This window comes from Nocardia sp. NPDC059691 (assembly GCF_042733915.1).
In the GTDB taxonomy this organism is placed as follows: domain Bacteria; phylum Actinomycetota; class Actinomycetes; order Mycobacteriales; family Mycobacteriaceae; genus Nocardia; species Nocardia sichangensis.
Window position 1 is genome coordinate 396,386 of record NZ_JBHWFB010000003.1, and the last position, 81,080, is coordinate 477,465.

Here is an 81,080-nt window from a genome sequence, read left to right on the forward strand (position 1 = left end):
TCGACGGCGGTGACGGTTTCACCGCGCTCCCAGACCGCGCGCAGGCCCGGATCCACCCGTTCGCGCGTACCTTCCGGGTACCCGGACAGCATGGTGGCCGCGCCGGCCGCCCACAGCAGCTCGAACGCCTCGCGCGGATCGGCGAATCCGGGATCGGCGGCGCTCACCCGGAGTTCGGCGTCGGCCAGCCGGGTCACCGCCGCTTCCACGATCGCGGCGACCTCGGGGTCGACCGTGGCGTAGCCGAGCGCAGGTGAGTACGCCACGCGCAATCCCCGCACGTCGCGTTGCATTTCGGCGCGGAAGGCGGCGAGCGTGGGAGCCAGCGCGGTGGGGTCTCGCGGATCCGGTAGCGACAGGATGTCCATCAGCAGCGCCGCGTCCTCGACGGTGCGCGTCATCGGTCCCGCATGCGCCAGCGAACCGAACGGGCTGGCCGGGAACAGCGGAATCCGGCCGTAGGTGGGCTTGAAGCCGACGATGCCGCAGAAGGCGGCCGGAATGCGCACGCTGCCGCCGCCGTCCGTGCCCACCGACACCGGGCCCATGCCCGCGGCGACGGCCGCGGCGCTGCCGCCGGAGGAGCCGCCCGCGGTGGTGGACGGGTCGGCCGGATTCCTCGTGACACCCGCCAGCGGACTGTCGGTCACCGCCTTCCACGCGATCTCCGGGGTGGTGGTCTTGCCGAGGAAGACCATGCCGTCCTCGCGCAGCCGCGCGGCCACCGGACTGTCCACCAGCCATGGTCCCGCCGGGTCGATGGACGTGGAGCCGCGCCGGGTGGGCCAGCCCTCGGTCAGGAAGACGTCCTTGATCGAGATCGGCACGCCGTCGAGCAGCCCTCTGGCATGACCGGACTGCCAGCGCGCCTCGGAGTCCTTCGCCTGCACCAGCGCGCGATCGGGATCGACCAGACAGAAGGCGTTGAGCGCGCCGTCGCGATCGGCGATCGCGCGCAGGATCGCCTCGGTCGCCTCGACGGGCGACAGCGCGCCCGCCGCGTAGGCCGAGACCAGTTCGACCGCGGTCATGGCGGTCGGGTCGGTGGGTTGGTTCTTGTCGGGGTAGCTCATGGATGGGCTCCTTCAGCCGGGCACGTACCCCAGCCTTTTGTCGACCACGTTGTCCAGCGGACGTCCGGCGATCCAGTTGTCGAAGTTCTCGGTGAACGCGTCGACGATCTCGGTGCGCCATCCGATGAAGTCACCGGAGTTGTGCGGGGTGATCCGGACGTTCGGCAGTTCCCACAGGGGGTGATCGGCGGGGAGCGGCTCGGGGTCCACCACATCGAGCGCCGCCGCGGCGATCGATCCGGTGCGCAGCGCGGCGACGAGATCGTCGGTCACAACGAGTTCCCCGCGGCCGACGTTGACAAACCTGGCGTGCGGCTTCATCGCGGCGAAAGCGGCGGCGTCGAACATGTTCCTGGTCCGCTCGGTGAGCGGAGCGATCGCGACGACGTAATCGGCGCGGGCCAGTTCGGCGTGCAGATCGGTGGTGACCTCGCCGAAATCCGGGTCCGCCGCGCGCTCCCGCCTGCCGACGGCGCGCACGGTCATGCCGACCGCGCGCAGCAATCGGGCGATATGACGCCCGATCGAGCCGGTGCCCACGATCAGCGCCGTCGACCCCGCGACCCGTTCGGATTCCCGATGCCGCCACTCGTGCCGTTGTTGCAGCAGCAACGAACCGGACAGGTCCTTGGCGAAACCGAGAATCTGCCCGAGCACGTACTCGGCGATCGCGGCGTCGAAGACGCCTCTGGTGTTGGTCACGACCACGTCACTGGCCCGCAGTTCGGGAAACATCGCCGGATCGACGCCGGTGGATCCCATGTGCACCCAGCGCAGCCGGTCGGCGGCATGCCAGGCGCCGGGCAGCGCCCGGGTGCGAAAGTCGTAGACGAACAAGATCTCCGCTCCGCGCAGGGCGTTCGCCAACCCGGGCGCCTCGGTGTACCGGATGGCGGCGCGGCCTGCTAATCGGTCCATTCGTTCGTCGTCGGGCACACTGTCACTGTGCAGGACGACGACAATCGGGCCCTGTTCCACATTGACACACTAAGATCACATCGTATGATTGTCAACAATCCGATCGTGTTCGGAGGTCGTCCCGGCTGAGCGCGAGAGGGGCCGTAGTGGATTTGAGCTTTCCCGACCTCGAAGGGCCCGTTGCACAACGGGGTATCGGGATCATCGCACCGTTCGACCTCGCCCTCGAACGAGAGCTCTGGCGCTGGGCGCCTCTGGAGGTGAGTCTGCACCTGGCCCGTACCCCCTACGAACCGGTTCCGGTGTCGCTGGAGATGGCCGAATTGGTCTCCGACGCGGCGCATCTCACCGCGGCCACCCGCAACGTCCTGCACGTGGAACCCGAAGTCGTGGCCTACCTGTGCACATCGGGCAGTTTCATCAAAGGCCTCGCCTACGAGAAGTCGTTGCGCGACACCATCTGCCGTGCCGGGGCGCTGGACGCGGTCACCACCTCGGGCGCGTTGCTCGAAGCGATCCGCCATCTGGACCTCACCCGGATCTCGGTACTGACCCCGTACGACGAGATCCTCACCCACCGGCTGCACGAGTTCCTCGCCGAAGCCGGGTGCACGGTGGTGCGCTCCGATCACCTCGGGCTCGGCGGCGGCATCTGGAAGGTCAGCTATCGCACGATCGCCGAACGCATCGTCGGCGCCGACGACCCCGAGGCCCAGGCCGTCTTCGTCAGCTGTACCAACCTGCCCACGTACGACGTGATCGAGCCGCTGGAGAAAGCCCTCGGCAAGCCGGTGCTCACCGCCAACCAACTCACCATGTGGGCATGTCTCGGCCGGATGAAGCTCCCGATGATGGGCCCGGGCAAGTGGCTGCTCAACGTTTTCTGAAGGAAGAACATCACATGCACGCACCCACCGTCGGTTTCATCTACCCCGACCACGCGGCCGAGGACGACTACCCGCTCGCGGCGGCAGCGCTCGGCGCGCACCTTCCGGTGGCCCACATCTACGGCACCGATCTGCACGCCGTCCCCGAACTGCTCGAACTGGGCAGCCCGGAGAAATTGCGCCTCGGCGCCTCGCTGCTCGCCCGGCACCGCCCCGACGCGATCGTCTGGGCCTGCACGTCGGGCAGTTTCGTCTACGGACCCGAGGGCGCGCGCGATCAGGTGCGCGCGCTGGCCGAGGTCGCGGGCGTCCCGGCGACCAGCACCAGCATCGCGTTCGCCGACGCCGTGCACACGCTGGGACTGCGCACCGTCGCGGTCGCCGCCAGCTATCCCGACGAGGTCGCCCGGCTGTTCGTGGAGTTCCTCGCCGACGCGCGCATCGACGTCGTCTCGATGTCCAGCGCGGGGATCGACACCGCCGCCGAGGTCGGCACCCTCACCCCGGCCCAGGTGCTGCGGCTGGCGGCGGACAACGACCATCCCGACGCGGAGGCGCTGCTCATCCCCGACACCGCGATGCACACCGTGGCGGTGCTGCCGGACCTGGAGGCTACGCTGGGCAAACCGGTGCTGACGGCCAACCAGGTCACGATCTGGGCAGGGCTGCGGCTGGCCGGCGCCGAGCCGGTCGTTCCCGGATTCGGGACCTTGTTCGCGGAAAGGCAGATCGATGTCCGTCGTTGATTTCGAGCCGGTGAACCGGCAGTCGACCGCGGAGATGATCGCAGATCGGCTCCGCGAGGCGATCATGCGCGGCAGTCTCGCGCCAGGGTCGCAGCTCGGCGAGGCCGACCTCGCGGCGCGGTTCGCGGTCTCGCGCGGGCCGGTGCGCGAGGCGATGCAGCGCTTGGTGTCCGAGGGTCTGCTGCGCAGCATCCGCCACCGCGGCATCTTCGTCATCGAATTGAGCCTCGACGACGTCGTCGACATCTACCGGGCCAGGACGGCACTGGAGGGCGGCGCACTGGAGCTGATCCTGGACGGTCGCCGCCCCATCGCCTACGAGGCGCTCGGTCCCAGCGTCGAGGAGATGATCGCGTGCGCCGAACGCGGCGACGCGGTCGGCGTGTCGGAGGCCGACCAGGCCTTCCACGAGGCGCTGGTGGAGAGTGCGGCCAGTCCGCGGCTGGTACGCGCGGCTCGCACCTTGCTGATCGAGACGCGCATGTGCTTGGGCGCCTTGCAGACGACCTATCCGGACCTGCGGGAACAGTCCCGCGAACACATCGGCCTGCGCGACGCGATCGGCGCGGGCGACCCCGCACGCGCCCGCGCTCTGCTCGTCGAGCACATGGACGACGCCGTGCAACGCCTCCGGCACCAGATCGGCTCCTGAACGCCGACTCACCGCGACCGCTACCCGGCCACTGCCGCCGCAGCCGACTTTCCCACACTGCGCGAATTTCCTTGCGGCGGTATTTATGTGATGAACGCCCGCGGCGGGCCGGAGCCGGTCACGGAAATCAGCAGACGAGGCTCGAATCCTGCGGCACGGGCAGGTGCGAGCATTGCACAGTGCCGAGCAAGCGCCGCGAGGTGGTCAACCACTATCGCCCGGGATCAGAGATTGGCGGGGCGGACGACCATCACCGAGGACGCGCGATTACCGGATTCCCGGAGCAGGGCGATAGCGCGGCCTTCCGGATCGATGGCGGCGTAGACGCCGGGCATTCCGGCCGGAGCGAGCCAGCGTCCGTTGCGCAGATCGTCGGCCTGCTTGTCATCGATGTCGCGGCGCGGGAACGCCGTTCGCACCGCGGCATCGATATCGAGGCTCAGTGGCGGCACGCCGGACTCAGCGGCGGCGGCCAGATCGTCCAAGGTGCGTGCATGCTCGAGCGTGAACGGCCCGACGCTGGTGCGGCGCAACGCGGTCAAGTGGCCGCCGACGCCGAGCCCGGCGCCCAGGTCTCTGGCCAGCGCGCGCACGTAGGTACCCGAGGAACATTCGACCACCACGTCCAGGTCGACGAAATCGCCGACCTCGCGCCGCGCGAGCACGTCGAACCGCGACACCGTGACCGGGCGGGCGGCCAACTGCACGTCCTCGCCCGCACGGTGGCGGGCATAGGCACGTTCGCCGTTCACCTTGATCGCGCTGACCGTGGCGGGCACCTGCTCGATGTTCCCGGTCAGTTCAGCTGTGCGCGTGGCGATGTCGGCGTCGGCGAGGTGACCGGCCGGTGTCGTGGCCAGCACCTCGCCCTCGGCGTCGTCGGTGCTGGTCGCCTGCCCCAGCCGGATGGTCGCGGTGTACGCCTTGGTGGTCAGGGTGAGCAGGCCGAGCAGTTTGGTCGCGCGTTCCACGCCGAGCACCAGCACACCGGTCGCCATCGGATCGAGCGTGCCCGCGTGGCCGATCTTCTTGGTGCGCAGCAGCTTCCGGCACTTCGCGACGACGTCGTGACTGGTCCAGCCACCGGCCTTGTCGATGACGAGCAGCCCGCCGAGTCCGTCCATCAGACGTGCGCGATCGCGGTCAGGATGTACCCGTCGGTGATCAGCCAACGACCGTCGAACGCGAGCAGCGGCGTGCCGCCGTCGGTGGTCTGCCCCGGCACCAGCAGTTCGGTATGGAAGCTGCCGCGCCCGGAAGCGGCGGAGCTGTCCTCGATCTCGAACGTGATGTGCGCGTCCTCGAAGCCGAGCCAGCGCAGCGTCAGCGGGAACCACGCCTTATAGGTGGCCTCTTTGGCGCAGAACAGCAACCGGTCCAGGTGCAATTCGGACTCGGTGGTCTTCAGCCATTCCCGCTCCGGCGGCAGACTGACCGAGTCCAGTACGCCGTCCGGCAGGGTGGCGTGCGGCTCGGCGTCGATGCCGATGGAACGGAACCGCAGTTTGTGACCGAGCGCGGCGGCCTGGTAGCCGTCGCAGTGGGTCAGGCTGCCGACGATTCCGCGCGGCCACACCGGAGCGCCGCGCTCGCCCTTGCCGATCGCGACCGGCTGCTCACCGAGTTGCGTGAGCGCAAGGCGGGCGCAATGCCGCGCGCCGATGAAGTCACGGCGCCGCTTCTCCACCGACTTGGCGATGAGATGCTCCTCCGCCGGATGCGGCCGCAGATCCTCCGGGTACGCCAGCAACTCGGCCGAGGCCACACCCGCGGGCAGAATGTTCTCGATCATCACCGACGAGCGTAGTCGAGCCGCACCGGGTGGGATCGCAGCGCCATGTGCGTGGGACTACGCCAGCCCGCGCCGCTGCTGCGCTTTGCTGCGCATCTCCGCGGCGGCGGCTTCCATTTCGGGAGTCACCTGGAAGTGTCCGCCCCACTTGTTCAGCGTGCCCGGCGGATACTGCGGGGTCGGCAGGATCTGGCGCAGCAATCGCTCGGGCAGGCCACGGCGCTGCCACTCGCGCGGGTAGCCGAGCGAGACCTCCTCGAATCGGACGCCGTCGTAGTGCGAGGTCCGCGGGATGTGCAGGTGACCGTAGACCGAGCAGACCACGTTGTAACGGGTGTGCCAGTCCGCGGTGAGTTCGGTGCCGCACCACAGCGCGAACTCCGGGTAGAACAGCACGTCGGTCGGCTGCCGCACCAGCGGGAAGTGGTTGATCAGGACGATCGGGGTGCCCGGGGCGAGCGCGTCGAGCTTGCGCTTGGTCACCTGCACCCGGGCGTGGCACCACGCGTCCCTGGTCAGGTACGGATCCGGCGAGAGCAGGAATTCGTCGGTGGCAACCACGTTGCGCTCACGCGCGATCGCCAGACCCTCCGCTTTGGTGGTGGCTCCTTCCGGCAGGAACGAGTAGTCGTACAACAGGAACATGGGAACCAGCGTGACCGCTCCGCCGTGTTCTTCCGCGCCCGCGCCCTGCCACACCGGAAACGGATCCTCCGGCGTCAACACATCCAGGTCGCGGCAGATCGACACCAGGTAGTCGTAGCGTGCCACCCCGACCATCTGCACCGGGTCCTTGGCCGTCGTCCACAGCTCGTGATTGCCCGGCACCCAGATCACCTTGGCGAACCGGCGGCGCAGCAGCTCCAGCGCCCACCGGATGTCGTCGGTCTTCTCCCCCACGTCGCCGGCCACGATGAGCCAGTCCTCCGGCGAGTCCGCCTTGATCTGCTCGACGACCGGCCGATTCCCCTGGTGCCCGACATGAATGTCGCTCACCGCCATCAACTTGGGTATCACCACACCTACCTTGGCACATCGTTTCGGATTCGCGCGCACCGGCCGAGCCGGGTGTCGCTCACCTCGGCACTTCGGCGCCGACCAGGGTCCACCGGCCCGAGAGCGCCCGCCCCGCGACGGCGATCAGCCGCAACAGCATGAACGCGGCGAGGCCGGACCAGATTCCGGCGACGCCCCAGTCGAAGGCCAGCGACAACCAGATAGCGGGCAGGAAGCCGAGCAGGGCCGCTCCGAGCGTGGTGGTGCGCAGGTAGGCCGCGTCACCGGCTCCGAGCAGGACGCCGTCGAGCGCGAAGACGATGCCCGCCACGGGAATGAGCGCGACGAAGAACCACCACACCACGTGCGCGCGCTCCAGCACGTCCGGGTCATCGGTGAACAGCGCGGGGATCGCCACCGCCCCCGCCGCGAAGCAGGCGGCGAGCCCGAGGCTGAAGATCTCCGACCAGCGGGTCACGCGCCGGGCGATCCCTCGGGCGCCGGTGGCATCACCCGCGCCCAGAGCCGCGCCCGTGAGCGTCTGCGCGGCGATGGCCAGCGCGTCCAGGGCGAGCGCCAGGAAATTCCACAGCTGCAGCACCAACTGGTGGGCCGCCACCGACGCGGCGCCGAAACGCGCGGCGACGGCAGCCGCCGAGACGAAGCACGCCTGGAAGGCGAAACTGCGGACGATCAGGTCGCGTCCGAGGACGAGCTGGGCACGCATCACCGACCAGTGCGGGGCGAGGGAAACCTCCTCGCGGATCAGCGCCTTCAGGAACAGGCCCGCGGTGACGATCTGACCCGCCACGTTCGCCGCGGCCGAGCCCGGCAGACCCAGGTGCGGTGCGCCGAACAGTCCGTGCACCAGCGCCGGGCAGAGCACCGCCGACACCCCGAGTCCGGCGACGACGTAGACCAACGGCCTGCGCGTCTCCTGGACGCCGCGCAGCCACCCGTTCCCCGCCATGGAGATCAGGATCAGCGGCACGCCGAACAGCGCGATCCGCACCCAGTCCAGCGCCTGCGCCGCGATGTCCCCACCGCCCGCGATGGCGCTGGTCACCGGCACGGCGAACGCTTGGACCAGCAGCAGGATCGCGACGCCGACGGCCACCGCGATCCACGTGGCCTGCACGCCCTCGGCGACGGCTCCTTGATGGTCGCCCGCGCCGTGACGGCGCGCCGAGCGCGCGGTGGTGCCATAGGACAGGAAGGTCAGCTGCGAACTCGTCTGCGCCAGGATCAACCCGCCCACGGCGAGCCCGGCCAGCGCGAGCGCGCCGAGCCTGCCGACCACGGCCAGGTCGAACAATAGGTAGATCGGTTCGGCGACCAGCACACCGAGGGTGGGCAACGCCAGGCCGAGAATGCGCTTGGGCCCGGCGGCGGCGGCCCGGTCGACGGTTTCCGGCTCGCTCGCGCGCAGGACCTGGTCACCGATATCCGCCCCACTGGAACCCTGCGCGCTCACGAACACCTCCCCCGCATGTCGTCCTCCGAGACCACCGTCGTTGCGATCCGGCTCCCACCTTGGCACGGCCCACCGACAAACTCGGCGGCGTCCGGCTCCGGTCGCGGAGAGGGTCGCATCACCGGTGATTCCGGACATGTGGCACGACGCCGAACCGGGTTCGGATGGCGAGGCGGGCGAACCGGCTCGACTTCCCGCGCCACTCGACAGGCAAGCGCCCGCAGGGCACCGGGCGCGAACGCGGGGCGCCCCGCACATGCCAGGAGCGCGCCGCATCCGCACACCGCCCCGGTCGATCCGCGGACTCGTCCGGGCGACGAATTCGGCCTCAGCACTCGAAAACCCGTCGGGTCGGGACGTTTTGATGAGAGCCGACCCGGCATTCGCCGAGGATCGAACACGGTCATCCGAGCGCGGTCAGCAGCGCGCCGATCAGGTCCTCGGGCGCGCCGTGTGCGGTATACCCGGCCGCGAAGCGATGCCCACCACCACCCAGTGTCGTGGCCACCTCTGCGACGTCCACCCCGTCGCCCGCACACGCTCCGCTGTCCCGTGAGCGCAGCGATACCGTCCACCGATCCGGCACCACACGAGATTGCTTGAACACCGCGGCGATTCCCGCTTCGGCGGTCGTGCGCACGATATCTATGACGCTCTCGACTTCCTCCGAACGCACGTCGTCGATGTCGTCGCGCCGCACGAACGCGTACACCAATCCGACGCCGCCGCGCGCCTCCGGGACGAGCTGCGCCGTCCCGAGCACCCGCGCCAACATGGGCAGCCATCCGAACGGGTGCGTGTCCATCAAGGTGCGGGCGATATGCGCGCCGTCGATTCCCGTGGCCAGCAGCCGCTCCGCCAGTTCGTGGGTACCCGGCCGCACCCACCGGAACGAACCCGTGTCGGTGACCAGACCGGCGTACAGGCAATGCGCCACGTCCGCATCGATCGGCACACCCCACGCGTCGAGCAGTCGCGCGATCAGGCTCGTGGTGGACTCCGCGGCGGGATCGACCACGTTGATCGCTCCGAACCGCGTGTTCGACCGATGGTGATCGATCACCAGTGTCGTTGCGGCACCGGACAATCGGTCGACGAGCGCACCGAGCCTGCCCGCGCTGCCGCAGTCGACCGCGACCAGCAGGTCGACCTCGGCGCGCACTTCGGCGGGCGCCACCAGGTGCCGTACGCCGGGCAGCGACCGCATGGATACGGGCAATTCCGCGGGCTCGGCGAACGACACCTGCACCGGGACGCCGCGCCGGTGCAGCACCAGCGCCAGCGCCAGACCACTTCCTATGGTGTCCGCATCGGGCTGCACATGGCAGACGATGGTCACCGAGCGCGCGGCGTCGAGCGCCGCCACGGCCGTGTCCAAGCCGGCCGTTTCTCGCATCGTCGTCATCGACTACCGCATGTCACTCGTCGGCGTCGCGTTCGACCTTGTAGGGGTCGGCGTCGCCCGCGGGCCTGGCGGTGGCGGCCACCTTGGCGACCTCGTCGTCCGCGGCCCGCGCCCTGGCGAGCAGTTCCTCCATCTGCCGTGCCGCGTCGGGCACGGTGTCCAGTACGAATGCCAGCGTCGGGGTGAACTTCACCCCGGTACCCGCGCCCACCTTGGAGCGCAGAACTCCCTTGGCCTTCTCCAGTCCGGCCGCCGCACCGTCGTAATCCGGTTCGGCGTCTAGGGTTTCACCCATCACGGTGTAGTACACCGTCGCCTCCCGGAGATCGCCGGTGACCTTGGCGTCGGTCACGGTCACGAAACGCAGCCGCGGGTCCTTCACCTCGTACTCGATCGCGGTCGCGACGATCGAGGAGATCCGCTTGGCGAGTCGGCGTGCCCTGGCTTGATCCACCATGGCCGTTTCCTCCTCACTATCAACTCTGTTCGATGGCGGTCGGAGCGTGGCTCGCGGCCGCCACCCGAGCTCCGTCGCTGCGCCGCGGTCAGTCCTCGGGCCCGAAAATTCGGCGGCGCACCGCCAGCAACTGTAACTCCGGACGGGCCGCGACGTGCCGTTCACATTTGTCCAGCACCTCGGTCAGATGATCCATGCCCGCACTGACCATGGCCACGCCCAGCAGCGAACGACGGTATAGATCGTGTTCCCCGCCTTCGGCGGCACTCACACCGAAACGCTGCAATTCGGCCAGGATCGGCCGGATCACCGAGCGCTTCTGTTTCAGTGAATGCACATCGCCGAGCAGCAGGTCGAACTCCAGTGCACCCAGGTACACCCACACCCTCCCCAGTCAGGAAGACCCGCCGGGCGCCGCGCACTTCGCGCGGCGCCCGGACTCGTCTCGGTCTATCAGTCGCGCGGCTTCTCGCGCAGTTCGTAGGCCTCGATGATGTCGCCTTCCTTGATGTCGGAGTAGGTGACCGTCATACCGCATTCGAAGCCCTCGCGGACCTCGGTGACGTCGTCCTTCTCCCGGCGCAGCGACGAGATCGACATCGTCTCGGCGATCACCACGTTGTCCCGGAGCAGGCGCGCCTTGGCGTTGCGCTTGACCGAGCCCGACGTGACCATGCAACCGGCGATGTTTCCGATCTTCGACGAACGGAAGATCGCCCTGATCTCGGCCCGCCCCAGCTCGACCTCTTCGTAGATCGGCTTGAGCATGCCCTTGAGGGCCTTCTCGATCTCATCGATGGCCTGGTAGATCACCGAGTAGTACCGGATGTCGACGCCCTCGCGGTTGGCCAGCTCGGTCGCCTTGCCCTCGGCGCGGACGTTGAATCCGATGATGATCGCGTTCGACGCCGAAGCGAGGTTGACGTTGGTCTCGGTGACGCCACCGACGCCGCGGTCGATCACCCGCAGCCGCACCTCGTCGCCCACCTGGATCCCGAGCAGCGCCTCTTCGAGGGCCTCGACCGTACCCGAGTTGTCGCCCTTGAGGATCAGGTTCAGCTCGCTGGTTTCCTTCAGCGCGGCATCCAGATCTTCCAGGCTGATCCGCTTGCGGCTGCGTGCGGCCAGCGCGTTGCGCTTGCGCGCGTTGCGCCGATCGGCGATCTGCCGGGCGATCCGGTCCTCGTCGACCACGAGCAGGTTGTCACCCGCGCCGGGCACCGACGTGAAGCCGATGACCTGAACCGGCCGCGACGGCAGCGCCGCCTCGACGTCGTCGCCGTGCTCGTCGACCATCCGGCGCACCCGGCCGTAGGCGTCTCCCGCCACGATCGAGTCGCCGACCCGCAGGGTGCCGCGCTGGATGAGCACGGTCGCCACCGGGCCGCGGCCACGGTCGAGGTGCGCCTCGATGGCCACACCCTGCGCGTCCATGTCCGGGTTGGCCCGCAGGTCCAGCGCCGCGTCCGCGGTCAGCAGGACCGCCTCGAGCAGCGCATCGATGTTGATGTTCTGCCTGGCGGAGATGTCGACGAACATGGTCTCGCCGCCGTATTCCTCGGCGACCAGGCCGTACTCGGTGAGCTGCTGACGCACCTTCTGCGGGTTGGCGCCTTCCTTGTCGATCTTGTTGACCGCCACGACGATCGGCACGTCGGCCGCTTGCGCGTGGTTGATCGCCTCCACCGTCTGCGGCATGACGCCGTCGTCGGCGGCGACCACGAGGATCGCGATGTCGGTGGCCTTCGCACCACGGGCGCGCATGGCGGTGAACGCCTCGTGACCCGGGGTGTCGATGAAGGTGATCAGCCGGTCCTCGTCGCCGAGGTGGGTGAGCACCTGGTAGGCGCCGATGTGCTGGGTGATGCCGCCTGCCTCGCCTTCGCGGACGTTCGCCTTGCGGATGGTGTCCAGCAAGCGGGTCTTACCGTGGTCGACGTGACCCATGACGGTCACCACCGGCGGACGCTGTTCGAGGTCTTCCTCGCCGCCCTCGTCCTCGCCATAGGTGAGGTCGAACGACTCCAGCAGCTCGCGGTCCTCGTCCTCGGGGCTGACCACGTGGACGACGTAGTTCATCTCGCTGCCCAGCAGCTCGAGGGTCTCGTCGTTCACCGACTGGGTCGCGGTGACCATCTCACCGAGGTTGAACAGGGCCTGCACCAGCGCGGCCGGGTTCGCGTCGATCTTCTCGGCGAAGTCCGACAGCGACGCGCCGCGAGCGAGCCGGATGATCTCGCCGTTGCCGCGCGGCAGCCGCACGCCGCCGACGGCGGGCGCCTGCATCGAGTCGTACTCTTGCCGCTTCTGCCGCTTCGACTTGCGGCCACGCCGGGGCGCGCCACCGGGACGGCCGAACGCGCCTGCCGCACCACCGCGGCCACCGGGACCGCCAGGACGACCGCCGCCGCCACCGCCGCCGCCGGGACGACCGCGGAAGCCACCGGCCGCACCACCGGCACCGGGCGCACCCGCACCGGCACCGGGAGCGCCGCCACCGCCACCGCGGTAGCCACCGCCACCGCCGCCACCGGGACGACCGGCACCGGCGCCACCGGGACGACCGGGACGACCCGCACCGGGGCCTCCGGCGCCGCCGGGACGCGCCGCACGCGACGGCATCGCGCCGGGATTCGGACGAGGCGGCATCGAGCCGGGGCTCGGCCGCGGGCCGCCGGGACGCGGACCACCAGGGCCGGGCGCCGGACGCGGGCCACCCTGAGCGGGGCCGGGACGCGGACCACCCTGCGACGGACCGGGACGCGGGCCACCCTGAGCGGGGCCGGGACGCGGACCACCCTGGGACGGACCGGGACGCGGGCCACCCTGACCGGGGGCCGGACGCGGCGCGGGACGCTCGGGAGCCGACGAATAAGGGTTGTTACCGACACGCGGGGTCTTCGGCCCAGGACGCGGGCCGGGAGCCGCGCCACCCGGGCGATGTCCACCCTGGCCGGGGCCGCCGGGACGCTGCTGCTGCTGCCCGGGGCGCGGGCCGCCCGGCGTCGGACGCGGACCGGCCGGGGCGGGCGCGGAACTCGCGCTCGCGCCCGAAGCCGCGGCGGCCTGCGGGTTGATCGATTCCCGGGCGGCGGGCTTGGGCGCCGGGGACGGTCCGGGACGCGCGGCGGGGCCCGGCTTCACGGCTGGGGATTCACCGGTGCGCGCGGCCGGAGCGGCGGTCTCCTGCGCGGTGGGCGCCGGAGTGGGCGCCGGCGGACGGGGACCTGGACGCGGGCCTCCGCCCGCGGGCTTGGGGGCCGGACGACCGGACGGTCCGGGGCGTGCACCCGGCTTGTTGCCGTTGGACGGGGCGGATTTCGCCGCGAACGACTCACGCAGCCGGCGAGCGACGGGAGCTTCCACCGTCGAGGACGCCGACTTCACGAACTCGCCCTGCTCCTTGAGCGTTGCGAGTAGTTCCTTGCTCGTGACACCGAGTTCTTTTGCCAACTCGTGCACGCGGGCCTTGCCTGCCACTGCTCTCCTCACTGAGAGGCCGAGCAGCGCCACCGTTGGGGACGGCGGCCCGCACGACCTCGGGTTATCTCCGATGGACGTTCATCGTTGGTACTTCACGGTGTGCTCATGAGTGCTCGTGCCTGTTCTCGAGGTAATGCTCCAGGGCTGAGATATCCAGATGTCCGGACACTCGTAGTGCTCTGCCGATCGCTCGGCGCCGCTCTGCCGCGCGCAGACAAGCCGAAAGGGGGTGCAGCCAGGCACCCCGTCCGGGAAGTCTGCGCCGCGGATCGGGAACGATCTCGATGACGTGGGAGCCGTCTCCGGTCTCACGGTCCCGAGCCACGATCCGCAACAGATCGACGGCCAGCTCGCGCTTCCGGCACCCGATACACGTCCGTACCGGAGCCGCTCGGCGCCGGGGCGCCTGGTGCTGCTCGGTGGTGCGGTCGGGCATGGAAACCGAAGACTCGGACTGAACCTTGGACCACTCTACCGCTGCCACGCTCGGAACGCCGAACCCCTCCCCCGCGGAAGTTACGAACCTGTCATCCCGAGCACTCCGCGGGCGGGCTCCGGTCAACTGCGATGCGCCTCCGTCCGAACGGATCCGCCCATGTCGGGCGCGGCGTCGCTGCGGATATCGATGCGCCAGCCGGTCAGCCGCGCGGCCAGGCGAGCGTTCTGCCCCTCCTTGCCGATCGCCAGGGAAAGCTGGAAATCGGGGACCACTACGCGGGCCGCCCTTGCCTCCGGGTCGACGATAGTGACCGAAACCACTTTCGACGGCGAGAGCGCATTGCCGACGAAGGTCGCCGGATCGTCGGCGTAGTCGATGATGTCGATCTTCTCGCCGGCCAGTTCGCTCATCACGTTGCGCACGCGCTGTCCCATGGGCCCGATACAGGCGCCCTTGGCGTTGACGCCGGGCACCGTGGTGCGCACGGCGATCTTGGATCGGTGCCCCGCCTCGCGCGCCACGGCGACGATCTCCACCGAGCCGTCGGCGATCTCCGGCACCTCCAGCGCGAACAGGCGCCGCACCAGATTCGGGTGGGTGCGCGACAGCGTGATCTGCGGTCCACGCGGCCCACGGGAGACCCCGACGACGTAGCACTTGATCCGGTCGCCGTGCTCGTAGGTCTCGCCGGGCACCTGCTCGGCGGGCGGGATCAAGCCCTCCGCGCCGTGCAGTTCGCTGCCGATGCGCACCACGATGGTGCCGCGGGCGTTGGCGCGCGCGTCGCGCTGCACCACACCGCCGACGATGTCGCCCTCGTGGGTGGAGAACTCACCGAAGGACTTCTCGTTCTCCGCGTCGCGCAGCCGCTGCAGTACGACCTGCCTGGCGGTGGTCGCCGCGATCCGGCCGAACCCCTCCGGGGTGTCGTCCCATTCGGAGATCACGTTGCCGTCGGCGTCCACCTCACGCGCCATCACCCGGACCACGCCGGTCCTCTGGTTGATGTCGATGCGCGCGTTGGGCTGGTGGCCCTCGGTGTGGCGGTACGCGGTGAGCAGCGCCGACTCGATCGCGGAGATCACGGTCTCGATCGAGATCCCCTTGTCGGCGACGATCGCGCGCAGGGCTTCGATTTCGATGTTCATTCCACGATCCCTTCGGTCGGCGAATCGGACGCTGTTACGGATTCGGACAGTGCATTCGGTGTTCCTCGGAGCTGCGCGGCGTCCTCGACCGCCACCGCGTCGTCCGCACCCGGAGCGGGCCGCCCCGGAACGACTCCGCCCGTGAGTTCCAGCTCTCGAGCACTCGGCGGGGAGAACTCGACTTGGACGACGGCCGTGGCGATGTCGGCGAGCGGGACCGTCACCCGGTGCGGGTCGCGTTTGCCGCCGAGCACCAGCGCCACCGAATCACCGGTGAGCGCGCCGACCCTGGCCTCGAAGGTCGCCGACCCCTCAGGGGGCTGTGCGCCTTCGTGTAGTCGCACGCGCACCTTCCGCCCGCGCGCCCGACGCCAGTGCCGGTCGGCGGTCAACGGGCGGTCGATCCCGGGGGTCGTGACTTCCAGCAGGTAGGGCGTCTCGCCGAACTCCCCCGCGTCGTCCAGCAGCGCCGACAGCTCCGTACTCAGAGTCGCCAGGGAGTCCAGATCGGAGGTGTCGCGGTCCACGGTCACCTGCACCCGAGCCTGCGCGTCCACGCGCGTGCCCGCCGTCGAGATCTCGACGCCCTCGAGATCGAATCCTCGGCGTTCGACGAGACCAGCTACTAGCTGGCTCACCCTTTCCTCGGTCGGCATCGGCATGTGGGCGGCTCCTGGTTCAGTTGTGACGCGGCGGGAAATTTCTCTACCGAAGGTCTAGCGTAACGCGCCACGAGAGTGTAAAGGACCAGCGGTCTCGGAGTCCGCACGCCACGGCCGATGCTCGTCCGGCGACGCCCCGCGAGTCTGGCACGATAGTGCCGTGCCCATCCGCCTTCCCGCCCCGCCGCGTGCCGGGCGCACTACCGGCATGCCCTCCGACCGGCACGAGCACCGCCGCGCCACCCTGGATCGTCGCAGCGCGCTACGTCTCGCCTGCGGCGGAACGGCCGGGGTGATCGCCCTCGGCGCGCTGGTCGGCTGCACCGGTGACGACGTGGTCCACGAGCCGGATCCGCTTGCCGCACAAGAGGTCGCGGCCCGATCCGACGCCGCGGCGGCGACCGCGGCCATCGCCGTCGCGCCCGACCGGCACGCCGCGTTGGCGGCGATCGCGGCCGAGCGCACCGCCCACGCCGACGCCTTGCGCACCGAGATCGACCGCGCGATCGGCGTCTACGCCGACGGCACCAAACCGGCGCACCGCACCCGCGCCGGTGCGTCCGGCCCGTCGGCCGTGGCTTCGGGCAGCGCCGTGCCGCCCACCCCGCCGCCGAGCGTCGAGACGCTGCGCACGCAGCTCACCGCCTCCCAGAAATCGGCGGCCGAACTCGCCCGCGCCCTGACCGGCTATCGGGCCGGTCTGCTCGCTTCGATCAGCGCGGCCTGCGCGGTGCAGACGGGGGTGTTGCTGGCATGACCGAGGACGAACGCCGAGCGCTCATCGGCGCGCTGAACGCCGAATACGGCGCGGTGTACGCCTACGGGGTGATCGCCGCCTACGCCTCCTCCGAGCGCACCAGGCTGGTCGCCGAGCACACCGCCGCGCACCGGGCTCGCCGCGACACCACGGTGGACGCCCTCGCTCTGAGCGGCGCGACGGTGCCGCCGCCGGACGCGGCCTACACGGTGCCGTTCGCCGTGACCGATCCGATCTCGGCCGCCAAGCTGGCCGTGACGGTCGAGTCCGACACCGCCGTGGCCTGGCGGTCGGTGGTCGAGCGCGGTGACTCCATGGCCATCCGGCGCACCGGCGTCGAAGCGCTCACCGAGGCCGCCGTCCGGCTGGCCGCGTGGCAGTCGATTCTCGGCGCGAATCCGCCCACGGTCGCGTTTCCTGGCAAAGCCTGACCCGTCGACCGGGCCGACTGCCCGAGATCTGATGCGCCGCAAAGGAAACGACGCGTACGGCGGCCGCGGGCGCCCCGGGCCGCCGTTCGCTCGACAACCGACCTACGGCCGCATCTCGTACGCGCCGTCGTAGGACGCGACCTCGGCCCACACCCGGTCGAAGCGCGGGCGATCGGCGACCGGCGGCCGCAACGCGGATGCCGCCCAGCCCTGCTGGTCCGGCGTGGCCGACGGCTTGCCGTACAGCGCGGTGGCGTAGCCGTTGAAGTCGCGGACCTGGAAGTCGAAGATCTGGTCGATCAGGTCGCGGTCCAAGCCGGTGATCGCGGCCTGCTCCAGGATCAGCTGGCCGTAGACCACCAGGGAGAACAGGTGGCCGATGGTCAGCATGAAGTCCAGGTCCTTCTGCTGCGCGGCGTCCGGGGCCGCCGTGGTCAGCAGCGTGCGCAGCGCCTGCGCCTGCTCGTAGAACCGGCTCACGTTCGGGATGTCGGCGTGCTTGTCGTAGATCGGCGCCCAGTCGGCGAAGCGCACCTTGCCCGCGCCCCGCGCCGGGCCCTGGCGCCAGAAGAACGCGTCGTCGGCCGCGTCCTGCCGGGTGCCGATCTCCGGGTAGTCCTGCGGGTCGAACAGATAGTTGGGCATGAACTTCAGGATCTGCCCGACGTTCACGTGCACCGTGCCCTCGAGCCGGGGCAGCGTGCTGATCAGCCGTTGCACCTCGGCGAAGTAGGTGTTCTTCTCGAATCCCTTGGCGGCCAGCACATCCAGCAGCAGCGTCATGACGGTTTCGCCCTCGGAGGTCACCTTGGACTTCGTCATCGGGTTGAACAGCAGGTACCTGCGATCCTCCAGGCTCGCGCCGCGGAAGTAGTCGATCGCGCGGTCGCTGAACAGCTTCATCGCGATGATGCGCGCGTAGGCGTCGACGAAATTCGCCCGCACGTGCGGGAATTCGGTGACCGGGTTGCCGTAGAGGACGCGGTTGTTCGCATGGGTGATCGCCTCGTAGAAGGAGTGCTCGACCATGCCGATCCCGCCGTGGCACAGATTGAACTTGCCCACGTTCACGGTGTTCAGCGCCGCGGAGAACGCCTCGGGGCCGGTGTGCAGGATGTCCTCTGCGCGCACCGGGTAGTTCTCCAGCCGGAAGGTGCTCACGTACATCTGCTGGTGCACGACATTGCCGAGCAGGCGATAGTTCTCGTGCCTGGAGTCGGCGGCGAACCAGACATACGCGTCGGCGCCTTCGAGGTCGGCGCGGCGGGAGAACACCGACACCATACTGGCCACGTTGCCGTTGCCGATGTAGTACTTCTCGCCGTTGGCGCGGAAGAGGATTCCGGCTTCGGCGTCCGCGCTTCCCGGCTCGGTCGGGGTCAGCACCAGGTCGGTGTTGTAGATGTCGGCGCCGTGGGTCTGCTCGGACAGACCGAACGCCATCACCTCACCCGCGGCCAGGTCGGCGGCCGCGCGCTTCTTGGCCGCCTCGTTGTCGCTCTGCCAGATCGGGCCGAGACCGAGGATGGTCACCTGCTCGGCGTACCAGTACGCCAGACCGTAGAAGCCGAAGATCTCCGACAGCGCCGCGTTGCGCGCGGCGTCCCAGCGGCGGTCCGGGTCACCGTCCGCGTACGCCGCGGGGGTCAGGAAGGTGGCGAACAACTTCTCCTTCTTCACGAAGTCGAGGAAGTCCGCGGTCCACACCGCATTCGCGTCGTCGGCGAGCAGACGCTGCTTGCCCCGCCCCTCGAACCACTCGATCGTGGCGCGCAGCAGGCGCCGCGTCTCGGCGTCGAACTGCTGCGGATCATAGGTGGCGGGGTTGAACAACCGCACGTCGCTGTTTGTCATGCGGGTTAACTTACCAGCGGGTAACAGCAGCATGGACAAGGTCTGCGGATCTGTGACCAGCGAATTCAGGTTACGGTCGCGTAGGTGGACACCGTCCCGTTCCCGCGTGCGCATTCTCCTGCGGCCTTCGTGCCGATAGCGAACGGCCCCCGGCGTTTTCTGCCGGGGGCCGTTCGGGGAAACGAGTCAGCCGCGAACTCTGGCCACCACCGCGTCCACCGCGGAGGTGGCGGGCAGTTCCTCGGTCTCGCCGGTGAAGCGGTCGCGCAGCTCGACCTTGCCCTCGGCCCAGCCGCGGCCGATCACCAGCACCAGCGGCATGCCGAGCAGCTCGGCGTCCTTGAACTTCACGCCCGGCGAGGCGGTGCGATCATCGAAGAGCACGTCCAAGCCCTGCGCGTGCAGGCCGGACACCACCTCTTCGGCGCCCGCGCGGGCCGCGTCGTCCTTGTTCGCGATGACGACGTGCACGTCGTAGGGCGCGACCGCCGCGGGCCAACGCAGCCCCTTGTCGTCGTGCTGCTGCTCGGCGATCACCGCGACCATGCGGGAGACGCCGATGCCGTAGGACCCCATGGTCAGCCGCACCGGCTTGCCGTTCTCACCGAGCACGTCCACCTCGAACGCGTCGGTGTACTTGTTGCCGAGCTGGAAGATGTGGCCGATCTCGATACCGCGGGCCGCCACCAGGGTGCCGCGCCCGTCGGGCGAGGGGTCGCCGTCACGGACCTCGGCGGCCTCGATGGTGCCGTCCGGGACGAAGTCGCGGCCCGCGACCAGGCCGACGACGTGCCTGCCCGGCTCGTCGGCGCCGGTGATCCAGCTGGTGCCGGTGCCGACGCGGGGGTCGACCAGGTACCGAATGCCGTTGGCCTGCAACGCCTTCGGGCCGATGTAGCCCTTGACCAGGAACGGATTCTCGGCGAAGTCCGCTTCGGTGAGCAACTCGACCTCGGCCGGTTCGACCGAGGCGCCGAGGCGCTTGTCGTCGACCTCGCGGTCACCGGGGACGCCGATGCCGACGATCTCGGTCTTCCCGTCGGGGTGGCGCAGTTTGACCATCACGTTCTTCAAGGTGTCGGCCGCGGTGACCTGGCGGCCGTAGCGCTCGGCGATGCCCGCGCCGTTGGCCCAGTCCACCAGCGTCGCGATGGTGGGAGTGTCCGGGGTGTCGTGCACGACCGCCTCGGGCTGTCCTTCGATGGGCAGCGGTTCGGGAGCGGGCGTGACCACCGCCTCCACGTTGGCCGCGTAGCCGGATTCCGGGCAGCGCACGTAGGTGTCCTCGCCGACCGGGCTGTCGGCCAGGAACTCCTCCGACGCGCTGCCGCCCATCGCGCCCGAGGTGGCGGCCACGATGACGTACTTGACCCGCAGCCGGTCGAAGATGCGCTGGTAGGCCTGGCGGTGCGCGTGATAGCTGGCCTTGAGGCCGTCCTCGTCCAGGTCGAAGGAGTAGGAGTCCTTCATCACGAACTCGCGCCCGCGCAGGATGCCCGCCCGCGGGCGCTCCTCGTCGCGATACTTGGTCTGGATCTGGTACAGCGTGACCGGCAGGTCCTTGTAGGAGCTGTACTCGCCCTTCACGGTGAGCGCGAAGAGCTCCTCGTGGGTGGGCCCGAGCAGGTAGTCCGCGCCCTTGCGGTCGCGCAGCCGGAACAGGCCGTCGCCGTATTCGGTCCACCGGTTGGTGGTCTCGTACGGTTCGCGTGGCAGCAGCGCGGGTAGCGAGATCTCCTGCCCGCCGATCGCGTCCATCTCCGCGCGCACCACGTCCTCGACCTTGCGCAGCACACGCAGGCCCAGCGGCAGCCACGAGTAGACACCCGGGGCGACGCGGCGCACGTAGCCGGCACGGACCAAGAGTTTGTGGCTGGGCACCTCCGCGTCGGCGGGATCGTCGCGGAGAGTGCGCAGGAACAGGCGGGAGAGGCGGGTGATCACGGAAGCACAGGGTAGTCGCTGGCCGGACGCCGGTCCCAGCGCATTACCGTATTCGTTCGTGCTGGTCCTGCTGCCTCCCTCCGAAACCAAGTCCGACGGCGGCGCCGGGGCGCCGCTCACCCTGGACTCGCTGGCGATGCCGCAGCTCACGGCGGTGCGCGCCCGGCTGATCGAGGAAGTGGTGCGCCTGGCGGCCGACCCGGAACGCTCCCGGCACGCGCTCGGCCTCGGCAAGGGGGCCGACGGCGAGATCGCCCGCAACGCCGCGCTGCGCACCTCGCCGACGCGGCCCGCGCTGGAGCGCTACACCGGCGTGCTCTACGACGCGCTCGACGCGCGCTCGTTCACCAAGGCGCAGCGGGCCAAGGCGGATGCCCGGCTCGGCATCGGCTCCGCGCTGTTCGGCGCGGTCCGCGCCGGTGACCCGATTCCCGCGTACCGTCTGTCCGGCGGCTCGAAACTACCCGGTCTGCCGACTCTTTCGGCCGTCTGGCGCGACGAGCTCGCGGCGGCGCTGCACGCCGAGGCGGCGGGCGAACTCGTCGTCGACCTGCGCTCGGGCACCTATCAGCAGTTGGGGCGGGTGCCCGGCGCGATCACCGCCAACGTCCTCACCGAGCATCCGGATGGGTCGCGCACGGTGGTGAGTCATTTCAACAAACACCACAAGGGTCTGCTGGCGCGTGCCCTCGTGCTCACCAGAGCCGAACCAGCCGACGTGCGGGGCGTCGCACGGGTGGCGGCCAAAGCGGGGTTGCGAGCCGAGATCGCCTCTGCCACCGAACTTCTGATCATCACCTGAGCGCGTCCGGCTGTTCCGTGGTGAGCGCGGCGAGTTCGGCCGCGAGGTTGGCTCGGGCCGCCTCCTCGTACCGGCGCCGCGCCGTGGGCGTCCGGAACAATTGGGCCCAGTCTCACGCGAACCGCGGTCGCGCGACAACGGCGTGGCGACCGGGATCACCCCTGACCCGGACTCGCCGTCAGATCACGGATCAACAGCGCGGTGTGCAGGGAGGTGCGGGACTCGCCGTCGTCGAGATCGACTTCGAGGATGCGCGCGATGCGGGCGAGCCGTTCGTAGAGGGTGGGGCGGCTGATTCCGAGCCTGCGGGCGAGTTCGGTCTTGTTGCCCGCGAGATCGAGGAACTGCCGCAGCGTGCGGGTCAGATCGGCGTCGTGGCGGATGTCGTAGCGCAGCAGCGCGCTCAGCTCGGTCTCGGCGAAGCGCTGCACGCCCGGCTCCGCCCGGATCAGCGACAGCAGTCCGCGCAGCCGCACGTCGCCGCTGCGGTAGAACGGCCGAGACGCCGAAGTTCGCAGCGAGAGCGCGACTTCCGCGACGTGCGCGGCGTGCGGGAGGCCGTAGGCGGTGTCCAGCAGTGTTTCCGAAATGGTGCCCGCGCCGATCACCACCCCGCGCACTCCGTCGACGCGCCGGACCTCGCCGAGCATCGCGGCGCACGCGGCGGCCAATGCCTCGTCCGGATCGCCGGCCCGGGGCAGCGCGACGATCAACGACACCCGGTCGCCCGGCTCGGTGGCGACCAGCGCGGTCACCTTGGCCAGCCCCAGCCCGTGCGTCACCGCGTCCACGATGCCCGCCGTGCGGCGCTGACCGGCCAGCGGATCGGACTCGGCCGCCGCGGCGACCTCGACGGCCAGCGGCACGTAGACGGCACGGCGAGCCAACCCGAGCGCGGCGACCCGCGGCGCTGGCCCAACGACCACGGCAACACCGGCGTGGTCCATTTCTTCGGACCGTTCTTGTACCGCAGCCAGTTCCACGCGACCACCGAGGCCGAGGAAGCCGAGCGCGCGCTCGCGCATCTCGAGCAGACCATCGCGTTCGAGGGGCCGGAGACGATCGCGGCGATCGTGCTCGAAACGGTCCCCGGCACCGCGGGCATCATGGTCCCGCCGCCGGGATACCTGGCCGGCGTGCGTGCCCTGTGCGACGCGTACGGGATCGTGTTCATCGCCGACGAGGTGATGTGCGGCTTCGGCCGGACCGGCAAATGGTTCGCCCTCGAGCATTTCGACGGCGTCGTGCCGGACCTGCTCACCTTCGCCAAGGGCGTGAACTCCGGATACGTGCCGCTGGGCGGGGTCGCGATCGGTCCGGCCATCGCCGCGACCTTCGCCGACCGGGCCTACCCCGGCGGGCTCACCTACTCGGGGCATCCGCTGGCCACGGCCGCGGCGGTGGCCACCATCACCGCGATGCGCGAGGAGCGGATCGTGGAGAACGCCGCCGACATCGGCGCCCGCGTGCTCGGACCGGGTCTGCGGGAACTCGCGCAACGCCATCCCAGCATCGGCGAAGTGCGCGGCCTGGGCGTGTTCTGGGCGGTCGAGCTGGTCCGCGACCGGGAAACCCGCGAGCCGCTGGCACCGTACGGCGGCTCGAGCCCGGCGATGACCGAACTGGTCGCGGCATGCCGGGCGGCCGGGTTGCTGCCGCTGGTGAACTTCAACCGGCTGCACGTCGTGCCGCCGTGCGTGCTCACCGAGACCGAGGCGAAGGAGGGTCTGGCGATTCTGGACCACGCGTTGGCGGCGGCGGACCGGCACACCGTCTGAGTGACAGCGTCTTTCGCGGCCGACGGGAATGCGGGGCCGTCTGGCGCTGTTCGCTCAGAGCGTGACCACTACCGCTGAGTTCTCCGACGAACTGAAGAAGTACCTGGACGAAGAGAAGGTCTTCGCCACCGCGGCCACGATCGGCCCCAACGGGCAGCCGCACCTGACCGTGATCTGGCTGAAGCGCGACGGCAACGACCTGCTCTTCTCCACCACGACGGATCGCCAGCAGGGCAAGAACCTCGCGCGCGACCCGCGCATCACCGTGCTGATCAATCCGCCGGACAACCCGTACGTCTACGCGGAGATCCGGGGCAGCGCGACCCTCACGCCCGATCCGGAGAAGACGCTGCCCAACGAGCTGTCGGCGAAGTACACCGGACAGAAGTACGTGGACTTCAACCCCGCCTCCGTCAACGACGGCCCGCGCGTCATCGTGCGCGTGACACCCCGTCGAGTAGCGGGGAGGTTCTGAGTTCAGGCCTGCTGGGCTTCTTCTTGGGCGTGCTGGGCCATGGCCAGTTGCTGCGGGGTGAAGCGCAGGGTCAGGGCGACCAGCCCGGCCGCGAAGGCAGCGAAGGCGCAGACGAACAGCACCAGGGTGTAGCCGTTGCCGAGCGCGGCGATCTCCGCGGACGTCATCCCGGCCACCTTCTCGGTGCGGCCGCCGAGCGAGAGGGTGCGGGAGGCGGCGATCGGGGTGAGCAGGCCGATGGCCACGGGGGTGGCAAGGTTCATGAACATCTGCCCGACCGCGGCCAGCGGGCCGATATTGGCGGGCGGCACGCCGACCAGCACGCACAGCGGTGCGAGCACCATGGCGATGCCGACGCCGAAGCCGATCACCACCAGCAGCGGCAGCAGCGTGGCGAAGTACATGACCTCGCCGTCGAGGGTGGAGCCGAACAGCAGTCCGACACCGAGCACCACGGCCGCGCCCGCGAGCAGCCAGCGCGGCGCGATGTACAGCGCCGCCTTGGAGGCCACCGCGCCGCCGATGCCGATGCCGACGGTGAACGGAATCGCCGCGACGCCCGCCTTGAGCGGCCCGTACCCGATGACGTTCTGCATGAACTGGGCGACGAAGAAGGTCATCGCGCCCAGCACGCCGCCGGCCAGGAAGATCAGCAGGAAGGTGGCGACGCGGTCACGGCTGTCGAACAGCGACCACGGCAGCAGCGGGTCGTCCACCCGCCGTTCCAGCGCCACGAAGACGATCAGCAGCACGACGCCCGCGATCAGCGAACCGATGATCGCCGGGTGCCCCCACCCCATCTCCGGCCCCTCGGTCGCGCCGAAAACGATCGACGCGCAGGCGAAGGTGCCGAGCACCGCGCCGGGGATGTCGAGGGCCGAACGGTGATGTTCGGTGTCGGCGAGCTTGTAGGCCGCGCCGAGGATGATCAGCGCGCCGATCGGGACGTTGATCAGGAAGATCCACCGCCACGACAACTGGGTCAGCGCGCCGCCGACCACGAGGCCGCCGACGGAGCCGATGCCGACCATCGACCCGACGATCGCGATCGCCTGGTTGCGCGCCTTGCCCGGCGCGAAGGTCGTCGCCACGAGCGCGAACGCGGTCGGCGCCGCGACGGCCGCGCCCGCGCCCTGGAAGGCCCGCGCGGCGAGCAGCATCGCCTGGTTCTGCGCCAATCCGCACAACAGCGAGGCCAGCGTGAACACCGCGACACCGACCACGAGCATGCGCTTGCGGCCGAACGCGTCACCGAGCCTGCCGCCGAGCAGCATCAGACCCGCGAAGGTGAGCCCGTAGGAGGTCACCGTCCAAGCGCTGCCCGCGCTGGACAACCCCATTTCCTCTTGCAGCCGCGGCAGCGCGAAGATCACGACCGTGCCGTCGAGCACGACCATGAGCTGCAATCCGCTCAGGACTAGGATCGCGAGCCCGAAGGCCCGCTGCGTCACTGGATACTGCATCGTCGCAGCGGGGTTCCGAAGCACAGTGAGTCACTGTAATTGATGCCGCTGCCGTATTTGTCCGCCCACCGGCCCGGCCGGGCGCACGACGGGGAGCGGACCGTGTGATCCGGGCGGGCCGAAAGGTCTCCGGCTCGTCCGCTCCACTGCCGGCCCTCGGTCGACCGGGCGACTTGCTGTGCGGCACGTCGCGGGGCGGATCGGGCGCCGGCCCGCGAGCGACGACGCGCGCACTCGGCGGGCGGCCACCGGCACGGGTGCCACCGCGACCGGGACGGGCGGCGGTCGATGCGGCCATGGTCTCGCGGAATCGGATCGCCGCACCGCCGCGGACGCTAGCCCGCCGCGGAGTCGGCGTGCGGAACGAGCGCGTCGGCGGAGAAACCGGCGGTCGGGCCGATCACCACGATCGCGGGTGGGCGGATGCCCTCGGCGCGCACCCGGGCGGCCACCGTGCCGAGATCGGCGCGCAGCACGCGCTGCGTGCGCAGCGTGCCCTCCTGGATGACGGTGGCGGGGGTACCCGCCGGACGACCGCCCTCCAGCAGCGCGGCGGCGAATTGTTCGATCCGCTCCACCGCCATCATCAGCACCAGGGTGCCGCGCAGCCGGGCCAGCGCGGGCCAGTCCACCAGCGAATCCGGGTGATCCGGCGCGACGTGCCCGCTCACCACCACGAACTCGTGGGTGACGCCGCGATGGGTCACCGGGATACCCGCGGCGGCGGGCACCGAGATGGGACTGGTGACGCCGGGCACCACCGTGACCGGGACCCCGGCGGCCACACAGGCCTCCAGCTCCTCGTACCCGCGCCCGAACACGTACGGGTCGCCGCCCTTGAGCCGCACCACGAACTTGCCCGCCTTCGCGCCTTCGATCAACGCGTTGTTGATCGCTTCCTGCGCCATCGCCCGCCCGTACGGGATCTTGGCGGCGTCGACCACCTCGACCTCGGGCCCGAGCTCGGCGAGCAGTTCCGGCGGCGCGAGCCGGTCGGCCACCACCAGATCCGCCCTGGCCAGCAGCCGCCGTCCGCGCACGGTGATCAGGTCGGGATCACCGGGCCCACCGCCCACCAGGGCGACACCGGGCGCGATCGGCGTCGAGTCGTCGCTCACGACACCGGATTGCAGGGCTTCCAGCAACGCGTTGCGCACGGCCGCCGAGCGCCGGTGCTGCCCGCTCGCGAGCACACCGAGGGTGAGCCCGTCGTAGCGCGCGGTGGCCGGGGTGACCGCCGTGCCCAGCCGTGCCGTGTCGGCCCGCACGCAGAAGACCCGCCGCCGGGTCGCCTCGGCCACCACCGCCGCGTTGGTCTCGGGTTCGTCGGTGCACGCGATCGCGTACCAGGCGCCGTCGAGGTCGCCGTCGGCGTAATCGCGCAGCGTGACGGTGATCTGCCCGGAGCTCGCCATTCCCTCGACCGCCGGCGTGACGGCACGACTCACGACGTGGACGTCCGCGCCGGAGGCGATCAACAGGCCCAGCCTGCGCTGCGCCACCGACCCACCGCCGACCACGACGACACGCCGTCCGTGCAGATCGAGCCCGACCAGGTAGTTCGGGTCGCCGGTGGGCTGCTCTTGCGTTGCGTCTGACGTGTTCGGCACAAGTTTCGAGCCTACGGCGTGACCGTCGGGCCCCGGCAATCGACCGGCACGCCCGCACGGACGACGCAACGACCGCACGGCCGGGCAAACCTACTGTGACCAGCGGTAACAAGCGATTCGGCGGTCCGCGGCGGTAGGTTGCGGTGTAGTCGTCCAGCTCGGAAAGGCGGACCGATGAAGCAGCCGACACCGGCACGACTGCTCGACGTGGCCTACGACGAGGCGCTGCGCGGGCTCGCCGAGGGCGGGATCCCGATCGGCGCCGCCCTCTTCGACGCGGGCGGCACCCTGCTCGGGCGTGGCCGCAACCGCCGGGTGCAGTCCGGCGACCCCAGCATGCACGCCGAGACCGACGCCTTCCGCGCGGCGGGACGTCGCCGCGATTACCGCGACACCATCATGGTCACCACGCTTTCGCCGTGCTGGTATTGCAGCGGCCTGGTCCGTCAGTTCGGCATCGGCTCGGTGGTGGTCGGGGAGTCGCAGACCTTCTCCGGCGGGCACGAATGGCTCGCCGGGCACGGCGTCGCCGTCACCGTTCTGGAAGACCGGCGCTGCATCGACCTGATGACCCGCTTCATCGCCGAGCATCCCGCGCTGTGGCACGAGGACATCGGATTCGCCGACGATCTCGAGGCCTGACCCGAGCAGCGGGCGGCTCAGCGGAAATACGGATATTCCTGCACCCAATGAAAACCGCGGCTGCGCAATGGGAAGTCCTCGAGCGCGACCGGGGTCAGCGCCACCGAGACCGGCTGCCCGGCGAGCGTGCCCGTCAAGGTCAGCCGTTCGGGCGCGGGCCGGTCGAAGCCGAAACTGCCCAGCGGTTGCGGTCCCCCGCCGACGGCCGTCGGCGGCGCGGCCATGACAAGCGTGCGCGCGCCGGGATCGACCATGGCGAGCACCGGGACCAACTGACCGTCCATTCGTTGCACGGTCGCCCCGTCCCGGTCGAAAACGATTTTCTGCCAACGTAATTGATCGGTGCTCAACGGTGGAAGCGGGTTGCCGTCCACGCTGAAGTCGGTGACCGCCCAGATGCCGTACAGCGGAGGTTCCGGCCGCCCGGCTCCCTCTTCGTTCCACCTTTCCCAGCCGGTGTAGGCGTTCGAGAACACCAGCCACACCCCGAGCGCGATCTGCACCGCGGCCGCGATCCGACGGGCCCGGGGCGAGTGCAGCAACGGCGGTGTCGTCGACGGTCCGGTGGGCCGGTCCAGTACGAGCACGTTCGCCAGACGCCCGGCCTCCGGAACGAGCAGCACCAGGCACAGCAACATCAGGTGGAACGACAGGATTTTCGCGGGCACGTCGTAGGTCATGTCCAGCACGAACACCTGTGTCGTGCATACCAAGGCGAGCATGGCGCCCACCAGCGCGGTGCGCGGTACGAACAGCAGCACACCGGCGAGCAGTTCTGCCGAGCCCAGCAGGATCTCGTACTGCGGCGACACCCCGATGTGGTTCCAGAGCACCGCCATCGGACTGAAGTTCCCGTAGGGCTCGAGCAATCGGCTCAGCGGTGTGGGCGGCATCTGGGTCGGGACGGCCTTCGCCATGCCGTAGGAGACCAGCTGCCCCGCCAGGCACAAACGCACGAACAGCAGGAACCACGGTTGCACGGCGCGGTAATGCGGCCGCTGCCGATCCAGCACGCTCCAGAGCAGGGTTCCGAACACCGCGGCCACCAGGACGACGAACACCAGCACCCAGAAGTACGCCTGGTCACCGCTGATCGAAGCGGTGTTCGCCGCGACGGACGCGCCGAACACGCGCGTCCCGACCCCCTCCACCACCGGACGCAGCGCGCGGGCCGCGCCGTAGTTCACCCAGTCCGGCAGCCATTCGCGCGTCAGTCCGAGGAACTCCGGGACGATCGACGGATACGCCAGGCAGAACAGTCCGAAGTACAGGAAGCCGAAACGGAACGTCACCCGGGTCGCCCCGCTCCACGGCCGGACCCCGGCGTCCTCCGCGCTAGCGGCGGCGTCGGTCCGATCCAAGATCGCTTCGGTCACGACGGCCCTCCAGTCCGAGTCGATGCAGACCGAAGGTATCGAAAAGAGCCGTGGCCGTAACGGATTTCAGCGGAAGTACGGGTATTCCTGAACAAAGTGGAATCCCCGGCCGCGCAGCGGGAAGGAATTCAGGTCCATCCGGTCCATCGACAAGGTCACCGGCGTTCCGTTCAGCTCACCTGTCAACGACAGCGTGTCCGTACCGGGTCGGGTGAAGGTGAAGGCGCCGAGGCGAGCGGGCGGAGCGCCTGCCGACGCGGAAGCCTCCGACACAACAATGGTGTGCGCGGCCTCGTCGACCACCGCCACGACGGGCACGAACGAGTCGTCCATCTTCTGCACGGTCGTGCCATGGCGGTCGAAGACGAGCCGCCGCCAGCGGCCCTCGTCGGTGAGCAGCGGCGGCGCCGGATGCCCGTCCCTGGTGAACTCGCCGACGGTCCAGATGCCGTAGAGCGCAGGCTTCGGCGCGCCGTCACCCGACTCGCGCCAGGTGTGCCAGCCGATGTACACACCACCGATCAGCACCCACAGGCCCAGAGCCACTTGCGCCACCGCCGCGATCCGATTCGCGCGGCGGGAACCGAACAGCGGCGGCTGCGCGGCCGGTTCGGACGGGCGTTCCAGCACGAGCAGGTTCGCCAACCGCCCGGCCTGCGGCGCCAGCACCACCAGCGAGAGCAACAGCAAGTGGAACGAGAGGATCTTCACCGGCACGTCGTAGGTCATGTTCAGCACGAAGACCTGCGCCATGCTCACCAGACTGAGCAACGCGCCCGCCGTCGCGGTGCGCGGGAGGAACAGCAGCAGGCCACCGAGCACCTCGGCCGTACCGAGCAGGATTTCGTACATGGGCGCGGCGCCGACCTGGTTCCAGAGCACCGACGCCGGGCTCATCGTCCCGTACGGTTGCAGCAGCGCGGTCAGCGAAGGCGCGGGCATCTGCGACGGAATCGCCTTGGCCAGACCGTAGAAGAGCATTTGGCCGCCCAGGCACAGCCGGATGAATACCAGGAACCAGTTGCGCAGTGCCGTGTAGTCCCGGCGGCGGCGATCGAGGATCGACCAGACGATCGTGATCAGCGCCGCGGCGACGAGTTCGCAGAAGATCAGCAGCCAGATCGCGGCCTGGTCGCCGCTGCCCGAATTCTCGTGCAAGACGGCTTCGACCCCGAAGACATGCTCGCCGACCCACCCGACCAGCGGGCTCGTCGTGCGCATCTGCCACAGGATCGCGCTCTCGGGCAGCCACTTGCTCAGTATCCCGGTGAAGACGAAGAGGATCTGGGCGAACAGCAGGCAGAACAGACCGAAGTAGGCGAAGACGAAGCGGAACGCGATCCGGGCCGGCAGGCTCCACGGCCGCCGCTCGCCACCGGTTCGCGCCTCGCCGCTCGTCAGGACTTCCATTTCGACGGTACGCACACCGCTCCCCTCGCAGGCCGACAGATTGGCCAGCCGAAAGTATCCGACCAGGTCATGGGATGACCTCCGGGAAAACCCTGGATTTCCGGGTACTTCTTTCGGCCTACGTGCCCGCCGCACCGAGCGGCGCCGGGATTCGTTCCCGGTTCCGGCCCGTCAATAACTAGAACGCGTTACAGTCGCGTATCCCGGCGCACCGCCAGCGGTGCACCCGGGCCGCACGTGTCAGGAGGACAATGATGACCGACGATCCGGACCCGGCACAGCGACAGCAGCTGACCGTCAGCGAACGCGACCTGGACACGCTCGCCGGGAACCTGGCGCGCTGGCTGAACACGAAGGTCGCCGCGGACGAGTTGCCGCGCATCTCGGATCTGTCGCGTCCGCAGTCCGGCGGCATGTCCAGCACCTCGATTCTGTTCGACGCCGAATGGACCGTCGGGGGTCGGGCGGAGCGCGGGTCGTTCGTGGCGCGGATGGCGCCCGAGGCCGGATCGTTCCCGGTCTTCGAGACCTACGACCTGGCCACCCAGTACCAGGTGATGGCCGGCGTCGCCGCGGCCACCGACGTGCCGGTGCCGGGCCTGTGCTGGCTGGAGAACGACGAAACGCCGCTCGGCGCACCGTTCTTCGTCATGCGCCGGGTGGACGGACGGGTGCCGACGGACAACCCGCCGTACGTGTTCATCGGCTGGCTGTTCGATGCCGATCCCGCCGACCGCCTTCGGCTCACCCACAACACCGTCGAGGTGATCGCGAAGATCCACGGCATCCCCGACCCGGCGGCGCACTTCCCGATGCTGAGCGGGCCGGGTGACTCGCTGCGCAGGCACGTCGCCGCGCAGCGCTCCTGGTACCGGTGGGCGCTCGCGGACGACGGCTACGAGATCCCACTCATCGAGCGAAGTTTCACCTGGCTGGAGGAGCACTGGCCCGCCGACCCCGGTCCGGATGTGCTCACTTGGGGCGACGCCCGCCCGGGCAACATCATCTACCGCGAATTCGACCCGGTGGCGGTGCTGGACTGGGAGATGGCCGCCCTCGGGCCGCGGGAACTCGACCTGGGCTGGGTGATCTTCATCCACCGGTTCTTCCAGGATCTGGCCACCCGCTTCGGGCAGCCGGGGCTCCCCGATTTCCTCCGCCGCGACGACGTGGTGTCGAAATACGAGGAGCTGACCGGTCACACGGTGCGCGATCTCGATTTCTACCTCGTGTACGCCGCGCTGCGGCACGCGATCGTGATGGCGCGGGTGAAACGCAGGATGATCCACTTCGGCGAGGACACCGACACGCCGGACCGCGACGACTACGTCATGCACCGGGCAAGCCTGGAAGCGCTGCTCGACGGAACCTACGAATGGGACTGATCATGCCTGTGCCCTTGGACGAGTACCCGATCCACCAGACCCCGCTGTCGCTGGCCCGGGTGGCCAGTAGCGATCGGAACTTCTACGACCGCAGCTACTTCAACGCGCACGACCGCGACGGCGGCACGTTCCTGATCACCGGTCTCGGCGTGTACCCCAACCTCGGGGTGACCGACGCCTACGCCGCCGTCCGGCGCGGCGACACGGTGCGCGCGGTGCGCTTCTCCGACGCGCTCGGCGACCGGAGCCTCGACCAGCGCGTCGGCGGCTACCGCGTCGAAGTGATCGAACCGCTGCGGCGCATCCGGGTGGTCTGCGAGCACGACGATCTCGGCTTCGACCTGACCTGGACCGGGGCCTTCCCCGCCGTGCAGGAACAACCGCACCTGATCCTCGCGGGCAACCGGCCGATCATCGACGCGTCCCGATTCGCGCAGGTCGGCTCGTGGGCGGGAACGCTGCACGTGGACGGCGACGACATCACGGTCGACCCGGCGGTGTGGACCGGGACCAGGGATCGTTCGTGGGGCATCCGCCCGGTCGGCGAGACCGAGCCGCCCGGACGCGCGGCCGCCGAGCCCTCGGGCGGATTCTGGTGGCTCTACGTGCCGCTGCGGTTCGACGACTTCGCCGTCGTGGTCATCGTGCAGGAGGAGCCGGACGGCAGGCGCACCCTCAACGACGCGACCCGGATCTGGCCGGACGGACGCACCGAACAGCTCGGCTGGCCCCGCATCGCCATCGACTATCGTTCCGGCACAAGGTTTCCCGTCGGGGCGCGACTGGAGCTGACCACGCCGGACGGCAAACCCCTCGAGATCGAGATCACGCCGGGCACGGGCGTTCCCTTGCACGTCGGGTGCGGCTACGGCGGCGATCCCGACTGGCAGCACGGCCAGTGGAAAGGCCGCGACTGGTCCTCCTCCAGCCGCTACGACCTCACCGACCCTGGGATCGCCGCCCGCATCCCCTACGGCGTCACCGACCACGTGGCCCGCGCCCGCTGCGGCGACGCCGAAGGCTGGGGCCTGTTCGAGCACGCCAGCATCGGCCGCCACGACCCCACGGGCTTCGCCGACTGGGGCTCGGTCGCACCCTGAAACAGGGGCCGCAGGGTCGAACGGCTCTACCGCTCGTACAGCGCTGCAGCGAGCACCACGCCGTGCACGACGCATTTGGACAGCACCAGCGGCCCGCCTTCGGCGGCGAGCAGCGCCGCGGCCTCCGCGACGCTTGCCGTGCCGATGGCGGCACGCGTCCGGTCTCCCGGGTTCGGGACGGTGACCGCCGCCAGTTCGTCGGCGGAGTAGGACCGTAGCGGCACCCGGAGGTCAGCGGCGACCGCGCGCAGTCCGGGTTCGGCGGAGCGCCGCGTGATGGTGGCGAGGCACACGATCCGATGGTCGCCTACGCCCTCGTGCAGGGCAGCGCGAATCGTGCGGGCCGAAGTGCGCGGTCGCAGGCCGATGCCGACGACGATCTCAGCGGACGGCACGGGAACTCGCGAAACGCACTGTCTCCGTCACGAATCGACGCACCGCCTGGGGATTCCCCGCCGGATGTGTGTGCAGGTACGAGGCATGCACGTTGCCGCTGAGGGCCCCTTCCTGGACGCGCTCTCCCGCGCTTCCGCGCCATCCCCACGCCGGATTCCGTGGCGGCGCGGACACCAGGCGCGTGCGGTGGAATTCGTGCCCACGGACCCGTTCCCCGGCCCGCCACAACGGCGAGTCGGCGAGCGCGACGGCGTCTCGGTAACCGAGCGTCAGGCGCGGCCCGAACGCGGCGTCGGCCTCCACCACCCCGGCCATCGGGTGCCCGTCCAGCGAGCGGGTCAGATACAGCAGCCCGGCGCATTCGGCATGGACCGGCATCCCGTGGCGGGCGGCTTCGGCCACCGCCCGCAACAGGCCGGCATTGGCGGCCAGCTCCGCGGCGTGTTCCTCGGGGAAGCCACCTGGCAGCACCATTCCCGCTGTCCGGGCGGGCAATTCGTCGTGCAGCGGATCGAAGACGACCACCTGCGCCCCCGCGGCCGTCAGCAACTCGCGGTGCTCGGCATAGCCGAACGTGAACGCCGGGCCACCCGCCACGGCGATCAGCGGACCCTCCCGATCGGCGGGTCCGCCGATGACGATCGCGCCGTCCGTGCTTTCGTCGGCTCGCGGCATACCACCAGGCTCCGTGGAGACGCGCGAGTCCCGATCACCGCCGACAACTGTCGACGCCGCCATGTCACCGGCTTCACCGAGCGACGCCGTGGAGTCCGCTACTCCTTCGAGCCCACGCACGGCCGCGGCGGGATCCCACGCGGGTCCCGCCACCGACGAGCGAGCGAGTGCGGCGACGGCGTGCAGGTCCACATGCGCGGCGACGAGGTCCGTCATCGCCGCCACCGCCGCTGTCGCGGCCGAACCGTGTTCCACGGCCGGGATCAAGCCGAGATGCCGGGAAGGCACCTCGAGTTCGGCCAGGCGCGGCAACGACCCGAGCACCGGCAGCCCGACGCGATCGCAGGCGGCGCGCAGCACTTGCTCGTGCCGTTCACTGCCGACCCGATTCAGGATCACACCGCCGAGCCGGACGCCGCTGTCGAAGGTCGCGAATCCGTGCAGCAGCGCCGCCAGGCTCTGGCTGTGCCCGCGCGCGTCCACCACCAGCACCACAGGCGCCCCGAGCAGCGCCGCGACCTGCGCCGTCGAACCCTCCGCCACCGCGCCGGAATAGTGTTCATCGATCCGCCCGTCGAACAGCCCCATCACGCCCTCGACCACGGCGAGATCGCACCCCCGTGCGCCGTGCCGGTACAACGGCACAACTCGCTCCTCCCCCACCAGCACCGGATCCAGGTTCCTCCCCGGCCGCCCCGCCGCCAACCCGTGATATCCCGGATCGATGTAATCCGGCCCCACCTTGAACGGCGCCACCCGATGCCCCACCCGCCGCAACGCCCCCACCAACCCGGTCGCCACCGTCGTCTTCCCGCTCCCCGACGCAGGCGCCGCCACCACAACGGCTCTCATCCCCGCCTCCGCTTCGCGAGTGGCACACCCTCGTGCGGCCCTCTCGCGATTCGCCGCAGCCATGTGCCACTCGCGGAGATCACCATTCGATGCCTCGTTGGCCTTTGCGGCCCGCGTCCATGGGGTGTTTGAGTTTGGTCATTTCGGTGACCAGGTCGGCGGCTTCGATGAGGGGTTGGGGGGCGTCGCGGCCGGTGATGACGACGTGTTGGTTTCCGGGGCGGGTGCGGAGGGTTTCGACTACTTCGGCGGTGTCCACCCAGCCCCATTTGAGGGGGTAGGTGAATTCGTCGAGGACGTAGAAGCGGTGTTGTTCATTCTTCAGGCGGCGGGCGATCTCCTGCCAGCCCGCCAGCGCGGCCGCGGCGTGGTCGTCTTCGGTGCCCTGCTTGCGGGTCCAGGACCAGCCCTCGCCCATCTTGTGCCATTCGACCGGCCCGCCCGCGCCGGTCTGCTCGTGCAGTGTGCCGAGAGCGCGGAAGGCGGCTTCCTCCCCGACCTTCCATTTGGCGCTCTTCACGAATTGGAACACCGCGACGTCGAAACCTTGGTTCCAGGCCCGCAGCGCCATCCCGAACGCGGCCGTCGACTTGCCCTTGCCCGGCCCCGTGTGCACGGCGAGCACCGGCTGGTTGCGCCGCTGCCGCGTGGTCAGTCCGTCGTCGGGAACGGTCTCGGGAACACCCTTGGGCATCGAATCTCCTTGCTCTCGACCTACAGCGTGTCCAGGTCGGAAGCCACGACCTCACACAACCGGCCCGGACCGAACGGGCGCGTGCCCGCTCGACCGATCGCGCCGCCCACCAGGCGAGTGCCGCCGAGCGGCACGCAGCGGACACGCCGATCGAAAGTCGTGGTCACGCCGCTCGAACCGCACCACTCGGGCGTGCGGAACTCGACCGCACGACATCGGCGACCGAATCGCCGGTCAGCTCGGCCAACCGCAGATATCCGCCGCGCAGGTCGCGAGCCAGATCCGCGGCGAGACCGAGGCGGATCATGCCGCGTTCGCAGTCGACCACGATCGAGGTGACCGCGTCCCTGGCGAGCGAGCGGGCCGCGGCGCGGGCACGGGGAACCGGGTCCGCGCCTCCGGTGGCGCGACCATCGGTGAGCAGCACCAGCATGGGCCTGCGGCGCGGATCCCGCACCCGCTCGCGCAGCACGATCTCGCGCGCCTTCAGCAGGCCCGCGGCCAACGGCGTCTTCCCGCCCGTGCGCATCCCGGACAACCGGCGCACCGCGATGTCGACCGACGAGGTGGGCGGCAGCACGAGTTCGGCCTCGGCACCCCGCACGGTGACGACGGCGACCTTGTCGCGGCGCTGGTAGGCATCGCGCAGCAGCGTGACGACCGCGCCGGTGACCGCGGACAACCGGTCGCGGGCGGCCATCGAGCCGGAGGCGTCGACGACGAACACGACCAGATTCCCTTCGCGGCCTTCCCGATACGCACCACGGAGGTCCTCGGCGGCCAGCCGCAACGGCCCGGCGGCCCGCCCGCGCGCATGCTGATGCGGCGCGGCCGCGAACACGGTGCCGAGCAGGTGCAGCCCCGAGGAGGTGTCGGTGCTGGAACGCACCGCTCGCCCGTGCCGGGATTCCGCGCGTGAGCGGCGCCCCGGAGCGCCCTCGCCGACACCGGGCACCTCCCAGCGCGGTGTCCGCGCACCAGCGGAAACCGGTGTGCCGGTACGACCTTCACCCGAGCGCCCGCCACCCGGACCGACCGGCGGCGACGGGTCTTCATGGCCTCCGCCCGGACCTTCCGGCGGTAGGGGGTCGTCCGGGTCGTCCCCGGGACGAGCCCGTCTTTCGTCGTCCGTCACCGCACCGTCGGCCTCCCCGGCGTCCTGCTGCGCGGACGACGGCTGTTCGCGTTGCACCTCCGCGGCGGCGTCGCGCATGGCGTCGTCGAGCTGTTGCTCGCTGATGCCGGGCTCGTCGAACGGATCGCGCCTGCACCGGTGCGGCAACGCCAGTTCGGCGGCCACCCGCACGTCGTGCTCGGTCACCGCGTCGCCGCCGCGCCATGCGGCGTGCGCTGTCGCGGTGCGCGCGACGACCAGGTCGGCGCGCATGCCGTCGACGTCGAACGCGGCGCACAGCGCGGCGATCCGGCGCAGCTCCACATCGTTGAGCGCCACCTGTCCCAGTCGGTCGCGAGCGGCGAGAATCCGTTCGGCCACTTCCTGGTCGGCCTCGGCGTACCCGGCGGCGAATCGGGCCGGGTCGGCCTCGTAGTCCAGCCTGCGGCGCACCACCGCCATGCGCACGTCCACGTCCCGGGAGGCGGCCACGTCCACGGTCAGGCCGAATCGGTCCAGCAGCTGTGGACGCAGCTCGCCCTCTTCTGGATTCATGGTGCCGACCAGAACGAATCGCGCCGGGTGCGAATGCGACACACCGTCGCGCTCGATGTGCACCCGGCCCATCGCCGCGGCGTCCAGCAGCACGTCCACCAGATGGTCGTGCAGCAGATTGACCTCGTCGACGTACAGCACACCGTGATGGGCGGCGGCCAGCAGGCCGGGACGGAACGCCTGCTCCCCGTCGCGCAGCACCCGCTCCAAGTCCAGCGAGCCGACCACGCGGTCCTCGGTCGCGCCCACCGGCAACTCCACCAAGCGCGCGGGCCGCGCGCCGGTCTCGTCCACCACCGGGGGCAGCAACTGCGCCAGCGCGCGCACCACGGTCGATTTCGCGGTGCCCTTCTCGCCGCGCACCAGCACCCCGCCGATACCGGGATGCACCGCGCAGAGAATCAGCGCCAGTTGCAGCCGTTCCTGCCCGACCACCGCCGAGAAGGGAAATCCCGCCTCACCGTCCGAGGTGGAAAGTGTTCGGCCGCGCTGATCGGACGTAGGCACTGTTTCGGCATGGGACAGGGACACGCCCCAACTCTAAGGGCGCGCCCGCGCCCATCCGACAGTGCCCTTCGATTCAGAACCGATGCGGGCGGGCCGCGAAAGCGCCGCACCCGCCCCGGAGACTTCCGGAGCGGGTGCGAATGGCGGATGGGTTGGCTACTCGCCTCCCCTGCGCATCGGCACGTGCGCGATGCCGTCTTCCTCGAACTCCGGGCCGTCGACCTTGAAGCCGTGCTTGGTGTACAGGTCGATCAGGTAGCTCTGCGCGCTCAGGCGCACCGTCGCCGAGCCCACCTCGGCCAGCGCCGCCTGCAGCAGTCGCGTGGTGTACCCGTGTCCGCGAGCGGGAGCCGCGGTGCAGAGCCTGCCGATGCGGAAGCTCTTCACCCCGTCGCGGTGCTCTTCGCACAACCGCAGCGTGGCGATGACCTCGCCCTCGTCATCGAGCCAGAAGTGCCGGGTCTCGGGAAGCAGGTCCTTCCCGTCCAGTTCGGGGTACGCGCACTTCTGTTCGACGACGAAGACTTCGACGCGAAGTTTCAACAGCTGGTAGAGCGTCGCGGTATCGAGATCCTGCGCCCAGGAGCGTTTGAGAGCAACCGTTGACATCATCGCGCCTTGCTATCACAACCTAGGCGTTCGCCGCGACCCCTGCACGTCTCGGCGTGTTGTCGCCGCCGTCGACGAGGTTGAGCGCCTTGGAGGTCCAATCCCACACTTCGTGGAACAGCGCCGGGTCCTCCGAGAGCTTGACGCCCAGCGAGGGCACCATCTCCTTCAGCTTCGGCGTCCATTCGGCGTACTCCTGCGGGAAGCACCGCTGCAGCACGTCCAGCATGGCGGTCACGCAGGTGGAGGCGCCCGGGGACGCGCCGAGCAGACCGGCGATGGTGCCGTCCTGGGCGGCGATCACGGCGGTGCCGAACTCGAGCACGCCACCCGCGCCCTTGCGCCGGATCACCTGCACGCGCTGGCCCGCGGTGATCAGCTCCCAGTCCCTGGCCTCGGCGCGCGGGATGAACTCCGACAGCGTGATCACCTTGCCCGCCTCCGACTTCAGCAGCTCGCTGACCAGGTACTTGGTCAGGCCGAGTTCGGTGACGCCGACGCCGAGCAGCGAGAAGATGTTGTTCGGCCGCACCGACTTGAACAGGTCGGTGTTCTTGCCGTCCTTGAGGAACTTCGGCGTCCAGCCCGCGTACGGGCCGAACAGCAGGCCCGGCTTGCCCTTGATGACGCGAGTGTCCAGATGCGGCACCGACATCGGCGGAGCGCCGACCGCGGCCTTGCCGTACACCTTGGCCTCGTGCTGGTTGATCAGCGCCGGGTTCACGCAGCGGAAGAACTGACCGCTCACCGGGAACCCGCCGAAGCCCTTGGCTTCCTTGATATTCGCCTTCTGCAGCAGCGGCAGCGCGCCGCCGCCCGCGCCGACGAAGACGAATTTGCTGATCAGCGTGCGACTTTCGCGGGTGCGTACGTTGCGGACCGTGACCAGCCAGGATCCGTCGGACTGCTTGGACAGGTCACGCACCTCGTGCCCGAAGGCCAGGTCGGCGCCGGAGGCGCCGAGGTAGGCGAGCAGTTCCTGGGTGAGCGAGCCGAAGTCGATGTCGGTGCCGCCGTCGGTCCAGTTCAACGCGATCGGATCGGAGAAGTCGCGCCCCCGGGCCATCAGCGGCAGGCGGCGGGAGAACTCGTCGGGGCTGTCGATGTACTCCATGCCCTCGAACAGCGGGTGCGGCGCCAGCGCCTCGTACCGCTTGCGCAGGTACTGCACGTTGTCGGCGCCGTGCACGAAGCTGACGTGCGGGATGGGGTTGATGAAGGCGGACGGATCGCGCAGGATGCCGTTCTCCACGCCGTAGGACCAGAACTGGCGGGAGACCTGGAAGCGCTCGTTGATGTCGACGGCCTTGGTGATGTCCACCGAGCCGTCGGGCGCCTGCGGGCTGTAGTTCAGCTCGCACAGCGCCGAGTGTCCGGTGCCCGCGTTGTTCCACGGATCGCTGCTCTCCGCGGCGGCGGCGTCGAGCCGCTCGAACAGGGAGATCGACCAGTCCGGCTGCAGCTGCCGCAGCAGCGCGCCGAGGGTGGCACTCATGATGCCGGCACCGATGAGTACTACATCGGTCTTTTCAGTCATGGCAGCGTTCGGCACGGGTAGATCGACTTCCTTGTCTGCGCGGGCCCACCGGGCGGGTGGACCAGCCTGGGCACGGTGTAGTTGTGGCTCGGTTCCGGCGTCCGCCGGTTCCGAACGGCATGGCGGGAGTCAGGTTACCCGCCGTTCACCTAAGCCCAATTGTGCACCTCACCACGCCGCCACCCCGCAGCGAACCTGCGGAATGTGCGGAATGCGACAGAGACGGTCGTCACTTCGGCGGCCGGGCGGCGGCCGCGGACTGTCCGCGTTCGACACCGTCCAATAGATTGGTCGCGTGACGAACGAACAGTCGCTTGCCGAGCCGGTCAGCACCTCCCCGGATGGCGCAGGCTGGCGCCCCGACGTCCTCGGCCCGCACTATCAGCAGCGCACGCTGGACCTCGGTCCCGACCCCGACGGTGAGGGCGAGGTGGCCGCCACGCTGGTGCGCTACGTCCCGTCCGGCGACGTCGAGCAGACCGCGGGCGCGGTGCTCTATGTCCATGGCTTCACCGATTACTTCTTCCAGGAGCATCTGGCCGAGCACTTCACCGCGCGCGGGTTCCAGTTCTATGCTCTCGACCTGCGTAAATGCGGGCGGTCGCTGCGTGAAGGGCAGACCCCCCACTATGTGACGGATCTCGCTTTCTACGATCGCGAGCTGGCGGAGTCGCTGCGGATCGTCCGGGCCGAGACCGGTGCTCCCGTCGTGCTCAACGCCCACTCGACCGGCGGCCTGGTCGTGTCGCTGTGGCTGGACCGGCTCAATCGGGCCCAGGGCACGGCCGCCGCGGGGATCACCGGCGTCGTGCTCAACAGCCCGTGGTTCGACCTGCAGGGTCCCGCGTACTACCGGAGCATCGGAACGCCGATCATCAAGGCCGTGGGACGGTTCCGGAAGATGGTCCAGCTGCCCGGCGGCAAGATCAGCACCTACGGCGACAGCCTGCACCACTCGGCGTCCGGTGAGTGGGAGTACAACCTGGACTGGAAGCCGTTGCAGGGCTTCCCGGTCCGGCTCGGCTGGCTGCGCGCGATCCGCAACGGCCACGCGCGGCTGCACCAGGGCCTGGACATCGGGGTGCCCTCCCTGATCCTGCGCTCCCGGATGACCAAGTTCGCCAAACAGTACGGTCCCGCCGTGGCCGTGGCCGACGCGGTGCTCGACGTCAAACAGATCCAGCGCTGGTCGGGTTGCCTTGGCGACCGCACCAACATGGTGCCGATCGACGGCGCCAAGCACGACGTGTTCCTGTCCGGCCCGGAACCGCTGGCCCAGGCGTTCCGCGAGCTCGACAGCTGGCTCGACTGGCTCGCGGACTACCAGGGCGCGAAGTCACCAGAGGCTGGTGCGTAGCACGATCTCGGTGGCCAGCTCGTGGTCGGCTTCGGTGGCCACGTCGGTGACGTCGACCTCGACCACCCGGAATTCGCCGTAGACGAACCGCCCCGACGTGTCGGCCACCGAGCGTGGCAGATTCTTGGTCACCAAGAGCGTGGTGGGTACCTCGACCGGACCGGTGGACGCATCCACCACCGTTCCGTCGGCGCCGGGAGTCGCCGGGTGGCCGCGATCGGCCACGACCAGGCTCTGGAAGCGGCCGAAGCCCTGTGCGCACACCTGCCAGGCCAGCACGGCGCCTGCGCCGCATCCGGCCACGTTGACCCACGGCAACCCCAGCTCATCGAGGATCGCGGTCACACCGGCCGCGTCGAGGCCGTCGATCGACTCCACCGCGAAGGTGCGCAGATCCGAGGTGTGCAGGCGAGCGCACACCCGATCGAAGACGTCCGCCGGCTCGCCCGCGTCGGGCAGCAGCAGCACGCTGTGCCGGGATTCCGGTCCGTCGATCCGCACGGTCCACGCCCGGTCACCCACCGTGATCTGCCGAGATTCCATGCCGATTCACGCTACACGGCTCGCGGCGCCGTGGCGGCGGGTCCGGGGTGGCGGAATCAGGCGAGCAGGCGCATCCCGGCCCGCTCACCTGCGTTGTGGTCGAAGGTGACGGTCAGGTCACACCCGGCCTCCTGGCCGAGCTGCTGGATCAGCGCGTCGGCGAAGTCCGCGCCGTCGGCGGCCCGGCGCAGCGCCTGGCGAACGGTGTCGGCGCGCTCGACCACGATCTCGCTGGAATCGAGCAGTCCGAGCAACACGTCGGTGACCGCTTCGGGATCCTGTTTGTAGCCGCGGCGCAGCACCCAGTGGATCTCGGCGAGCACGATCATCGTGATGTAGCCGGGTTTGCTCTCGCTGAGCCCGTCGATCACCTGATTGGCGCGGGCGGATTGCTCCGGGTCGTCCTGGGTGAGGTAGCGGATCAGCACGTTCGCGTCCAGGCCGATCATTGCGCCTTCCCTTCCACCACGTTGCCCGCGATGGCCTCGTTCATCTCCGCGAGGCCGATCGGCGAGCCGGACCAGCCCACGATGCCCTTCAGCGACTTGATCGTGCGCGTTTCGGGCACCAGTTCGTAGGTGCCGCTGGGCGTGGGGACGAAGGCGACCCGCACTCCGGTACGCAATCCCATCGCCACACGCACGTCGATCGGGATGGTGATCTGCCCCTTACTGGTCACCGTCGCCGACACCACATTGCCCCCTCGGCTGTTGGGTCTCTTCTCCGCCGCCATCATCCTCGCACCCGACCGCACTCGCTCGACTCAGCCTTACCTGGAGCCGAATTCCTTACTGCAAGGTAAGGCGCGGGGTGGCTCCCGTCAACCGATACGGTCGCTCGCGAGCATCACGTCGGTGGCCATGATCGGCAGACCGGCGGGCGCACCCTCGGCGACCAGGCGCTCGAGCGCGGCGAGGTCGAGGTGACCTTCGATCAGGTCGGCCAGCAGATCGAGTTGCGCGGCGCGCACCCCCGCGACCGAAACATCCTCGGCCACAGCGAATCCCGACCGGCCCGCCGCGGCGGCGACCGCGCGGAGCCACCCGCGGCGGAACTCGTCGGACTCGAGCAGCCCGTGCAGGTGGGTGCCCCACACCGCGCCGCGGACGCTGCCCTCCGGCTCGCCGTCGATCGTGAGCCACGCCGGGTCGCCGCGGTGCGTGACGCGGCCGTGATGGATCTCGTAGCCGCGCACGGCGACGCCCGCCGCGTGCCCCGCACTGCGGCGCAACACCTTCGGTTCGGCGAATTCGACGGTCAGGTCGAGCAGCCCGAGTCCGTCCACCGCACCCGCGCCGGACTCGACGCGGTCGAGAACGCGGGTGCCGAGCATCTGATATCCGCCGCACACGCCCAGGATCGGCCCGCCCGCGGCGGCGCGCGCCATCAGCGCGTCGGCGATGCCGGTACGCCGCAACCACCGCAGATCCGACACCGTCGCCTTACTGCCGGGCAGCACCACCAGATCGGCGTTCGCCAGCCGGGACGGCTCGGTCACCCAGCGCACCGCGACGCCCGGTTCGCAGGCCAGCGCCTCGACGTCGGTGGAGTTGGAGATGCGCGGCAGCCGGATCGCGGCGACGGTCAGCCATTCCTCGCCCACCGGCGGCCGGGGGCGGCCCACCGGCGCGTCGGCGAGGGTGCCCAGCGAGTCCTCCGCGTCGATCCAGAGGTCTTCGGCGTACGGCAGCACACCGAGGGTCGGGCGACCGGTGAGTTCGGTGAGACGCTCCAGTCCCGGCTGTAGCAGCTCCACCGCGCCGCGGAACTTGTTCACGATGAAACCCGAGATCAGTCGCTGGTCCTCGGGTTCCAGGATGGCGACGGTGCCGAACAGGTGGGCGAGCACGCCGCCGCGATCGATGTCCCCGACCAGCAGCACCGGCAGGCCCGCCGCGCGCGCGAGGCCCATGTTCGCCAGATCCGTCGCGCGCAAGTTGATCTCGGCGGGCGATCCGGCGCCTTCACAGACGACCACGTCGAATTCGGCGCGCAGCGCGGCGAGTTCCGCGGCCACCACATCGCGCAATTCCCGCCGATGCCGGAAGTAGTCCTCGGCGCCGACGGTGCCGATCGCCTTGCCCCGCACCACCAGCTGGGAACGGCGGTCGCTGCCGGGCTTGAGCAGGACGGGATTGAACCGCACGCTGGGCTCCAGCCCGCACGCCTGAGCCTGCAACGCCTGCGCCCGCCCGATCTCCCCGCCGTCGAGCGTGACCACGGAATTGTTGGACATGTTCTGCGCCTTGAACGGCGCGACCCGCACGCCGCGCCGCGCCAGCCACCGGCAGATCCCGGCCACGACGACGCTCTTCCCCGCGTCCGAGGTCGTGCCCGCGACCAGCAGCGCGCCCTTCATCGCGGGCCGGTCCTCCGGCGCACGGCCGGGCCCCCGGTCACGGGAGGGTCAAGATCTCGGTCCCGGAATCGGTGACCACCAAGGTGTGCTCGAACTGCGCGGTCCACTTGCGGTCCTTGGTCACCACGGTCCAGCCGTCGTCCCAGATCTCGTAGTCGATGCCGCCGAGGTTGATCATCGGCTCGATGGTGAACGTCATGCCGGGTTCGATGATGGTCTCCACCGCGGGCTGGTCGTAGTGCAGCACCACGAGCCCGCTGTGAAAGGTCGGGCCGACGCCGTGGCCGGTGAAGTCGCGCACCACGCCGTAGCCGAAACGGTTGGCATAGGACTCGATGACGCGGCCGATCACGTTCAGCGCTCGACCGGGACGCACGGCTTTGATGGCCCGCATGGTGGCCTCCTCGGTCCGCTCGACGAGCAGGCGCACCTCCTCGTCGACGTTACCGGCGAGGAAGGTCTTGTTGGTGTCGCCGTGCACGCCGTCGATGTAGGCGGTGACGTCGATGTTGACGATGTCGCCGTCCTCGATCACGGTCGAGTCCGGAATGCCGTGGCAGATGACCTCGTTCAGCGAGGTGCAGCACGACTTCGGGAAACCCTTGTAACCGAGGGTCGACGGGTAGGCGCCGTGGTCGCACATGTACTCGTGCGCGATGCGGTCCAGCTCGTCGGTGGTGACACCGGGGGCGACCGCCTTGCCCGCCTCCTCCAGCGCCTGCGCGGCGATCTTGCCCGCGATGCGCATCTTCTCGATCGTCTCGGCGGTCTGCACCCAGGGCTCGCGTCCCTCGTTGGCGGTCTTCTTCCACGCGTATTCCGGGCGCTCGATGGTGCGCGGTACTTCGCGGGTGGGCGACAGCGTTCCGGGGACGAGAGGCTTGCGGGTGCGGACAGACATAGCGAACAGCGTAATCGGCCGACCCCACCGGTGCCGAGGGCCTGCGGGGACAGGGCCGGACCACGAGCACCGTGCTCATCGGCACACCCTCGGAACGAGCCATCCCCGGCACGTCGGCATAGGCGACACCCGAGCGAGTAATTCCGCCGACCACGTCCTCCGTCCACATAAGATCATCTGTCGACCGAAAGCCCTCTTCCGGTGGGAGTGAAAATGGCCACTGAACCAGCTTCTCCACCGCACCGGGACAGAAATGAAGCGGCTTCGTCGCCCGAGATACCCCCCGACCAGTCCGAGGAAAACTCCACGACCGCACCGGCCGCGCAAGAGGACGTGCACCCGCGCGAGGCGGACGCGACCACCAGAAGTGGACGCTACGCGCTCATAGCGGCCCTGTGCGCTGCACTGATCTCCAGTGTCGTGTCGGCGTCGGCGGCCGTGTACGTCACGGTCAACAAGGCAGACAGAGACCAGCAACTAGCGTTGATACAGGTGACTCGCGAGAATCGCCAAAAGTCATACTACGAATTTCTTGCGAGCACTTTCAATTTCGTGGAGCAGACGGGAAAGATGGCCGGTCTCCTTCGCGTGGACAACCTCGACGGCTTCCGCTCCGCGACAGTCGAGTTCAGCCAGCGCATGAACAAGTTCCTGTCCACTCTCTATATGGCCTCCATGACATCCAGCGAAGACATGATCCACCTGTTGGCCAAATTTCCCGAAGAGACCAAAGAATTGCTGGACAAGCACTACATGCCCTTCGTACAGAAATATACGATCAGGACCGAGGCCCCTTCCGACAGCGATGAACGGAAGCTCGACGGCGCCGCCCTCGATACGGTGCTCATGAATTTCATCAACAAGCTCGATTCTTTGATGAGCGACTTCATCGAGCAGGGCCGCAAGGACCTCGGCTAGCCTGCTGGTCCGTGATCGTACGGAATGGGCATGCACTGCCTCTGAGTCGAGCATGTAGGGTCGCCCCAACCCGGTAGCCGCGGCGGGCAGCGGAGTCCACCCCCTTGCTCGGCTCGGCAGCCTGGCAACGAGAGCACGCCGCCGACACTGCACTCCCGGTCGCCATACCATGGGCGGCGTGTCCGCACTACCTCTCATCTTCACCGCAGGCTGGGCCAGCGGCGTGAACGCCTACGCGGTGGTCCTGCTGCTCGGAATCTTGGGCCGGTTCGGATTCACCGATTCGGTACCGGATGGATTGCAGCGCACCGATGTCCTGATCGCGGCGGCAGTGTTGTTCCTGATCGAGGCCGTGGCGGACAAGATCCCCTATCTCGACTCGTTCTGGGACGCTCTGCACACCGTGGTGCGGCCGATCGCGGGCGCCGTGGTCGCGGCTCTCCTGGCCGGACAGGACGGTTCGCTGCCACAACTCGCCGCGGGTGCGGTGGGCGGTACCGCCGCGCTGGTGAGCCACCTGGTGAAGGCCGGAACGCGCATGGCCGTCAACACCTCGCCCGAGCCCGCCAGCAACATCGTGGTCAGCACCGCCGAGGACGTGACCGTCGCGGGTGTGGTCACCCTGGCCGTGTTCCACCCTCTGGCGGCGGCGGTGATCGCGGCGGTGCTGCTCGTCATCGGTTTGGCGCTGGTGTATTTCTGCGCAAGCCGGATCCGTCGCTATCTGCGCCGGCGCCGCGCCCGCCGGGCAGCGCGCGCGGGCAACCGAGTCGCAGTCGCTGAATAATTGCCACGCAGGCGAATCCGTCACGGGCGTGCCGCGCCAGTCGACCACGCGGCACGCCGGGCGGGGCGCCCCGTTGCGCCCGCCGTCACTGTGCCGGCGACATGAGCGCCCGGCTGGAGCCGCCGGTCGTGGGACTCGGCGCCGGGACGTCGCCATTCGGACGAGTGACGCTGCGGGGCAGTGTCACTACCGCGGACGAGACCACCGTCGCGACGAACTCATTGTTCGGGCAAACGGCGGCGGCCACCGGCCACGTCGGTTACCAGGTCAGTGTACCCGTCGACGAGTTCGGCCAGTTGGTACCAATGTTTATGGGTATTGTCGCTGCGCCCGCCCTCGATGTGGATGACCTGATTGGCATCCACCCAGCTACGCGCCATCCGGTCCACCACGGCGCCGAGGCTTTCGGTGTGCAACGACGCGCCGTTGCGATGCTGCGGGATCTCCTGCGCGACCCAGTCGTTGATGTCGTCGATCAGTTCGAGTCGCCGACAGTCGATTTCGGCGATGAGTGCGGCGTCCACCACCTGCGCGCGGCGCTGGTGCAGCTCGGCGAGTGCGTGTGCGGACCGCAGCAGTTCCCGGTCTTGGAAACGCCGTCCCTGGAAAGCGCACAACAATTGCGGCGCGGTCGGTAAGGCGCCGACCGTCGGCGCGCTCACCGCCGCACTCCGAGTTGACCCGACCCCAACGCTCTTTGTACCAACATAATTGGCTCTCGATTCGGTTATCCCGGCCATCGGATGGGTTGTCACAACTAGGCTAGCTGGATCATGCACGTACAGATGCAAGAACGCAAGATTGCGTCTGCATTTCTGCGGTCAAGGGCTCCTTACGGCGCGCGGAGGCCCAGAGCAGACCGGTCGCAACCCTTTTCGGCTCACCGATCGGGTGCTTCCGGTGCCGATCGGCGGTGACGAGCACCACCACTCGTTCCGAGTTCCGGCCGCCCCCACCGCCGGTCGCAGATCCGTGCGCACGAATTCGCCCACCGCCGCGTACCTTCGGTAGCCGCCAGTGCGCTGTCGACCTTCCCTACGACGTGGAAACCCCCTCGCCGAGCGCCGTGCCACTCGCGCCGATACCGAAGCGTCGCACCGATCCTCAGCCGCTCGCCGACTACGCGGCCACGTTCACAGCTGGCTCACGGCGGCGAGCAACGTCAGCGCGGGCAAGGCGCCCTGCACCACCGCGCCCCTGGCGAACCGGCGGTCGTGCGCCACCAGCACCACCGCGGCAGCCAGCATCGACCCGCAGCCGGCGAGCACCAGCGCCCATCCCGCCGCGGGCACTGTCCGCAGGATGGCCACGCCGACCAGTGTCGTCACCGCGAGGAACAGGTTGTAGAAACCCTGATTGAACGCCCACGGCCGCGCCGCGGGCAGTTCGGCTCCGGAAACCCGGAATACCCCCTGGTACACCTTGGGGTCGCCGAACCGCACGGACTCCATGACGAAGATGCCGACATGGAGTAAGGCGGCCGCGACGGCGAACACCTGTACGACCCAGAGCATTCGACCTCCTCACGATGCGCGCCGGGGAATCCTATGGCCCCCAGCCGCGGAACGCCGCGCAACACACCGCCGACACGCCGCCGCGCTAGTCGGTCAACCGGCCAGTCTGAAAACGCGTCGGGCATTGCCGCCCAGGTACAGCTCGCGAGTCTCGTCGTCCAGACCGAGCGCGGCGAGGCCGTCGAGCGCGTGCTGCGGGAAGATCATCGGATAATTCGTACCGAACAACACCTTGCGGCGGCCGCTACCGGACTTCAGGTACGACACCAGTTCCGCGGGAAGGCGTTTCGTCGTGTACGCCGAGGTGTCGATGACGACGTTCTCGTGCTTGCGCGCGACCGCGATCATCTCCTCGGTCCACGGATAGCCGATATGCCCGCAGACGATCGTCAGCTCCGGGAAGTCGAGCGCGACCTGATCGATGTACGGGATGGGGCGCCCGGTTTCCGACGGCCGCAACGGTCCCGTGTGCCCGACCTGCGTGCAGAACGGGATTCCCGCATCGACGCACGCGGCGAACAACGGATAGAAGCGCCGATCGGTCGGGGGCACTTCCCACAGCCACGGGAGCACCCGCAGCCCCTTGAAGCCCTGGTCCACGCGGCGGCGCAGCTCCCGTACCGCGTCCATCGGCCTGCGCAGATCCACCGACGCGATGGGGAGCAGGCGCTCCGGCGCCTCGGCCGCCCAGGCCGCGACCTCGTCGTTGGAGATGAGGACGCCTTCCGGCGCGTGCCACGCCGAGATGAGCGCTCGGTCGACGCCTGCGGCATCCATCGCGTCGAGAGTGAACGACAGCGGGATCTCGTCGGTCGGTATCACGGCCCCGGTCCACCGCCGCAGCGAGGCGAACATGTCGTGGGCGAGGAATCTCCGAGTCGGATGCTGCGCCCAGACGTCGATGGTCATGCGCGGATTCTGACATACGTCATAGCGCCCCGGACACCCCCGCTATGACGCGCGCCGCGGAAAGGTACTTTCGCGACAAACGGTGCGAGACAGCGACTCCCATCGCGACGTACAGATATTGCCGAGTCGCGTCAGCCACACCGCACCCGCCCCCGAAACCGGCGATAATACCCTCCCCACCTCATGGTCTATATCAGCCGTAATAACCAGGGAAAGGGTTCGCTGGGCATAAACTGGGTATCTACCGCAGGACCACAGACAGCCGACAAGAGCAGGGCCATGGCAGGTTCGGACCCGTTCGCCACACAGCACGATCGACCTCCAGGTATCGAGCGGGAACTGGAGGGCGCGGGTCTCGACGACCCCGAAGTGATCGGCAAAGGCGGGTTCGGCGTCGTCTACCGCTGCAGGCAGCGGGCGTTGAACCGCAGCGTCGCGGTCAAGGTCCTCACCGCCCGGCCGGATCTGGAGCCGGAGAACGTCGAGCGGTTCCTGCGCGAGCAGCAGGCCATGGGCGCCCTGTCCGGGCATCCGAACATCGTGCCGATCCTCCAGGTGGGCACCACCCGCAGCGGGCGCCCCTACTTGGTGATGCCGTATCACTCGCACGGTTCGCTGGAGAACCGTATCCGCCGGGAAGGCTTTCTGCCGTTGCCCGAGGCGATCGGGATCACCGTCAAGCTGGCGGGCGCTCTGGAGACCGCGCACCGGGCCGGGATCTTGCACCGCGACATCAAACCGGGGAACGTCCTGCTCACCGACTACGGCGAACCGCAACTGACCGATTTCGGGATCGCCCGCGTCGAAGGTGGTTTCGAGACCACCACGGGAGTGGTGACCGGCTCGCCCGCGTTCACCGCCCCGGAGGTGCTGCGCTCCGGCGTTCCATCCGTCGCCTCGGACGTCTACGGGCTCGGCGCGACGCTGTTCGCCATGATCACCGGCCACGCGGCCTACGAGCGACGTTCCGGTGAGCAGATCGTCGCGCAGTTCCTGCGCATCTCCGCCGATCCGCTGCCGGACCTGCGGCTCGACGGCATCCCCGACGAGGTCGCGGCCGCCATCGAGGCCAGCATGGCGCACAATCCCGCGGATCGTCCGCCCTCGGCCGCCGCCTTCGGCGAGATGTTGCGCGAGATCCAGCGCGGTAACGACATGCCGGTCGAGCACATGACCCTGCCCACCGGCGAGCAGCCCGCGCCCGAAGACCTCAGCACGCGGCCGCTCACCGCCACAGCGCGTTTTCCCACTCCCCACCCCAAGACGCCGCCGACACCCGAGACCAAGTTCCGCCCTGCGATGCCCACCCGGCCGCTGGTCCAGCGCGAGCGCCTGATCGACGCGTTGCAGACCGAGCCGCGGCCCCGCCTCGCCGTCATCCACGCCCCGGCCGGGTTCGGCAAGAGCACGCTCGCGGCCCAGTGGGCCAAGCGTCTCGCCGACACCGAGAAAGTGGCCGTGGCCTGGTTGAACGTCGACCGCGACGACAACAACGTGGTGTGGTTGCTGACCCACCTGATCGAGGCGTTCAACCGGGTGAGCCCCGCGCTGGCGCCCGGCCTTGCCCCGGTCCTCGAAGAGGGCGACACCAGCGCAGCGCGCTACGTGCTCACCACGCTGATCAACGCCATCGACGAACGCGACGAGCGGTTCGCCCTGGTGATCGACGACTGGGACCGGATCACCGACCCCGCCGCCGTCGATGCCCTGCTCTACCTGATCGACCAGGGGCCGCGGCACCTGCAGATCATCCTGACCAGCCGATCGCTGGAGGGCCTGCCGCTCGGCACCCTGCGCGTTCGTCACCAACTCGTCGAAATCGACGCCGCCGCACTGCGTTTCGACGCCGGGGAGGCGCGGGCCTTCCTCACCGAGCAGACCGGGCTCACCCTGGCCGATACCGAGAGCGCCGAGCTGCGCGATTACACCGAGGGCTGGGCGGCGGCCTTGCAGCTGGCCTCGCTGTCGCTGCGTGAGCATCCCGATCCGGCCTCGCTGATCGCCCACCTGTCCGGGCGTCATCACGCCATCGCGGAGTACCTGGCCGAGAACGTGCTCGACACCGTCGAGCCCGAACTGCGCGAGGTCCTGCTCGCCACCTCGCTTCCCGAACGGATCTCCGGCGGCCTCGCCACGGCGCTGACCGGGGACCCGCACGGGCAGGCACTCCTCGAGAATCTCGAACGCCGTAACCTGTTCCTGCGCCGCGTCGACGAAGGCGGCGAATGGTTCCGCTACCACCATCTGTTCGCGGAGTTCCTGCGCCAGCGCCTCGAGCGCGACCATCCCGAGCGCGTGCGCGAACTGCATTGCAAGGCAGCCTCGTGGTTCGGCGACAACAGGATGCTCAGCGAGGCCATCGACCACGCGCTGGCCGCCGACGACGGCGACATGGCCGCAGACCTCCTCGAGGCGAAATCCCGCGCTCTGGTGCAGGACGGGCAGCTCGCCACGTTCCTGGGACTGCTCGACAAGCTACCGCCCGGCATCGCCGCCGGCCGCCCCATGCTTCAGGTCGGCGTCGCCTGGACGCACGTGCTGCTGCGGCGGCCCACCGAACTGCATGCCGCGTTACGGCTGGTGCGGGCATCGCTGGAGAACGAGCCCGCCGCAGATCCCGATGTCGCGCTCGAAGCCGACCTCATCGAGAGCGTGGAGCGCGCCTTCGGCGACCACCCGGAAGGACTGGACGCCGTGGTCGGCAAATGCCTGGCCCGGGCCGACACGTTGGGGCCGTGGGCGCTGTGCGCGGCCGCCAACCTCGCCGCGTTTTCCGCGATCACCAAGTTCGACTACGAGCGGGCACGGGAGTGGAACGACTGGGCCACCCCCTTCTATCGCAAGAACCGCAGCACGTTCACCTTGATGTACAGCCACTGCCTGGTCGGCATCGCGGCCAGGGAACAACTCGACATCGCCACGGCGGAACACAGCTTCCGCACGGCGGTCGAGATATCCACCACCTCGTCGGGCCCGCGGTCTTATGCCGCTCGCTTGGCCGGCGCCCTGCTCGGCGAGCTGCTCTACGAACGCGACCAGCTCGCCGCGGCCGAGCGCCTGCTGGACGAAGCGGGCAGGCTCGGCACCGAGGGCGGCCCGGTCGACCTGCTGATGGCCAACTACGCCACCGGCGCGCGGATCAAAGCCCTGCGCGGTGACCTGGCCGCCGCCGCGCGACGGCTGGACGAAGGCGCCGAGTTGGCGCGGGCCATGAAGCTGCCGCGCCTGGCCACCCGCGTGGCCAACGAGCAGGTCCGGCTGGGCCTGACGGCCACCTACGTCACCGAACCGCCGGCCGGAGAGGGCGGCATCGCCACGATGGCCGCGGAAATGCGTGAGGACTCCGCTATCCGCATGCTGCTGCGTTCGGGGGCCGCCAAAAGGGTGACCGCCGCGTCCACGCGCGCCCGTCAGCTGCGGGATTCGATCGACCCCGATCGACGTCCCCGCGCCGCGGCACAGGCATCGCTGCTGCTCGCCTCCTGCCTCGCGGCGGCGGGAAAGACCGAAGCGGCCAAGGACGAGCTGGCCCCGGTGGTGGTCCGGTACGCCGATGCCGGTCTCATCCGGCCGCTGCTCGACGAGGGTCCCTGGATCATGTCGTTGCTGCACAGCTTGGACTACGACCTGCGCGAAGGCCTCTGGGACGAGGAACGACCGATGATCCCGCCCGCGTTCCTGCGCAGGTTGCTGGCCCGCTGAGCGCCATCGGCCGCCTGAGCCGCCACCCGCCGCGATACCTCTGCTCGAACGCGGACCCCGGACATCGCTCGGCCGCGACAGTCACGCGCCGACAGGCGGTGGATCGCTTCCGCCGCTCACAACACCGGTTGCGGACCGAGCGAAGTATCGGTGTCCAGAATGTGCAACACCCACCGGCCCTTGCCGTCGGCCTTCGCCCGGTAGAGGCCGGTGTCCGCCGCGTCGAGCAGCGATTCGGCGTCCGCGCCCGCGACCGCGGTGACGACCGCGCCGATGCTGATCGACATGCGTAGTCGCCGGTCACCGGCCGTGATCGGGTCGACAAGCGCCTCGAGCAGGCTGTTCGCCACCGTGGCCACCCGGTGATCGCTGGCGGGCGGCGGGATCAGCGCGACGAACTCGTCCCCGCCGATGCGGGCGACCAGACACCCGGATCCGCGCACACTGTCCTGCAGGCGTCCGGCGACCGCGGTCAATATCTGGTCACCCGTGCCGTGGCCGTAGCGGTCGTTGATGTGCTTGAAGCGGTCGATGTCGACGAAACACAATCCCGCCCGATCGCCGTTGCGCGCCTCGTCGATCATCGCGTCGATCCGTTCGATGAGATGCCGCCGGTTCGGCAGTCCGGTGAGCGGATCGTGCCGGGCCTGCCGGTGCAGTTCCTCGCGCATCCGGTGCTGTTCGGTGACGTCCTCGCCGACCGCGAGCAGGTAATCGCTCTGCCCCTCCGCGCCCTTGACGAAGGTGATGGCGAACGACGCCCACCCGTAGCTGTCGTCGGCGCGCCGGATGCGCTGTTCCAGTTTCACCGTGCCCGCACCGGCCGGGACCAGTTTCTCGTACACCAGCGTGCGGATGCCCTCGCGGTCGTTGGGGTGCGCGAAGTCGTAGACCGACACCCCGCGCAAGCTTTCCACCGGGACTCCGATCATCTCGGCCAGACCCCGGTTGACATCCAGCAACGTACCGTCGGTGTCACCGATGGCGATCGCGATCGCCGCGTTGTCGAACACCACACGGAACCGCTCGTCATCGGATCGGTGCGCGTCCTCGTTCGCGCGCCGCTGGGCTTCGTATCCCTGACCGACCTCCGCGAGCAGCGCCGCGAGCCGCCGGCCGGCCTCCGGGGCCGTCGCCTGTTCGGCCAGCCCGTACAGGACCTGGGCCGACGTGCTGGGCACGGCCGGGTCGTCCAGTCCCGCGGAGGCCAGCGACGCGCCGACACGCCTGCCGACGCTCGCGTCGAAGGGTTCGGCTTCCAAGCCGGAAGCCAGCTCTTCGACCATCCCGAGTAGCGCGAGCTCGGGGTCCGGTACAGACGCGGACCCACCGGCGACGGCCTGCAGAGCGCGCCACCACATGTTCGCCATCCTGGCGAGTTCGATCTGTTCCACCGCAACCCCCTCACCATTCAGGCCGGAGATAGCCCCCGACGCATCGTATCCACACATGTTCGAGACCGTCGAGTACTGCCGCCTGGAAGCATTCCCAGGAATGGTGAGAGTGGAGCTATAACTGCAACCCGTTCTCCCGGAAGATCGACGCCCCCTTGTACCGCAGAGTCTTCACCTGCCAGACCCAGGTCGCCTGGACGCAGGCGACCAGATCGGCGAGGTGGGTCGCGACGGTGGACGCCAAGGCGGCGTCCGCGGCTGCCAGTCGATCGCATCGTTCGGTGGCGACCGCGCACAGTTCCCGGAACTCGGCCAGGCGCGCGCGCACGATCTCGGTGGCGCCCCGCACGGCGTCCTCCAGCGAGTATCCGGGGTGGTTCAGCAACACCACGGGGATCAAGTTGAAATCCGCCAGATCGACGATGCACTCCTTCTCGAAGGAGAACACGTCGTTCATCAACGCGCCGATCTCGACGGTCAGCACCCGCAGCCGGAGGAGGTCCCCGGCCAGCCCCGTCCGCCGGATCAGCTCCCAGGGCAGATAGTCGTCCCGGCCGAACTCGCACAGCGCGATCGCCGGATACATACCCGAGACCTGAGCCCGCAGATCGATGTACTCCGCGACGCTGAGCAACCCACCGCGCGCCCGGGCGTTCTGGTCCTGGATCGCGGGCCGCAGGTGCGCGACGGTGGCTTCGATGAACCGATCGAGCCAGTCCGCGTCCGCGCGGGCGGACAGCATCGTGAGGAACGCCGAGGTCGAGGTCTCCAACGGGGTGGCGTCCGCCGGAACCGACCCCGTGCACAGGAGCGCGCACAGCCGATCGATCGCCACCCGCGCCTGTCGCTGTTCGTCGTCGCCGAGGTGCCCGAACTTCTCCCGGCCGACGGTGTCGTTGAGCCAGAACAGGATCGCGTTGTACAGGCCGATGATCGTCATCCGCTCGGCGCTGACGGCGCCGGGGTGCAGATAGGGCGTCATGCTGTTGTAGTGCGGGCCTGCGGGCTCGAGCCAGATGCCGTGCTCGCGGCAGAAACGTTCCACCTCCGCACAGGCTTGCTCCCCGAACCGATTGGGCCGGAAGTCGCGGCAGTAGTCGATGATGTCCCAGTCGGGTGTGCCGAACATCGCGCGCAACGACCACTGCCGCCCGGTCCGCAGCAACATCTCGTGTTGCCCGCGCATGTCGACGATTTCCCGCTCGAGTGCCGATGTGTACTCACTGACCACAACGACTCCCTCCCACTATGGTTACTTCTAATGAATTGTCTCCGACTTATCGGTAGTGGGACCGGTCGAAGGGCGAAGATCACGCAACACTCGCGCCCTGAATGGCATTGGTGCATCGCGTATTTGACGGCGACACCGCGGCAAACGGGAGCTCGGTCCGCAGCGCGGCGCCACGGCTCGAGAGTCGAGATGGCGCATGGAGGCAAACGGCCGGTACGGGACGCGCAGGGTGCTCCGGTGCCGATGTCGCCGGACGCGACCTCCCCGTAGGGCCGCCTATCGGGTATCGGTCACCGGTACGGCGCTCACTTCGACGCCAGGACGTCGTGCATGGTCAGCAGCAGATGGTCGAAGCGCGCCCGTTGCGCCGCAGGACCGCCACCCATCGCGGGAACCTCGCCGACCAGTTGTTGCGCCAGGGTCCGCAACTTGATGTTGGTTTCCTGGGAGCGCCATTGCAGCACCCGGAAGGCCTGTTCGGCGTTGATGCCGTAGACCACCATGAGCACACCCTTGGCCTGCTCGATCACCGCCCGTGATTGCACCAGTTCGGGCAGCGTGTCGTCGAGGATCTCCTGCCGGTTCTCCTCGAGTGTGCCGGACACGTCGATGAAATAGCCCGCGGTGCCGACCACCGACTCCTGGTCGTCGAGCATGCGATCGGCGACGACGATGACGTGATGGGTGCGCCCGGCGGTGTCGATGACGCGGTGACGTCCGCAGAACGGCTCACCGGTTCGCACGGCGGAGGCGATGGACTCGGCGACGAGAGCGCGGTCGTCGGGATGCTTGTGCGCCAGCAACAGCTCCGTACTGGGTCGCGCACTCCCCTCGGTGTAGCCGTATATCGCGGCCGCCGCGTCCGACCATTCCCATCGCTGATCCTCGAACCAGAAGCGGAAGCTGCCCACGCTCTGCGGCGTGCCCGCGATGACGCTCTCGATCGCGGAGGCGCTTCTCAGCGCGAGGTCGTCCATCCTCGTCACGCGGTCATTATCCATCGGCGTCCGAGGGCCACGGCCGGGAACACGAGATGAAACCAAATTGTGGCAAACTTTCGGCATCATCACGAAAATGCCATCTAGCTCGGCACTATGGACCTAGTGCATATGCATGAATGTACTGGCAATTAATCCGCAATGGGCGTGATGCCGGGCGGTCAGCGCTATTGCCCACGCCCCGAGCCGGAATCCACACCGGCCGCGTTGCGTCGCCCAGGCGGGGCAGCCGGGCCTCTCCCGGCCCGCACGGACGCGCGGCGTCGTCCGGCGATCACGTTCGAGCGCGGCGTTCCCACCGCCCGGAAAGCGGCTCCGCACAGTTCGGCGAGTCTCCACACACCCCCGCAACCGAGCGGTCGGTCCGGTTCGCCCCGCGATATCGCCCAGCGGCCGTAAACGCACACGAAAACCCCGACCATAAGGTGCATCACGGGAGGTAGTCTCTGTTGCTGTGCCCACACCCGGCACAGATCCGCTGCACGCAGGCCGCATTCGAGGTCGAACGTCAGAACACGTTCCAGCAAGTGCGCACACCGAAGGGGTTGGACTGATGGCAGGCAAGCGCACCGTACTGACCGTCCGGTTGCGGCGGCTGGCGGCGATGCTGCACGAGATGCGCGAGAACGCTCAGCTCAGCAAAGAAGAGGTCAGCGCGAAGACCGGGATCAACGTCACCACGCTGTACCGGATCGAGACCGCGCAGGCGCGGCCGCAGCGGCGCACCCTCATGGCGATGCTCGACCTCTACCGCATCGGCGACGAGCAGCGCGAGGACGCGCTGGAGCTGCTGTCCGACGCGCTGAAGCCCGGCATGTCACGCGCCTACGAGGGCAGCGTGTCGGAGGTCTACGCCGCCTACATCAATTTCGAGTCCGAGGCGTTGTCCGCGCGGCACTACCAAACCTCTTTCATTCCAGGACTTTTGCAGACCTACGAGTACGCCACCGCCGTGATCGACACCTCCATGCCCAAGCTGGAGGCGTCGGTCATGGAGAGTAGGGCGAAGGCGAGGATGGATCGCGCCGTCAACCTGACCAAGGACGACCCGCTCGAACTCTGGGTCGTCCTGGACGAGGCCGCCATCCGCCGCACCGTCGGCGGGCCCGCGGTGATGCGGGGGCAGCTCGAGCGACTGCTGCAAGAGATCAAGCGCAAGAACGTGATCCTGCAGATCCTGCCGTTCGACGCGGGCGCGCACCCCGGCATGGCGGGTTCGTTCACCTTGTTGGACTTCCCCGACCCCGCCGATCCCGAGCTGGTCTATGTGGAGGGCATCGCGGGTGACGAGCTGATCGAGGGCCACTCCGAGATCCGTCGCTTCGGCGTGATCTTCGATCAGCTGCGCGCCATGGCGCTGAGCCCGCGCGACTCCGCGGCCATGATCGTGGAGGCCGCGGGGCAGATGGATCGGGAGGACTAGCAGCCCGCCCCTGGCAGGTGAAATCCAGGCGAAACACGGCCCGGCGCACGACTATTCCGTCTCGGAATGGGTACCCTCGCCCTACTGCCGAGGGGAGGACGCATGTCCGAAGTCACAGCCGATCCGACGTCCGACTCCGGGCCCGAACTCAAACGGGTAATGGGGCCGGGATTGCTCTTGCTGTTCGTCGTCGGCGACATCCTCGGCACCGGCATCTACGCGCTCACCGGCAAGGTGGCCAACGAAGTCGGCGGGGCGGTCTGGGTGCCCTTCCTGGTGGCGTTCCTGGTCGCGCTCATCACCGGTTGCAGCTATCTGGAGCTGGTCACCAAGTACCCGCACGCCGCGGGTGCGGCCCTCTACACGCACAAAGCGTTCGGCATCCACTTCCTCACGTTCATGGTCGCTTTCGCGGTGATGAGTTCCGGCATCACTTCCGCGTCCACGGCCTCGCGGGCTTTCGCGGCCAACTTCGCCGAGGCCTTCGATCCGGATCTCGGCAGCGGCGCCGCGGTGACGGTGATCGCGCTGCTGTTCATGGCCGTGGTGGCGGCGATCAACCTGCGCGGGGTGAGCGAGGGTGTCAAGCTCAACGTGGTGCTCACCTGTGTGGAGCTGACCGGGCTGCTGATCGTCATCGGGATCGGCTGCTGGGCATTGGGCGTGGGCGACGGCGACTTCTCCCGCATCGTCGAATTCGACACCGGGGAGCGCAACGCGGTCGGTGGCGTCATCGTGGCCACCACGCTCGCGTTCTACGCGATGGTCGGTTTCGAGGACTCGGTGAACATGGCCGAGGAGTGCAAGGAGCCCACCCGCATCTTCCCGAAAGTGCTGCTCGCGGGACTGATCATCACCGGCCTCATCTACGTGCTGGTATCGATCAGCGCGGTCGCACTCGTGCCCGCAGACCAACTCGGCGAAGGCGACACGCCGCTACTCAAAGTGGTCCAGGTCGGCGCGCCGAGCTTCCCGACCCACATCTTCGCCTACATCACCATGTTCGCCGTCGCCAATTCGGCGCTGATCAACATGCTGATGGCCAGCCGACTGATCTACGGCATGGCTCGTCAAGGCGTGTTGCCCCGGCCGTTCGGCCGCGTGCACCAGCGGCGCCGGACGCCCGTCACCGCCATCGTCTTCACCACGCTGCTCGCGCTGGGGTTGATCCTGTTCGTCGGCGAGGTACCCGAACTCGGTGGCACCACCGCCCTGCTTCTGCTGGCGGTGTTCACGGTGGTCAACGTCGCGGTGCTCGTATTGCGCCGAGACCCTGTGTCGCACAAGCACTTCAAGACACCGACGCCGCTGCCGGTCGTCGGCGCGCTCAGCTGCGGCTTTCTCGTCACACCCTTCACCGACCGGAATCCGGCGCAGTACGCCATCGCCGGCGTGCTGCTGGCCATCGGGGTCGCACTGTGGGGCCTGAACTACCTGGCCATTCGGGCCATGCGGGCACAACCCTTGGACAGCGGGTCATCCGCTGAGTGACCGATCGCGTTGTCGCGCCGCGGATCACCTTTTGTCGGTATGCCCGGATTCCGCAGATGACTAGTCGCCGACCGATGGGTAAGGTGGGCGCCGATGACCAGCATGGAAGCCCGTTTCGGCGATGCCACCCGGACCGTGCCCCTCCCGAACCCGTGGAATCTGACCGCTTACCTGGCCGCGGTGGCCGCCCATCGCGGACGCTCGATCAGCCTGCATCCGGTGCCCAAGGCGATGTTGGCGGACATGGGTTGCGGCGGAGGCGGCCTGTGGGTGGCACGCAAGCACGACGACATCATCGTCTACGACGCCGCGGCGACCGGCCGCAACGCCGATCACGTCATCTTGCACGAGATCGGTCACATGCTCTTGGGTCACCACAACGACCAAGAACGCGGCGATCCGTTGCCGCCCTCGTTGGCCGTCGTCCTGCCCTCGATTTCGCCGCAATCGATCGAACACGTCCTCGGCCGTGCCGAGTTCGGCGTCGATCGCGAGCGGGAGGCGGAGGTCTTCGCCGACATGACCATGGTGTACGCGACTCTGCCACGTCGGCGCCGCCGCTCGTTCCGGCTGTTCGGGCGGGGTCGGTAGCTACCAGCGGTCGTAGCGCCCGTCGGGTAGTCGTCTGGCTCCGGCACGCAGGTCGTCGATGAGATCCTGGTAACCGTCGGCCAATTCGTCGATTCGGACCCATGCGTCGTAGAAGACCGATTCCGGCGCGTGCGCCAGCGCCACGAACGCCTGAGCGGCCAGCATGGCCAGCCGGTCGACGATGTGGCCCACGGTCTCGGCGTGTTCGGGCGCGGCCGGCGGCGGGATCGGCGTCGCCAGGGTGACCCAGCGGTCGATGCCGCGCACGAGTTGCACTCGACGCCGGTCGAGTTTGTCGCACCGGCTCGCGGGAGTGCGTTCGCGTGTCTGATGCAGCTGAGCCAGTTCTCCGGCCGCTTCCAGCATCGGATGATCCATGTGCGGCAAGCCCCGGAAGGCAGCCAGCAGGAGTTCTTTGCCCGGAATCACCCTGGCCTCGGACACCTGTTCCATTCTCCGGACCCCCATTCCGACCAGCGTGGACGCGTCTCGGTCGCGCCCGCGATGCCTTGCCTCGCCGGTGTCCCGGCACTGCCCGAACATCCACATATGCCCAGCGTGACCGAGAGTGGTCCGGGTCGCGTCGAATTCGATCACTTCCGCGCACGCGACACGCCCATTGACCGATTTATCCGGTCACACACCACCCCCCAAAGTTTTGGCAAACATCCAGTGACCTTGCGTTTTTCGACGATAGAGCCATATCTACTGGGATTATTGCCAGCCGAGACGACACGCCAGCCACGCTCCGGCGAGCCGGGCAAACCCTGACTGATGCTCACGCAACCGCGGCGAACGCGGCGGACCCGGCTTCCGGCAAGCCGCCGCCCAATACCCCGCGAGCGCGCAGACGAAAGCGTCGACCGCCACGGGGTCCACGTCGCGAGTCACTGAATGGGTGGCGATGATCGGATCCGGATCAACACCGGCGGCCGCGATCGACGGCGCGAGCGCGACGAGGTCGATCCACGCGGCGCCCCGGCAGGCCCAGGCCCAATCGACCGCCAGCACCGCACCATCGGGCCGCCGCAGCATGTTGTCCGGCCGAAGATCCGTGTGCAGCAAAGTGTTTCCTTCCGCGGCCGCCGGCCACGCGGCTTCCAGTTCGGCCAATTTCGTCAGGTGACGAAGCGACCAACTGTCCAAGTCCGCCGGAGGCCCCTCCGTCACGAACGTTCGCCAGCCGGTCAGCTCCGGTCCGTAGGCTTCCGCAACCGTCGGCACATCAGCCAGTGGGCTCGGAGTCAGCTCCGTCGCCAATCGCGTCACCAGCTCGAGAGTGTCTCGCAACTCCCCCGGCTCGCCGAGTCGGGGAAACGCTCCCTCGACATCGTCGAAAACCGCGACGAACCACCCCGCGATCTCCGTCGCGAACCGGCATCGCGGTGCGGGCACCGTCGCTGGGAGCCGAGCCGCGATCCGCGCTTCCTGCCGATACATCACCGCGAGACCGTCTTCCGCCTCGATCGCCTTCACGAAGGCAGCACCACCGCCGACGGTGCGCAAGCGCGCTGCCACACCGTGGCTGAACCCTCCGCGCTGATTCTCGGCAGTGTGGACGGCGTCTCCGAGTACGCGCGCTACTTCCGTCCGTACCGGCTCCGGCGCCTCGGCCCATCCGATCCGCAGAGCGGTGCCCTCGTAATCCACCATCACTCGATCGTCCGAGCCGCACCGGGAACTCACCACCGAATTACGCGCCCGCATGCGCTCGGATCGGCACTGCACCGCCGCACTTCTTCATGAGGCAAGGCCGAACGCAAGGGCGACCTCGTCACACATGGGCAAGCGCTTCGACTCTGGGCAATTCAGCTTTCGCGCCGCAGGGCGTCTCCGCACTCGAGGCGCTGGCGTCTGATGGGATTGGTGCGAAATTCGAAGCGCGCGTTCCGGATGGTTCTCCCGGGCACTACCGGAGCGCTTCTATTCCCCGCGGCGGGATCGACACGCGGCGTGGCCGGTTGCCGCCCACGGCCGGAATGCGCCACGCCTGCGGATCGGCATCGCTTCAGGATGTGATCTCTTGCGCGTCGAGATAATCCAGACCGCCGATGTAGATGGTGTGGCCGGGGTCGGCGGTGGCGGCGGTGGCATCGGCGACCGCGGTGGCGAACTCCGTGACCGTGGGCAAGTCGCCGTGCTCGCGGCGCGCGGCGACGGCGTCGGGATTTCGGCGTTCCAGCAGTTGGACGATGATCGTGCCGTCGATCATGTCGCCGGAGACCACGTGCAGGGCGATGCCCATGGCATCGAGTTCCGGGATCATGGCGCGCAGCGCGTCCTCGCCCGCGCGCTTGCTGGCGGCGATGGGTTCGTAGTCGGCGGGGACGGGCTTGCGGCCGTGGAAGTGCGCCTGATGGCTGGTCACGTAAACGATCCGCGCACCGGAAGGCATGTGCGGCAGGGCAAGCCGCACAAGCCGTTCCTGCGCGTCACGATTGAGGGCCATGGCGTAGTCGGGCCGGGCATCGCGCTCCAGCCCACCCGACGCGTTCAGCACCAGCACATCGAGACGGCCGAACTCCTCGGCGACCCCGGCGACCAGCGCCCGGGCCGAATCCGCGTCGGCGATGTCGGCGCCCGCCGTCGAGGCACTGCCGCCCGCCTGCCGAATCGACTCCGCCAGCGCGTCGGCCCGCTTCGCCTTCTCCCGGTAATTGATCACCACATGGTCGCCGCGCGTCGCGAGCACCCGGGCGGTCTCCGCGCCGATCCCGCGGGAGGCGCCCGTGATCAGAACGATTCGCCGACCGGTCCTGTCGTCCATCGTCACCCTTTCGGTCCGCCCGGCCCCCGGGCCAGTGCTTCTGATTCAGAACCACTATGCTGGTTCTAAATGAGAAGCGCAAACGAACCCAAGCCGCCGCGTGGGCGGGACGACCCGGCGAACGCGCCGTTGCTGGCCACGATGGACCTACTCGGCCAACGCTGGATCCTGCGCATCCTGTGGGAATTGGAACCCGACCGCCTCGGCTTCCTCGAACTGCGCCGACGGATGGGCAACTGCTCCTCGAGCATGCTTTCGGTCCGCCTGCAACACCTGCAATCCGCGGGCCTGATCGCGAAGAACCCCGACAAGTCCTATGAACTGACCACCGCGGGCGCCGAACTCGGCACGGCACTCGGATCGGTCTGGGACTGGTCGCGCCGCTGGCGCGTGACCCCCGTCGAGGCCGGGGCCGACTGACTCGCGCCGCACTCGACGTTCTACGGTTCGGCGAGGGGCGACCTTGTATGCACGAGACGCGAATCACAGCATGGTCAGGACGAAGGAAGGCGCGTTTTCCCACACCCCTGCGCGTGCACTGCGCCCTGGCGGGCTGCGAGAACTTCGGCTCCTCCCGCAGCTCAGCGGAGTGCGCGTCGTGTTCCGACGGCGGAACACATGGACTGCGGTTCGTTGCCCCGGCCGAGAAGTTGACCTTCGAGTTGGTTGAGGCTCCATGATGGCCGGGTGGTGAGTACGGAGTCGACAGGGTTGATCACGATCGGCGTGCTCGCGCGGGCCAGTGGGCTCACGGCGAGCGCGCTGCGGTTCTACGACGACTGCGGCCTGCTCGTTCCAGCCAGAGTCGATCCACTGACCGGATACCGCTACTACTCCGAGGCGCAGCGGGAGCGGGCGGTGCTCATCCGGCAGCTGCGCTCGATCGATCTGCCGCTGGACACCATCGCGGAGATTCTCGCCGGTGACACCGACCGGGCACGATGCCTGCTCGACCGTCACGTCGCGGAACTGACGCGGCGAGCGGAGGAGGCCGCGCGCGTCGCCGCCGTGGTCGAACAGTCGCTCGGCGCGCACGTGGCGATCGATGCGGCGACGCTGGCCGAGGCGCTCGATCAGATCCGCACCGCCGTCGCCCGTACTCGCGAGATACCCGTGCTGGCGGGCGTTCTGCTGGAAGCGGGCGCCAACGCGGTAACCCTGACCGCGACCGATCGCTATCGGCTGTCCACGCGCACCGTGGTGGCGAACCGGCAGCACGGCGGCGAGTGGTCCGTGGTACTCGATTCCAACGGACTCGAGTCGATCACCGACCGATTACGCGGCATGGACGAAGTCGTCGCCGCACCGTCCGGCGGCGGGCTGCTTCTGACGGGAGGCGGCGCGGAACACCGACCGGCCGTCATCGACGCTCCCTTCCCCGACCACCGCGCCTTACTGGCCGGACTGGGACCGGTGCGTACCAGGGCGGTCGTCGCCCGGCATCTGCTGCTGGATCTTCTCGAAAAATCGGACGAAGCAGTGCGATTCGCGATTCAGCCGACGGAAATCTCGATATCGGTGTCGGGGGATGTGCACTGCCTGCCCGCCAAGGTCACCGGCTCCGCCGTCACACTGTCGTTCGACCCCGCGACACTGCTGCCCGCCGTCCACACCGCGCTCGGCCCCGATCTCATGCTCGACATCATCGCCGCCGATCAGCCGGTGGTTCTGCGCTCCGCCACCGACGGCGACCTCACCACCCTGGCCATGCCGGTCCGGCCCCCGCACCACAACGCCACCGAATAGGTCATACGCGCCGACGGCCATTACTCGCGCAACCACTGCACTCGCGCAACCGCGTCCCTCCCACCCAGGCGGCACCACGATCCGAACGCCCATCTCGCGGTCGCAGTTGGCCGCCTGCGGCCACTACTTCCGATCGGTCACCCTTCTCGGGATCGCAAGCGCCCGCCACTACTTCCGATCGCTCGGCCACCCGGCGCCGAAGCCGGCCATCCGGCCTCGCACACGAAACGCTCCGCGTCCATCCCCCACCTGAAGGAGATCCGCATGAACCCGGCCCACGACCACACCATGAACACCATCACCAGCGCTGTCGCGCTCGGCCGCGAGGGCCGTCCGGACGACGCGCGGGAAGCTCTGCTCGCCGTATGGGCCTCGCTCGGCCCACAGGGCGACCCCCTGTACCGGTGCACCCTCGCCCACTACCTGGCCGACTTGTACGACGACGCCGCCGAAGCACTCACCTGGGACATCCGCGCATTGGACGCCGCCGACAGCCTTTCGGACGCTCGCGCTCGAACCTTCGACGAATCACTGCGGGTGACCGCGTTCTACCCGTCGCTGCACCTCAATCTCGCCGACGACTATCGCAGGCTCGGCTCGTTCGACGCCGCACAGCGTGAAATCGATGCCGCTCGCACACGTCTGCACACGCTCGCCGACGACGGCTACGGGGCGACGATCCGAACGGCGGTCGACGAAGTCGAGTCGGCTATCCGCGAACGGCGCACCGAACCCCGGGCCTCGGCCCCGACCGGAGGCCGCTGAAGCGCGAGCAGCCCGCACCGATTCGGTGCGGGCTGCTGCGGAGCGCGACTACTTCAAGCGAAGCTTGCCGAACAGACCGTCCTTCTCGTCGTCCGGTCCCGCGGTGAAGTACAGCGAGTCGGCGTCACCGAGGCTCTCGCCGTTGCCGAACATCAGCGCCCACAGTCCTTCGATGGCGACCGGCTTGCCGTCGGCATCGCGCAGGTAGTCGGCGAACTTGCCGGTGGTGTCGTCGTAGGCCAGCACGTGCCCCGCGCCGCCGAAGTTGCCGACCAGCAGTTTGCCGCTGAGCGGACCGAACCCGTCCGGCGCGATCGTCACCGCCCACGGGGCGTTGAGGCGCTTGCCGTCGTCGATGATCCGCACCAGTTTGCCGCCTGCGTCGAACTCGGCGAGCTTGCCCTTGTCCGGCTTCCCGCCCTCTTTGTCCTTGTCCAGCGAGTCCTCCTCACCGGCATCGAACTTGGTCGCGTCCTTCTCGTCCGGCTGGGTGGTGGCATAGGCGACGAAGACCCGGTTGCCGATGGTCGAGACGTTGAACGGCGCGGGATCGCCGGGCTTGGCCTTCTTGCCCTTCTCCGGCGCGGCCGGGTCGATCGCGTCGCCGGTGGCGAACGGGTTGGCGAAGCCGGTGGTCGGGATCAACTGCCAGTTCTTGTCGAACGTCCGCACCTGCGGGTCGGCGCCGAAGTCCGCGGCCAGCAGCTTGTCACCGGAGGGAGCCAGCGCGATCCCGAAGAACTGCATCCCCTGCGACTGGCCGTCGAAGACCAGGTTGGCGGGGCCGTCGTGGCGCACGATCCGGCCCTCGAAGCCCAGTTCGGTCCAGGCGGAGATCTTGCCGGAGTCGGTGGCGAAGATGAACCGCGCCGAACCGTTCAGCGGCCCGCCTTCCTCCTCCACCGGCTGATCGTGGACGACGAACAGATCGGAGGTGATCGGCGCCGGGTTGAACACCACGCCGGTGGTCTTGCCCGCGCTCTTGTCCGAGGTGTCGGCGTCGGCGCCGGGGATGGTGACGATCTTCAGCGGGTCCTGGAACAGCTTGTGCACTTTGTCGTCCGAGGACTTGGTCACGTCGCCGACGAACTGGAACGACTTGCCGCCCGCGCCGACCCAGAAGTGCCCGCCCGCGCCCTTGGGGCGGTTGGCCAGCCCCCAGGCGTTCACCAGGTCGGGGAAAACGAACTGCGCCTTGTACTCCGCGTTGTTGGCCGCGAGATTGGTCTGGACGTATTTGTTGCCGTCGAGCGCGGGCACCTCGTCCGACTTCGAGTCCGAGCAGCCGGCCGCCACGACCAGCGCGACGCCAAGCGCCGACGCGCGCAGCAGACCACTTCGGGTCCGCGACCGGGGCGTACCGCCACGGCGCGACTCATTCCAGCGTCCGTTCAACTTCTTGTTTCCTTTCCGACCACACCACATTGGTGATAAGGCGAAGCTAACCTTAGCCTGCGGCAAATTAGGGAGTACCCGAACGGTTCGACAAGTACGGGTTTAGGCTGTTCGCCGTGGTCGAACCCCAGCCTGCGATTGCCCTGCACCCCGATATCGCTCCGCTCGCTCCACTGCTCGGCACGTGGCGCGGTAATGGGCAGGGTGAATACCCGACCATTCAGCCGTTCGGCTACGTCGAGGAAATCCGGTTCGGCCATCTCGGCCGCCCGTTCCTCACCTACCGGCAGAAGACCCGCGCCACCGACGACGGCAGGCCGCTGCACGCCGAGACGGGCTATCTGCGTTGCCCGCGCCCCGACCGCGTCGAATTGATCCTCGCCCATCCCACCGGCATCACGGAAATCTGCGAGGGCTCGCTCGCCGTCGAGGACGGCACGCTGCGCATGGAATTGAACTCCACCGCCCTCGGCCGCAGCAGCACGGCGAAACTCGTGACTGCCCTCGGCCGATCGCTGCACCTCTCCGGCGACACCATCGACTACACACTCCGGATGGCGGCGGTCGGCGAACCACTGCAACATCACCTGGCCGCCACTCTGCTACGGAATTGACCCCGGCCGGAAGGTGCTCGGCAACCGGCGCCGCCCACTGCTCAGCTCGCTGACCAGGTCTTCGTAAGCGACCGCTGATTCGGCCAGCCGCTCCCACGCGAACCAGAGGTCCCACTCCTGGTCGTCGGCCATGGCCGCGTGCGCGTACGCGCTGAGCCGCGCCAGGCGGTCGACCACCGAGCCGAACGATTCGGTGTGCAGATAGGCTCCGCCGCGCGCGGTGGGCAAACGAACCTCGACCCAGCGGTCGATGTCCCGAATCAGCCGTGACCGGCGCTCATCGCCGCCGCAACTACATTCCCCATCCACCCGGATGCGGCGAATATGGAGGTCAGCCAAGGTGCGCGCCCGCAGCAGCACGGGATGTCCCGGTGGCGGCACGTCTTCTCTACAGGCGCGCAGTAGTTGACTTCGCGTCGGCAGTCCTTCACTCATACCGCACCTTTCCCACCCGCGCGGGCCAGCACGCAGTTCACGATCACCATCCCGGACGGACGAAACGTATCCCGCGGCGCCACCACCCAGCGGCGGAATACGCCGTTCACGTCGGCGGGTGACGGCAGCGCGATTTCACTGCCGAACGGCACGATCGAAACGTCGATCCGGAACAACGCGGCGAACAACCGCACGTCGTCGGGCAGATCCGGCCTGCACAGGAAAGTCCATCGGCGAGAACGGATATGCGCGATCACCGGCCCGATCGCTTGGCCACGGAAAAGCATGTCGTCGCGCACGCGCTGCCCTAGCCTGTCGGGCATCGTGATTCCGCCCACCACGCCCGCCTTCACGACGATGCGGCCGATCTCCGGATGTATCCCGGCGGGCAACCCACAGGTGCGGCGGTAAAACGCGCAGCGGGACGCGGGAGTGTCCGCGAATGCCGCATGATTCATTCGCCAGCCTCGATTCACATAGTTCGGTACGCGAAATCCCGGTCGCTGGACCTGTAACCGTTGGCGCGGTTAAGGTTTCAGCACTTCTTCGATTGGGTCCGGGCGCGTTCAGTGAAGCACCGGATATCGCTGGGCGGGAATGTTCTCAGTGGTGGAATCGGGCGGAAACGGCCCAGGTTCCAAGGCCCCCCGCCACAAGGTTCCAGTTAGGTACCCGACCACTAGTTCGGCTACGAAAGGGATTAGTCGTGACTTCAACAGGTTCCACCTTGCCTCGCCGGATGCTGGGGCGTCAGCTCCGGGCGCTGCGAATCAACGCGGGCATCAGCGCGGAATACGCCCGTGACGCGATCGACGTGAGCAAGCAGACCCTGTGGCGGATCGAGACCGGGCAGTCCGTCCGGCTTCATCCGCTGGTCATCGAAGGGCTGTGCAAGCTGTACGGGGCGTCCGAGGAACGCACCGCCATCCTGCTCAACCTGGTCGAGGAGACCAAGCGCACCGGATGGTGGCATGCGTTCAACGACACCATCCTTGAAGACTTCAACCTCTTCGTGGAGCTGGAGGCGACAGCCGAGCGACTCGTCTCCTACCAAACAACCCTGCTCCCAGGCCTCCTGCAAACCGATGAGTATCGCCGCGCCCTTATCTGGGTGGACTTTCCAACGATTTCCGGACCAGAAGTCGAACGAATGATCGAGGTCTTCAGGCAACGAAAATCACGTCTGGACAGCGAATCAAACCCTTTGCGTATGGATGCCGTCATCGACGAATCCGCGCTGCGGCGGGCGGTCGGTGGCCCCTCGGTCATGGCCGATCAGCTCTGGCATCTGACACGAGTTGGTGAACAACAGAATATTTCGGTGCGAGTGGTCCCGCTCGCAGCGGAGACATACGTAGGGCTCGGCGTCGGCCCGTTCGCGATGCTCGAGTTCCCCAAACACCCCACAGCCCATCTCACCGAACCACCGGTTGTCTACGTGCAGGGCTTCACGGGCAACCTGTATCTTGAGAAGCCCGAGGAGATCCGGCAACACCGCCAGGCGTACGCCGATATCCAGCGATCGGCACTGGATCAAGAGCGAAGCCGAGCCCTCATCCGCAAGATCGCCAAGGAGTACGCCGAGTGAACGACGGCCTTTCTGAAGCCACCTGGTTCAAGAGCAGCTACAGCAGTGCGTCAAGGGACTGCGTCGAAGTCGCGTTCCTGAGCGAAGGCTCGGTGGGTGTACGCGACTCGAAGAATCCCACCGGCACGGCTCTGGTGTTCGCTCCGCGCGAGTGGGACTCGTTCACCGCCTGCGTAGCCAACGGAGAAGTCGGCCGTTACCAACCCTGACGGAGCCGTTTGCCCACGTCCCTGGACCTCCCAGTCGGGGGTCCAGGGTGCTCGATCCAACCGGAGATTCCGGGACGCGCGATGCATGTCGGCGCGCTTGCGCCCTAGGGAAATCTCCCGGTAGCGTCAACATTCACTGCAGGGGGCGGAGGAGCTGGTCCGGCCCTGGAGGGGCCAGGAACCACACACCGGTGCACGAGGGGAACCAATGACTTCAGGGCGGAAATCTCGGCGACTGACCATCCTCGCTCTCGGTGCCACACTCGTTCTTCCAGGCTGCGATTCCTCAACCGATCATGCCGCGCCAACGGTAGCCACGTCCACCAGCCCCAGCATCGCCCCTGACGTACCCACCGGCTACGACCCGTGCACCGACATCCCACAAAGCGTGCTGGATTCAGAGAGCCTGCGCAGTAAGGACAAGCAGGACTCGAACGCGTCCGGCGGGGTCAAGTGGCGTGGTTGCGCTTGGCTCCAGACTGACGGCTACGCCCCGGTCATCACTACGACAAACATCACTGTGGACATGGTGCGGGACAAGAAGTTCGCAGATACGCGCGAGTACACGATCAACGGTCGCCGCGCGATCTCGACACGACAGGTCGATGAGCACCCCGATGCAGTGTGCACGATCAACGTGGAGATGAAGGGCGGAAGCCTCGAAATTTTCCTCAGCAATCCGCCGTCGCGCAAAAATACGGGGAACCTGGATACTTGCGCACTGGCACGGACCCTCGCCGAGAAGGTAGTGCCAACAATGCCTGCCACGTCCTGAAACTCGCTGAAGCGATCGAACTCACCGGGAGGGAGTAACACATGGGTGACGACAGCGCGCAGCCGCCTCGGCCGATGGCGAACATTTTGAGCGCGGCCAAAGAGGGCCAGCTAGAGATGCGGATGTCCGCAGAGGACTTCATCTACATCGACCGCGATTGCGAGTACTTCAAGAGCGCCATTCAGAAGATCCAGCGGTCCATGGATTTTGTTTCAAAACAGTCTCACTGGGGCTTGGGCGAGGGCGACGGCGACATGGTCTCGGCACAAACCTTGGTCGATAGATTCAAAAAGAAGGCCCGCGGCGCGGAAGACAACAACAACGTCTATCAGATCATGGAAGATCACTATCGGATCGTCGAGGACATCCAAGAGGTGCATCGGCTCGCCCGTGATCGAATCATGCAGGTAGACAGCGACTTTGCCGCAGATTTCAACCGGTTGAACACCACCCTGCCTGAGCGCCCGCCCGTCGGTGTCCAGTTCTCACCGCCCAGGCTCCCGAATGGAACGGACAAATGAGCGGCTACGAGAACAAGCGCATCCCGAACGGTGGTGAGCACCCCGACAGCTGGGAACACTCCCGCATCACCGACACGTTCAAGCCGCTCGACCCCACCGATACGTTCACCCAAGCTGACACGTACTGGCAAGCTCGCAACGAGTGGGAGCGAGGAGTTGAGACTTTCGCGCGCTCCATCCAGACTTCCATTGCGCAAGCCTGGTCCGGCCCCGCAGCGGAGCAGTCCAAGAGCTCCATCGCCAAATACACCAGCGACGCGCAGAATCTGACGACATCCCTCGAGGAGCTGTACTACCGGGTTCGCGACGCCGCCACCGCGATCACCGATACGAAGAAGGCCATCCCCGATCTCGTCAATATCCCGTTCGAGGATCGCATTTTCAATCCGAGGCGCTGGAACCTGTCGAGCGAACGCTTCCTGGCCGAACAATCCGCGCGCGTCGCGATGCAGGAATACTACGTACAACCGTTCAGCGAGATGGACGGCAAGATTCCGGTGCTGCCCACTCCGGTCGGCCCGACCGCGTCGGTGGACATCCCAGCGCCCCCTCCAGGCGGATACCACAGCGACGATAGCGGCGGCCCCTCGTCGAACGACTCCGGCAACGGTCCTACCAGCACCGATTCCGGTACTCCCGGCGACAAGGACGGCGACGGCAAGCCCGAGACGACGAGCGCCGAAGAACAGCAGCAGTCCACCGACGAGTCGACCCAGAACCAGCAATCCTCCGACACGACGGCGTCCGATACCACGACCAAGCCCGCAGGCGTGGACCCCACGTCGACGACTCCCGCCTCCACCACGGACCCGACGAAGACCACGTCGACGGGCACCCCGACCCCGCACAGCCCGGGCACACCGGGCAGCCCCGGCACGCCCGGCACAACGAACCAGCCGCAACCGGGACGCAGCATCGCGGGCGCACCGGGAACGCCGAACACATCAATGAATCCGGCAGCCGCGGCGCGGACCACCTCCGGACTGCGAGGCACGAGCGGAACGTCGGGCATGATGCCGCACGGCTCTCGCGGCAGCGGCAAGGACGATGAATCCGAGCACAAGACACCGGACTACCTGATCACCCAGGAGAACACCGACGAGCTGCTCGGCGAGCCCCCGAGAACGCTGCCCGGCGGCGTCATCGGTGGCACCCCCGATTGACTGCCCGCACACTTCTCGACTCGGCGCACGCCCGCATCCACAGGTAGCGGGCGTGCGTGGATAGTGGCCGCTCCGACGCGGCCGGATTGGACCTCACATGGCTGAATGGACCTGGGAACCGGACGATTTCGCCGCTCTCTGGTACGGCGACGCGCACGATCGCATCCCCAGCCCACTGCGCTACACCAGCCGTTTCGCCTTCCGCGACGACTTCGCCGCCCACCGCACCGCCGTATGGCAGCGCTACTCCGCGGACGAACTAGACGAGATCGCCGCGGCCTTCCGCACCCTCGGCGACTCCGATCTCCGGATCGAAATCCTCGGCGGCACCTGCAAGCACAAGAACAGCACCGGCCCCGACGACATCCGCGAGTACCGGATCCTCGGCGCCCGCGACAGCTACCGCGCCGTCATCCTCAGCCAAGCGGGCAACCAACACGAACACGGCCCCATCCGCGCCCGCATGTTCCCCGCCGAACAACTCCCGGCACGCCTCGTGAACGCCATCCCCGCCTGCGCCCCCGGATCAGAGAAACCCGCCACCTTCCACCCCGACGACCTGATTCCCCGCCGCGACACCTACCTCCAGGACAACGCCCGCAACACCCCCCGCGAGCAATACCAGCGCCTCCTCGGCCGCCCCGTCGACGGCGGCGGCACCGCCGTCCTCATCACCGCCCCCTTGCACACCCACACCAAACCCACCAAAGTCCTCCAGTGGCACGACATCTCCACCGACGGCCGCTACACCGAACACCGCACCGACCACATCACCGTCCGCCCCACCACCCCCACCGACCTGACCACCCACTTCACAACCTGGATCGACCAAGCCCTCCAACGCCTCGCCGCCACCCGCCCCGAAAGTTGGTAGATACGTGGACAACTCGTTGCGCAGCCGCTTGCCGACGGCCCGGCACGCCCGGTAGTGTCGGGAACCCAATGGGGAGTTCATCGGCCTGTATGAATATGTAGACAGGCTACCGAGAGGGGAGTTTTGGCGAGCATGAATATCGCACCGGTAGAGTTCGCTGGACGGCGACTTTCCGAGTATCAGGCACTGTCGGTTTCGAAAGCGGACAAGTGACGGCACACACCCCGCCTCCGTGGGATGACCCGAGTTATTGGGATGACGAGCCCGACGACGACAGTCGGCGGCAGGATGAATCGGCAGCCGTAGATCGGGGTGGCAACACGGCCGGTATCGAGCACGACACGTTCACTCTGCCGCAGAAGTCCGCGCTGGTATCAGTGAAAATAGCTGAAGACTGCCTGCCCACGGAAGTGAAACTCAGTCGCAACTGGAAGGACAACTGGGAGCCGTCGCGCTACGCGGAGAGCATAATGACCGCATACAAATACGCCCTCTATGAACGGCAAATTCGTTATGCCGAGTCCGGCTCGATCCCGAAATCGGGGATGCCATCCCTGCACGATATCGCCCCTGCACTTCTGCGAACGCGAGATACTCATGAATACCAAGAGACCTTCGCACGTCTGATAGGTCCCGTCACGTACGAAGCGCACGGCTCCGGATTGACCGAATCCGATAAGCCCGCTCTCACCGTGACTGCGAATGAAAGAAGGATTATCGCTATCCGACTCGATCCGCGATGGGCGCAGTCTGCCGAACCCTTCACGATCGCCCACGATATCGTGGCATGCGCCGATCAGATCCGCGCGATGAAGCCGGTTTTCGTCAGAGATCCTCACCTCGATCAAGAATCTGAGGCGGATATTTCCAAGCGCCTTGCCCAGCACATTCGACAACTCACCGAGAACGAGATCTGATGGCAGACAATCTATCCGTAGAACTGGATCTACTCGATCGAGCATCGAAAGCCTGGACCGACACCGTGGATCAGGCACTCTACAATGCTGCAGACCAAATAGAGCCACTGAAATTTTCGAGGATTCAGTTCGGCATCTTCCAAGTCCCCTGGGATCAGTACACCCAGACCGCCGCGTATATCCAGAATCGCCTTCGTGAAGGGGGCGCCGAGGCCACCGAAATGGGTGTCGCACTACATAGAGCGGCGGCCACTTACAGAAGCCAGGACGAAGCGAGTGAAGGCGATCTCAAAAAATTGGATGTGGACTTCAGCATATGACCGAAACGCTCAAGAAGGAAGACCTGGACAAATCAATCGGCGACTTCAAGAAAGCGCGGAACGATTGGAACAATTTGCCGGACAAATTGAACGACGCGGTGGATGGCCTGAAATGGAAGGCGCCGCCACTCTATGCGCTGGTGACTTCAAAGCGGGACGACGCACAGGTAGAACTCAAGAAGGTGATGGATAAATTCGTCGAGATCGGCGAGGGAATTGCCGCACCGTATCTGTTCATTCAGTACGCGGCCGACTGGCAAGCTGTAGGTGGTACGGTTCGAGGTGCGGAAAACGCCCAATCGAACTCTACCGTCAGCCTGGACGGGCATTGGACCGGAGCCGCAAAGGATCGGTACAGCGCGTCCCGTACGAGCCAGCAACAGGCGATGACCACCACAGCAGAACTGTGCGACAAAGTGCACGATCAGCTGATCTCCTTAGCCAGAAGCGGACATGCGCTCTACACTGAGATCGTCAAAGCCATTGTCGGATTTTACGCCAAAATAGTTGAGTTGATCGTCGACATCGCCGAGGTAGTCGGAGCACTGGAGGCCGCTGGCGTTGTAGGACAACTGGCCGGACAAGCCTTCACCGCGATGGCCGATATCTTCACCGCTGCCGTGGGTAATCTGCAAGAGCAGGGGATCGCGGCGAACGAACTCAAGAATCTCCGGAACAACCCGCGCGGGCTGCCGAACAACACGTGGCCGAGCTCCGTTTCCACCACTTTCGACGACCCAAAGCTATGGGAGCTGGCAGTCAAATGATCTCGCTACGTCGCACCACCCGGCGATTTGCGCGGTACGCTTCAGCCCTTGCAGCGATAGCCGTAGCATGCACGGGCGTCGGCTGCGGATCGACGCCCGACACGGACATCAGCTCGATGACGACGAGCACGGTGTCATCGTCGACGACCACCGCGAAGATAGCCAGTTGCTTTCCGACGCAGAAGATCGAAGAACCCGATCTAGCGAAATTCGCCGCCGATCTTCGGCTTCCACCCGAGGTCAACCTGTTCGATGTGAACTTCGGCATCGCCGCGGACGAGCGGGGCAGGGATATCGTCTTCGTCCATCTCTGCGTACCGGCGTCTACGAATCCTGATGGTCTTCGGGCGGTAGCGACCACCGTCGCCCACGCTTTGAAGAAGAGCGAACTGGGGGCGCGTACAGGCACCTTGTACATCGCCGACACTGGCGCCGCGAAGATAAAGTACCGGTCATATCTGGCGGACCACGACTTCCAAGCGCATCGATGGGATGGCACTCCTTCTCCGGAGGCCGAACTCGCGATGTGGGAGATCTACGACGTGCCATGAGGTTTGATTGGATTCCGTCGGTTGGTGACCGGTTGGTGGACAACATCGCAGCCCGCAGCGGTGGACTGCGGGCTCCACGGGGCCGGGAGGCGCGGCCGAAGCTGTCGGTGGTGAGGCAAGTTCCGACGGAAGAGGGAGGGGATTCCAATGGGGTATCCGTATGGCGGCGTCGGCCGCGAGCTGCCGCCGCCGGGGTTCGGCCGTCCTGAACCACCCCCGCCCAGCGGTGCCACCGCGATCTTCGCGGCTGCGATAACACTGAGCATTGGGTTGATGTGCGCTGTCGGAACCTTCTCTGGGGCCACATTCGCATACGACAACCGGAAGTACTGGTCGGGCGAAATGGCCCTGACCCTCGGGTTGGTCGGGGGCGCGGCCATCCTCTATGTACTCGGAGCGGTCCTGCTGATCTTTCGCACCACAGTCGGTAGGGTGCTGGTGATCATCGATTCCGTGCTCGGAGTGATCTACGTCGTCGCCATGGTCGACCACACGGGGAAATCGGCTTTGCTCATCCTTGCGACGCCCGTGCTGATCGCTCTCGTCCTTGCCGCGATGAAGCCGACCGGACGCTGGATCGCCGCCAAACGGACCGTCCACAACCGGAGGATGTAGGGCCGGACGGCTGTGGGTTCTCCGGCCGACCATGGTCGCCGAACAGCGCAGCCGGATCGGCGAAGTGAGGTTCAGCCCTGCTGATGCGGGGCTCGACGCCGCAGCATCGCGTGGTGGATGTAGTACTTGTCGACCTGGCGGGTGAAGACGCTCACCAGTTCCCAGCCGAAGTACACGTCCAGCCATTCGATGCAGGCGGTCAGAGTCGACAGGGTTCCGTTGTGGTCGGGCTTGGTCAGGCCCATGTCCCATGCCAGAGTCCGTCGAGGCTGTGCGCAGATGACCAGGTATCTGCGTCGGTAGGTGCTCATGTCGACGGTTCCGTCCAGGATGGCCTTGACGTCGAGGACCCGCCCGGGACCGGCTGGGAGCAGTGGAGGCCGACCGTTCATGCTCCGGTTCCTGCCTGCGCGGATCGACGGGAAGGACAAACCAGCGTGCCGGTGGGAGCCCAGCCGAGTCCGGCTCTACTGTCCCACATAACGATTCCGGCACCGCTCCGCTCGGTCAACGTATCCCCCTCCGACGCAACGCGCTCGACAGCGCGGTTGAGGTCCACGATAGCGGGCTCGAAACAGGTGCTGTCGGAGACCGGTGGCGCCCCCGGCGCCTCGGAACTGTCGCTGTGTCCACTAGGACTCCGCTGAGCGACGTCTGACCAACGCCGATTCAAAACGGACAAAAACGGAGTGGCTGACTTATTGCCGAGGTAGCGGCGGTGGGCGCTAATGGAAAGAGCCGGGCCACTGAGTGAGTCGGGGCGCCCTCCCCCCGGCGTAGAGAAAACAATCTCCACGAAACCAGGAGGCATCGCCGTGCCCACAATCACTTCGATCACACCCACCTCGGGCCCCACCACGGGAGGCACCAGCGTCACGATCGCGGGCACCGGGTTCACCGGTCCGCTGACCGTGCGGTTCGGCTCCACCGCAACGACTTTTACCATCGACTCCGCCATACAGATCACGGCCGTCGCTCCCGCGGGGTCGGCCGGTGCGGTACAGGTGACGGTCAGCGATTCGGGCGGGACCAGTAACGGGGCCACCTACACCTATCTCGCCGTCCCGGCTTTGACCTCCATCGCCCCCGGCCAGGGGTCAACCGCCGGCGGGACGTCGGTCACGCTCACCGGGTCCGGACTGACCGGTGCCACCGCCGTCACTTTCGGCACCACACCGGCGACTTCGTTCACCGTCGACTCGGATACGCAGATCACGGCCGTCGCCCCGGCGGGCACGGGCATCGTGTCGGTCACCGTCACCGCTCCGGGCGGCACCAGCAACGGGGTCACCTTCATCTATGTCGTGGTGCCCACCATCACGGCGGTCTCCCCTGCTTCGGGTCCCGCATCGGGCGGCAACAACGTCACGATCTCCGGCACCGGGTTCACCGGCCCGCTGACCGTCCGGTTCGGCAGTACCGCCACGACCTTCACCGTCGACTCCGCGTTGCAGATCACCGCCATCGCTCCCGGAGGTGCGACCGGATCCGTGCAGGTCACCGTCACCGGTTCGGGTGGCACCAGCAACGGCGTCACCTACACCTACGTCTGATCGAGACAGCCCACGGGCCGTCGCCGGGAATCCGGCGGCGGCCCGATCGCGTTGAGCGCCTGACTCACCGCGAGCTTCTCGCAGTCCCTCTCGAGCAGACCGTCCCGCAACAGCAGGATCCTTCCTTCACACCGGCGACCGACAGCGGCCACGTGCCCGGAAGCCCACGCGCCGTGGAACGGCTCGGCACCGATAGTGACTGCGCGCGACGGGATTCCGTTCTGAGGAGGGACAGTCGGCAGCAAAGGCGACAGTCCCGGCCTGCCATGTCGGCGAGAACAACTCCGGGGCAAGGCCCGACGATCCGTTCCCGGCGCGGTACCCGGCGCTGGTCAACACGTGGCAACAATCTGGAAAACGGACAAAAACGGATCATCCTGCACGTTGCCGACGCGCTGTTCCTGGGGCATAACGGAGTTAACCGATCCAACACCAGCTTCGGGCACCCCCGCTTTGGAGGAACCAGCAAACAGAGAGGCAGCGCCATGCCTACATTCCTCTCCCCGTCTTCGGGACGGCACGCGCGGGCTTCTCGTGTCACGGTGGCGACCGGCATTCGAGTGGACAGCACCGCGGTGGTGCGGGCGACAGCATCGCATCACGAACCGTCATCCACCGCACACGGGTTCAACTAGATCCCGCTCGGGGCGGATTCCACGACACCGACACGGTCCGAACTCGCGACCGTGTCCCAATGGACCCCGACACCTGGGGTGCGGCGCACAGTTCCCCAGTCATCGGGCTTCGAGACCGGCCGGCGGCACCGTCGATGCCGCAGCAAGAAAGAAAGGAAAGAACCGATGAACAAAGTAATCACGTTCCTGCACAGTGAGCCCGTCCGCGCATTGTTGTACCCACTGCTGGTCGCGCTGATCGGGTACGGAGTCGCCAAGGGCGTTGTCTCGTCCGACCTCTCCGGATTCGTCCTCGCCATCATCGCGGCGGCGCTGGGCCTGCCCGCGGTCGAGTCGGCACGCCACCGGGTCAGCCCGGCGCCACCGGACAGCGGTGAACCAGCATGAAAGCGACCAAGGAGAAGACCCGCCACGACCCCTTCGAGGTGGTGCTGTGCGCTGTCTTCGGCGTCTCGATGCTCTTGCAGTGCGTCTACGGGCCGCCACCTGATTCGGCGACAGCGGCCATGCCGTCGGGGCTCCGCACGCTGTGGCTGGTTCTCATGCTGATCGGCTGCGCCACGACGCTGGTCGGTCTGTTCGCCCGGCATGTCTGGGGGTATCTGATCGAGCAGGTCGGTCTCGGGGCGCTCGGCTGGTCGCTGGTGGCCTTCGGTGCGCAGCTGCTGCTGTTGCAGCTCGAGAACCGAAGCCTCGGCGCGGCCACGTTTCTCGGCGGTCCGCTGCCGATCGCGCTGGGCGTCGCGTTCCTGTGGAAGCGCCGCCAGGTGCTGCAAGACGTGCGGACGTTGCACGCGGTGAAGGTGAGGGAGGCGTCATGAACCTGGTACAGCAGTCGCCGCTCTTCGCCGCGCTGGTGCTCATCGCCAGCTCATCGGCGCTCTCGGCGGCGGTGACGGCGTGGTTCAAGCGCGGCGACGTCGACGCCAACATGACCAAGACGAAGGCCGACGCGGCGAAAGTCCTCAGCGACCTGGCCATTTCGCAGACGCAGCAGATGTCCGAGCAGATGGGCGAGTTCCGCATGGCGCTGCGGGCACACCGGGAGTGGGATCGGAAGATGGTGACGCGGGTGCGGCAGGCGGGCATCGAATTCGACGATCCGCCCGAACTGTTCCTGTGACGCGGACAGGAGCTCGACGAGCGGGACACCGCGAGGCCATTTTCCAGTGGTCGCCGAATGTTCGCGGCTCTCCGTGCTCCGGCCACCCGCTTCGCGTCGGCAAACAATCGGCGGCGTCGCGACGCCGCCGAAAACATCGCTGCCGCAACGCGTGCCAAGTAGTTCACTTCGCAAACAGACACGCCGGCACCTATCCGAAAACGGACCAAAACGGATTCCAGACATGTTGCCAGCCCCCGTATCTCGGAGTGAGATGGAAACCAGCCGGGCCATGGAATGTCGGCGCCCCCGGTGACAGAGGAACAATCACCACGGCAACAAGGAGGCGTCATGCCTACCATCACCTCTCTGTCCCCGACATCGGGACCGACCACGGGTGGTACGAGCGTCACGATCACGGGCACCGGATTCGGCGGTCCCACCACCGTACGATTCGGCAGTACCGCAACCACGTTCACGCTCGATTCCGCCACCCAGATCACTGCGGTCGCCCCCGCCGGATCGGTCGGCACCGTGCAGGTCACCGTCACCAACTCGGGCGGGACCAGCAACGGGCTCCCCTACACCTATGTCGCCGTTCCCGCGTTGAACAGCATCACTCCCAATCAGGGGTCGACCGCGGGCGGAACGACCGTCACTCTGAACGGATCCGGCTTCACCGGCGCCACCGCGGTCACGTTCGGCAGCACACCGGCTACGTCCTTCACGGTCGTCTCCGACACGCAGATCACGGCCGTCACCCCGGCCGGAACGGGGATCGTCCCGGTCACCGTGACCGGTCCCGGCGGCACCAGCGGCGCGGTCCCCTATACCTATGTCGTGGTCCCCACGATCACGTCCATCTCGCCGACTTCCGGTCCCACCGCGGGCGGTAACAGCGTCATCATCACCGGTACCGGGTTCACCGGCCCGCTGACGGTGCGATTCGGCAGCACCGCGACGCTTTTCACGATCAACTCCCCGACTCAGATCACGGCCGTCGCACCCGCCGGGAGCGGAACCGTGCAAGTCACCGTCACCGGATCGGGTGGAACCAGCAACGGCGTCGCCTACACCTACGCGGCGGTGCCCACGCTGACGAGCATCGCCCCCAGCACCGGGCCGGTGACCGGCGGGACGACGGTGGTTCTCACCGGAACCAACCTGACCGGAGCCACAGCGGTCACCTTCGGTGCCACACCGGCGACCTCGTTCACGGTCAACTCCGCCACCCAGATCACCGCCGTCGCACCGGCCGGAACCGGAACGGTATCGGTCAAGGTCACCACACCGGGTGGAATCAGTAACGGCGTCGCCTACACCTACGTCGCGGTGCCCACCCTCACCACGGTGGTCCCGAACACTGGACCGGCCGCGGGCGGAACAACGGTGATTCTCACCGGAACCAACCTGACCGGAGCCACAGCGGTCACCTTCGGTGCCACACCGGCGACCTCGTTCACCGTCAACTCCGCCACCCAGATCACCGCCGTCGCACCCGCCGGAACCGGAACCGTATCGGTCACCGTCACCACACCGGGCGGAACCAGCA

Annotated in this window: 82 protein-coding genes and 1 pseudogene (1 of these 83 cut by a window edge); 38 read left to right on the forward strand and 45 right to left on the reverse strand. The window is 68.1% G+C overall.

All coding sequences use genetic code 11. The features are described from left to right. Positions 1 to 1,073: the 5' portion of an amidase gene (locus ACFV2O_RS09075; protein WP_379251363.1), read on the reverse strand. It extends 328 nt beyond the left edge of the window; 1,073 of the gene's 1,401 nt are visible here — the first part of the coding sequence; its start codon is at positions 1,071 to 1,073; the stop codon falls past the left edge of the window. Positions 1,074 to 1,085: 12 nt separating this feature from the next. After that, positions 1,086 to 2,051, reverse strand: coding sequence for a D-2-hydroxyacid dehydrogenase (locus tag ACFV2O_RS09080; RefSeq protein ID WP_379251365.1), 966 nt, complete (start codon positions 2,049 to 2,051; stop codon positions 1,086 to 1,088). Positions 2,052 to 2,137: 86 nt separating this feature from the next. On the opposite strand from ACFV2O_RS09080, the gene ACFV2O_RS09085 reads away from it, so the two are divergent. The 3 genes from ACFV2O_RS09085 to ACFV2O_RS09095 are packed head-to-tail and all read left to right on the forward strand — an operon-like array spanning position 2,138 to position 4,276. After that, on the forward strand, positions 2,138 to 2,878 hold the full coding sequence (locus ACFV2O_RS09085) for an Asp/Glu/hydantoin racemase (protein ID WP_356961417.1): 741 nt from the start codon (positions 2,138 to 2,140) through the stop codon (positions 2,876 to 2,878). A gap of 14 nt (positions 2,879 to 2,892) precedes the next feature. Beyond that, entirely contained in the window at positions 2,893 to 3,624 is a 732-nt protein-coding gene (locus ACFV2O_RS09090; RefSeq protein WP_355070106.1) for a maleate cis-trans isomerase, read from the forward strand. After that, the gene (locus tag ACFV2O_RS09095) at positions 3,611 to 4,276 is read left to right on the forward strand and encodes a GntR family transcriptional regulator (protein WP_355070104.1); all 666 of its coding nucleotides are present in this window, start codon (positions 3,611 to 3,613) and stop codon (positions 4,274 to 4,276) included. Before ACFV2O_RS09090 ends, ACFV2O_RS09095 begins: the two co-directional genes overlap by 14 nt. 224 nt (positions 4,277 to 4,500) lie before the next feature. Here ACFV2O_RS09095 and truB read toward each other — a convergent pair whose 3' ends face one another. From truB to rimP, 11 genes are all read right to left on the reverse strand, one after another. Then, a complete protein-coding gene (truB, locus tag ACFV2O_RS09100; RefSeq protein WP_379251368.1) occupies positions 4,501 to 5,400 on the reverse strand; it encodes a tRNA pseudouridine(55) synthase TruB in 900 nt (299 codons plus the stop codon). Then, positions 5,400 to 6,068 (reverse strand): 4'-phosphopantetheinyl transferase Npt, encoded by a 669-nt coding sequence (gene npt / locus ACFV2O_RS09105; RefSeq protein ID WP_379251370.1) that lies wholly within the window; start codon positions 6,066 to 6,068, stop codon positions 5,400 to 5,402. The genes truB and npt overlap by 1 nt, the downstream gene beginning before the upstream one ends. A gap of 57 nt (positions 6,069 to 6,125) precedes the next feature. Next, complete coding sequence (locus tag ACFV2O_RS09110) at positions 6,126 to 7,085, reverse strand: metallophosphoesterase family protein (RefSeq protein ID WP_379251372.1); 960 nt, start codon at positions 7,083 to 7,085, stop codon at positions 6,126 to 6,128. A gap of 58 nt (positions 7,086 to 7,143) precedes the next feature. Next, positions 7,144 to 8,493 carry an MATE family efflux transporter gene (locus tag ACFV2O_RS09115; protein ID WP_379251571.1) on the reverse strand — a complete coding sequence of 450 codons (1,350 nt, stop codon included), beginning with the start codon at positions 8,491 to 8,493 and terminating at the stop codon, positions 7,144 to 7,146. A gap of 448 nt (positions 8,494 to 8,941) precedes the next feature. After that, positions 8,942 to 9,943, reverse strand: a complete 1,002-nt coding sequence (locus ACFV2O_RS09120) for a bifunctional oligoribonuclease/PAP phosphatase NrnA (RefSeq protein WP_379251374.1) — start codon at positions 9,941 to 9,943, stop codon at positions 8,942 to 8,944. Positions 9,944 to 9,956: 13 nt separating this feature from the next. Beyond that, positions 9,957 to 10,400: a 30S ribosome-binding factor RbfA gene (gene rbfA, locus ACFV2O_RS09125; protein WP_379251376.1), complete on the reverse strand. Its 444-nt coding sequence runs from the start codon at positions 10,398 to 10,400 to the stop codon at positions 9,957 to 9,959. Positions 10,401 to 10,488: 88 nt separating this feature from the next. Further along, positions 10,489 to 10,779: a DUF503 domain-containing protein gene (locus ACFV2O_RS09130; protein ID WP_067810001.1), complete on the reverse strand. Its 291-nt coding sequence runs from the start codon at positions 10,777 to 10,779 to the stop codon at positions 10,489 to 10,491. 74 nt (positions 10,780 to 10,853) lie between these two features. Next, positions 10,854 to 13,880 carry a translation initiation factor IF-2 gene (infB, locus tag ACFV2O_RS09135; RefSeq protein ID WP_379251379.1) on the reverse strand — a complete coding sequence of 1,009 codons (3,027 nt, stop codon included), beginning with the start codon at positions 13,878 to 13,880 and terminating at the stop codon, positions 10,854 to 10,856. A gap of 106 nt (positions 13,881 to 13,986) precedes the next feature. After that, a complete protein-coding gene (locus ACFV2O_RS09140; protein ID WP_355070089.1) occupies positions 13,987 to 14,319 on the reverse strand; it encodes a YlxR family protein in 333 nt (110 codons plus the stop codon). A gap of 122 nt (positions 14,320 to 14,441) precedes the next feature. Continuing rightward, positions 14,442 to 15,470 carry a transcription termination factor NusA gene (gene nusA / locus ACFV2O_RS09145; protein ID WP_355070087.1) on the reverse strand — a complete coding sequence of 343 codons (1,029 nt, stop codon included), beginning with the start codon at positions 15,468 to 15,470 and terminating at the stop codon, positions 14,442 to 14,444. Next, positions 15,467 to 16,132: a ribosome maturation factor RimP gene (gene rimP / locus ACFV2O_RS09150; RefSeq protein WP_379251381.1), complete on the reverse strand. Its 666-nt coding sequence runs from the start codon at positions 16,130 to 16,132 to the stop codon at positions 15,467 to 15,469. The genes nusA and rimP overlap by 4 nt, the downstream gene beginning before the upstream one ends. A 160-nt stretch (positions 16,133 to 16,292) precedes the next feature. Here rimP and ACFV2O_RS09155 point away from each other — a divergent pair, with 160 nt between their 5' ends. Together ACFV2O_RS09155 and ACFV2O_RS09160 are read left to right on the forward strand one after the other, a co-directional pair. Next, positions 16,293 to 16,889, forward strand: coding sequence for a hypothetical protein (locus tag ACFV2O_RS09155; protein WP_379251383.1), 597 nt, complete (start codon positions 16,293 to 16,295; stop codon positions 16,887 to 16,889). Then, positions 16,886 to 17,320, forward strand: a complete 435-nt coding sequence (locus tag ACFV2O_RS09160; protein ID WP_379251385.1) for a ferritin-like domain-containing protein — start codon at positions 16,886 to 16,888, stop codon at positions 17,318 to 17,320. The genes ACFV2O_RS09155 and ACFV2O_RS09160 overlap by 4 nt, the downstream gene beginning before the upstream one ends. A 102-nt stretch (positions 17,321 to 17,422) precedes the next feature. Here ACFV2O_RS09160 and ACFV2O_RS09165 read toward each other — a convergent pair whose 3' ends face one another. Together ACFV2O_RS09165 and ACFV2O_RS09170 are read right to left on the reverse strand one after the other, a co-directional pair. Further along, entirely contained in the window at positions 17,423 to 19,174 is a 1,752-nt protein-coding gene (locus tag ACFV2O_RS09165) for an acyl-CoA dehydrogenase family protein (RefSeq protein ID WP_379251387.1), read from the reverse strand. 186 nt (positions 19,175 to 19,360) lie between these two features. Next, entirely contained in the window at positions 19,361 to 21,118 is a 1,758-nt protein-coding gene (locus tag ACFV2O_RS09170) for a proline--tRNA ligase (protein ID WP_379251389.1), read from the reverse strand. 58 nt (positions 21,119 to 21,176) lie between these two features. Here ACFV2O_RS09170 and yaaA point away from each other — a divergent pair, with 58 nt between their 5' ends. Further along, entirely contained in the window at positions 21,177 to 21,920 is a 744-nt protein-coding gene (gene yaaA, locus ACFV2O_RS09175; protein ID WP_356961402.1) for a peroxide stress protein YaaA, read from the forward strand. Between the two features lie 155 nt (positions 21,921 to 22,075). Here yaaA and ACFV2O_RS09180 read toward each other — a convergent pair whose 3' ends face one another. Beyond that, a complete protein-coding gene (locus ACFV2O_RS09180) occupies positions 22,076 to 22,867 on the reverse strand; it encodes a PucR family transcriptional regulator (RefSeq protein ID WP_379251391.1) in 792 nt (263 codons plus the stop codon). Between ACFV2O_RS09180 and ACFV2O_RS09185 the strand changes: the two are divergent. Then, positions 22,817 to 23,698: pseudogene (locus tag ACFV2O_RS09185) on the forward strand (aminotransferase class III-fold pyridoxal phosphate-dependent enzyme); the annotation flags it as partial. The gene ACFV2O_RS09180 and the pseudogene ACFV2O_RS09185 sit on opposite strands and share 51 nt — an antisense overlap. 61 nt (positions 23,699 to 23,759) lie before the next feature. Continuing rightward, positions 23,760 to 24,173 (forward strand): PPOX class F420-dependent oxidoreductase, encoded by a 414-nt coding sequence (locus ACFV2O_RS09190; protein ID WP_355070067.1) that lies wholly within the window; start codon positions 23,760 to 23,762, stop codon positions 24,171 to 24,173. A 2-nt stretch (positions 24,174 to 24,175) separates the two neighbouring features. Here ACFV2O_RS09190 and ACFV2O_RS09195 read toward each other — a convergent pair whose 3' ends face one another. Together ACFV2O_RS09195 and cobA are read right to left on the reverse strand one after the other, a co-directional pair. After that, complete coding sequence (locus ACFV2O_RS09195; protein WP_355070065.1) at positions 24,176 to 25,636, reverse strand: MFS transporter; 1,461 nt, start codon at positions 25,634 to 25,636, stop codon at positions 24,176 to 24,178. A 335-nt stretch (positions 25,637 to 25,971) separates the two neighbouring features. Continuing rightward, positions 25,972 to 27,246, reverse strand: coding sequence for a uroporphyrinogen-III C-methyltransferase (cobA, locus tag ACFV2O_RS09200; protein ID WP_355070063.1), 1,275 nt, complete (start codon positions 27,244 to 27,246; stop codon positions 25,972 to 25,974). A gap of 198 nt (positions 27,247 to 27,444) precedes the next feature. On the opposite strand from cobA, the gene ACFV2O_RS09205 reads away from it, so the two are divergent. Beyond that, positions 27,445 to 27,888 (forward strand): nucleoside deaminase, encoded by a 444-nt coding sequence (locus ACFV2O_RS09205; protein ID WP_355070998.1) that lies wholly within the window; start codon positions 27,445 to 27,447, stop codon positions 27,886 to 27,888. A gap of 17 nt (positions 27,889 to 27,905) precedes the next feature. Here the strand turns inward: ACFV2O_RS09205 and ACFV2O_RS09210 are convergent, their stop codons facing one another. Both ACFV2O_RS09210 and ACFV2O_RS09215 read right to left on the reverse strand, forming a co-directional pair. Then, positions 27,906 to 29,264: a DoxX family protein gene (locus tag ACFV2O_RS09210; protein ID WP_379251394.1), complete on the reverse strand. Its 1,359-nt coding sequence runs from the start codon at positions 29,262 to 29,264 to the stop codon at positions 27,906 to 27,908. A 66-nt stretch (positions 29,265 to 29,330) separates the two neighbouring features. Then, positions 29,331 to 30,689 carry a DoxX family protein gene (locus ACFV2O_RS09215; RefSeq protein WP_379251396.1) on the reverse strand — a complete coding sequence of 453 codons (1,359 nt, stop codon included), beginning with the start codon at positions 30,687 to 30,689 and terminating at the stop codon, positions 29,331 to 29,333. A 239-nt stretch (positions 30,690 to 30,928) separates the two neighbouring features. Between ACFV2O_RS09215 and ACFV2O_RS09220 the strand changes: the two genes are divergently transcribed. Next, positions 30,929 to 32,059: a phosphotransferase family protein gene (locus tag ACFV2O_RS09220; protein ID WP_379251398.1), complete on the forward strand. Its 1,131-nt coding sequence runs from the start codon at positions 30,929 to 30,931 to the stop codon at positions 32,057 to 32,059. A gap of 2 nt (positions 32,060 to 32,061) precedes the next feature. Next, on the forward strand, positions 32,062 to 33,159 hold the full coding sequence (locus ACFV2O_RS09225; protein WP_379251400.1) for a hypothetical protein: 1,098 nt from the start codon (positions 32,062 to 32,064) through the stop codon (positions 33,157 to 33,159). 26 nt (positions 33,160 to 33,185) lie between these two features. On the opposite strand, the gene ACFV2O_RS09230 is transcribed toward ACFV2O_RS09225, so the two are convergent. The 7 genes from ACFV2O_RS09230 to mqo all read right to left on the reverse strand — a co-directional run bounded on the left by ACFV2O_RS09230 (position 33,186) and on the right by mqo (position 40,098). Continuing rightward, positions 33,186 to 33,554 (reverse strand): cobalamin biosynthesis protein, encoded by a 369-nt coding sequence (locus tag ACFV2O_RS09230; protein WP_379251402.1) that lies wholly within the window; start codon positions 33,552 to 33,554, stop codon positions 33,186 to 33,188. Then, positions 33,541 to 35,082 carry a cobyrinate a,c-diamide synthase gene (locus ACFV2O_RS09235; RefSeq protein WP_379251404.1) on the reverse strand — a complete coding sequence of 514 codons (1,542 nt, stop codon included), beginning with the start codon at positions 35,080 to 35,082 and terminating at the stop codon, positions 33,541 to 33,543. The genes ACFV2O_RS09230 and ACFV2O_RS09235 overlap by 14 nt, the downstream gene beginning before the upstream one ends. Positions 35,083 to 35,161: 79 nt before the next feature. After that, positions 35,162 to 35,776 carry a cob(I)yrinic acid a,c-diamide adenosyltransferase gene (gene cobO / locus ACFV2O_RS09240; RefSeq protein WP_379251406.1) on the reverse strand — a complete coding sequence of 205 codons (615 nt, stop codon included), beginning with the start codon at positions 35,774 to 35,776 and terminating at the stop codon, positions 35,162 to 35,164. A gap of 20 nt (positions 35,777 to 35,796) precedes the next feature. Further along, complete coding sequence (locus ACFV2O_RS09245; RefSeq protein WP_379251408.1) at positions 35,797 to 35,943, reverse strand: hypothetical protein; 147 nt, start codon at positions 35,941 to 35,943, stop codon at positions 35,797 to 35,799. Further along, positions 35,940 to 37,952 (reverse strand): VWA domain-containing protein, encoded by a 2,013-nt coding sequence (locus tag ACFV2O_RS09250; RefSeq protein WP_379251572.1) that lies wholly within the window; start codon positions 37,950 to 37,952, stop codon positions 35,940 to 35,942. Before ACFV2O_RS09250 ends, ACFV2O_RS09245 begins: the two co-directional genes overlap by 4 nt. A gap of 156 nt (positions 37,953 to 38,108) precedes the next feature. Beyond that, a complete protein-coding gene (locus ACFV2O_RS09255) occupies positions 38,109 to 38,564 on the reverse strand; it encodes a GNAT family N-acetyltransferase (protein WP_379251410.1) in 456 nt (151 codons plus the stop codon). Between the two features lie 19 nt (positions 38,565 to 38,583). Next, positions 38,584 to 40,098: a malate dehydrogenase (quinone) gene (mqo, locus tag ACFV2O_RS09260; protein WP_355070043.1), complete on the reverse strand. Its 1,515-nt coding sequence runs from the start codon at positions 40,096 to 40,098 to the stop codon at positions 38,584 to 38,586. A 295-nt stretch (positions 40,099 to 40,393) separates the two neighbouring features. On the opposite strand from mqo, the gene ACFV2O_RS09265 reads away from it, so the two are divergent. Continuing rightward, entirely contained in the window at positions 40,394 to 41,455 is a 1,062-nt protein-coding gene (locus ACFV2O_RS09265; RefSeq protein ID WP_379251412.1) for an alpha/beta hydrolase, read from the forward strand. On the opposite strand, the gene ACFV2O_RS09270 is transcribed toward ACFV2O_RS09265, so the two are convergent. The 5 genes from ACFV2O_RS09270 to map all read right to left on the reverse strand — a co-directional run bounded on the left by ACFV2O_RS09270 (position 41,435) and on the right by map (position 45,258). Next, a complete protein-coding gene (locus ACFV2O_RS09270) occupies positions 41,435 to 41,998 on the reverse strand; it encodes an alpha/beta hydrolase (protein WP_379251413.1) in 564 nt (187 codons plus the stop codon). The genes ACFV2O_RS09265 and ACFV2O_RS09270 overlap by 21 nt on opposite strands. A gap of 56 nt (positions 41,999 to 42,054) precedes the next feature. Next, the gene (locus tag ACFV2O_RS09275) at positions 42,055 to 42,447 is read right to left on the reverse strand and encodes a PIN domain-containing protein (protein ID WP_195149221.1); all 393 of its coding nucleotides are present in this window, start codon (positions 42,445 to 42,447) and stop codon (positions 42,055 to 42,057) included. Continuing rightward, positions 42,444 to 42,677: an AbrB/MazE/SpoVT family DNA-binding domain-containing protein gene (locus tag ACFV2O_RS09280; RefSeq protein WP_355070037.1), complete on the reverse strand. Its 234-nt coding sequence runs from the start codon at positions 42,675 to 42,677 to the stop codon at positions 42,444 to 42,446. Before ACFV2O_RS09280 ends, ACFV2O_RS09275 begins: the two co-directional genes overlap by 4 nt. A gap of 141 nt (positions 42,678 to 42,818) precedes the next feature. Further along, complete coding sequence (locus tag ACFV2O_RS09285; protein ID WP_379251414.1) at positions 42,819 to 44,357, reverse strand: cobyric acid synthase; 1,539 nt, start codon at positions 44,355 to 44,357, stop codon at positions 42,819 to 42,821. Positions 44,358 to 44,394: 37 nt separating this feature from the next. Continuing rightward, complete coding sequence (map, locus tag ACFV2O_RS09290; protein ID WP_379251415.1) at positions 44,395 to 45,258, reverse strand: type I methionyl aminopeptidase; 864 nt, start codon at positions 45,256 to 45,258, stop codon at positions 44,395 to 44,397. A 213-nt stretch (positions 45,259 to 45,471) separates the two neighbouring features. Between map and ACFV2O_RS09295 the strand changes: the two genes are divergently transcribed. Together ACFV2O_RS09295 and ACFV2O_RS09300 are read left to right on the forward strand one after the other, a co-directional pair. After that, positions 45,472 to 46,176, forward strand: coding sequence for a hypothetical protein (locus ACFV2O_RS09295; protein WP_379251416.1), 705 nt, complete (start codon positions 45,472 to 45,474; stop codon positions 46,174 to 46,176). Between the two features lie 178 nt (positions 46,177 to 46,354). Next, positions 46,355 to 46,963 carry a DUF4126 domain-containing protein gene (locus ACFV2O_RS09300; protein WP_379251417.1) on the forward strand — a complete coding sequence of 203 codons (609 nt, stop codon included), beginning with the start codon at positions 46,355 to 46,357 and terminating at the stop codon, positions 46,961 to 46,963. Positions 46,964 to 47,181: 218 nt separating this feature from the next. Here the strand turns inward: ACFV2O_RS09300 and ACFV2O_RS09305 are convergent, their stop codons facing one another. From ACFV2O_RS09305 to ACFV2O_RS09315, 3 genes are all read right to left on the reverse strand, one after another. After that, entirely contained in the window at positions 47,182 to 47,703 is a 522-nt protein-coding gene (locus ACFV2O_RS09305; RefSeq protein WP_379251418.1) for a DUF4254 domain-containing protein, read from the reverse strand. A 393-nt stretch (positions 47,704 to 48,096) separates the two neighbouring features. After that, positions 48,097 to 48,477: a DUF1304 domain-containing protein gene (locus tag ACFV2O_RS09310; protein ID WP_379251419.1), complete on the reverse strand. Its 381-nt coding sequence runs from the start codon at positions 48,475 to 48,477 to the stop codon at positions 48,097 to 48,099. Positions 48,478 to 48,570: 93 nt separating this feature from the next. Beyond that, positions 48,571 to 49,386 carry an amidohydrolase family protein gene (locus ACFV2O_RS09315; RefSeq protein WP_379251420.1) on the reverse strand — a complete coding sequence of 272 codons (816 nt, stop codon included), beginning with the start codon at positions 49,384 to 49,386 and terminating at the stop codon, positions 48,571 to 48,573. Positions 49,387 to 49,665: 279 nt separating this feature from the next. On the opposite strand from ACFV2O_RS09315, the gene ACFV2O_RS09320 reads away from it, so the two are divergent. Next, on the forward strand, positions 49,666 to 53,088 hold the full coding sequence (locus ACFV2O_RS09320; RefSeq protein ID WP_379251421.1) for a protein kinase: 3,423 nt from the start codon (positions 49,666 to 49,668) through the stop codon (positions 53,086 to 53,088). Between the two features lie 116 nt (positions 53,089 to 53,204). Here the strand turns inward: ACFV2O_RS09320 and ACFV2O_RS09325 are convergent, their stop codons facing one another. The 3 genes from ACFV2O_RS09325 to ACFV2O_RS09335 form a co-directional block, all read right to left on the reverse strand. Further along, complete coding sequence (locus tag ACFV2O_RS09325) at positions 53,205 to 54,482, reverse strand: diguanylate cyclase domain-containing protein (protein ID WP_356961371.1); 1,278 nt, start codon at positions 54,480 to 54,482, stop codon at positions 53,205 to 53,207. 115 nt (positions 54,483 to 54,597) lie between these two features. Next, the gene (locus ACFV2O_RS09330; RefSeq protein WP_379251422.1) at positions 54,598 to 55,713 is read right to left on the reverse strand and encodes a terpene synthase family protein; all 1,116 of its coding nucleotides are present in this window, start codon (positions 55,711 to 55,713) and stop codon (positions 54,598 to 54,600) included. 305 nt (positions 55,714 to 56,018) lie between these two features. Then, a complete protein-coding gene (locus ACFV2O_RS09335; protein ID WP_356962435.1) occupies positions 56,019 to 56,690 on the reverse strand; it encodes a PAS and ANTAR domain-containing protein in 672 nt (223 codons plus the stop codon). Between the two features lie 574 nt (positions 56,691 to 57,264). Here ACFV2O_RS09335 and ACFV2O_RS09340 point away from each other — a divergent pair. The 3 genes from ACFV2O_RS09340 to ACFV2O_RS09350 all read left to right on the forward strand — a co-directional run bounded on the left by ACFV2O_RS09340 (position 57,265) and on the right by ACFV2O_RS09350 (position 60,216). Further along, positions 57,265 to 58,134, forward strand: coding sequence for a helix-turn-helix domain-containing protein (locus tag ACFV2O_RS09340; protein WP_379251423.1), 870 nt, complete (start codon positions 57,265 to 57,267; stop codon positions 58,132 to 58,134). Between the two features lie 102 nt (positions 58,135 to 58,236). Continuing rightward, positions 58,237 to 59,625 carry an APC family permease gene (locus ACFV2O_RS09345; protein ID WP_379251424.1) on the forward strand — a complete coding sequence of 463 codons (1,389 nt, stop codon included), beginning with the start codon at positions 58,237 to 58,239 and terminating at the stop codon, positions 59,623 to 59,625. 93 nt (positions 59,626 to 59,718) lie between these two features. After that, on the forward strand, positions 59,719 to 60,216 hold the full coding sequence (locus ACFV2O_RS09350) for a hypothetical protein (protein ID WP_379251425.1): 498 nt from the start codon (positions 59,719 to 59,721) through the stop codon (positions 60,214 to 60,216). Here the strand turns inward: ACFV2O_RS09350 and ACFV2O_RS09355 are convergent, their stop codons facing one another. The 3 genes from ACFV2O_RS09355 to ACFV2O_RS09365 all read right to left on the reverse strand — a co-directional run bounded on the left by ACFV2O_RS09355 (position 60,217) and on the right by ACFV2O_RS09365 (position 62,983). Then, complete coding sequence (locus ACFV2O_RS09355; RefSeq protein ID WP_356961367.1) at positions 60,217 to 60,660, reverse strand: DUF4254 domain-containing protein; 444 nt, start codon at positions 60,658 to 60,660, stop codon at positions 60,217 to 60,219. A 270-nt stretch (positions 60,661 to 60,930) separates the two neighbouring features. Continuing rightward, positions 60,931 to 61,869 (reverse strand): phosphotransferase, encoded by a 939-nt coding sequence (locus tag ACFV2O_RS09360; protein ID WP_379251426.1) that lies wholly within the window; start codon positions 61,867 to 61,869, stop codon positions 60,931 to 60,933. Between the two features lie 355 nt (positions 61,870 to 62,224). Next, a complete protein-coding gene (locus ACFV2O_RS09365) occupies positions 62,225 to 62,983 on the reverse strand; it encodes an SDR family oxidoreductase (protein ID WP_379251427.1) in 759 nt (252 codons plus the stop codon). A gap of 69 nt (positions 62,984 to 63,052) precedes the next feature. On the opposite strand from ACFV2O_RS09365, the gene ACFV2O_RS09370 reads away from it, so the two are divergent. The 3 genes from ACFV2O_RS09370 to ACFV2O_RS09380 all read left to right on the forward strand — a co-directional run bounded on the left by ACFV2O_RS09370 (position 63,053) and on the right by ACFV2O_RS09380 (position 65,494). Continuing rightward, on the forward strand, positions 63,053 to 63,403 hold the full coding sequence (locus tag ACFV2O_RS09370) for a winged helix-turn-helix transcriptional regulator (RefSeq protein WP_379251428.1): 351 nt from the start codon (positions 63,053 to 63,055) through the stop codon (positions 63,401 to 63,403). A 267-nt stretch (positions 63,404 to 63,670) separates the two neighbouring features. Beyond that, positions 63,671 to 64,729: a MerR family transcriptional regulator gene (locus ACFV2O_RS09375; RefSeq protein WP_379251429.1), complete on the forward strand. Its 1,059-nt coding sequence runs from the start codon at positions 63,671 to 63,673 to the stop codon at positions 64,727 to 64,729. A 264-nt stretch (positions 64,730 to 64,993) separates the two neighbouring features. Beyond that, positions 64,994 to 65,494: a hypothetical protein gene (locus ACFV2O_RS09380; protein ID WP_379251430.1), complete on the forward strand. Its 501-nt coding sequence runs from the start codon at positions 64,994 to 64,996 to the stop codon at positions 65,492 to 65,494. A 48-nt stretch (positions 65,495 to 65,542) separates the two neighbouring features. Here the strand turns inward: ACFV2O_RS09380 and ACFV2O_RS09385 are convergent, their stop codons facing one another. Continuing rightward, positions 65,543 to 66,889 carry a TIGR03118 family protein gene (locus ACFV2O_RS09385; protein ID WP_379251431.1) on the reverse strand — a complete coding sequence of 449 codons (1,347 nt, stop codon included), beginning with the start codon at positions 66,887 to 66,889 and terminating at the stop codon, positions 65,543 to 65,545. 116 nt (positions 66,890 to 67,005) lie between these two features. Between ACFV2O_RS09385 and ACFV2O_RS09390 the strand changes: the two genes are divergently transcribed. Then, complete coding sequence (locus ACFV2O_RS09390; protein ID WP_379251432.1) at positions 67,006 to 67,503, forward strand: peroxynitrite isomerase; 498 nt, start codon at positions 67,006 to 67,008, stop codon at positions 67,501 to 67,503. On the opposite strand, the gene ACFV2O_RS09395 is transcribed toward ACFV2O_RS09390, so the two are convergent. Beyond that, positions 67,492 to 67,938 (reverse strand): DUF4254 domain-containing protein, encoded by a 447-nt coding sequence (locus ACFV2O_RS09395; RefSeq protein ID WP_379251433.1) that lies wholly within the window; start codon positions 67,936 to 67,938, stop codon positions 67,492 to 67,494. The genes ACFV2O_RS09390 and ACFV2O_RS09395 overlap by 12 nt on opposite strands. Next, the gene (locus tag ACFV2O_RS09400; protein ID WP_379251434.1) at positions 67,935 to 68,396 is read right to left on the reverse strand and encodes a DNA-directed RNA polymerase subunit beta; all 462 of its coding nucleotides are present in this window, start codon (positions 68,394 to 68,396) and stop codon (positions 67,935 to 67,937) included. The genes ACFV2O_RS09395 and ACFV2O_RS09400 overlap by 4 nt, the downstream gene beginning before the upstream one ends. Before the next feature lie 248 nt (positions 68,397 to 68,644). On the opposite strand from ACFV2O_RS09400, the gene ACFV2O_RS09405 reads away from it, so the two are divergent. The 11 genes from ACFV2O_RS09405 (at position 68,645) to ACFV2O_RS09455 (ending at position 76,238) form a co-directional block, all read left to right on the forward strand. After that, positions 68,645 to 69,526, forward strand: coding sequence for a helix-turn-helix domain-containing protein (locus ACFV2O_RS09405; RefSeq protein ID WP_379251435.1), 882 nt, complete (start codon positions 68,645 to 68,647; stop codon positions 69,524 to 69,526). Then, complete coding sequence (locus tag ACFV2O_RS09410) at positions 69,523 to 69,735, forward strand: DUF397 domain-containing protein (protein ID WP_379251436.1); 213 nt, start codon at positions 69,523 to 69,525, stop codon at positions 69,733 to 69,735. Before ACFV2O_RS09405 ends, ACFV2O_RS09410 begins: the two co-directional genes overlap by 4 nt. Positions 69,736 to 69,943: 208 nt before the next feature. After that, a complete protein-coding gene (locus ACFV2O_RS09415) occupies positions 69,944 to 70,510 on the forward strand; it encodes a DUF3558 domain-containing protein (RefSeq protein WP_379251437.1) in 567 nt (188 codons plus the stop codon). 41 nt (positions 70,511 to 70,551) lie between these two features. Continuing rightward, entirely contained in the window at positions 70,552 to 71,031 is a 480-nt protein-coding gene (locus tag ACFV2O_RS09420; RefSeq protein ID WP_379251438.1) for a hypothetical protein, read from the forward strand. Continuing rightward, on the forward strand, positions 71,028 to 72,194 hold the full coding sequence (locus tag ACFV2O_RS09425; protein WP_379251439.1) for a WXG100 family type VII secretion target: 1,167 nt from the start codon (positions 71,028 to 71,030) through the stop codon (positions 72,192 to 72,194). Before ACFV2O_RS09420 ends, ACFV2O_RS09425 begins: the two co-directional genes overlap by 4 nt. A 97-nt stretch (positions 72,195 to 72,291) precedes the next feature. Continuing rightward, positions 72,292 to 73,068 (forward strand): ESX secretion-associated protein EspG, encoded by a 777-nt coding sequence (locus ACFV2O_RS09430; RefSeq protein ID WP_379251440.1) that lies wholly within the window; start codon positions 72,292 to 72,294, stop codon positions 73,066 to 73,068. 209 nt (positions 73,069 to 73,277) lie between these two features. Continuing rightward, the gene (locus ACFV2O_RS09435; protein ID WP_379251441.1) at positions 73,278 to 73,985 is read left to right on the forward strand and encodes a hypothetical protein; all 708 of its coding nucleotides are present in this window, start codon (positions 73,278 to 73,280) and stop codon (positions 73,983 to 73,985) included. Continuing rightward, the gene (locus ACFV2O_RS09440; RefSeq protein ID WP_379251442.1) at positions 73,985 to 74,305 is read left to right on the forward strand and encodes a hypothetical protein; all 321 of its coding nucleotides are present in this window, start codon (positions 73,985 to 73,987) and stop codon (positions 74,303 to 74,305) included. The genes ACFV2O_RS09435 and ACFV2O_RS09440 overlap by 1 nt, the downstream gene beginning before the upstream one ends. Continuing rightward, entirely contained in the window at positions 74,302 to 75,072 is a 771-nt protein-coding gene (locus ACFV2O_RS09445) for a hypothetical protein (protein WP_379251443.1), read from the forward strand. Before ACFV2O_RS09440 ends, ACFV2O_RS09445 begins: the two co-directional genes overlap by 4 nt. 116 nt (positions 75,073 to 75,188) lie before the next feature. Continuing rightward, positions 75,189 to 75,623 (forward strand): hypothetical protein, encoded by a 435-nt coding sequence (locus ACFV2O_RS09450; RefSeq protein ID WP_379251444.1) that lies wholly within the window; start codon positions 75,189 to 75,191, stop codon positions 75,621 to 75,623. Between the two features lie 273 nt (positions 75,624 to 75,896). Then, positions 75,897 to 76,238: a hypothetical protein gene (locus ACFV2O_RS09455; protein WP_379251445.1), complete on the forward strand. Its 342-nt coding sequence runs from the start codon at positions 75,897 to 75,899 to the stop codon at positions 76,236 to 76,238. A 71-nt stretch (positions 76,239 to 76,309) separates the two neighbouring features. Here ACFV2O_RS09455 and ACFV2O_RS09460 read toward each other — a convergent pair whose 3' ends face one another. Next, a complete protein-coding gene (locus tag ACFV2O_RS09460; protein ID WP_379251446.1) occupies positions 76,310 to 76,630 on the reverse strand; it encodes a hypothetical protein in 321 nt (106 codons plus the stop codon). Between the two features lie 423 nt (positions 76,631 to 77,053). Here ACFV2O_RS09460 and ACFV2O_RS09465 point away from each other — a divergent pair, with 423 nt between their 5' ends. From ACFV2O_RS09465 to ACFV2O_RS09485, 5 genes are all read left to right on the forward strand, one after another. Then, positions 77,054 to 77,791, forward strand: coding sequence for an IPT/TIG domain-containing protein (locus ACFV2O_RS09465; RefSeq protein WP_356961338.1), 738 nt, complete (start codon positions 77,054 to 77,056; stop codon positions 77,789 to 77,791). Positions 77,792 to 78,591: 800 nt separating this feature from the next. Beyond that, positions 78,592 to 78,813, forward strand: a complete 222-nt coding sequence (locus ACFV2O_RS09470) for a hypothetical protein (protein WP_355069956.1) — start codon at positions 78,592 to 78,594, stop codon at positions 78,811 to 78,813. Next, the gene (locus ACFV2O_RS09475; protein ID WP_379251447.1) at positions 78,810 to 79,247 is read left to right on the forward strand and encodes a hypothetical protein; all 438 of its coding nucleotides are present in this window, start codon (positions 78,810 to 78,812) and stop codon (positions 79,245 to 79,247) included. The genes ACFV2O_RS09470 and ACFV2O_RS09475 overlap by 4 nt, the downstream gene beginning before the upstream one ends. Continuing rightward, positions 79,244 to 79,549, forward strand: coding sequence for a hypothetical protein (locus ACFV2O_RS09480; RefSeq protein WP_356961335.1), 306 nt, complete (start codon positions 79,244 to 79,246; stop codon positions 79,547 to 79,549). Before ACFV2O_RS09475 ends, ACFV2O_RS09480 begins: the two co-directional genes overlap by 4 nt. 330 nt (positions 79,550 to 79,879) lie before the next feature. Continuing rightward, the coding region (locus ACFV2O_RS09485; RefSeq protein ID WP_379251448.1) for a beta strand repeat-containing protein at positions 79,880 to 81,080 on the forward strand (1,201 nt) is incomplete at its 3' end.

Bases quoted from the DNA above. Each gene is read 5' to 3' on its own strand.
- ACFV2O_RS09165 (WP_379251387.1), bottom strand. From the start codon at position 19,174: ATGACAAACAGCGACGTGCGGTTGTTCAACCCCGCCACCTATGATCCG.
- ACFV2O_RS09460 (WP_379251446.1), bottom strand. From the start codon at position 76,630: ATGAACGGTCGGCCTCCACTGCTCCCAGCCGGTCCCGGGCGGGTCCTC.
- ACFV2O_RS09380 (WP_379251430.1), top strand. From the start codon at position 64,994: ATGAACCCGGCCCACGACCACACCATGAACACCATCACCAGCGCTGTC.
- ACFV2O_RS09440 (WP_379251442.1), top strand. From the start codon at position 73,985: ATGGCAGACAATCTATCCGTAGAACTGGATCTACTCGATCGAGCATCG.
- ACFV2O_RS09315 (WP_379251420.1), bottom strand. From the start codon at position 49,386: ATGACCATCGACGTCTGGGCGCAGCATCCGACTCGGAGATTCCTCGCC.
- truB (WP_379251368.1), bottom strand. From the start codon at position 5,400: ATGGACGGACTCGGCGGGCTGCTCGTCATCGACAAGGCCGGTGGCTGG.
- rbfA (WP_379251376.1), bottom strand. From the start codon at position 10,400: ATGGTGGATCAAGCCAGGGCACGCCGACTCGCCAAGCGGATCTCCTCG.
- cobO (WP_379251406.1), bottom strand. From the start codon at position 35,776: ATGCCCAAGGGTGTTCCCGAGACCGTTCCCGACGACGGACTGACCACG.
- ACFV2O_RS09180 (WP_379251391.1), bottom strand. From the start codon at position 22,867: ATGGACCACGCCGGTGTTGCCGTGGTCGTTGGGCCAGCGCCGCGGGTC.
- ACFV2O_RS09470 (WP_355069956.1), top strand. From the start codon at position 78,592: ATGAACAAAGTAATCACGTTCCTGCACAGTGAGCCCGTCCGCGCATTG.
- ACFV2O_RS09365 (WP_379251427.1), bottom strand. From the start codon at position 62,983: ATGGACGACAGGACCGGTCGGCGAATCGTTCTGATCACGGGCGCCTCC.
- ACFV2O_RS09295 (WP_379251416.1), top strand. From the start codon at position 45,472: ATGGCCACTGAACCAGCTTCTCCACCGCACCGGGACAGAAATGAAGCG.
- ACFV2O_RS09220 (WP_379251398.1), top strand. From the start codon at position 30,929: ATGACCGACGATCCGGACCCGGCACAGCGACAGCAGCTGACCGTCAGC.
- ACFV2O_RS09400 (WP_379251434.1), bottom strand. From the start codon at position 68,396: ATGAATCATGCGGCATTCGCGGACACTCCCGCGTCCCGCTGCGCGTTT.
- ACFV2O_RS09285 (WP_379251414.1), bottom strand. From the start codon at position 44,357: ATGAAGGGCGCGCTGCTGGTCGCGGGCACGACCTCGGACGCGGGGAAG.
- ACFV2O_RS09430 (WP_379251440.1), top strand. From the start codon at position 72,292: ATGGCTGAATGGACCTGGGAACCGGACGATTTCGCCGCTCTCTGGTAC.
- ACFV2O_RS09420 (WP_379251438.1), top strand. From the start codon at position 70,552: ATGGGTGACGACAGCGCGCAGCCGCCTCGGCCGATGGCGAACATTTTG.
- map (WP_379251415.1), bottom strand. From the start codon at position 45,258: ATGTCTGTCCGCACCCGCAAGCCTCTCGTCCCCGGAACGCTGTCGCCC.
- ACFV2O_RS09310 (WP_379251419.1), bottom strand. From the start codon at position 48,477: ATGCTCTGGGTCGTACAGGTGTTCGCCGTCGCGGCCGCCTTACTCCAT.
- mqo (WP_355070043.1), bottom strand. From the start codon at position 40,098: ATGACTGAAAAGACCGATGTAGTACTCATCGGTGCCGGCATCATGAGT.
- ACFV2O_RS09445 (WP_379251443.1), top strand. From the start codon at position 74,302: ATGACCGAAACGCTCAAGAAGGAAGACCTGGACAAATCAATCGGCGAC.
- ACFV2O_RS09450 (WP_379251444.1), top strand. From the start codon at position 75,189: ATGACGACGAGCACGGTGTCATCGTCGACGACCACCGCGAAGATAGCC.
- ACFV2O_RS09255 (WP_379251410.1), bottom strand. From the start codon at position 38,564: ATGATGTCAACGGTTGCTCTCAAACGCTCCTGGGCGCAGGATCTCGAT.
- ACFV2O_RS09350 (WP_379251425.1), top strand. From the start codon at position 59,719: ATGACCAGCATGGAAGCCCGTTTCGGCGATGCCACCCGGACCGTGCCC.
- ACFV2O_RS09090 (WP_355070106.1), top strand. From the start codon at position 2,893: ATGCACGCACCCACCGTCGGTTTCATCTACCCCGACCACGCGGCCGAG.
- ACFV2O_RS09345 (WP_379251424.1), top strand. From the start codon at position 58,237: ATGTCCGAAGTCACAGCCGATCCGACGTCCGACTCCGGGCCCGAACTC.
- ACFV2O_RS09340 (WP_379251423.1), top strand. From the start codon at position 57,265: ATGGCAGGCAAGCGCACCGTACTGACCGTCCGGTTGCGGCGGCTGGCG.
- ACFV2O_RS09140 (WP_355070089.1), bottom strand. From the start codon at position 14,319: ATGCCCGACCGCACCACCGAGCAGCACCAGGCGCCCCGGCGCCGAGCG.
- ACFV2O_RS09160 (WP_379251385.1), top strand. From the start codon at position 16,886: ATGACCGAGGACGAACGCCGAGCGCTCATCGGCGCGCTGAACGCCGAA.
- ACFV2O_RS09270 (WP_379251413.1), bottom strand. From the start codon at position 41,998: ATGGAATCTCGGCAGATCACGGTGGGTGACCGGGCGTGGACCGTGCGG.
- ACFV2O_RS09480 (WP_356961335.1), top strand. From the start codon at position 79,244: ATGAACCTGGTACAGCAGTCGCCGCTCTTCGCCGCGCTGGTGCTCATC.
- nusA (WP_355070087.1), bottom strand. From the start codon at position 15,470: ATGAACATCGAAATCGAAGCCCTGCGCGCGATCGTCGCCGACAAGGGG.
- rimP (WP_379251381.1), bottom strand. From the start codon at position 16,132: ATGCCGATGCCGACCGAGGAAAGGGTGAGCCAGCTAGTAGCTGGTCTC.
- ACFV2O_RS09370 (WP_379251428.1), top strand. From the start codon at position 63,053: ATGAGAAGCGCAAACGAACCCAAGCCGCCGCGTGGGCGGGACGACCCG.
- ACFV2O_RS09335 (WP_356962435.1), bottom strand. From the start codon at position 56,690: ATGGACGACCTCGCGCTGAGAAGCGCCTCCGCGATCGAGAGCGTCATC.
- ACFV2O_RS09235 (WP_379251404.1), bottom strand. From the start codon at position 35,082: ATGAGAGCCGTTGTGGTGGCGGCGCCTGCGTCGGGGAGCGGGAAGACG.
- ACFV2O_RS09195 (WP_355070065.1), bottom strand. From the start codon at position 25,636: ATGCAGTATCCAGTGACGCAGCGGGCCTTCGGGCTCGCGATCCTAGTC.
- ACFV2O_RS09360 (WP_379251426.1), bottom strand. From the start codon at position 61,869: ATGGTGGATTACGAGGGCACCGCTCTGCGGATCGGATGGGCCGAGGCG.
- ACFV2O_RS09475 (WP_379251447.1), top strand. From the start codon at position 78,810: ATGAAAGCGACCAAGGAGAAGACCCGCCACGACCCCTTCGAGGTGGTG.
- ACFV2O_RS09305 (WP_379251418.1), bottom strand. From the start codon at position 47,703: ATGGCCGGGATAACCGAATCGAGAGCCAATTATGTTGGTACAAAGAGC.
- ACFV2O_RS09120 (WP_379251374.1), bottom strand. From the start codon at position 9,943: ATGACGACGATGCGAGAAACGGCCGGCTTGGACACGGCCGTGGCGGCG.
- ACFV2O_RS09320 (WP_379251421.1), top strand. From the start codon at position 49,666: ATGGCAGGTTCGGACCCGTTCGCCACACAGCACGATCGACCTCCAGGT.
- ACFV2O_RS09095 (WP_355070104.1), top strand. From the start codon at position 3,611: ATGTCCGTCGTTGATTTCGAGCCGGTGAACCGGCAGTCGACCGCGGAG.
- ACFV2O_RS09395 (WP_379251433.1), bottom strand. From the start codon at position 67,938: ATGAGTGAAGGACTGCCGACGCGAAGTCAACTACTGCGCGCCTGTAGA.
- ACFV2O_RS09425 (WP_379251439.1), top strand. From the start codon at position 71,028: ATGAGCGGCTACGAGAACAAGCGCATCCCGAACGGTGGTGAGCACCCC.
- ACFV2O_RS09415 (WP_379251437.1), top strand. From the start codon at position 69,944: ATGACTTCAGGGCGGAAATCTCGGCGACTGACCATCCTCGCTCTCGGT.
- npt (WP_379251370.1), bottom strand. From the start codon at position 6,068: ATGATCGAGAACATTCTGCCCGCGGGTGTGGCCTCGGCCGAGTTGCTG.
- ACFV2O_RS09455 (WP_379251445.1), top strand. From the start codon at position 75,897: ATGTGCGCTGTCGGAACCTTCTCTGGGGCCACATTCGCATACGACAAC.
- ACFV2O_RS09225 (WP_379251400.1), top strand. From the start codon at position 32,062: ATGCCTGTGCCCTTGGACGAGTACCCGATCCACCAGACCCCGCTGTCG.
- ACFV2O_RS09275 (WP_195149221.1), bottom strand. From the start codon at position 42,447: ATGATCGGCCTGGACGCGAACGTGCTGATCCGCTACCTCACCCAGGAC.